Source organism: Halosolutus amylolyticus, from assembly GCF_023566055.1.
GTDB lineage: Archaea > Halobacteriota > Halobacteria > Halobacteriales > Natrialbaceae > Halosolutus > Halosolutus amylolyticus.
On sequence record NZ_JALIQP010000002.1, the window covers coordinates 611268 to 724974 of the forward strand.

General features: G+C 61.5%; 110 protein-coding genes (2 of these 110 only partly in view). 46 read left to right on the forward strand and 64 right to left on the reverse strand.

The annotated features are described in order from the left end of the window. Positions 1 to 165 carry the final stretch of a class I SAM-dependent methyltransferase gene (locus MUN73_RS09460; RefSeq protein ID WP_250140213.1) on the forward strand. 405 nt of this gene lie to the left of the window's left edge, so only the last 165 of its 570 coding nucleotides appear in the window; its start codon lies off the left edge, out of view; its stop codon occupies positions 163 to 165. Between the two features lie 12 nt (positions 166 to 177). Here the strand turns inward: MUN73_RS09460 and MUN73_RS09465 are convergent, their stop codons facing one another. From MUN73_RS09465 to MUN73_RS09475, 3 genes are all read right to left on the reverse strand, one after another. Then, a complete protein-coding gene (locus MUN73_RS09465; protein WP_250140214.1) occupies positions 178 to 816 on the reverse strand; it encodes a class I SAM-dependent methyltransferase in 639 nt (212 codons plus the stop codon). Between the two features lie 226 nt (positions 817 to 1042). Next, a complete protein-coding gene (locus tag MUN73_RS09470) occupies positions 1043 to 1237 on the reverse strand; it encodes a cold-shock protein (RefSeq protein WP_250140215.1) in 195 nt (64 codons plus the stop codon). A gap of 199 nt (positions 1238 to 1436) precedes the next feature. Beyond that, entirely contained in the window at positions 1437 to 1616 is a 180-nt protein-coding gene (locus MUN73_RS09475) for a DUF7501 family protein (RefSeq protein ID WP_250140216.1), read from the reverse strand. A gap of 231 nt (positions 1617 to 1847) precedes the next feature. Between MUN73_RS09475 and MUN73_RS09480 the strand changes: the two genes are divergently transcribed. Next, the gene (locus tag MUN73_RS09480; RefSeq protein WP_250140217.1) at positions 1848 to 2312 is read left to right on the forward strand and encodes a nucleoside deaminase; all 465 of its coding nucleotides are present in this window, start codon (positions 1848 to 1850) and stop codon (positions 2310 to 2312) included. Between the two features lie 28 nt (positions 2313 to 2340). On the opposite strand, the gene MUN73_RS09485 is transcribed toward MUN73_RS09480, so the two are convergent. Together MUN73_RS09485 and MUN73_RS09490 are read right to left on the reverse strand one after the other, a co-directional pair. Next, positions 2341 to 2745 (reverse strand): DUF5518 domain-containing protein, encoded by a 405-nt coding sequence (locus MUN73_RS09485; RefSeq protein ID WP_250140218.1) that lies wholly within the window; start codon positions 2743 to 2745, stop codon positions 2341 to 2343. Between the two features lie 58 nt (positions 2746 to 2803). After that, positions 2804 to 3265 (reverse strand): phosphopantetheine adenylyltransferase, encoded by a 462-nt coding sequence (locus MUN73_RS09490; protein ID WP_250140219.1) that lies wholly within the window; start codon positions 3263 to 3265, stop codon positions 2804 to 2806. 538 nt (positions 3266 to 3803) lie between these two features. Between MUN73_RS09490 and MUN73_RS09495 the strand changes: the two genes are divergently transcribed. From MUN73_RS09495 to MUN73_RS09510, 4 genes are all read left to right on the forward strand, one after another. Continuing rightward, positions 3804 to 4568, forward strand: a complete 765-nt coding sequence (locus MUN73_RS09495; RefSeq protein WP_250140220.1) for an aldo/keto reductase — start codon at positions 3804 to 3806, stop codon at positions 4566 to 4568. A 333-nt stretch (positions 4569 to 4901) separates the two neighbouring features. Further along, the gene (locus MUN73_RS09500) at positions 4902 to 5135 is read left to right on the forward strand and encodes a hypothetical protein (protein WP_250140221.1); all 234 of its coding nucleotides are present in this window, start codon (positions 4902 to 4904) and stop codon (positions 5133 to 5135) included. Further along, a complete protein-coding gene (locus MUN73_RS09505; protein WP_250140222.1) occupies positions 5132 to 5674 on the forward strand; it encodes a hypothetical protein in 543 nt (180 codons plus the stop codon). The genes MUN73_RS09500 and MUN73_RS09505 overlap by 4 nt, the downstream gene beginning before the upstream one ends. A 303-nt stretch (positions 5675 to 5977) precedes the next feature. Beyond that, positions 5978 to 7369: an FAD-binding oxidoreductase gene (locus MUN73_RS09510; RefSeq protein ID WP_250140223.1), complete on the forward strand. Its 1392-nt coding sequence runs from the start codon at positions 5978 to 5980 to the stop codon at positions 7367 to 7369. Between the two features lie 102 nt (positions 7370 to 7471). Here the strand turns inward: MUN73_RS09510 and MUN73_RS09515 are convergent, their stop codons facing one another. Next, complete coding sequence (locus MUN73_RS09515) at positions 7472 to 7894, reverse strand: CBS domain-containing protein (RefSeq protein ID WP_250140224.1); 423 nt, start codon at positions 7892 to 7894, stop codon at positions 7472 to 7474. A 249-nt stretch (positions 7895 to 8143) separates the two neighbouring features. Continuing rightward, complete coding sequence (locus MUN73_RS09520; RefSeq protein WP_250140225.1) at positions 8144 to 8350, reverse strand: hypothetical protein; 207 nt, start codon at positions 8348 to 8350, stop codon at positions 8144 to 8146. Positions 8351 to 8827: 477 nt separating this feature from the next. On the opposite strand from MUN73_RS09520, the gene MUN73_RS09525 reads away from it, so the two are divergent. The 8 genes from MUN73_RS09525 (at position 8828) to MUN73_RS09560 (ending at position 17602) form a co-directional block, all read left to right on the forward strand. After that, positions 8828 to 9103 carry a PadR family transcriptional regulator gene (locus MUN73_RS09525; RefSeq protein WP_250140226.1) on the forward strand — a complete coding sequence of 92 codons (276 nt, stop codon included), beginning with the start codon at positions 8828 to 8830 and terminating at the stop codon, positions 9101 to 9103. Positions 9104 to 9195: 92 nt separating this feature from the next. Continuing rightward, positions 9196 to 9507 (forward strand): hypothetical protein, encoded by a 312-nt coding sequence (locus MUN73_RS09530; protein ID WP_250140227.1) that lies wholly within the window; start codon positions 9196 to 9198, stop codon positions 9505 to 9507. A 659-nt stretch (positions 9508 to 10166) separates the two neighbouring features. Further along, positions 10167 to 11099 carry a hypothetical protein gene (locus tag MUN73_RS09535; RefSeq protein ID WP_250140228.1) on the forward strand — a complete coding sequence of 311 codons (933 nt, stop codon included), beginning with the start codon at positions 10167 to 10169 and terminating at the stop codon, positions 11097 to 11099. Between the two features lie 8 nt (positions 11100 to 11107). Next, on the forward strand, positions 11108 to 11557 hold the full coding sequence (locus MUN73_RS09540) for a DUF6884 domain-containing protein (RefSeq protein ID WP_250140229.1): 450 nt from the start codon (positions 11108 to 11110) through the stop codon (positions 11555 to 11557). 198 nt (positions 11558 to 11755) lie between these two features. Then, positions 11756 to 12238, forward strand: coding sequence for a DUF6884 domain-containing protein (locus tag MUN73_RS09545; protein ID WP_250140230.1), 483 nt, complete (start codon positions 11756 to 11758; stop codon positions 12236 to 12238). After that, positions 12216 to 13460, forward strand: coding sequence for a tRNA-guanine transglycosylase (locus MUN73_RS09550; protein WP_250140231.1), 1245 nt, complete (start codon positions 12216 to 12218; stop codon positions 13458 to 13460). The genes MUN73_RS09545 and MUN73_RS09550 overlap by 23 nt, the downstream gene beginning before the upstream one ends. A gap of 2 nt (positions 13461 to 13462) precedes the next feature. Continuing rightward, a complete protein-coding gene (locus MUN73_RS09555) occupies positions 13463 to 15028 on the forward strand; it encodes an ATP-binding protein (RefSeq protein WP_250140232.1) in 1566 nt (521 codons plus the stop codon). Positions 15029 to 15112: 84 nt separating this feature from the next. Continuing rightward, positions 15113 to 17602 (forward strand): DUF262 domain-containing protein, encoded by a 2490-nt coding sequence (locus MUN73_RS09560; RefSeq protein ID WP_250140233.1) that lies wholly within the window; start codon positions 15113 to 15115, stop codon positions 17600 to 17602. 96 nt (positions 17603 to 17698) lie between these two features. On the opposite strand, the gene MUN73_RS09565 is transcribed toward MUN73_RS09560, so the two are convergent. From MUN73_RS09565 to MUN73_RS09600, 8 genes are all read right to left on the reverse strand, one after another. Further along, positions 17699 to 18208, reverse strand: a complete 510-nt coding sequence (locus MUN73_RS09565) for a GIY-YIG nuclease family protein (protein ID WP_250140234.1) — start codon at positions 18206 to 18208, stop codon at positions 17699 to 17701. A gap of 97 nt (positions 18209 to 18305) precedes the next feature. Next, a complete protein-coding gene (locus MUN73_RS09570) occupies positions 18306 to 18629 on the reverse strand; it encodes a hypothetical protein (protein WP_250140235.1) in 324 nt (107 codons plus the stop codon). A gap of 278 nt (positions 18630 to 18907) precedes the next feature. Further along, on the reverse strand, positions 18908 to 20158 hold the full coding sequence (locus tag MUN73_RS09575; protein WP_250140236.1) for a tyrosine-type recombinase/integrase: 1251 nt from the start codon (positions 20156 to 20158) through the stop codon (positions 18908 to 18910). A 607-nt stretch (positions 20159 to 20765) separates the two neighbouring features. Then, complete coding sequence (locus MUN73_RS09580) at positions 20766 to 22757, reverse strand: serine-rich family protein (RefSeq protein WP_250140237.1); 1992 nt, start codon at positions 22755 to 22757, stop codon at positions 20766 to 20768. Positions 22758 to 23011: 254 nt separating this feature from the next. Further along, positions 23012 to 23887, reverse strand: a complete 876-nt coding sequence (locus MUN73_RS09585) for a phospholipase D-like domain-containing protein (protein WP_250140238.1) — start codon at positions 23885 to 23887, stop codon at positions 23012 to 23014. Continuing rightward, a complete protein-coding gene (locus MUN73_RS09590) occupies positions 23880 to 25019 on the reverse strand; it encodes a hypothetical protein (protein ID WP_250140239.1) in 1140 nt (379 codons plus the stop codon). Before MUN73_RS09590 ends, MUN73_RS09585 begins: the two co-directional genes overlap by 8 nt. A 608-nt stretch (positions 25020 to 25627) precedes the next feature. Continuing rightward, a complete protein-coding gene (locus tag MUN73_RS09595; RefSeq protein ID WP_250140240.1) occupies positions 25628 to 29122 on the reverse strand; it encodes a DEAD/DEAH box helicase in 3495 nt (1164 codons plus the stop codon). Between the two features lie 113 nt (positions 29123 to 29235). Next, a complete protein-coding gene (locus MUN73_RS09600; protein ID WP_250140241.1) occupies positions 29236 to 29811 on the reverse strand; it encodes a hypothetical protein in 576 nt (191 codons plus the stop codon). A gap of 75 nt (positions 29812 to 29886) precedes the next feature. On the opposite strand from MUN73_RS09600, the gene MUN73_RS09605 reads away from it, so the two are divergent. After that, positions 29887 to 30585: a hypothetical protein gene (locus MUN73_RS09605; protein WP_250140242.1), complete on the forward strand. Its 699-nt coding sequence runs from the start codon at positions 29887 to 29889 to the stop codon at positions 30583 to 30585. Positions 30586 to 30719: 134 nt separating this feature from the next. On the opposite strand, the gene MUN73_RS09610 is transcribed toward MUN73_RS09605, so the two are convergent. Both MUN73_RS09610 and MUN73_RS09615 read right to left on the reverse strand, forming a co-directional pair. Next, positions 30720 to 31727 carry a DUF932 domain-containing protein gene (locus MUN73_RS09610; RefSeq protein WP_250140243.1) on the reverse strand — a complete coding sequence of 336 codons (1008 nt, stop codon included), beginning with the start codon at positions 31725 to 31727 and terminating at the stop codon, positions 30720 to 30722. Positions 31728 to 31810: 83 nt separating this feature from the next. Further along, on the reverse strand, positions 31811 to 32617 hold the full coding sequence (locus MUN73_RS09615) for a Cdc6/Cdc18 family protein (protein ID WP_250140244.1): 807 nt from the start codon (positions 32615 to 32617) through the stop codon (positions 31811 to 31813). Between the two features lie 211 nt (positions 32618 to 32828). On the opposite strand from MUN73_RS09615, the gene MUN73_RS09620 reads away from it, so the two are divergent. After that, positions 32829 to 33887: a Cdc6/Cdc18 family protein gene (locus tag MUN73_RS09620; protein WP_250140245.1), complete on the forward strand. Its 1059-nt coding sequence runs from the start codon at positions 32829 to 32831 to the stop codon at positions 33885 to 33887. Here MUN73_RS09620 and MUN73_RS09625 read toward each other — a convergent pair. The 5 genes from MUN73_RS09625 to MUN73_RS09645 form a co-directional block, all read right to left on the reverse strand. Next, positions 33873 to 34325, reverse strand: coding sequence for a DUF8104 domain-containing protein (locus tag MUN73_RS09625; RefSeq protein ID WP_250140246.1), 453 nt, complete (start codon positions 34323 to 34325; stop codon positions 33873 to 33875). The two genes, MUN73_RS09620 and MUN73_RS09625, sit on opposite strands and share 15 nt — an antisense overlap. 33 nt (positions 34326 to 34358) lie before the next feature. Beyond that, positions 34359 to 34511, reverse strand: coding sequence for a hypothetical protein (locus tag MUN73_RS09630; protein WP_250140247.1), 153 nt, complete (start codon positions 34509 to 34511; stop codon positions 34359 to 34361). Positions 34512 to 34601: 90 nt separating this feature from the next. Continuing rightward, positions 34602 to 34880: a hypothetical protein gene (locus MUN73_RS09635; RefSeq protein WP_250140248.1), complete on the reverse strand. Its 279-nt coding sequence runs from the start codon at positions 34878 to 34880 to the stop codon at positions 34602 to 34604. A gap of 32 nt (positions 34881 to 34912) precedes the next feature. Further along, the gene (locus MUN73_RS09640; protein ID WP_250140249.1) at positions 34913 to 35227 is read right to left on the reverse strand and encodes a hypothetical protein; all 315 of its coding nucleotides are present in this window, start codon (positions 35225 to 35227) and stop codon (positions 34913 to 34915) included. Positions 35228 to 35335: 108 nt separating this feature from the next. After that, positions 35336 to 36436, reverse strand: coding sequence for a hypothetical protein (locus MUN73_RS09645; RefSeq protein WP_250140250.1), 1101 nt, complete (start codon positions 36434 to 36436; stop codon positions 35336 to 35338). A 56-nt stretch (positions 36437 to 36492) separates the two neighbouring features. Between MUN73_RS09645 and MUN73_RS09650 the strand changes: the two genes are divergently transcribed. The 5 genes from MUN73_RS09650 (at position 36493) to MUN73_RS09670 (ending at position 43384) form a co-directional block, all read left to right on the forward strand. Then, on the forward strand, positions 36493 to 36858 hold the full coding sequence (locus MUN73_RS09650) for a hypothetical protein (protein WP_250140251.1): 366 nt from the start codon (positions 36493 to 36495) through the stop codon (positions 36856 to 36858). 98 nt (positions 36859 to 36956) lie between these two features. Then, the gene (locus MUN73_RS09655) at positions 36957 to 37880 is read left to right on the forward strand and encodes a TrbL/VirB6 family protein (protein ID WP_250140252.1); all 924 of its coding nucleotides are present in this window, start codon (positions 36957 to 36959) and stop codon (positions 37878 to 37880) included. Continuing rightward, the gene (locus tag MUN73_RS09660; RefSeq protein ID WP_250140253.1) at positions 37880 to 40276 is read left to right on the forward strand and encodes an ATP-binding protein; all 2397 of its coding nucleotides are present in this window, start codon (positions 37880 to 37882) and stop codon (positions 40274 to 40276) included. Before MUN73_RS09655 ends, MUN73_RS09660 begins: the two co-directional genes overlap by 1 nt. Before the next feature lie 4 nt (positions 40277 to 40280). Further along, on the forward strand, positions 40281 to 41252 hold the full coding sequence (locus MUN73_RS09665) for a DUF8128 domain-containing protein (protein WP_250140254.1): 972 nt from the start codon (positions 40281 to 40283) through the stop codon (positions 41250 to 41252). Further along, positions 41249 to 43384 (forward strand): type IV secretory system conjugative DNA transfer family protein, encoded by a 2136-nt coding sequence (locus MUN73_RS09670; protein ID WP_250140255.1) that lies wholly within the window; start codon positions 41249 to 41251, stop codon positions 43382 to 43384. Before MUN73_RS09665 ends, MUN73_RS09670 begins: the two co-directional genes overlap by 4 nt. Before the next feature lie 90 nt (positions 43385 to 43474). On the opposite strand, the gene MUN73_RS09675 is transcribed toward MUN73_RS09670, so the two are convergent. Together MUN73_RS09675 and MUN73_RS09680 are read right to left on the reverse strand one after the other, a co-directional pair. Beyond that, positions 43475 to 45595: a hypothetical protein gene (locus MUN73_RS09675; RefSeq protein WP_250140256.1), complete on the reverse strand. Its 2121-nt coding sequence runs from the start codon at positions 45593 to 45595 to the stop codon at positions 43475 to 43477. Beyond that, the gene (locus MUN73_RS09680; RefSeq protein WP_250140257.1) at positions 45592 to 46119 is read right to left on the reverse strand and encodes a hypothetical protein; all 528 of its coding nucleotides are present in this window, start codon (positions 46117 to 46119) and stop codon (positions 45592 to 45594) included. The genes MUN73_RS09675 and MUN73_RS09680 overlap by 4 nt, the downstream gene beginning before the upstream one ends. A 777-nt stretch (positions 46120 to 46896) precedes the next feature. Here MUN73_RS09680 and MUN73_RS09685 point away from each other — a divergent pair. Beyond that, a complete protein-coding gene (locus MUN73_RS09685) occupies positions 46897 to 47526 on the forward strand; it encodes a metalloprotease family protein (RefSeq protein WP_250140258.1) in 630 nt (209 codons plus the stop codon). 352 nt (positions 47527 to 47878) lie between these two features. On the opposite strand, the gene MUN73_RS09690 is transcribed toward MUN73_RS09685, so the two are convergent. From MUN73_RS09690 to MUN73_RS09700, 3 genes are all read right to left on the reverse strand, one after another. Next, positions 47879 to 48841 (reverse strand): tyrosine-type recombinase/integrase, encoded by a 963-nt coding sequence (locus tag MUN73_RS09690; RefSeq protein WP_250140259.1) that lies wholly within the window; start codon positions 48839 to 48841, stop codon positions 47879 to 47881. After that, on the reverse strand, positions 48838 to 49338 hold the full coding sequence (locus tag MUN73_RS09695) for a hypothetical protein (protein WP_250140260.1): 501 nt from the start codon (positions 49336 to 49338) through the stop codon (positions 48838 to 48840). The genes MUN73_RS09690 and MUN73_RS09695 overlap by 4 nt, the downstream gene beginning before the upstream one ends. Positions 49339 to 49522: 184 nt before the next feature. Continuing rightward, positions 49523 to 49732: a hypothetical protein gene (locus tag MUN73_RS09700; protein WP_250140261.1), complete on the reverse strand. Its 210-nt coding sequence runs from the start codon at positions 49730 to 49732 to the stop codon at positions 49523 to 49525. 266 nt (positions 49733 to 49998) lie between these two features. Between MUN73_RS09700 and MUN73_RS09705 the strand changes: the two genes are divergently transcribed. Together MUN73_RS09705 and MUN73_RS09710 are read left to right on the forward strand one after the other, a co-directional pair. Further along, positions 49999 to 50739 carry a glycosyltransferase gene (locus MUN73_RS09705; RefSeq protein ID WP_250140262.1) on the forward strand — a complete coding sequence of 247 codons (741 nt, stop codon included), beginning with the start codon at positions 49999 to 50001 and terminating at the stop codon, positions 50737 to 50739. A gap of 71 nt (positions 50740 to 50810) precedes the next feature. Beyond that, positions 50811 to 51236 carry a pyridoxamine 5'-phosphate oxidase family protein gene (locus tag MUN73_RS09710; protein ID WP_250140263.1) on the forward strand — a complete coding sequence of 142 codons (426 nt, stop codon included), beginning with the start codon at positions 50811 to 50813 and terminating at the stop codon, positions 51234 to 51236. Positions 51237 to 51295: 59 nt separating this feature from the next. Here the strand turns inward: MUN73_RS09710 and MUN73_RS09715 are convergent, their stop codons facing one another. The 3 genes from MUN73_RS09715 to MUN73_RS09725 form a co-directional block, all read right to left on the reverse strand. After that, the gene (locus MUN73_RS09715) at positions 51296 to 52390 is read right to left on the reverse strand and encodes an NAD(P)/FAD-dependent oxidoreductase (RefSeq protein ID WP_250140264.1); all 1095 of its coding nucleotides are present in this window, start codon (positions 52388 to 52390) and stop codon (positions 51296 to 51298) included. A 121-nt stretch (positions 52391 to 52511) separates the two neighbouring features. After that, on the reverse strand, positions 52512 to 53558 hold the full coding sequence (locus MUN73_RS09720; RefSeq protein ID WP_250140265.1) for a deoxyhypusine synthase: 1047 nt from the start codon (positions 53556 to 53558) through the stop codon (positions 52512 to 52514). A gap of 89 nt (positions 53559 to 53647) precedes the next feature. After that, on the reverse strand, positions 53648 to 54415 hold the full coding sequence (locus tag MUN73_RS09725) for a Nif3-like dinuclear metal center hexameric protein (RefSeq protein ID WP_250140266.1): 768 nt from the start codon (positions 54413 to 54415) through the stop codon (positions 53648 to 53650). Between the two features lie 123 nt (positions 54416 to 54538). Here MUN73_RS09725 and MUN73_RS09730 point away from each other — a divergent pair, with 123 nt between their 5' ends. Next, complete coding sequence (locus tag MUN73_RS09730) at positions 54539 to 55444, forward strand: acetamidase/formamidase family protein (protein ID WP_250140267.1); 906 nt, start codon at positions 54539 to 54541, stop codon at positions 55442 to 55444. A 92-nt stretch (positions 55445 to 55536) separates the two neighbouring features. Here MUN73_RS09730 and MUN73_RS09735 read toward each other — a convergent pair whose 3' ends face one another. From MUN73_RS09735 to MUN73_RS09750, 4 genes are all read right to left on the reverse strand, one after another. After that, a complete protein-coding gene (locus MUN73_RS09735) occupies positions 55537 to 55884 on the reverse strand; it encodes a DUF7344 domain-containing protein (protein ID WP_250140268.1) in 348 nt (115 codons plus the stop codon). Between the two features lie 138 nt (positions 55885 to 56022). Next, positions 56023 to 56883, reverse strand: a complete 861-nt coding sequence (speB, locus tag MUN73_RS09740) for an agmatinase (protein ID WP_250140269.1) — start codon at positions 56881 to 56883, stop codon at positions 56023 to 56025. After that, complete coding sequence (locus tag MUN73_RS09745) at positions 56883 to 57257, reverse strand: translation initiation factor IF-5A (protein WP_250140270.1); 375 nt, start codon at positions 57255 to 57257, stop codon at positions 56883 to 56885. Before MUN73_RS09745 ends, speB begins: the two co-directional genes overlap by 1 nt. Positions 57258 to 57452: 195 nt before the next feature. Then, positions 57453 to 58526, reverse strand: coding sequence for an enolase-like domain-containing protein (locus tag MUN73_RS09750; protein ID WP_250140271.1), 1074 nt, complete (start codon positions 58524 to 58526; stop codon positions 57453 to 57455). Positions 58527 to 58616: 90 nt separating this feature from the next. Here MUN73_RS09750 and MUN73_RS09755 point away from each other — a divergent pair, with 90 nt between their 5' ends. Further along, positions 58617 to 59882 carry a sulfite oxidase gene (locus MUN73_RS09755; RefSeq protein ID WP_250140272.1) on the forward strand — a complete coding sequence of 422 codons (1266 nt, stop codon included), beginning with the start codon at positions 58617 to 58619 and terminating at the stop codon, positions 59880 to 59882. Positions 59883 to 59895: 13 nt separating this feature from the next. Here the strand turns inward: MUN73_RS09755 and MUN73_RS09760 are convergent, their stop codons facing one another. The 3 genes from MUN73_RS09760 to MUN73_RS09770 all read right to left on the reverse strand — a co-directional run bounded on the left by MUN73_RS09760 (position 59896) and on the right by MUN73_RS09770 (position 62884). Beyond that, positions 59896 to 61542 carry an ABC1 kinase family protein gene (locus MUN73_RS09760; RefSeq protein WP_250140273.1) on the reverse strand — a complete coding sequence of 549 codons (1647 nt, stop codon included), beginning with the start codon at positions 61540 to 61542 and terminating at the stop codon, positions 59896 to 59898. A 76-nt stretch (positions 61543 to 61618) separates the two neighbouring features. Further along, positions 61619 to 61981: an Hsp20/alpha crystallin family protein gene (locus MUN73_RS09765; RefSeq protein ID WP_250140274.1), complete on the reverse strand. Its 363-nt coding sequence runs from the start codon at positions 61979 to 61981 to the stop codon at positions 61619 to 61621. Between the two features lie 81 nt (positions 61982 to 62062). Then, positions 62063 to 62884 (reverse strand): E3 ubiquitin ligase family protein, encoded by an 822-nt coding sequence (locus tag MUN73_RS09770; RefSeq protein WP_250140275.1) that lies wholly within the window; start codon positions 62882 to 62884, stop codon positions 62063 to 62065. A 110-nt stretch (positions 62885 to 62994) separates the two neighbouring features. Between MUN73_RS09770 and MUN73_RS09775 the strand changes: the two genes are divergently transcribed. Continuing rightward, positions 62995 to 64275, forward strand: a complete 1281-nt coding sequence (locus tag MUN73_RS09775; protein ID WP_250140276.1) for a molybdopterin molybdotransferase MoeA — start codon at positions 62995 to 62997, stop codon at positions 64273 to 64275. 140 nt (positions 64276 to 64415) lie between these two features. Here the strand turns inward: MUN73_RS09775 and MUN73_RS09780 are convergent, their stop codons facing one another. Beyond that, entirely contained in the window at positions 64416 to 64955 is a 540-nt protein-coding gene (locus MUN73_RS09780) for a hypothetical protein (protein ID WP_250140277.1), read from the reverse strand. 137 nt (positions 64956 to 65092) lie between these two features. Here MUN73_RS09780 and MUN73_RS09785 point away from each other — a divergent pair, with 137 nt between their 5' ends. Continuing rightward, positions 65093 to 65893, forward strand: a complete 801-nt coding sequence (locus tag MUN73_RS09785) for an alpha/beta fold hydrolase (protein WP_250140278.1) — start codon at positions 65093 to 65095, stop codon at positions 65891 to 65893. A gap of 13 nt (positions 65894 to 65906) precedes the next feature. Here MUN73_RS09785 and MUN73_RS09790 read toward each other — a convergent pair whose 3' ends face one another. Next, positions 65907 to 67034 carry a serine hydrolase domain-containing protein gene (locus MUN73_RS09790; protein ID WP_250140279.1) on the reverse strand — a complete coding sequence of 376 codons (1128 nt, stop codon included), beginning with the start codon at positions 67032 to 67034 and terminating at the stop codon, positions 65907 to 65909. Between the two features lie 122 nt (positions 67035 to 67156). Here MUN73_RS09790 and MUN73_RS09795 point away from each other — a divergent pair, with 122 nt between their 5' ends. Together MUN73_RS09795 and MUN73_RS09800 are read left to right on the forward strand one after the other, a co-directional pair. Beyond that, entirely contained in the window at positions 67157 to 69109 is a 1953-nt protein-coding gene (locus MUN73_RS09795; protein ID WP_250140280.1) for a molybdopterin biosynthesis protein, read from the forward strand. Between the two features lie 57 nt (positions 69110 to 69166). Continuing rightward, positions 69167 to 69811 (forward strand): helix-turn-helix domain-containing protein, encoded by a 645-nt coding sequence (locus MUN73_RS09800; RefSeq protein WP_250140281.1) that lies wholly within the window; start codon positions 69167 to 69169, stop codon positions 69809 to 69811. 48 nt (positions 69812 to 69859) lie between these two features. On the opposite strand, the gene MUN73_RS09805 is transcribed toward MUN73_RS09800, so the two are convergent. The 7 genes from MUN73_RS09805 to MUN73_RS09835 all read right to left on the reverse strand — a co-directional run bounded on the left by MUN73_RS09805 (position 69860) and on the right by MUN73_RS09835 (position 75256). Continuing rightward, positions 69860 to 70489, reverse strand: a complete 630-nt coding sequence (locus tag MUN73_RS09805) for an HAD family hydrolase (RefSeq protein WP_250140282.1) — start codon at positions 70487 to 70489, stop codon at positions 69860 to 69862. 42 nt (positions 70490 to 70531) lie between these two features. Then, positions 70532 to 70927, reverse strand: a complete 396-nt coding sequence (lwrS, locus tag MUN73_RS09810) for an LWR-salt protein (protein ID WP_250140283.1) — start codon at positions 70925 to 70927, stop codon at positions 70532 to 70534. 106 nt (positions 70928 to 71033) lie between these two features. Next, complete coding sequence (locus tag MUN73_RS09815) at positions 71034 to 71315, reverse strand: 4a-hydroxytetrahydrobiopterin dehydratase (protein ID WP_250140284.1); 282 nt, start codon at positions 71313 to 71315, stop codon at positions 71034 to 71036. A 179-nt stretch (positions 71316 to 71494) separates the two neighbouring features. After that, a complete protein-coding gene (hemA, locus tag MUN73_RS09820) occupies positions 71495 to 72916 on the reverse strand; it encodes a glutamyl-tRNA reductase (protein ID WP_250140285.1) in 1422 nt (473 codons plus the stop codon). Next, positions 72913 to 73569 (reverse strand): precorrin-2 dehydrogenase/sirohydrochlorin ferrochelatase family protein, encoded by a 657-nt coding sequence (locus MUN73_RS09825; protein ID WP_250140286.1) that lies wholly within the window; start codon positions 73567 to 73569, stop codon positions 72913 to 72915. The genes hemA and MUN73_RS09825 overlap by 4 nt, the downstream gene beginning before the upstream one ends. A gap of 43 nt (positions 73570 to 73612) precedes the next feature. Further along, positions 73613 to 74698, reverse strand: a complete 1086-nt coding sequence (ahbB, locus tag MUN73_RS09830) for a siroheme decarboxylase subunit beta (protein ID WP_250140287.1) — start codon at positions 74696 to 74698, stop codon at positions 73613 to 73615. A 153-nt stretch (positions 74699 to 74851) separates the two neighbouring features. Continuing rightward, positions 74852 to 75256, reverse strand: coding sequence for a DUF5778 family protein (locus MUN73_RS09835; protein ID WP_250140288.1), 405 nt, complete (start codon positions 75254 to 75256; stop codon positions 74852 to 74854). A 186-nt stretch (positions 75257 to 75442) separates the two neighbouring features. Between MUN73_RS09835 and uppS the strand changes: the two genes are divergently transcribed. Beyond that, complete coding sequence (gene uppS / locus MUN73_RS09840; protein ID WP_250140289.1) at positions 75443 to 76375, forward strand: polyprenyl diphosphate synthase; 933 nt, start codon at positions 75443 to 75445, stop codon at positions 76373 to 76375. Positions 76376 to 76432: 57 nt separating this feature from the next. Next, on the forward strand, positions 76433 to 76663 hold the full coding sequence (locus MUN73_RS09845) for a hypothetical protein (RefSeq protein WP_250140290.1): 231 nt from the start codon (positions 76433 to 76435) through the stop codon (positions 76661 to 76663). A 58-nt stretch (positions 76664 to 76721) separates the two neighbouring features. On the opposite strand, the gene MUN73_RS09850 is transcribed toward MUN73_RS09845, so the two are convergent. Continuing rightward, the gene (locus tag MUN73_RS09850) at positions 76722 to 77327 is read right to left on the reverse strand and encodes an undecaprenyl diphosphate synthase family protein (protein WP_250140291.1); all 606 of its coding nucleotides are present in this window, start codon (positions 77325 to 77327) and stop codon (positions 76722 to 76724) included. Positions 77328 to 77608: 281 nt separating this feature from the next. Between MUN73_RS09850 and MUN73_RS09855 the strand changes: the two genes are divergently transcribed. Further along, positions 77609 to 78946 carry a DUF92 domain-containing protein gene (locus MUN73_RS09855; protein WP_250140292.1) on the forward strand — a complete coding sequence of 446 codons (1338 nt, stop codon included), beginning with the start codon at positions 77609 to 77611 and terminating at the stop codon, positions 78944 to 78946. Between the two features lie 74 nt (positions 78947 to 79020). After that, positions 79021 to 79962: a hypothetical protein gene (locus MUN73_RS09860; RefSeq protein ID WP_250140293.1), complete on the forward strand. Its 942-nt coding sequence runs from the start codon at positions 79021 to 79023 to the stop codon at positions 79960 to 79962. Between the two features lie 324 nt (positions 79963 to 80286). Here the strand turns inward: MUN73_RS09860 and dnaG are convergent, their stop codons facing one another. Together dnaG and MUN73_RS09870 are read right to left on the reverse strand one after the other, a co-directional pair. Beyond that, complete coding sequence (gene dnaG / locus MUN73_RS09865; protein WP_250140294.1) at positions 80287 to 81738, reverse strand: DNA primase DnaG; 1452 nt, start codon at positions 81736 to 81738, stop codon at positions 80287 to 80289. Between the two features lie 108 nt (positions 81739 to 81846). Then, entirely contained in the window at positions 81847 to 82764 is a 918-nt protein-coding gene (locus tag MUN73_RS09870; protein WP_250140295.1) for a helix-turn-helix domain-containing protein, read from the reverse strand. A gap of 180 nt (positions 82765 to 82944) precedes the next feature. On the opposite strand from MUN73_RS09870, the gene MUN73_RS09875 reads away from it, so the two are divergent. The 5 genes from MUN73_RS09875 to MUN73_RS09895 all read left to right on the forward strand — a co-directional run bounded on the left by MUN73_RS09875 (position 82945) and on the right by MUN73_RS09895 (position 90203). Next, positions 82945 to 83244 carry a DUF3311 domain-containing protein gene (locus MUN73_RS09875; RefSeq protein WP_250140296.1) on the forward strand — a complete coding sequence of 100 codons (300 nt, stop codon included), beginning with the start codon at positions 82945 to 82947 and terminating at the stop codon, positions 83242 to 83244. Then, on the forward strand, positions 83241 to 84788 hold the full coding sequence (locus MUN73_RS09880) for a sodium:solute symporter family protein (protein ID WP_250140297.1): 1548 nt from the start codon (positions 83241 to 83243) through the stop codon (positions 84786 to 84788). Before MUN73_RS09875 ends, MUN73_RS09880 begins: the two co-directional genes overlap by 4 nt. Before the next feature lie 166 nt (positions 84789 to 84954). Further along, positions 84955 to 85578 carry a DUF6517 family protein gene (locus MUN73_RS09885; protein WP_250140298.1) on the forward strand — a complete coding sequence of 208 codons (624 nt, stop codon included), beginning with the start codon at positions 84955 to 84957 and terminating at the stop codon, positions 85576 to 85578. A 90-nt stretch (positions 85579 to 85668) separates the two neighbouring features. Beyond that, positions 85669 to 88206 (forward strand): bacterio-opsin activator domain-containing protein, encoded by a 2538-nt coding sequence (locus MUN73_RS09890; protein ID WP_321575760.1) that lies wholly within the window; start codon positions 85669 to 85671, stop codon positions 88204 to 88206. Positions 88207 to 88868: 662 nt separating this feature from the next. Continuing rightward, positions 88869 to 90203, forward strand: a complete 1335-nt coding sequence (locus MUN73_RS09895) for a metallophosphoesterase (RefSeq protein WP_250140299.1) — start codon at positions 88869 to 88871, stop codon at positions 90201 to 90203. A 227-nt stretch (positions 90204 to 90430) separates the two neighbouring features. On the opposite strand, the gene MUN73_RS09900 is transcribed toward MUN73_RS09895, so the two are convergent. Next, a complete protein-coding gene (locus MUN73_RS09900; protein WP_250140300.1) occupies positions 90431 to 91372 on the reverse strand; it encodes a hypothetical protein in 942 nt (313 codons plus the stop codon). 200 nt (positions 91373 to 91572) lie between these two features. Here MUN73_RS09900 and MUN73_RS09905 point away from each other — a divergent pair, with 200 nt between their 5' ends. Continuing rightward, positions 91573 to 92487, forward strand: coding sequence for an HFX_2341 family transcriptional regulator (locus tag MUN73_RS09905; protein WP_250140301.1), 915 nt, complete (start codon positions 91573 to 91575; stop codon positions 92485 to 92487). A 47-nt stretch (positions 92488 to 92534) separates the two neighbouring features. Here the strand turns inward: MUN73_RS09905 and MUN73_RS09910 are convergent, their stop codons facing one another. The 4 genes from MUN73_RS09910 to MUN73_RS09925 form a co-directional block, all read right to left on the reverse strand. Next, positions 92535 to 93077 carry a hypothetical protein gene (locus MUN73_RS09910; protein WP_250140302.1) on the reverse strand — a complete coding sequence of 181 codons (543 nt, stop codon included), beginning with the start codon at positions 93075 to 93077 and terminating at the stop codon, positions 92535 to 92537. A gap of 429 nt (positions 93078 to 93506) precedes the next feature. Further along, positions 93507 to 94283 carry a sensor domain-containing protein gene (locus MUN73_RS09915; RefSeq protein ID WP_250140303.1) on the reverse strand — a complete coding sequence of 259 codons (777 nt, stop codon included), beginning with the start codon at positions 94281 to 94283 and terminating at the stop codon, positions 93507 to 93509. Between the two features lie 114 nt (positions 94284 to 94397). Beyond that, positions 94398 to 95285: a DUF4097 family beta strand repeat-containing protein gene (locus MUN73_RS09920; RefSeq protein ID WP_250140304.1), complete on the reverse strand. Its 888-nt coding sequence runs from the start codon at positions 95283 to 95285 to the stop codon at positions 94398 to 94400. 79 nt (positions 95286 to 95364) lie between these two features. Further along, a complete protein-coding gene (locus tag MUN73_RS09925) occupies positions 95365 to 98016 on the reverse strand; it encodes an efflux RND transporter permease subunit (protein WP_250140305.1) in 2652 nt (883 codons plus the stop codon). Positions 98017 to 98117: 101 nt separating this feature from the next. On the opposite strand from MUN73_RS09925, the gene MUN73_RS09930 reads away from it, so the two are divergent. Beyond that, positions 98118 to 98795 (forward strand): DUF8102 family protein, encoded by a 678-nt coding sequence (locus MUN73_RS09930; RefSeq protein ID WP_250140306.1) that lies wholly within the window; start codon positions 98118 to 98120, stop codon positions 98793 to 98795. Positions 98796 to 98900: 105 nt separating this feature from the next. Here MUN73_RS09930 and MUN73_RS09935 read toward each other — a convergent pair whose 3' ends face one another. Continuing rightward, positions 98901 to 99110, reverse strand: a complete 210-nt coding sequence (locus MUN73_RS09935) for a hypothetical protein (protein WP_250140307.1) — start codon at positions 99108 to 99110, stop codon at positions 98901 to 98903. A 355-nt stretch (positions 99111 to 99465) separates the two neighbouring features. On the opposite strand from MUN73_RS09935, the gene MUN73_RS09940 reads away from it, so the two are divergent. Then, complete coding sequence (locus tag MUN73_RS09940) at positions 99466 to 102132, forward strand: valine--tRNA ligase (protein WP_250140308.1); 2667 nt, start codon at positions 99466 to 99468, stop codon at positions 102130 to 102132. A gap of 43 nt (positions 102133 to 102175) precedes the next feature. Here the strand turns inward: MUN73_RS09940 and MUN73_RS09945 are convergent, their stop codons facing one another. From MUN73_RS09945 to MUN73_RS09960, 4 genes are all read right to left on the reverse strand, one after another. Then, positions 102176 to 103174 (reverse strand): hypothetical protein, encoded by a 999-nt coding sequence (locus MUN73_RS09945; protein ID WP_250140309.1) that lies wholly within the window; start codon positions 103172 to 103174, stop codon positions 102176 to 102178. Positions 103175 to 103263: 89 nt separating this feature from the next. Further along, positions 103264 to 104046: an ABC transporter permease subunit gene (locus MUN73_RS09950; protein ID WP_250140310.1), complete on the reverse strand. Its 783-nt coding sequence runs from the start codon at positions 104044 to 104046 to the stop codon at positions 103264 to 103266. A gap of 51 nt (positions 104047 to 104097) precedes the next feature. Continuing rightward, positions 104098 to 104880, reverse strand: coding sequence for an ABC transporter permease (locus tag MUN73_RS09955; protein ID WP_250140311.1), 783 nt, complete (start codon positions 104878 to 104880; stop codon positions 104098 to 104100). Next, positions 104877 to 105818 carry an ABC transporter ATP-binding protein gene (locus MUN73_RS09960; protein WP_250140312.1) on the reverse strand — a complete coding sequence of 314 codons (942 nt, stop codon included), beginning with the start codon at positions 105816 to 105818 and terminating at the stop codon, positions 104877 to 104879. Before MUN73_RS09960 ends, MUN73_RS09955 begins: the two co-directional genes overlap by 4 nt. Positions 105819 to 106268: 450 nt before the next feature. Here MUN73_RS09960 and MUN73_RS09965 point away from each other — a divergent pair, with 450 nt between their 5' ends. Then, complete coding sequence (locus MUN73_RS09965) at positions 106269 to 106631, forward strand: DUF7344 domain-containing protein (RefSeq protein WP_250140313.1); 363 nt, start codon at positions 106269 to 106271, stop codon at positions 106629 to 106631. Between the two features lie 103 nt (positions 106632 to 106734). On the opposite strand, the gene MUN73_RS09970 is transcribed toward MUN73_RS09965, so the two are convergent. Next, positions 106735 to 107436: a DUF1405 domain-containing protein gene (locus MUN73_RS09970; RefSeq protein WP_250140314.1), complete on the reverse strand. Its 702-nt coding sequence runs from the start codon at positions 107434 to 107436 to the stop codon at positions 106735 to 106737. A gap of 266 nt (positions 107437 to 107702) precedes the next feature. Between MUN73_RS09970 and pdxS the strand changes: the two genes are divergently transcribed. Further along, positions 107703 to 108611, forward strand: coding sequence for a pyridoxal 5'-phosphate synthase lyase subunit PdxS (gene pdxS, locus MUN73_RS09975; protein WP_250140315.1), 909 nt, complete (start codon positions 107703 to 107705; stop codon positions 108609 to 108611). 140 nt (positions 108612 to 108751) lie between these two features. After that, positions 108752 to 109525, forward strand: coding sequence for a hypothetical protein (locus MUN73_RS09980; RefSeq protein WP_250140316.1), 774 nt, complete (start codon positions 108752 to 108754; stop codon positions 109523 to 109525). Positions 109526 to 109605: 80 nt separating this feature from the next. On the opposite strand, the gene MUN73_RS09985 is transcribed toward MUN73_RS09980, so the two are convergent. The 4 genes from MUN73_RS09985 to MUN73_RS10000 form a co-directional block, all read right to left on the reverse strand. Further along, positions 109606 to 111123, reverse strand: coding sequence for a DUF7289 family protein (locus MUN73_RS09985; RefSeq protein ID WP_425492723.1), 1518 nt, complete (start codon positions 111121 to 111123; stop codon positions 109606 to 109608). Positions 111124 to 111301: 178 nt separating this feature from the next. After that, positions 111302 to 111859 (reverse strand): hypothetical protein, encoded by a 558-nt coding sequence (locus MUN73_RS09990; protein ID WP_250140318.1) that lies wholly within the window; start codon positions 111857 to 111859, stop codon positions 111302 to 111304. Positions 111860 to 111950: 91 nt separating this feature from the next. Further along, positions 111951 to 112283 carry a hypothetical protein gene (locus MUN73_RS09995; RefSeq protein ID WP_250140319.1) on the reverse strand — a complete coding sequence of 111 codons (333 nt, stop codon included), beginning with the start codon at positions 112281 to 112283 and terminating at the stop codon, positions 111951 to 111953. After that, positions 112283 to 113164 (reverse strand): homoserine kinase, encoded by an 882-nt coding sequence (locus MUN73_RS10000; protein ID WP_250140320.1) that lies wholly within the window; start codon positions 113162 to 113164, stop codon positions 112283 to 112285. The genes MUN73_RS09995 and MUN73_RS10000 overlap by 1 nt, the downstream gene beginning before the upstream one ends. A gap of 114 nt (positions 113165 to 113278) precedes the next feature. Between MUN73_RS10000 and MUN73_RS10005 the strand changes: the two genes are divergently transcribed. Beyond that, positions 113279 to 113707, forward strand: the 5' portion of a protein-coding gene (locus MUN73_RS10005) for an FAD-dependent oxidoreductase (protein ID WP_250140321.1). 918 nt of this gene lie beyond the right edge of the window; only the first 429 of its 1347 coding nucleotides appear in the window; its start codon is at positions 113279 to 113281; its stop codon lies beyond the right edge, outside the window.

The following is a 113707-nucleotide window of genomic DNA, read 5'->3' on the forward strand; positions in this document are numbered from 1 at the left end:
GAACACCACCTGCAGTCGAACGCGGCGGGCAGGTCCGGCAACCAGTACCGGTTCGAACCGAACGAATTGCTCGACGCCTGCGCGGACCTGTCCGTCCGGTACTACGCCGAGGATCCCGATCGATCGCTGGTCCGACTGGTCGCGTACGCGGATCGAGAGTCGTGAATCGGGACCGCCTCACCGATCGGTGGGCCGAAACGCCCTGAACGTGACCCGATCGAGATCGATCGAACGGGTTTCGACGAACCCCGAGCCGGAGAGGACGTGATCCCAGCGGCGTTTGTACAGGGCGAGCCCGTCGACGGTCGTCTCGTGAATTTCGTCGGCTGGACGGGTCCGATCGTCGTCGGGGTCGGCCGGTTCGATCTCGGCAGTGACGAGCAACTCGGCAGTCACCCGCTCCAGGTCGTCTACCAGCCAGTCACAGGACGGATGCAGGTGCTGGAGCGTCTCGACCGAGTAGACGACGTCGAACTGGTCGTCGTCGAACGAGGGAACGACGGACTCGATCGATCCGTGGTGAAAGGTTCCCGTCGCCGCGAGGTCGGGATAGGTCCGTTCCATCACGTCGAACGCGTCGTCGTTGACGTCGATCCCCGCGAGATTCGCGTACCCGTGGTCGGCGAGGTGTGCGAGGTGCCGGCCCGAGCTACAGCCGAGTTCCAGCACGGCGGCGGTTCGATCGACGCGATCGTCGAGCAGGGCCCGGAGCCGTTCGCTTCGCTCGTCGGGCCCGTAGTACGCGTAGTACGCTGGCGAGTAGGCCCGCGAGCGATCCGCCCATCGGCGTCGAACGTCGTCTGCATCCTGCGTCATGTAGTGGTGAGTGCTGCTGGGTCGTCATCGACGCGCTCCTGGTCGAGGATGGCAGCCGGGCCGCTCAGCTACCGGATCGTCGGAATCCCCGGTCCGTTCTCCGCTGCGGGGATCGATGCGGGTACTCGTTTCGATCGCCGACCGCCAGTCCGCCGCGCTGGTCGTCGCATCGTCCGGGCGATCCCGCTTTCGACCGAACGGCCGGCGGGCCGCCGTCGAATCGCCGCTAGAGGCGCTCGAGGTTGGTCGCCCGTGGCCCCTTGTCCGCCTGTTCGATCTCGAACTCGACTTCCTGCCCTTCTTCGAGGTCGGGGCCGCCGACGTCTTCCATGTGGAAGAAGACGTCGTCGTCGATCTCGTCCGTTTCGATGAAGCCGTAGCCGCCTGTGTCGTTGAAAAACGCGACCGTACCGGTTGGCATTACAGGTTCCTCCACCTCGTGGGAACAGTCCCGTACTCATATACCTGCATGTGGCACGTGCTACGGGTATATAACAGGGCGAGCATTCGATGGGTCCCGATCGCCGGCCACGGAGGCGAACGAAAACGCAGACACATCGCTCACGAGCGAGGTGTCGAGACACGTCGCGAACGGGGTATCCCGCACGTGAGTCCGATCGTCACCCGCCCCACTCGCCGGCGAGGTCGCCGGCGAGATTGCCCCGCCACTGGTCGAAACTGGTTTCGCAGGTCGCGTTCTCGTCGATGTGGTCGATGAATCCAACGCCGGGGCTAGACAGTTCGTCGCCACAGAACGGGCAGGTACCGGGATCGGACCAGTTCGTCGTGTTCACGGACATCGTGTGTGGAAGGACCCGGAACAGAAATATAAATCTAATCGGTAAATATATAATATACCTATTATGCGATAATGTGCCATAATCATTTGGTCAGTTTTGGCTGGCCGTGCCGGAGCGACTCGGGCATTCAGAGCCGAGCGGTACAGTCGATCGGGACGTATCCGCCTCGGATTTCGAGCACCGCCCCCTTACGGACCGCAGTTTCTTGCCAGTTCGGAGAGACCATCGAACATGACCACGGCACAGTTCGATAGCTTCGATCACGAATCGCACATGCGCCGGGCGATCGAACTCGCTCGATCGGCCGTCGACCGGGGCGATCGGCCGTTCGGCTCCGTCCTCGTTCGCGACGACGAAATCGTCATGGAGGCCTCGAACCGCGTCCTGACCGAGGACGACGTTCGCCGACACCCGGAACTCCACCTCGCCTACCGCGCCCGTCGGAAACTCGATCCCACAGCGCGGACGGAGACTGCGATGTACACCAGCACCGAGCCGTGTCCGATGTGTGCCGGCGGCCTCCGGTACGCCGGACTCGGGCGCGTCGTCTACAGCGTCGGGGGCGACGAGATCGAGGCGTTCACCGGTCGGGAGACGCCGGTCCGATCGGCCGCCGTCCTCGAGGGCGTCACCGAGGTCGTCGGGCCCGTGCTGAACGAGGCGGGACGGCGACTCCACGAGGAGTTCGACTGGTAATCGATCGCGGCGCGACGTCCGCGACGCCTCACCGGTTCTCCGCGAGAGCCACGCCGAGAACGCCGCCGAGAACGCTCAAGCCGACCGTGAGCGCCGCAACGAACAGTAACGCGAAGATAGCAATCACGCCGAACCCGGCCGGTCCAACGCCGAGAAGCATGAAGAACACGACGAAGGCGAACGCCGAGTACGGGACGACCATCACCAGTCCGGCGATCGCTCCCACCGTCAGCCCATCGTTCGTCTCGCCACCCTCGAGATAGCCGGCGATCGCGCCGCCAGCGATCGTCGAGACGAGCGGGACGAACGAGAGGATCACGCCGGCGAGGCCGCCGATCAGACCGTTGAGGACGGTACCGAACCCGTCGTCGGTCCGCTGGTGATCGTCGATCGGAGGGGCGCCGAAATCGGAATCGGAAGGCTCGGGAACCATACCATCGACTACGGCCCCCGAGATGAAAAGTGTTGGAGTCTGACACCGGGCGTTCGGGTCACTCGAGCACAGTACCGTGTTCGTCGATCTCGCCCTCGACGATCCGAGTCGAAGAGATGCGCTCGCCGTCGTCGGCGAGCACGTACGGGGCCACGATCCCCGTAAGCGGGTCGAAGCCGCGATCCCTGCGCTCCTCGTTTATCGCCACGAGTTCGTCCGCAGTCTCGGGCGAGACGACCAGCGCGTCGATCGACGGATCGTCCGTCACGATATCGTGGGGATCCGTGAGCGTCCTGATCGTCACGTCACGGTCCCACTCGTCGATCGCCGCGAACGCCGCGGAGACCGATCGCTCACGGGCCTCGTACGCTGGGACGGAGCGCGATCGGGACGCGTTCGCGAGTGTATCGCTCGTCAGGCCAACGACCACGCCGTCCTCGCCGAACCGGAGCGCGTGTTCGAACAACAGGCGGTGACCGTCGTGAATCGGCCCGAACGTACCGGCGACTGCGACGCGCATACCTCGAGCGACGGTGCCGAGCCACAAGAAGCGCGTGGCATTCGGGCGGTGACCGCGCGGGAACGGAAGTAGCAGATCCGGCCCGGATGCCGTCGGTTCGGGGTGATAAAACAACCGGACGAAACCACGATCTGGAGCCGAACGAGAGCACGTTCCGCAGTCGTCAAGCCCTGGTGTCGTTCACGACCACACTTGCGTGCGGTCGCTACTGGGCCGTGACACCGATCCACGACGTGGATCGATCGTGGACCGCGGTCGTCTCCGTCGAGGGAGACCTCGGTTCCGCGTGACCGGAGCGTTGGTTGTCCCTCGCATCCGGTTCGACGACGTCGAACCGAATCGTTCGGTGTCTCCTCGTGGCTTCGCCCGCTACACTATGTGCTACGGTACCAAGGGACATAACGGTTTCCCAGGTTGCGTGCCCGACAGGTCAGAATCGAAGACGGCGGCGCCACAGAAACGAGTCGGGGTCAGCGAGAGCCTCGAGTCGGGCTGGCCGAACGACGGGGCTTATCACTGTGACCGCCCGACGACCGGTATGCACCTCCCGCCGATCGGACTCGGGACCATGGGAATCGAAGAGTCCAACGTGATCGAGACGGCTCTCGACGTCGGCTACCGGCACCTCGACACGGCCAGGATCTACGAGAACGAACGCGTCGTCGGGGCGGGGCTGGCAGCGAGCGACGTCCCTCGTGAGGACGTGACCGTCGCGACGAAACTCTGGGTCGACGACCTCGACCCCGAGCGCGTTCGACCGGCCACGGAGGAGAGCCTCGATCGACTCGGCCTCGATCGGCTGGACCTCCTGTACGTCCACCGGCCACGTGGCTCGTACGAGCCCTCGACAACGCTGCCGGCCCTCGACGCGCTCGTCGAGGACGGTCTCGTCTCGTCGATCGGGCTCTCGAACTTCACGGTCGACCAGGTCGCGACCGCCCGGGACCACCTCGACGCGCCCGTGGCGGCCCACCAGGTCGAACGCCATCCGCTGTTCGCGCGGGACGCGGTCCTCGCAGACGCCCGGTCGAACGGCTACCCGCTGGTCGCGTACTCGCCGCTGGCTGGCGGTCGCGTCGGGGACGTCCCTGCCGTGCAGGCGGTCGCCGACAAACACGACGCCACGCCCGAATCGGTCGCGATCGCCTGGCTCGCCGGCACCGACGGCGTCGTCACGGTCCCGAAAGCCTCCTCACGCGCACACCTGGAGTCGAACCTGGCCGCCGCCGACCTCGACCTGGACGCCGACGACCGGGCGCGGATGGCGTCGATCGATCGGGAGGAGGAACTGTTTCCGGAGTAGGGAGGACGGACGGGCGTGTCGGCGCGGTCGGTACCACTGGGCGATCGATCCCGTAGACTCAGTCCTCCGCGACTGACGTCACGGGTTCCGCCGTGGGGCCGCCGTGACCAGGCCAGAAGACGGCTCGCTTGCGCCGTCGAGAGGGGCGCCGGCTCCGGATCCGACGGCTGGCGCAGAATTCGGGCGAGCGGGCGACCCAGTCGCAACCAGTTCGATCGCTTGCACCCGCTGAGCACCGCGCAACAGGTGCACGTGCATCAGCGATTGCTCAGAATTCACGAGATGCGTACACGTTCCTTCGACTCGTAGCGATCAGTGCCGGGAGGCGTATCCATGACAAACGACCTGCAATCGGAAGACAGCACGACGGCGCTCCAGGTAGCATGTGACACGGAAATTTCGGGCTGTGTCTTTCTCGTGCGTACCGAGGAGGACGACAGGGATCGACTGCTGGAAATCACACAGGAGCACGTCAAAGAACAGCACGGAGAGGACGTTAGCCTCGACGAAATCGAAGCTCAGCACGTGAAGACGGTCGAGGTCGAACACGGAGGACAGGATCGATGAGTCTCGATCAAGCGACGGCTGATCGGCATCGAACCGCGCACGAACTCGATCGCGGAACGCGGATCGGTTCGCTCCTGATGGCGTTCGCGGGCGTCGCCTTCGTCGGCTACGGCGTCGTCTTTCTCGTCAGGACGTTCTTCGGGAGCGGGTTCGAACTCGGCGTCGCAACCCTGAACGGGGTGACACCGGCGGAACTCGACGCGATCGATCCGGCGATCATGCACTACATCAACCACCTGCACGTCGCGACGGCGGCGTTTATCATCGCCACCGGGATCGCCATTACGGCGCTCTCGTGGTACGGCGTCCGCGGCGGGCACCTGTGGGCGTGGGCGACGGCGATCGTCAGCGCCGTAGTTGGCCTGGCGATCGCCCTCCCGATGCACTACGCCGACCTCTTCGCCCACGACTGGGTGACACACCTCGGCCCCATCTACCTCGCGACGATCGTGTTCGTGGTCGGCGCCGTCCTCGCCTACCCGGGGGGCGAATCCGATCCCCGGACGGCGGAAACTGGCGAGGAGTCCGGATCGACCTGATCGCCGGCTTTTGGGCGTCCGTCGATCGGGTGGGCCTCGTTGCTGCCCCCGGTTTCTCTCGCCCGCGGCGATCGAATCCGGTATCTCTCAGCCGCGAGACCGGTGCCCGGGGCTTCGGCGTCGGGGCGACGTGTGTCCGGATGGCCGAGACGATCGACGCGCCGAGCCGCGTCCCGGACAGGACGCTCGATTGCAGGCCGTGATTGCCGGTCACCGTCTGCAAACCGGTCACCGGCCGGACGAGTCCCACCGGATACCTACATGATCGTTCCTGCTGTTTCCACCTGTGAAAGGTGATACCGTATGGCAACCTACGTAGGAGACAGTATCGAGGCAACCGTCGACCGATTACAGGACGAGTTCCGGGGTGACCTGATCGAACCCGACGATCCGGAGTACGACGACGCACGTGCGATCTACAACGCGATGATCGACAAGCGGCCGGGGCTGATCGCCCGCTGTACCGACGTCGCGGACGTGATCGAGGCCGTGACCGCCGCCCGCGAGCACGACCTCGAGATCGCGATCCGGAGCGGCGGTCACAACGGCCCGGGGCTCGCGCTGGTGGACGACGGACTGGTCGTCGACCTGTCCGAGATGACGGGGATTCAGGTCGATCCCGACGCACAGACCGTACGAGTCGAAGCCGGGTGTACCTGGGGCGACGTCGATCACGCGACCCACGCCTTCGGCCTGGCCACGGTCAGCGGCGTCGTCTCCACGACCGGCGTCGGCGGCCTGACCCTCGGGGGAGGGCACGGCTACCTGTCCCGCAAGTACGGGCTGACGATCGACAACCTGCTGAGCGCGGACGTCGTGCTGGCCGACGGCCGACTGGTCCACGCGAGCGAAGACGAGAATCCGGACCTGTTCTGGGCGCTTCGGGGCGGCGGCGGCAACTTCGGCGTCGTCACCTCGTTCGAGTTCCAGTTACATCCGGTCGAGACGGTCGTCGCCGGACCGCTGTTCTGGCCGATCGAAGACCTCGAAGAGACGATGCGCTGGTACCGCGAGTGGCTGCCGGAGGCCCCGGAGGACACGTATGCCGCCTACGTCGTCGCCGAGGTTCCGGGCGATCCCTTCCCGGAGGAAATCCACGGCGAGAAGGTCTGCGGCCTCGTCTGGTGCCACCTGGGGACCGAAGCGGAGTCCGAGGCCGCGATCCAGTCGGCGCGAGACGTCGCCGACCCGCTGTTCGAACACGTCGAATCGATGCCCTATCCGACGCTCCAGGGCCTGTTCGACGATCTCTACCCGCCTGGCGATCAGTGGTACTGGAAGGGTGACTTCTTCGAGGACCTGTCCGACGAGGCGATCGCCGAGCACGAGCGCTTCGCCGAGGTGCCGACGCCACAATCGGGGATGCACCTCTACCCCATCGACGGGGCCGTCCACGACGTGGACGCAAACGAAACCGCCTGGAGCTATCGCGACGTCACCTGGTCGATGGTCATCTTTGGGGTCGATCGGGACCCCGACAAGCGCGACCTGCTCACCGAGTGGACCCGTGAGTACTGGGAGGCAGTCCACCCGCACTCGGTCGGTGCGGCGTACGTCAATTTCATGATGGAGGAGGGCGACGACCGGATTCGGGCGACCTACGGCGACAACTACGATCGCCTGCGGGAGGTCAAGGCGCGGTACGATCCCCACAACGTCTTCCACGTGAACCAGAACGTCGAACCGTCGACGTGAGTCGCCTCGATCGTGCCACGACCCGGACTCGGTCCGGAACACGACTCGTCCACGCCGGACGAACTCGACGGAGAGTCGGCCAGCGCCGACGGTACGAAGTCGTCAGTACTCCGGTCGCTGGGCCTGGATGACGTCCGAGAACTGCATGTGTTCGTCGGCGAGGAGTTCGTTGAGATCGTCGAACGTGATGATCCCGACCAGTTCGCCGCTGTCGTCGCAGACCGGGAGTCGACGGACGCCGTGTTCGCTCATCAGTTCAGTCGCCCGGTAGAACCCGGCGGTGTGGTCGACGGTCGCCAGATCCTCGGACATGACGTCGCTCGCCGTCGCCTCCGACGGATCCATCCCGTCACCGATCACGCGCATCGCGAGGTCGCGGTCGGTGACGATTCCGATCGGTTCGTCGCCGTCAGTGATCACGATACTGCCGACGTGGGATTCGTCCATCCGCGTCGCGAGTTCCTCCACGGACTCGTCTTCGGGTGCCGTTACGACGTCGCTTCGAGCAAGGTTTTCGATAGGCATGAACCCGCGTTGCTGTCCCACTGATACGGATATAAACCCACGTTCCACCTCCAGGACACGGTGACTACCACACACGTTGACGGGACGACGGCGCAACCGTTGGCCGTCCGGTCCACATTTCGAGACCGGTGTCTCGCTCGGGTTCGAGGCAACTCCCGGACGCGTAGCGAGGCCGATCCGGTACGACGAGTCGTTCGACGGCGACGCCGTGGAGTCTACGCGATCGACGACCTGTGTCCACGCCAGCGGTTATCGGCGCTGTTTCTGGACGCCCTGCAGAGCGTCCGACCGGGACGTGAATCCGATCCCGATCGCATCGCAGTTCAAACACTCCCAGCGGTACTCGCCCCTGAATCCACGGATCGAAACGGCACCGTCACAGTGCGGACAGCGCTTGCGCCGACGCGACTCTCGTACCCGCTCGAGAATATCGGCGATCGTCCGATTCTCGTTCATTACATGACCCGCTGTCGATCGGTCCCATATAGGCTTTCCCGTTCGAGACCGGCCTCGACGTCGACTGACCGGGCCGACATCGTATTCTATCGATCGAATCGTGTGGGCACCCTGCGCTTCGCTCTCGGGATGACGCTCCCGATACGATAGTAGCCACTGAAACAAGTGACACACTGATCGCAAAGCCGTCCTGCGATCGGGTGTGCAGTGACTTTCAGCGGCTACTATAACCGCCGTGGACCGAGCGTGAGTTACGGGCCCGCACTCGAAGCGCGCGACTTGCCGTCGAGTGTGATGGACGAGACGTCCGATATCGGGCATGTGTGACACCACAACTACAGAAATTCAGGAGTCTGGCCAGTCAGGACCGATACCATCGAACTCGACAATCACCGGACGAAGATTTTCACGCGGTATACACGTACAACTCAGTTCGGAAAAGAAATCAAATACAGCTTTGGTGAAGACTCCTGTGAGATGAACGACCTCACTGGTTTCCAGCGAGACTTGCTGTACGTGATTGCAGGTGCTGACCGGCCGTCCGGCCAAGACGTCAAGGAGGAAGTCGAGCAATACTACAGCGCCGAAATCAACCACGGCCGACTGTATCCGAATCTCGATACCCTCGTCAACAACGAACTCGTCGAAAAAGGGCAAATCGACCGGCGGACGAACTACTACGCCATCACCGACGCCGGAGAAGAAGAGATCCACGAGCGGCGGGAGTGGGAGAACCACTACGTGGAGATGTAAGCCGAGTCGCATTCGTCCGTATCGAACGTTCACCGACTCCGATGTTTTCGTGGAAAAGAAAGCTTATACCGGCGGAATAGCGTTAGCAAAGTATGCCCGCAGATACTACCGAAACGCTGCCAAATCTCGTGACGATCGTTGGCCGAGGCGTGCCATCGAACTACGAAATTACCGTCGACGGCGACATCGAACTCGTCGGTGCCGACCCGATCGAGGAGGCAACCGTCGTCACGGACCACTCCGCAGAGGGGGCGGTCGATACCGGCGTGATGCGGTTCCGGTTCTCCGGCCAGATGGCGAACGTTCACGTCGTCGACTGGAACGGCGTCCCCGCACCGGACTCACCCAGTACACCAGAAGTCCACATCGACTACGGCGTACCGCCCCGGAGCGACAACAACTAGATTTTACTCTTTCGATCGGGTCCGCAGTTGACGTGCTACCTGGGCGCTCTGATACGGGGTGCTGTACTATCGCTCGTGATTTCGGTGGTGTGTCCCGATTTCAGTAGCGGGTCACTGACGTCCGCCCCAGTCAGGTTTGGGTGACGTGTAAATCGATGGCCTCGGCACTCATGGTTTTCTACTGTGGTACTACAATTACCACAGTCTTCTATAGGATCTGAGACGACTAGAATACTTCGGTAATGGGTGATACTCTAGTTCAATTCATTTTCGAAAGTGCTTTCTAGAAATACTGTCAGTACTTTAGTTATAATCTCTTAGACATATAGTTCACTCAACTTATTGCCAGATGATATGATATTATCAATGCTAACTGGACCAAGTCCTATATCAAAGGATCGGCGAATGTGACGTACCGGGGACTGAACATTAATATCGAGCTCTGCGATATCCACGAAAATGAGCATGAGTGTATCTGTGAGTTCCTTGAACGTAGACTCTATATCGTCCTCTGACACCAAGATCGGCACCTTCTGGATTTAGACGCTCATACACGGATACAGTGGTAAGATCTGAGTGATATCTCTCTCACGCTTATATGGACACGATTCGCTTCATAACCCAAACGGCTTAACTAACTGGTATAGTAAGTCCTTGCTATGGGAAAACGGCCTGAGATTGGCGCATTTGCGGAGGAAGTCGAGGACTTCCACGCGGATCCTGATGACTTGGAACATTTTGATCCTCATCTGGTCTTAGGATACTTTCAACGCCTGGAGATGATTTTGGATGAATGTCCTGTGGAGATCTATGCGGCCTCGTCTCTTAAGCATCCCTGGCCATATCGATTGCAAAAGGCCGGGGAGTGTGCTCCGGCATCGTTCTGGCGGAGTCAGCACCGTATCTTGGATTCTAATATCACCGATCCACGGGTCACCAATGAGGACATCCTTGAGGAGGCGATACAGAAGGACGCGACAGCTGTCGTTGCCAAAGACTACCTACCATTTCATCTCTATGATCGCAAGTTTGACCTGGAAGAGCTGACGGGGGCAACAAACCATAGAGAGGCAACGACCCAAAGCATCCAGGAATTTATCGACCTCCACGACCCGGATCGGCATCCCCCGGCATATATCCCGCTGCAGCCCCCGTATGTCGATCACATACAAGATATCAGGGAAATCGTCGTCGACAGTCATCTCGAGGAGAAGTACATGCTTGGCGGGCTCAAAAACGCGAACCCGAAACGACGGATCAGTGAAGCTCAGGCCCTCCGGGACAAAATCGGTGGTGAGCCGGACCTCCATGGACTGGGCTGGGGGCTCTCGGACGCCCTTGTTGAATCCCTCCGCCACAATCCGGACCTGATTGAGTCCGTTGATAACAGCGGGCCATCACAGGCTATTCTTAACGACGGCCTGCTTGACAAGCACTGGCAAAAACAGCCATTTGGATTGGTCGAAGGACAGATGCGGAACTCGGTCGCAGGTGCATTCGAGTTCGGAATCCTCCTCCAGGCAACGCACCGGCTCACCAAGTACAATACTGAGTTTACCACGAACCAGAAGAGTATCAGCGACTATCAATAACCCGGGTCATGACGAAAACCTTGGCGCTTGTAGGCTGTGGCAGCGAAAAACGTGATAAGCGGACGGAAGCGAAGTCACTCTATACCTCCACCTACTTCGCTAAAAAACGGCAGTGGGCCGAAGGATGCGATACCTGGCTTATCCTTTCTGCTGAACACGGGGTTGTCCATCCGGCCACTGTTTTGGAACCGTACGATACTGCGATGGCCGACCTCAGCGACGAGCAGACTAGTGAATGGGCGACAAATGTCATGGCCGATTTGGGTCCACAGCTCAGTTGCTTTGACGAAGTTGTCGTCCTCGCTGGCCGTGACTACTTTGCCCCAATCAGTGACGAACTTCGCCAAGCAGCACCCACGGTGCAGTGGCCGTTCCAGGGAAAGAGGCTGTTCGAACAGATGGAATGGCTCGACCAAACCTCTCCCCCAGATCAGTCCACACTTGAATCGTTCGAATGACGTCCGATAAAATCTAACACCCATCACCAAAACAAAATTATAAGAGTATATAATTAACTAGCCGGTTCCGGTTACCACTCTATATCTATACACTTCAGAAACCCCTGGTATGATGCCTGTACTTGTTGAATTCTTCTGTTGCACGGCGCGGTAGAGAACGTGGTAAGCTATAAGGTCTCGGGGTCGAAAGAAGCAACCATGTCAATACTGCTGGTACAGTCATGCTCAAAGTCCAAAAATAGGCCGGGAGAACCGGTTAATGCCCTTGAATTGTACTCGGGATACTTCTTCAAAATTATCAAGAAAGCGATACGTGATGATGAACTGCAGGATGAAATCGATATTTGCGTTCTCTCGGCCGAACACGGATTAATCGATACAACTGACGAAATCAGCTACTACGACCGACGCATGAACCCGGATCGAGCAGCTGAAATCCGGGATGACATTACAACGGAACTGCGAGGAAAAGTTGCTGAGAACGATTATGACCATGTCATCTTCAATCTCGGATCAGCATACAGGAGTGCGATCGGCGATCTGTCTGACCTTCCGGCATCGGTCCAGTTTATCGAAGGCGATGGCATCGGATACAAAGGACACACACTCAAACAGATCATCCGGGGCAACTATTCGTCGCTTGAGATGGAGGTGAGGAATGCCACAGCTCAAGCAAACTGAGCAGACTGCCTCGTTCCAGGTTACCGCGACAGCCGGCGATGCCCGTGCCGGGACCCTCACCATCAACGGCCAGTCACTCGACACTCCAACGTTTTTCCCCGTTCTAAGTTTCTACGGCGGTGGAACGAAATCCAGCGTCTTCGGCGGCGGCGTTCATAGGACAATAAAGGAGTTCATGCTCGGAAAGGAGGAGATCGGTGGCGGAACGTACGACAAATACTTCCGCGGAACGATGACCTCCGTTGCCTCCCTCACCGACTATGGCATCAACCAAGAACGGTTTAACGATTACACCTCAGACCGAATCAAAGACCGAGAAACGTTTTCCGACTATAACGGCCTCATCTTCGTTGATTCTGGCGGATACAAATTCTTACATAACAATGGGCTTGACGGGAGTGATTTCGAGATAGAGATCGATCAGCGGGAAGCGTTCCGCATCCAGAAGCAGCTCGGCGGCGATATCATCGTCAACCTTGATCGGCCGATCGCACCCAACGACACGTTCGACGAACGGCAACAGAAGGCCGAACGCACCGCCGAAAATGCGGTCGAGTTCGCACGTCTTACCCAGACCTATCCCGGTGCCCGGTACCTGACCGTCCACGGATATAACTATTCGATGCTCGACCGGTTCTTCGACCACATTCAATCCCAGTTCGGGAATATCGATATCTCCACCCTGTTTGACGGGATCGCCCTCGGAAGCCTTGTCCCGAAGAAAGATGACAAGGCAGCGTTGATCACCGCGGTCATGGACTGCGTCGAAATCATGGAGGAACGCGGGCTTGCCGATCTGCCACTCCACGTACTGGGGATTGGCAGTGGATCTATCCCGCTCCTCGTCGCCGCCGGCGCGGACACGTTCGACTCAACGACCTACATCCAGAACGCGATCAACCAAAAGTACGCCGTGAGTTTGACCAAGCACATTCCGCTGGACGCAGTTGATTTCAACCAGTGTGACTGTGCTGTCTGCTCCGACCCAAAGCTGGTCAACTGGATGCAGGGCAACACTGAATACCAGAAAGATGTTCTTGGCCCGGTTGCTATGCACAATCTTATCATCCACAGACAGGAGGTGCGAGAACTCCGGCAGCGGATCAAACAGCACGGCACAGACCCAGTTATCGACTACCTTGACGAGACCGTGGGCCGGAACGACTCAATCCGCAAACAGACGCATCGCGTTGTCAACGAAGCGCTCGGAGGATATTTCTAACAATGAAACAACACCCGGAAGTCAACGAAGTACAGGAGTTTCTTGAGATTGCCAGCGATTTCGAGGACCCCCTCGAGATCATCCGCGAATCACTATCGAATGCGTACGATGCCGGTGCGACAGAGGTCGTGATAACGATCCGCGACAGTGCCGCAGGCTCCGACATAATCATCGAAGACGACGGGCACGGCATGTCCCGGGACGACCTCAAGTCCTTCTTCGACCTCGGTAACTCCCGAAAGACCGACTCGATCGGCCACAAAGGCCACGGAACAAAAATCTTCTACAAGAGCGACCGTATCGTCGTTGACACCGCACACAACGGTTCAAACTTCCACGCGGTCATGGACCGGCCCTGGGAGAAGCTCAATGAGAAGACATTACCGGAATACGAGGTCTCAAAGACAGATACACGGCCAGGAAATACCGGTACTAGGATCCAGATCAGTGGTTTCCGGTCTGGTGAAGGATTCGACCCGCAATCCCTGACGTACGACAAGATCCACCACTACCTGAAGTGGAAGACCATCGCCGGATCGACAGCACACTTTTTCGATGATAGCCAGCGGGAGATGGAGGTCGTGGTGGACCTGGATGACGAAATCGATGACACCCGTGACCAGCTCACCACAACCAATCAGCTCACATTCCCCCGTGAACAGCTTCAGCCATCAACCGGCGAATTCCCCGCGACCCGTATGTGTAAACACTACCCTCCACGCAAAATCGAATTTGAACATGACGAGGGATCATCGACCGTCGAAATCGTTGGCATGATCGGAGGGAAAGACGCCCGCAACGAACTTCCCACGTACGGGCGGCACTCCGTCCAGTTCGGTGTCTGGCTGGCGAAAGACCATATCAAGGTCGAACAGGTCAACGAAGTCCTCACCCACGACAACGAGTTCATCCACTTCTTCTTTATCGCCAACTGCCAGGACCTGGAACTCGCCGCGAACCGGGGGAAGGTCCGGAACAAAGCAAGCTCGCTGTACAAAACGTTGAAACAGGAACTGAAGCACTATATGACGAAGATTGCGGAGGACCCCTGGTTCAAGGAAGACTACCTGGAAACCCGCAAGCGCGCACAGCTTCGGCGACGCGCACAGTCCCAGACAACGTCACTCGAAGAACGGCTGGAGTCCATTGATACCAACGACCAGTTCAAACCGACCAACCGATCGGAGGTCCTGCTCGCACTTGAACGCTCAAACAATGAGGTGGACAACAGTATCACCGTGAAAGAATACAAAGCAGACCATGAGGTCCCGGCTATCCTGCTAGACGATGATACGCTACGAACCAGTCACGTATACGTCGAACTCACCGAGCACTTCGAAGACGACTACCCGCTCGGTTCAGCCGACACGATTCTCTGCTGGAGCTACGGCGACATCGATATCCTACGAGAATATGAACGGAACGGATATCACGGCGGTGACGTGGAAATCGATCTTCAAGACAACCAGATCATCTACCACCATGAGGACCGCCACACCGTGGACATCATCACGGTCTCTGACCGGTTGGCCGCGCTAGAGCACCAGCCACTCACCTCACTGGATTAACACGGTAACCGCTACCTCTTAAACCGGAGTACCGGACTGTCTGCTACCACAATATTAACATGAAGCTGATACGGGTGTAGAGACATGGAAAGCTCAGACGAAACACCACTTTGCGGTACTCGGGTCTTCCTGTATCCTGGTGACCCAGACGGGACAGGGATCATCGACTACGATCCCACCGATTACCGGGAGATCTATCAGGATCTAGACTTCGTGGACAGTACCCAGTTCATCCGCTCTCTCGAGCAAGATATCAAGCTGAAGAACCGGTCTCTCCTCCGCGTAACCGACGGGGAGCGGTTCGAAGTCCCGGAGTACCAGCGAAACTTCTCGTGGGAAGAAGAACAGCACGAGGAACTCTGGGATACGTTGCTGTCAATTCTGACGCTGAAACCGAAATCGGGCGAACTCCCCGTGGACACCTACTTCGGCACTGTGTATATTGCCCGGTCCGCCCAGGGCGAAGTCTATGAGATCATTGACGGCCAACAACGCCTCTCCACGGTCTCCATCCTGCTGAAGAACATCAAGGACCACCTCGAAGACAAGCGGACGAAGGTTGACGGTCAACTTCAGGCGTACGCCGAGCATATCTGCGAGGAATACCTTGATGAATTGCTGTATCGGCGGAAAGGTCCGACCGAAACACCGTTCCTGGAACTCAACGACCACGACGACAGCATCTACGAACTGCTGTTCCAGGACCCGGAGAAAAAGGTTCAGACCCTGAAGGCGATGGACCAGTACGACGGCCGGAAGCAGAACGCCATCCGTCTCCGGGACCTCTTCGACGAGGTCGGTATCCCGGAAGAGGTCTACGAAGAGGACGAGGAACTGGCTGACACCGATCTGCTGGAGTCGTTCCGGTACTTTGGTGATTCCCACCGGCGGCTCGTACGAACCGACGAATACTACGACGCGAAGGTTGCCGCGTTCGCTGACCGGGAGGAGTTCGATACGCCCGAGAAGGAGGTCAAGGCCCTGCTCAACCTCGCCCATTTCACGCTGCGGTCTCTCCGCGTCTCCGAGTGCATCTTCCAGACTGATAACCAGGAACTCCGGATCGAGGTCTTCCAGTCGCTGAACGACCGTGGTGTTGAGCTCTCCAGTATGGACAAGGTCCGGGCCCGGATCGTCGGCCGGTTCCAGGGCGAGTCCGACAGTGACAAACAGATCGCCCGCTGGGAGAACGTGGTCCAGATGTTCGGCGGTGATGCAGACGCCGTTGAAGACTTCCTTGCCCATTACCTAGCTGCGACCGAGAAATCGTTCGAGACCGTGACGGATGCCCGCAGTAACATGCTGGAAGCGTTCCGGTTGAAGCAGATCGGCCGCCGTGATATCAAGTCACGGCTGGCAAGCCCCGGGCAGGCCCGCGACTTCCTCGAGGAACTGGAAAACTACGCTGGCCGGTACCGGGAGATCGTGACCGCGGACCTGACCGATGACGACACCGAACTGAAAAAGGAGTACCGGGAAGAGTGCGAAGCTATCCTCCAACGGCTCAACAAGCTGGGAACAACACAGTGGCGGCCGTTCGTCATGTACGTCTACCAGGCCGTGACCGAGGCCCCCGGGAAGGATGCGTTCCTGCGCGACATCCTGAAAACGGTCGAGAACATCACGTTCCGCGTCGCGATCTCCGATCTCGTGGCGACCGTTGTGGATGATACGTATCCGAAAACCTGCCAAGCGTTCCGGGAGCTCGAACAGTCCGGGAACCAGTTCGATACTGAGCAGATCAGTGCAACACTGGTCGATAACATCGACAGTTCGGCACGGCAGCTCTTCGGCGAGTCGTTTATCGATATTCTCGTCACCAGTGAAAACTGGCGGAACAACCAGACGAAGCAATTGTTCCTGAAGATCGCGGACGAGGATTTCCGGCGACGTAACCAGACCGGGATCACGAAGTCCGAATTAAGTGAGGATCCAAGCGAGGTCCACATCGAGCACATCCTCCCCATCTCGTACTTCCTCCCCGGCAAAGAGAACCCGTATGCATGGCTGGAGTGCTTCTTCGATAATGGGAAGCGCAACATGATCGAAACACAGATCGATTATCTGCGTACACGGGATGCCCATCTCCTCTCCTCTAACGATCCCGGCTACGATGAGATTGAGCAGATCATCGAGGGAATCGAGGAACGGTTCGTCCGCGACCTAGGGAACATGATGCTCCTCGACGAAGAGGTCAATAAACCGATCAAGAACCGGCTGTTCTCGGTGAAGCTCCGAGAATACCACCTCCGGCACAGTAAGGACATGGACAACCTCGTGAACCAGTACTTCTCGACCGCCGATAACGTCTCGACCGACAAACTCGAGGAGCTTCTCGGGTTGGAGCTGCCAGAGGATGAAACTCAGTTCGGAGACGTCTATCCCACGGTCCAGTACTTCAACGAGTGGTGGACCTACGAACAGCTGATCGACCGGAAAGCACAGCTCATCACGGCCATTCTGGAATCGTTGAAGTTCCGCACGGAACCTGACGAGTTCGAACCGTACATGGACAATATCGAAGACTACGTCGGGGAAGACATCGAAAAACGGCTGGCAGTGCTGACCGCCTGACACTCATTGCCCACCCCCATCAGAGCTGCGAACCTCTGTTTACTACTCACGGTGTTGGCAGTGGAGCACCGGCCACAGAACGGGTCGTGTTCTGGGCTATTCGGTCCAGTCGGAAAGAGTAGAAGAAGCCTCTTCGGGATCCACTTCGAGGAACTCGGACACGTTCTCGTGGAAAATACGCTGATGGACATACAACGTTTTCTTGGTGGCCTCGCTGTGGCCGGCCAGTTTGATCGTGTCGACCATCCGCAGCAGGTGCTCCAGTTTCTGCTTTGACCGGTTGTATGGATCGGCCCGGAACGCCCGCTCTTCATCAGATACCAGTTCAAGCGTGCCGTCCGGCCGGTCAAGATCGAGGGCGACCGACCCCTGTGGTGCGGCGATCTCGGCGTCAAAGTTGAGGTACGGCGTGTGCGTGGAGAGGACCTTTCGTTCGGCGCGATCCGTGTCGGTTGTTTCCCACCAGTCCACGTAGGCGATATCCCAGATGTCTAACCGCCCATAACTCACGACACTAGAATCCTGGCGGATAAAGTGTTGTCGAAGCCGATTTCGAAGATTACAGGTCTGCCCGGCATAAGCCGGCTTCCCGTCAAGATCGAACATGCAGTAGACTCCAGCAGTCCCGGCTGGCACCGATTTGAGATTTTCTGATATCATCCGTCAGCGGTGATTTCCAGTTTCCAACTAGTTAAAGCCCCTACTATTTCACGTAGTGGTCACTCCACTGCTCCAACAGATCATACGCAGGATGCTTGTACAGTACCTCATCACAGGATTTGCATGCGGTGTACAGACTCCCCTTCTGGTCCCAATAATCGGTGCGTTGGACCACTCCGTCCTCGTGGTGGCCGTAGTGCCCGCCCTCATACCGCAGGTGATCGAACTCAGTGCCCTGGCACTTGGGACACGGCTCAGACAAGGCATTCCAGTCCGCCCGGATGACCGACTCGAGTTCGAGCAGTTCATCTGCTGAGAGCCGTAGCTCGTATGTTTCCACAATTCTGTTCTCATCATTGATTCCCATTCCGGTCACCTGATTGTTCTACTCGGACAGTACCCCTGATTCATCGAGACTTATTTGTTCAGCACCCTACCTGTGTTATCTGGTAGTGCAGATTTTGATATACTTCCGTCACTTCTGATCGGTTTCCGTAGAGTCTACGGCGTTCACGTCAACTGGCTCGACCGTTCGTCCATCCACAGCACTGTTATTTGTACACTAGTTGGCAGTGCAGCAGAGTTATAAATAACGAGAGGCCGTGTTACAGTTGTTACCTCTAATTCAGCGTCAGGGAACTTAGTTTACTCTTCTTCGTTTGACTGTGTGAACGCGTCCAATTGGTCGAGTATTCCTTTCTCCTCGAGTTCTGCGAGCCGTTCGAGGATCTGGTGTTTCTCCTTCTGTGTCGACTGTTTCTCGAGGGACAATGGTCGTCCGCATGTCCGGCATTCGGTTTCTTTTGGCTGGTTCTCAGTACCACAGAAACTGCAGTTTACAGGTTGGTTCTCGTCTTCTTCGCCACTGAGCCCGTATTCATCTCTGATGGCTTGGTTGACGTCGTCGTTGTTGAGGTGTACGTAGACCTTCGCACGATTACTCCCGGGTTTCCAGCCAGCGAACTTGTTCAGTTGCTCGTATCCCATGAACGTCGCGACCTCTGTCAGACGGGTGTGGCGCAAGTTGTACGGTCGACGTTTGTTCTCTGGGACCTCGGCCTTTTCACATGCATGTTTGAATCGGCGGAGAAAGGCATCATATGGCAGTCGATCGCTGCGGTCGGGTTCGTAGCCGCAGTCTTCAGGGTGACTCTGTGGTGTGTTTCCGCAGTGGTGGCATTGTTGCTGTTCAGTCTTCACCCAGAGCGGAGCCGATAGATCTTTGATGTCTCCGAGTTCGCCGCCAAATGGGTGTTGGGCGAGCCACTCTCTGACTGTTCGTCCGGCGCGAACGAGCTGGTTGGTTCGATCTGGTGTGCCTTTGAGACCTTCGAGGAAGATGAAGTCGCCGTGTTCGGTGCTAGTGAAGTCACAGATGTTCGTCGCAAGGAGTTCGCCTGGTCGTGCTGCGGACTCGTATAGGATTTTGGTGAATGCACGGTCACGCGTGTTGGTGAACGCCTGGTAGAGTCGTTTGAGTTCGTCGGCCGTGAAGAGGTCCTCTCGTGTGACCTGTGTCTGTTTGCCGCCAGCCAGACTAAAGAACTGGACTTTCTCTGGATGTTCGCGTCCGCCGTTCTCGACTTTGTAGAATTTCTTGAGCGCGCTCTTGAGCGTGTACTTCGTGGCGTCTGCGTAGTCACTCCGATTGAGGCCAGCGACTAATTGCTTGAGGTCGTCTTCATTCGCGGTACGGAGTATGAACTCGTCGGGCGCGAAGTTCTTAAGCAGTGTCTTGAAGGCGGAGACGAGCCGGGTCTGTCGGACTTCACTGATGCCTTCGGCGGCGCAGTGATCGACGAACGATTGTATCGCGTCGATGTTCTCTGCTTGGAGTTCGCTTTCTGTTAGGTTTTGAAGGGTTCGATCGATATCGACGTAATCGGTTGTGCTCATGGTGTAGGTTCACGTGGTAATAGAGATGAGGTGTCGGTGAGGCCACGCTTCTATTGACCGTCTTTTACCGGAGTTCGGTTGGTAGGCAGTGAACTGTGTGTCCGACGCCCTCTCGGGGCTCTGAACTAACGGTTCGGAGCGTGGTCTCGGTCCACTATTTCTCCTCGTTTCGATTGGGTTTCATCTTTATCCTCTCGAGCAATAGTTTTAAGCACTACTGCAGATCCCTGTATATTTCATCTGTTGTTCTGCGGTGCTGTCGACACCGTCTGGTGACTCGCGCAGCCATCGTACGATCGGATACCCATTTTATGTGCTCTATCACGCATCGGAACTGGCAGGTGCATTTGCTCTTAGTGACGTGCGACTGGTATCCTTCTCAGGCAAGCGAGTTACCAGACACTATGTTCCGTCTTGCCGAATACCCCTAAGACCCTACTGAGCAGGATTCTTTGGCATGGTTTTCTGCCGAAGTGGCCGAACTAGGTCGCCTTTCCCACATCCTTCTTGTTCCAACCGTTTCTGGTGTACTGGGTGGCAGATTACAGAGAATAGTCTGCAGTAGATGATGCCAGAACAAGACGTTATACCGTTTGATACGGCGACTCTATGGCCATTCGTCGAGGGCATCGGAAACGTCCCGTACCAAGTGAAAGACGACCTGATCCGTATCAATCCCTGCATCGTCGAACCGTCGTTTCAACCCGTCCAGGATGTTCTCTGTTTTGCATACAACCCAGATCACATCGAACCCGTATTCGAGGTGTTTCTCGACGTGTTCCCGCTCTCGCGGGGTGTTTTCCATAGCAACCTCGATAGCGACTTCGGATTGGCCAGTATTGACATAGACATCTGCATCGAAGAGTTCGAGAGTTGTGGCCCACCCCGCTTCTTCGAAGGCGTTTTTCACCTTGTGTTGCCAGTACCTGTGGACAACACCGCCACGACCTTCGTGGCTTGGATCGAGATCCAACGTATCCTTGACGTGAGTACGGCCTCTGTCCGTCAGCTCAAGCAGTTTCCGAGCACCGGTTTCTGTATGGGTCGAATGTTCTGTGACTAATCCTGTCTCTACCAGTTCGGTCTTAGCCTTATTACCCTTGTACCGACTTGAAAAGCGGTCATACCGCTTGGTCAACGGAATGAACGGTTTTTCCACCACCCCTTTCAGGAGGTGTTCCGCTTCGTCGGAGACCGTGACTTTGGATGGCGGGTCGTCGATTACCGAGGTTTCCTCGGAGTCGGTGTTCTCGGACTGGACGGTTTCTGAGAACCGTGGTGGCTGCTTGCGTGGCTCAGCCGTCAGTGAGTTCCAGAGTTGGCCTTGATTCCTCTGTAGATCCGGGTCCGTAACCGTTTTCGCCAACTGGTACTCGTCAAGCGTTACTCTGGCCGGATCGCTGTTTCCGACCTGTACGACTGCTTCCCCGATATCGAGGTCTTTAGCGGCATTGGCTTGCCGCTGAGTAAGGTTCATTGACTCCGCAACCGCGTGGAACTGTTTCCGGTCGCCGGTAGAGAGAAGGATCTTGGTGTACGTGTTTGCTTTGATTGAATCGGTCAATTTCGAAGCCTCCTGATCTGCTACGATCAGTCCTTCCCCGAACTCCCTCATTTTCGCCGTCAGTTCGTCGACGGCCGGGATACCTGCTTCATCCTGCCTTTCTTTGTAGACGCTGAATACTTGCTTTGCCTCGTCAAGGACGAACACATGGTTGAGATCGTCTGAACGGTGGGACTGGGCTAGTCGGTATTCGTAGACAGCCGCGAGGATAATCTCCATCAGAAAGTTCTGCGTGTCACGACTTAATCCGTCAAACTCGAACACGACGTTCCGTTCGAGGAGTTCAGCGAGTGGATAGCCCTGGCTACAGTCGAAGATGGTTCCGGCTCCGAGGTTCATCGCTTCTATACGGTTGAGGACTGTGTCCCGGTAGTTCGAGGTTTTCCGCACGTAGTTAATGTAGTCGGAGGTGAGGAACTGCTCGAGTTCATGGAAGCTGGGATACGGCGGCGAGTTCTCATCGAAGAGCCCGTACAGACGGTACAGTTTGAGAATGGATTTTAAGAGATGGTTTTTTGATCCGGACAGGAGGGCGGTAGCGTGGCCGAAGATCTCGCTGACGACCTGTGCCCATCGCCGAGGTTGGACATCAGGTGGTGGGACTAACGGATTCAACTTGAGTTCTGTCCACGGTAAAACCAGTATGTCGTCTCTTTCTTGGGTGAGGTGGCGGTAGTCCTGTTTGAGATCGAAGCACCAGAACGGGACGTCTAACTGGGAGAGAAGGTTATAGAACAATGTGGTTTTTCCGGAACCTGACTGGCCGATGGCCAGGAGGTGTTTCGAGAGCAGTGATTCATCGAGGCCGTAGGCATGTTTCGAACCGGTTGTCCCGATACTGAGTCCCTCTGAAGTAGGAGTGCCTGCTGTAACCGGAGGTTTGAACGGGTATGCGCGGTTCTGTGCTAACGTGGCTGCCAGTGCTTGGCGTCCGTGTTTCTGAAGCGGCTCCGGTGCAAGGGTGTTGAACAGTACGAGACGCCGGATACGTGGATCCGAGAGCTCCTCTTTCTCAAGTACTTTAAGGAAGGACATCCGATTTCTCGAGCGAGAGTCAGTGGCCATACGTTAACGCTTGAGAGACAAGTTCGAATATAATTGTGGACACTCTGTTTCCCTTACCGGTCGATGGTAATTCTGTTTCTTTATCTGGGGTACTCTGTGAAACGCACGGCAAAGTTACTACTTTATGGAAATTAGGCCGATAATCTTCTATCAGCTCGAGCTTTTGATCGTGTCACAATGGGACAGCGTTGAAAAATTATACCGCCCCGCTACTCCCGTCGCTACTATTCTACTGACTCCTCAAGAATTTCACGTGTCACAGCGTCTGCCTTGGCTTCGAAGAAATCGAAGAAACCGGTCCACGTCTCAATGTCTGTTTGGCTGCGCGTCAGATATCCCGCTTCGCCATTAAGCATCATAGAGCTATTGCGTAACTCACCACTTCCGACGTACGCAAGTTGATTGTCCGCAATTATCATTTTCGCATGAATGCTTCGGTCCAGCTTCGGCTGTTTTCCTCCAATCGCGTGATAGAAATCATACACGGAGAGTGAACTCTCAGAGGAGGCGACCGATTCGAACCGATCCATAAGTTCTAGAATAGCCTTTCGACCTCGGTTGTGGCCGAAGTCGTCTGCTGGTCGTAAGAGTTCTCTCGTCAGGAATTTTATATTCACTCCCGACGAAGCTGCCTGATGGAACTCGTCTTCTAAGCGAAGTAATCCATCAAGTTCGAAGAATGGTACTACTAATCGGAGTGTTGAATCGGCTGTCTCGAACACTTCGGCGAGTGCGTTCTCTAACCAGACCCCCGAATTGATGTTCTGGTGTTCCGCATAGTCTTTCCACTCTTCCTGATGTTTGGTGGGGATACTCACAACCGGTTGGTACGTTTCGTCTGTCACTCCCCTCCCTCCTGGAAGCGTTTCGGATTCTAACACCTGGTAATAGGCTTCCCGTTCCGCTTCTGGATCCTCGAGTTTGAATTGGCCGTCGCTGTGCCCGGCGACGATGTCTCTCCGTACGAGAGCGTCGAGGTATTCTCTCACAAAGTTTCGGACATCCGGGTCATCGTACTGGTCTGGAATCCCGTCGAGCGACACCTTACCGGTGGTACGCAACCTCTCGTGAATCCAGAGGTAGATGTCGTCCTCACGCACGACGGATCACCTCCGCTGCGAGGTGCCGGTCAAGAAGGCTATTTGCAGGAACGTATCCTTCGACCTCTCGTGAGACAAACGGATGACACCGAGCGTCATCAGTGAACACACATGAAAGGCAGGCGTCAGTACAATCACGGGAACAGTCGCTGAGTATCTCTTCAGTCCGCTGTAATGTCCGTAGGAGTACGCTGCCTGTCTTGTTCATCGTGATTTGACTCAGTCCACCCGCGCCTACGTCTCGTTGTTCGACGAGAACGATCGCACCTTCTTCGATGAGTACCTTCGCGGCGAGGAAGTCCTCAAGACCTGTCTCCTCAATGGCTGCTTGGTACAAGGCGTGCTGGTAAGCATGAAGGAGTGGAGTAAGTCGTAACCCAGTCTCACCATCTGCAATTTCGTCTGTGTCAAAATCGTTCAACTGTGTCAGTTCCCGTGCTGCGATTGCCTCGTACTCGGCATCGCCATTACTCACGACATCTGCCAAGACATCGGTCCGGAGGTCGAAGACGATGCCACGTCCCTCGCGTCGGGTAAGGTAGGCTGTACGTTCTCGGTCTGAATCGCTCGAACTAAAGCTACGAGCTAACCGACCGTGTGTCTCGAGGTCGGTTCCACGTGAGTCGACGTTTGATTCATACCCATACACTGCGGACACGGAACTGACATCAGAAACTGTGAAGACATCGTTTAGACTGAACGTATCGTAGAAGATGGCCTGACTGCCAGGCGTGATTGTGTCGAGGTTCCAGTGATACGTATCGTCGTCAGCCTGGTTTATCTCGCTCGCTTCGTAGAGTGCTTCTAGGCTTGTTCCCGTCCCGTCGTTACTCACGATGTCCTCGAGGATAAGCGGTTGCGTGTGTTTAGCGTCGATAGTCTTCGGCCGCATCTCAGAGAGGACTTCTTCTTCGCCGTCAGCAGCTGGTTTGTGACAGGTCGGACACTGCCCATAGAACTGGTCATTGTGGTTGCGACTCTCCGAGCAAAAGAACCGAACGCCGGCAAGCCGATCACCAAGATTGACGTGCAGGTGACCACTACAATTGTTCTCTGGACAGGCAATGCGGTCTCTAGTGTCTTCCTTGCTGATCACCACGCTCGGCCCTGGCCCGTCAATGGATTCTTGCATCCATTGGTGTGGACTCGCCTGTTCAATGTGTGCACATCGTGGACAGACAAACAAGTACGGGAACCGGCGCATCTGATGACGTGGGCTGTGGGGACAGTCGACGGATCGTTTCATCGCATCCGGACTCTCGACTCCGAAATGATTACACGACGGATCAGTGCACCGATACACTCGCGGGAATGGGACACTAATAACTTCTGAGTCCTCACATAACTCCGCTAATTCGATATCGCTAGGCGAAAAATCGTACGAACGTGTCGTTTCGTTGGTATCGCCGGCGCTATTCGTATTATTGGTCGCGCTTGAGCGTTCGGCGTAGCGGCGGAATGCGTCTGGCATATCATCTGTGACCGGTTCGTCAGCCACAGCTTCGTCCGTGTCTCGCTGTTCGTATGCCGCCTGCTGTCGGTTGCTCGCGTCGGCTGTGTACGAGTAAAACTCGGTGTCCAAGTTGGTAATAACGGTCGCGAGTCGGTCAGCGAATGGACCAAGATCAGTTGGTTCTTTGTTTTCACGAATGGTCTGCACTTGCACTCGGTGACCATCTTCGGAACGGACTCTCCCAGGATACGCCGTCAGTAGGACCTGATATTGCGATAACCGTGACATTACTCGTTCACCTCCGAGGGCAGCTTCCACTCAATCTTTGTCCCGACCTGTTCGTCCGAGGTTCCCCGGAGTTCGAGATCTTTGTCTTCGAAGTATTCAGAGAACCACTCGTTGATGTTCATGGATCTATTATTTACGCGGGCCTGGGTCGCAGCCTCAAACCATTTACTCTCATGCTCTCTGGTCCCGATAAAATCAAACAACTGATCTGTTACCTGTTCATCAATAACGTCTAGAATCTGACTGTCAAGTTGAACGTCGGGAGGACAGAAAATGCTGCGCATGTCAGCATACAGTTCCTGTGCATGAGGGTTCTGTAATGGCCGGTCGTGTTCGTCGAACATTTTGACTAAGTCTTGGATGTCGTGCGGATTATCATAGTCGAACGCCTGCTCGCGAATCGCGTATTCTATCGTCAGAAACGGCCCGAGCAAGAATTCGAAGAGAATACGCGCCAAGTATGGATTTGTTGGATGAATTGCGGCAGTGTCGTAGTAGTCGTCAACGTTCCCAAGTAACTGGTGAAATTTCCGTTCGATCTGCATGTCGCGTGGCTTTCCAGGATACAGATGGATAGCTGCGTGGCCAGCTGCATCTTTTCGTCCTGTTCGTCCAATGGTCTGCATCTGCTCCGACATGCTTCGGGGCGCACCGAACAAGAGTAGGTTATTGAGCTCCGGGATGTCGATACCCAGTGACACCACCAAGTTCGCTAGCACTACCGGGTCTGCCGCTTCACTCCCCATCCCCATTGATTTTCGAAGGGCAGATTTTGACGACTCGCCGGAAATAAACTGTAGATCACTCAGGCCTCCGTCACTGATCTGATCCGCTCGGTCCCCGATAGACTCCCGTAGCGAATACCCGTCCGATTTCCGGTGAAGATAGCCCAGAATCTGTTCGTAGTGACTGATATCAGCATCGACACGGGCGTCTCGGATCGCTTCCTCGAAATCATTGCGGAACTCCGTTCCAGACGTCGTATTGTGGAAGTCATCATACAGTTGTACGATCGCTTCCCGGAATGACCCTCTGTTCGACGTTGCGACCGGTGTCCCTGCGAGGATTCGATAGCGAACACGGTTCTCTACCATACTAAAGTAGTCGCCATGTTCACCACTGTCTGGGACGGCAACTATCTCGTCTTCGGAGGCGCGTAGTAACCGCGAGATGTGTTCGAATTTGTTACTGATCGTCGCTGTCCCTGAGTCGACTGAGATGGCATGGCTATCTCGGTCCCGAGTCTCACCAGACCGTAGACGCGAAGCCAGTACTTCGAAAAAGCGGAGAATGATCGAAATGGAGATTCCGAACTGGCCAGTGTACATGTGCGTCTCATCTAGCACGATGTGACCGATTGGTGAGTGCTCGGCACCCTCGCGATCCGATTCACTCACCTTCCAATCCACCCCGTTCCATGGAGTGGTGACACGATCGTTGGTGTTACAAACGAAACACACCAGTCCATCCCGGTCGTTGAGCACTCGATAATTGTTCATATCAGTGAGTGCTCTTCCGCAGTTCTCGCATTTACTGTATGGAGCGCCATAGAACGGCAACGTGGAGAAGGTTGAGTGGTGCGTATTCGACTCTACGGTCGGCATCGTGAAGAACTTCTCCGGCGTTCCGACGGTCAAACTCGGCAGATACTGTTGGGTTCGCTCCACGTCGTATACGAAGTCGTATAGGAACCCGCACTCAGAGTTGGTGCAGACGGGGAACTGTAGGTGATTGTCCATCGTGTCGAGACAGTGTCTGGAGTCACAATCCTGACACTCTGTGTCCAACTCGGAGCCACAGCAATCACAGCTCCCAATATACCCAACGAGATCATCGGCATCCAAGTATGTCCGCTCACCGGTCTCATCATACTGCCGCCCGATTGCGACCCCCACAGAGAACTCTTGATCGGGCATCGAACTCCCTGCATTGGAATGGTGTTGTCCTTGGACGTATCGCTTGTATTTTGTAGCGAGTTCGATCACTTCCTCTAGTTTGTCTTCGGTTAGCATCCGCGTCGGAAACGGGAATGCGGCGCGTGTATCTCGCTCGAGGATTGTCAACAGCGTTGAACCGTAGTAAACGATGGTCTTCCCAGCAGAGGTCGGTGCCTGAACGACGACTGGTGACGTCTCATCATCAAGGAGTGCAAGTGCCCTTTCTTGGATTGCGTCCCACTGGAATTTGTGAAGTGTTGGTTCGTCGGCTGCGGTACGCCCTGATTCGTACTCGTCGCTCTCGATGGGAGGCAGGTCACCAAGGTAGTGTCGAAGTGCCAATAGAACTCCCCGAAGATTTCGGAGCAGGGTCTCGTGTTCACGAGCGGCCGTCGCCTCTTGGGCTAGCACAGGAGCAGCTTCGAGCAGCTCATCATTGTCCATACAGACTAACTGGTCCAGCCGGTAACCCGAGGTGACCGGTTCCTCTTCGACGTAATCGTACACCCCGAATGATGTCGTTCTGAACCGCTCGCCTGCTTGTGGCACATCTCTTGTCTCCAACCGTGTCTCGAATGATTCGACGGTCCGTGTGAGGTAGCAGTCCTGTTGCCGATACCGGTTCTCTTCACTTACGTCACGGGAATTATCTTCTGCAGACAGTGCCGACTGTAGTTTCACGTCGTGCTGTTGACTCGGAAAATCAACGACCATTTCGTCGAATTCGAGTTCCATTGATGGATAGAAGACGCGCCGTTCGGCCCACCCTGACTGGTCGTTTTCGTCCACATATGTCTCGTTCCTCATCGTCACTGTGAGCCGGACGTAGTCATCGGAATCGCCCGCCGGCGTCAAACCCCCGAGATCTTCGTTCACCGATACTGTGAGACTCAGTGTTAGTGTCGGCCGATTATAATTAATCTCGGCAGTATCTCCACTCAATTCTGAGAGATTATCATCGGTTGCACCCGTGCGATCAAGCGCACGTCTCTCCTGAGCATCTCGGTTTGGGTTGATGACTGCAGCCTGCGTCTGGGTTCCTGCGATCGTGATCGTTTCTTCGTAGTCTGTATCGTTCGAAATGGGGATGGATTCTGGCCCAGCTTCGAACTGAACGGGAATCGCTGTGGTCGCAAACGGTCGCTCCGCGGTATACATGTTGTGTGGTTCCCCACCAATCATGAGCGTTGGCAAGTGATTCTCTGTTAGTTGATACGGCGAACTGTAATCAACATCCAGATATGCACCGACGAATCCGTCGATAGCGACGGTTAACTCAGCGTCAAGACTGTCGCGTTCGACAAGAACGTGGACACGGTGGGCAGACGGGTTTTTGAACATTGCATCGTCGAACCCACCAACCGGGCGCGGGACGAGACAATTTCCATCACCAACTTCGTCAGTACGGACGCCGCGGCGGTAGGTAAAATCTGTGAGGTGCTCTACAGAGAGTCGGTCGAGATATGATGCATCCTTAGTGGTTGGCCGCAGTTGTGGAAGCAATTGATCTTGGAGAACCGTCTGTGGGTCACCGTCAGGAAGAAGCCGTGAATCCATTCTTAGTTAATAAATTCCCGCACTTCTCATTAACTTGTCCTATTCATTCCCTTCCTACTAAGGGAAAAGAACTAGACGGTACACGGTAGTAGTGATTTCGTCGAGTACTGCCCTCATCTATCTTTCTGTCGTAGCCATTCTTTATACGAAACCCATGGGCTGTATCGTCTGTGTATGGTGGCGAGTTCGCTTGCCCGCTCCTGCACATCGTGGGGGCTCTTGATGTGACGACCAGTGAATGTGAAAAATTTCTGTCCGTCAAAGAGTTCAACCGGGAAGTTCTTTGCATGACCGTATTCACTTTCTAAATTGTAACCTGATGCTAAGATATGGAGTCCATGGCCGCCGACCGAGACCTCGGTGTACGAATTGACTGTGGTAAAGATATCCTTGCTGGCGTCGTTAGTGAATCGAAGTTCGTTGTCAAGACAATCGTCTAAATCAATAAGGACAAGTTCGTCATCAAGACCCATGGCAAAGCCGACTCCTTCTGGAGCTTCGTGATCGGCGTACGCAAGTTGTGCTTCCTGATAACTCATATGATGTTCCTGCGTTTTGAGTACATCAACGGCCCTGCCTGATGCAGGGTCAATAGGCTCCTTATCGGCATTGAAACATGCCCACCTATCACGTTGTTTCAGCGAGTGTAAGAGTTCGTTCGATGCTATCTCTGATTCCTGAAGTTGCATTAGTGGGTCTGTGGGATTGGAACTGGAAAAATATTTACACCCATTGTACAATTGATACCGTACACTCTCTTGACGATGAATTCTGATACAGATGATGATTCTTGGCGGAGGCGAGAATTACTGTTCCGACAGGCGATGAAAGATAAGAATCTGTTATACAAGACCTACAGTCGGTATTATAGGGCCCATCACATCACAACGAAAGCAGGTTGGATCTCCACGGGGCTCACAGCAATCATTGGTGCCGTTCTTCTGTATGTGATCACATCAGCCACGTTCAACTTACCAGTGATCAGTGGATATCTTCAAGGAACCGACGACGTTCTAGCGATTTTGTTGCTCATCGTCTCATTGATAGACGCATTTTACTCACCGGAGGCCCGGTCGATCAGGTACTATAGAGCAGGGCAGGACCTTCAAGAACTTCATGACGAGTACGAGAACTTTGTCAACCTGGCTATCGCTGACCCTGGTCGAAATATCGATATGCTAGCCGAAGAATTCGAACAGCTGCACAAAAGACGACACAGTTTGAACAAATCAGTCCCTCAACTCAGTGGAATTTGGCATTCGATGGTCAAAATGGATCAACACGGCTACCGAACGTTGATACCTTTCGTTCCTAGCAAGCAGGAATTGTCGGTTCGGAGTTTGATTGAGTCGAAGCTCTCATCGGAAAATGAGGGACGTTCGTCCCCTAAAAAACAGTGGGAAGAGACGCTGTCGGAGAAAGTTAATGGGTTCAAACAGAAAGAGACTGTAAATCAAAACTGAAATTAGCAGGAATGGTTTAGGAGATTACTGGTCCAGCATAACCAGCACGCAAACAGACTTGTCGAACCCATAATTATTTACACTTCTTAGATAGAGCTTGTTACAACTGCTTAAAAAGAGGAAAAGGCAGGGGTTTAGGCCCGTGTCTGATGTTCTGCCATAAGTTCCCGGAGGCTTTCTTCTTCCCCATTCCAGTACGTCTCTGTCTCGTCTTGTTCTTCGATGAACTGGTCAGCCCGGTCCTCTACCGTTTCTTTTCCAAGTTTGTTGGCATTCGGTAGTTTCGAGTATCCGTTTTCCAGGAGGGTCGCTGCCTTCTCGAAGCCAGTGTCGAGTTCATAGTCGGGAACATCTTTGCTGTAGTGTGTGAGCGCACGTGTCGCAGCGTTGTATGTCTCCCAGAGCGTCGGACTGTCTTTGTCGTTGATCTCGTCGTGTAAGGAGTTCAGGAGGTCGGGTACTGGCTGCTCGAGGTACTCTCCGAGACCTTTCTCAAGTAGGACCAGTAGTGCTTCGTCCTGGTTGAGAAAGGTCTGGTTCTGTGCTTCTTCAATCCGGTTCTCGACGATTTCCGGGCTTTCAACAACGCTGTCAACCGCGTTGTAGGCAAGGCTGGGTTGGAATGGCTCGCTGTGTGTCTGTTCGAAATGAAGCCGTCCGTCGAAGGCCATCATTCCGTTGCTGCAGACCTGACGCATCCCTCCGACATCGTATTTGACTGCGTGGAAGCCGGAGTGGCCAGACTGGATCTGTAGTCCGAGCTCGATAGGATCATCGTCGGCTGCATATACAGTTGTGTCGCCGGTGAAGCCGATTTTAGCACTCATTTTGTGTGCAGTAGGTGATAGACTGATGGTTCCAGTGACACCAAGATCGTAGCTGTCTTGATGACGATCTATAGCATCACAAATCGTCTCCAAGATATCTCCGTATTGGATGATGTTGTAGAAGTCTTTCGAGGAGGAGACCACGCCGGTTGCCCGCAGATCATCCGTCCACAGCGAGTCTCTATACGGGATTTCCTCCCACACGTCCTCGCCCTCGTGATGTGCGTAGACCTCGTGACGCTCAACCTGTGGTAGTTTATCCGTGGTTTCGTATAGTTGGTCTAAGTCGTCGAAAGCATAGGTTTGTTCTTGCATCTGTACATCGCCTCGTTCTACCAGAGGAAGTGGGGTTGAAGAGAGTAGTAGCCAAGGGGATACCCTGTTTCGTATGAATTCAATCAATCATCTACTTCGGTGAGATCCTGTTCTGTGACCTCGCGTGTGCCTTGCCGCATTGCCCGGTGTCCGGCCTGAAGCAGTTGTTCGAAAGCTTGCCGGCAATCACCTGTATTGTCTGCGACCTGTTCTGCGATAGTCTCAATCACTTCGTTGCTGACCGTTCCGGGTTTGAATGTCTGTTCCACGGCATCTTGAAGGATCTTTTCAAGCTGGGTAGCGGTGTAGGGTTCGAACTCGATGGTTCGGCAGTTAAGCCGGCTCCAGCTCCGTGAGTCAAGCATGATCTCGTCCGGTGGGAGATTGGATGTCACGATTAGTCCAAGTTTGTTTTCGGTTTGTTGGCTGAGCATATGGAGGTCGTACGCAACCTCGGTCTTTTCTTTCAACTGGTCGAATTCATCAAGCGATACGGCGACACTCCGGTTTTTCTGAAGCCATTCACGGAGTTTGGAGAGTAGTTCGTCGACCGGTTTGCCTTTGCGTGGTGCTGGATATCCGAGTTGGATCAGTAGTTCGGTGAGTAACGCGGAACGAGTAGAGTACTGCCAGCAGTTGATCTGAATGGTTTTCACACTGGTCTCGGTTGCGAGTGCGTCGAACACATGGTTGACACACATGGTTTTCCCGGTTCCGGGCGTTCCGTGGATAAGCAGGGTTTCAGGTGTATTGCGTTTAATCAGTGGCCGGAGACCGTCACGGATCGCATGGATTTCTTTGTCGCGACCCGTGGGCTTGAGGCTGGCTTCACCGTTCAGGTAGCGTTCTGAATAGATGATGCCACTGCTAGTAGAGGTGTTGTCAAACATTGGTGGATCACCTTCACTTGGTTTGTCTGTCAGTGGGTATTCAAAAGCAGAACCTGGGATACTATTTCGTATGTGGGAGAGTGTACAGGCTTTCGAATGGATACACCGCTAATAGTTTTCTCATGGGGTATCCCCCTTGGGTCATGTTTTTCCCAACTGAAGGCCAGTGTCCGAAAATCCGTGTGAGTCCTGACCTCCAAATACTAAGTCTATGACCGATATTATCGATACCGCTGACCCGTTGACTCGAACGTATCTCCCCGCACAACTCGTCGATAGAGAATCAGAACAGGAGACCCTGTCAGAAGCGTTTGCGGCTGATACAGAGACTCGGCTTCAGCACATCCATATCTACGGACCCCGTGGGACCGGGAAAACCCATCTAGTCAAACAGTTTCTTACAACGTTTCCTTCAACAGTGACCACCTGCTACGTCTCAGGACGGCCACACGACACCCAGTACAAAGTCTTGGAACGACTGCTCCAACAGTTGACCGGTGAACGCGTTGGAACCGGCCATCATGTCTCTGGTCTCCAGCGCCGGATTGAACAGACGCTGACCTTGGAGACCGTGATCGTTCTCGACGAAGTTGACTTCCTTCTCTTGAATGATGGCGATGATCTGCTCTACTTCCTCACCCGGCTGGAAAATACCGCAGTGATAACGGTTTCAGCCAACCACCGAAGCCTCGAATCCGAGTTGGATGCACGAACTTATAGTTCGTTCCAGCCTCAAGTCCTTACATTGAACCCGTACACACCAAGTCAAGTAGAACAGATTCTTTCAGAACGTGCCCGACGGGCGCTGGAGCCGCAGTCAGTTGAACGTACAGCGCTCTCACGGATTGCCTCAACAACCCCGAACATCGCTATCTGTCTCTCCTGGCTACGGGTGGCTGCTGAAGCAACTGATGACGCAGTTACTCGCGACGTCGTTGACGAGGTTCAGTATACTGGTTATGCTGAGTACGTCTCTGAGTTACTCGACGAGTTCACACCTCACCATCGGCGGTTATACGAAACGATTGAACTCTTGGAACAGAACGAATCAGAGACTCTTCTCTCGGGAACGGTGTATGATACGTACCGCGAACGGTGTTCTGACACCGATGTCAGACCGTTAAGCGAGCGGCGGACCAGCGATTTCTTGACCCATCTCGAACTCCTGAGATTAATCGAGGCAGACTACCACTACGGGGGACGGAAAGGCAAAACCCGGGAAATCCGGCTCGTAGACTGGAACAGCGATAATCCGTCAGAAGAAGAGTGAGAGGTCGGTATCGGTGAGTTCAGTTAGTTCCCGTTGCAGCCGACGTCTCTCCCGCTGAAGCTGTTCACAGTCCTGCCAGTATGCTCGCTGTAGCTCTTGAAGCTGTTGCTCAAGCTCTCGTATCCGCCGCTTCTGACTGGTCACACGGTCCTCCGCAGAGAAAGGGTGCTGCAACCGCTGTAGCCGATCCTTCTCAACGCGAACAGCATCCTCCAGTTCAGCAACCGATTCATCGTGGAGTTCTTTCCGGTCCTGGAGTCGGCTCTCAATCTGACCGAGTTCCGCTTCTATGCGTCCCTGTTCCTGATTTTGTGACCTGGTCAATAGTCTCTCTATATCCACATCTTCCTCGAGTAGATCAGTCTGGGTGTGCGGGGTATAGGCCGCAGTACCGGGACGTGATTCTGCCAACAACTCTTCATACTCGGGATACCGCATACTGGATTCTATGTTAGTAGGTCCAGCGCAGACTTACCTGGGTTCTGTGTCGCCTTGGTTCAGTAGTTCACGGTACTGTTCAGCGGCCTCCCGGTAGAACCGTGGAAGCGACTTGACCTCGTCTTCTGACCAGGACGATATCTCTTCGAGAAGTGCTTCGGCTTCCGCTAGTTCATTCATCGACATCTGTGGCTACCACCCTTTTGGAACTGTTCGAACGGAGAGGCTTAGTGAATACGTGGAGGCCCGGCTACACTTGAGACTCTTCAGTTTATTCTACTGGAAGTCGTCGATCTCGGACTGGTCCATCAAGATGTTCGCAGCGTATTCGACCCGTTGAACATGGATCTCGTACAGACACATCCTGGTGTAGTCCTTTCCGGTGTCTTGGGCTGCTTCCTGCTTCAGGAATCGTTCTGCTTCACCGACCGAGTGGAAAAACAGGTCTGTTTCAGCACCGTCCGTCCGGTACAGCGTGTCCCCGCTTTCCGGGTTAAACCAGCAGTAGACCGTGTCTCTTGTCTGATCAAGATAGTGGTCATAGCCGTCATTCACTTCCGGTCTCTTTGAGTACTCCAGTAGTTCAGCTATCTCCCGAATAGGCCATCACCGGATTCTTGGAATGCTTCGAACTCGGTTTCAACAACCCGGGTTAGTTTGTAGCCGCCATCCGGGAATAATTTCTTGTCACTGTCGACTGAGATATCAACACGGTACGCGCCTGCCGTCTCCAGTTGTTCCCGGCTGAAAGATCCGTACTCCCACCGGCCATAGGTATTAGGAGATCTTACCCTGCCAAGATACAGGTTTTCCTCTGTTTTCTCGTAGGCTTCCCACCGCCAGTTCGGTAAGAGAAATGCTTCCCAGACCGCTAACGGCTCCTCATTGTCATAACCCATCATATCAATCACCGGTATCTAAACTAGAGAGTAGTACTCAAACCCGTTACCAGACACTACGGTTCAGATGAACGTACAAAAAATAACGTTGCTCGAGAACCAGTGAGTTCTCTATTCACTCATAGTTTTAGCAGGGACATAGAGCCGAACCCCATCTTCATCATCACGGTCCTCCGGAAAGAATCCGTACCAGCCGTCACTCACTCTTCTTTCCCAGCCTTTGCTCTCCTGAACCTGCTCCAGTGATGAACGACTAAGCCAGGTTTTGAGTGTCCCATCTCGAGTAGTAGATTTCACAAGGAAGTACCCCTGTTTTGGAAGAATCACCGATGTCTCAGTACAATTCTCGGTCTCAAGCAGCTTAATCGACGGATCATGGTTCTTTTTCTCGCTGCGTGGATCCCACCAAATCTCTAAGTTTCCTACTTCCATACGTGGAAGATCGCCATTCCTACAGATTTTAAAGAAGAGATCTGATGACGGAACAGTGTATTCATTAAACTCTCTCTCAGACTGCTCGGCGAAAACAGGATGGTGAGCATCAAAAGCCACCAGTCGGAATTCATCTCCCACAAGTGGTCCAGAGCAGTCCACCGGCCGATCAGTGTACTTGGAGAATATCCCTCCCAGAACCGGGAATGACCGTGGAACCAAGTTGGAACCTGCTTGACTCCGCTCGTGAAACCGATAGCGAAAGTAGTCCTCGACTGTGTATATCCGAAGATGGTTCTTTTTGGTTCCCAACTGGTCTCCCCTATGGTTGACTTCTAACATTACATCGTCTCCTTTGTCGAGATCGGTCAAGGGGCTTTTATAGAACGTCAGACACTCCGAGGGACAGGTGAGTGCATACCTGAACTCCTCTGAATTAGGGTTCTTAGACAAACTGTAGGGTGTTTCACCGTTATCCGAAAGGTCCACCCGGATATAATTCGGTGGGTCCTTGTCCAGTTTCGGCTCCGGCTTGTCTTCAACTGAACCTCCTTCGACAATTTTGGGGTAGAAGGTCTTCCGTCTCTCTAGCTTAATTCTCTCAGTTGAATCCCCCTCTGTCTCCTCTAACTGCTGAATCCGTTGTTTTAGCTCTGTAAGCTCTTCACATTCGAAGGCAGCGTCCGGAACTGGAACATAGTGCGTCCCTGAGTTATACTTTAGTTCCACCCGGTATGGTTCGTCTTCTTCCCCAGTCTTGTCTGTATTTTTAGACTTCACCTGTCTGCACACCTATTCTAGATGACATTCATACCTCCATTTCCTTTGTTATTTCGATGGCAAATTGGATCCGATACGGTAAACATGGTTGGAATAGCATCGGTGAAGTCCCTGCAGTACTGGGCTTATCCGTACAGTACACGGCTCAAGCTGCTCCGCAATGTTCTAACGAGGTATCGCCAGCGATTGTTCAGCTTATCGAGTTGACTCGTCATCTTCAGACCACCGCAGTTACCTTCGCGATTCCATTTGCGGGCCTGATGCTGACAGTGTCCGGGTTTCTCTGGCAAACCGGTTCGGCAGAGCATCAGCGACGAGCACGCCGAATATTCATTAACACATTTGTCGGCCTCACCATCGTAATCCTGAGTGATGGACTGGTCTCCATCGTTACGAACGTGCTTTGTGGGGGCGGTGTTTGATGCGGCCCACCGCTCTCAGCCTTGTCGTCCTTCTGCTGGTTATCATGGCTGTAGTCCCTGGAATTGCGGTAGCAGTCAATAATACGACTTCGGAGTCGATGCCAGTTCAGGACGGATCTGATGAAGGTATTGGTCTCGATATTGGCGGCCAGTTTCAGAAAGCCATAGTCTCGGTCCTGATGGACATGGTGGAAAGACTGATAGAGACTCTGAATCAGGTGTTGATCCGGATCTTCGTGAGCTACCCCGAAGTAAAGCAGTCCGCTGTTCTGAGTCTCCACCAGAAGGTGTTTCAGGTATCGCTGGGCTTGGCATCAGCCGCCGCTGCTTGGATCGGGATACTGCATATGTCGAACCGTGTTGATGGTGTCCGACCAGTGGTCTACCTACTGGGAGCGGTGGCGTTTGGAGCAGTCGCACCCTCGCTTCTCCGGTACCCGGTTGAGCTGTCGCGTCTAACCACTGAGGCGCTTGCACCGACTGATCAAGGGATTGCAGCGTTGACACGGTTATCTTTCGAACTGTTTCTGGTCGCGGTTATCGATGTCTTCCTATTGTTGGGCACCGTGATGATCTTCGTCGCCCGCGATGTCTATCTGATGCTGGGTGTAGCAATGGCACCCTTGATTGCGTTGATGGCGGTGACGCCTCCTTTCCGACGGTTTGCGGACAGACTGATTAGTATCTGGCTGGCCTGTCTACTGATCGGTCCACTCAACGTCGTGGTTCTGGATCTAACCCTGTCGTTGATGGGATCACTCACTGAGACTCCGCACTATCTCTGGGGCTTAGGAGGAATCGCTCTCCTCTTCGGGTTGCCGTTGATCCTGTTGGGTGCGGGAGCCATCGTGTTCGCTCCGATGACACGTGTTGTTAACAGGGGGGCTGGAAAGGCCTGGGGCGGTGTCAAATCAGGCTGGAAACAGGCTCGAGACACTGGACAAGACGAGGAAAGCGATTGGTCGGATGAGTCCGGCCCACGAGGCCGTGGAAACCGTTACCGAAGAGGGGGTGATGACTGATGGTGAAAGCAGATTTCCCGTCGTCCATTGATCCGAGAGTCAAGTTTCTGGATCGCTACACGGTCTGGGATATTATCCGGATCAGCATCCTGGCTTCCATCGGGTGGCTTCTCGCGGAGTCTGCCGGAGCCACCATCGGTATCTTTCTCGGGTTCTTGCTTACTGAGTTCAAGCTCGGTGGCAAAACCCTCGATGCCTACCTTATTGACGCTGTCCAGCGGATAACGACCGCTCCTACTGTCTCCAGTCCAGAGCTAAGGAAACTCGTAGATGGAACAGTTATTTTGGATGATGATACCGTTCTCAGAATTGTTCGAGTCTCTTCCCATGACTTAGATTATGCCTCGGAACCAGAAAGGAGAGCAAATCGCGATACAGTCTCGGAACTGCTGAACGGCGTTGATTGCCCTGTAGAAATCTATTCCCGGCAACGACTTGTTGATCTGTCGGAATACCTGGGAGCCAATGGATCAACGGTCACAACCGACCACTATGTCATCGTAAAGTCATCCAGACAGACGTTGGCTGAAAATCACCGTGAGGTGAAACGACGGGGCTCAGAAGTTCGGGGCCTATTGACCGCAGGTGACCTCTATGCCGAATCTTTGACCGGGGCGGAGTTGAAGGCCGCCGTCGAGAACCTCTATCTTGGTAAGCTACGACTCTCCCGGAAGGGGTTCGAGACCGAGTATGGCCAGAAACGGGTCTGCCGTATGCTCTACATCGACGAATACCCCGGTCAGCTACCGCTCGGATGGATAGCCGAGGTATTGAACCAGAAGAATCCAGGACTGATAGATGTAGTCCAAGACGTAAAGCCGGTCTCCAACTACCAGCGGAGTTGGATGGACCGGATGCTCGCCCGGGTACGAACAGAGATATCTGCTACATGGAGGCCGTCACGCCAGGCAAGTCTCCGGGAACAAGAACACGGCATAGAGCAACGGATGGATGCTGAGGCAAGCGGAGAAACACTGGTCAATCACGGGATCTATGTCGTCGCTCGTGGCGAAACAAGTAGTGAAGCCGATAAAACCATGGACGCAGTCAAGTCCGTTCTAAACAGGCTCCGTGTGGAGACCCGTGAACCACGGTATTCTAACCAAGCCGTGAAGGCTATCTCAGCCTTCCACCGCTGTAGATTCGACGAGTCAGAGATCGTTCCCGGAGACTCCGCGGCCACGGGATTCACCTTCGGTACTAAGGATAGCATAGAAGCCGGCGGAATTAAGATAGGTGACCATCGGAACGATGCCCCTGTAATTCTGGACCGGTTTTCCTGGGACGCAAGTCACATCACCGTTATGGGTAAGAATGGCTCCGGAAAGACCTACTGGACCGGTCTAACCTTGGTTCGGTCTGCCATAGCCTATGATGATCTTGAGATCTATATTGTCGACCCGAAGAAAGGCGACTACAGCGATATCGTTGATGCGCTAGACGGCGAAACCGTGTTCATCAGCCAAGCAGACTTCAATGGAAACAGGAATGACGTGGTTCGGTTCACGGTCGAAGACCCTTCACGGGACAACACGGAGAAATTAGCTGAGACGGTACGACATATCCATCGTCAGGCCTCGAAGACCGATAGAAAGACACTGGTGGTTATAGACGAAGCTCACCGTGTCACCACGAAAGGCAACAGAATCTACCAAGACGGCGTTCAGGCTCTCTCCAACTTGATCCGTGAAACCCGGCATAAAAACGTGGCTGCAACACTCGTCACACAGAACGCCGACGAGTTCACACGGTCCAACGAGGGCAGAAACATTCTACGGAACGTCGACTGCAACCTCTTCTTCAAGCAGAAAGATGTCGCCAGCCAAGTCACCGACTTCTTCCAACTTTCCGAAAAGCAAAGTGTTGAACTCCGGAAGCTTAGAACCGGAAATAGTCTACCGTTCAGTGAGGCAATTGTTAAAGGGCCAGTTGATACCCGTATCAGAGTCCAAGCCAGTCAGGAGGAACACCGTCTGCTGGAAAACAGTGAAAACCGAGACATGATGCTTCCATCACTGGACTCTGCTGGTTCCGTAGAACCTCGGACTGAGGAAAACGGAGAGAAGAAAAGTCGAGCCGACGGTGGCCACAAAACCATGTCAACCGATAACACGGACTCAGGATCCACCGAAGAGTGCGGGTTCCTGAAGGTGATCGGATTCGTTCTAGGAGCTCCAATCGGTTTGTTCGAGTGCGGTTTACTTGCTGGATTCCCTGTAGCTACGGCTCTCCACTGGAATGACATGTTGACGTCGGTTCTTCCAATAAACGGGTTGCCTCTCAACGGGACACTGGTCGATGTCCTCGCAGTTTGGACAGCTACCCTCATAGCGGCCGAACTTCTCTGGACACTGCTCTTGAGCGTAGATAACTGGCTGGCACAGCCCAGGAGGTAAGTCGATGGGGATTTTCTCAGGCGTCGGCAACAGCTACGTGACACTCGACGAGGCTACAGCGAAACAGCTTGGGCAGCCCTCAGAGCGTTTTCTGACCGCTCAAGTCCAACTACCGTTTGACACCGAGCTACCCGCCACGCTTGATCGGTTTGTGAAGGGAATCACGGAGTACCAGACACAGTTGCTCGGACTGAAGAACACTTCACCAACCATTGCTTTCGAAATCCAGCGGTTTGACCCAACAAGGATCCGGCTACAGTTCGCGGTTCAGTCAAGCCGATTAGACAGGAAGATTCGAACCCATCTCCTCGAGCAGATCCCTGAAATCAACTTTCAAGAAGGGACTACCAAGCTTCCTCTGTCAGACGGCGTTTCTGTCGGTGTCGGAGCTCTAACCCTCCGTAGAAAGGACGTCTACCCATTAGAGACTGAGTTTGAAAGACCGCCGATCAACTCAGTCATCACACCACTGCACCCTGATGCGATGCGCGACACCAGTATAGTCATCCAAATCCTATTCAAGCCCATGGCAGGGAACCCGGTTGGGAAACGTATCTGGAATCGGGAAGCATCGACCGAAAGCCGGAATCTTCGGAGCGAGAAGGTAGGACTGCTTCCTTGGAATGACCGGGATGCAACTCCGCGTGAAAAGCACCAAGCACGCCGCATCGACGAAAAAGCGGGAAGTCCTCGGTTCAAAATATCGGCCAGGATACTGGCGATCGGCGCGGACGAGTATACAGCCAGCAGAATTAAGGAGATCTCAGGTGGTTTTAACGTATTCGCTAGCTCGGATACCGGTCAGTCGTTCAGAACCACTACGGTTCGAAGCCTGCGAAAATCTCCTATTTGCAGGGCTGTAGAAGCTGTTAGAGACCGGAGCTTCAGTCATTCATTCCAGCTCTCGACTCAAGAGCTCGCAGCTCTAGTCTCAATCCCGGACCGTGAACAAGAGAACCTGATAAAGACTGTATGAAGCCCAGTGAGACACGGAAGCTGATCAGAAACTCCAAGAATTCCAATGTAACGCACATAGGTTCCCGGACCAGCATCCTCGGAGTGGAAAAGAATGTCTCCATCAAGGATAAACACCGCATCAAACACGTTCTGACAACTGGAGCTAACGGCACCGGTAAAACCAAGGAACTTCTACACGTCGCGTTACAGGACACTCAGAAAGGCCGCGGACTCGTCATCATCAACCCTAAGGGAAAACTCATCGACGAATACCTGGCTAAAATCCCTGAAAATCGGTACGACGACCTAATCTATGTCAACCCTTCGGAGCAACCGATCACCGGGATCAACGTCCTCGAACCCTATATCGGAGCAACCGGCTCGCTTGCAGCGAAAACCAATCAAACAGAACTCATCGTATCAAATCTTATCCAGTTATTTAAGAGACGTACCGACAACTGGGGCGCAAGATTCGGAAGAGTGCTCGCCACACTGCTTCGCGCTGGAATCGATGCCAACATCGAACACCAATCCGGATACACGCTTTTCGACATAAAGCACTGCGCCACCGACGACGACAAACTCAAAGACCTAATCGATGATACCGAAGATCCCGAACTCCGCTCACAACTGGTCAACATCAAGAACAACCTCTCAGACCGTGAGCTTGAACCACTTGTCCGACGATTAAACGACTTTACTGAAAACAAAACCGTTAGACATGTTATCAACCGGGAAAAAAGCGATATCGACTTTCAAGAAGTACTGAGCCACCAGAAAATACTGCTAATCGACGCCCGTGAAGGAGAAGTCGGAACGACAGTAACCGAACTACTGACCTCAATAGTGATTACGAAGCTTTGGGCTGCCGCACAAGCAAGGTACTACCAAAACCACGATGTCCATGATCCCTTCTTTTTGTTCGTTGATGAGCTTCAATCGTTTCCAAGCGAGGGCACCCATTTTGCAGAGATCTTGAGTAAGGCCCGTGAATATGGCTTAGGCTGCTGGTTCGCCACACAGTACCTCTCACAGCTTCCACGTGCTATGCGTGACGCAGCTTCTAACAACTGCAGAACCAAGCTTGTCTTCGACCCTTCAGGATCAGAAGATCTTCCCAAACTCAAGAGGATGCTTCGCGGTACCGATCAGAGACAGCTGACTGCCTTGGGCGACTATCGCGCCGTTGTTCAATCGCCAGGAACTCATCGTCGACAGATCGCCACCATCGTGGACACCTATCCGCCCTGGGAGACTGAAAACGTCGATATCAGCCAAATTAAACAAGCTGCCACATCTGCTACCGCACCTGACTCTACACTTGAAGACCTTGTTGTGGGAACCAGTGGGAATGCAGGTGGAAGGAGACATACCGAACTACTGTCGATGGCGAAGAGTGAGTTAGCCGAACGCGGTCTCCGCGTAAAGGATCTCCACCAAGAAGTAGGGGAGGACAAGCCGGACGCATACGTCTACCTCCCGGACAGCTCCGTAGCCCATCTGGAAGTAGAATACCACACACTCTCCAAACCGTCGAAAACTCTCACAAACCTTCAGAGAGCCCATGAACGGGATCGTGAATGTATCTTCGTCGTTGAAGAAGGTCAAGTCAAGAAGCTTGTCAACATCCTCTCTGACCCAGTTAACCGACAAGGCAGACAGCATGAGGATGACAAGGGCCCGTTCAGCTACTATATTGATGAAGAGGGAGAACCGTTTACCGATATCGAGTGGGTAGAGAATGCCGACTACAGGATTCTGGAAGTCTCCGAAGATGGACTCATTCTCAACAACACTTCTGATGAAGCGAGTGCTGAAGACAGCCAGTACGACACCACAGAAACACAGAATTCCGAGAATCGGTTTGAAGACCTTAGAGAGATTGATCAGACCGTCCTCAGTTGTATCAAAAAGGGTAAGGATGATGTCCAGCAGGTCACCTCCACTACCGGTCTCCCGAACCACAAGGTCAATTACAGCTTCAGGAAACTCGCGGAACTCGGGTTGATAACCGTTGAGAAACCAGATGAGCCTGTTGAGCGGATAATTGATGGACAGAAACGGGTGTTCCAGGTGAAAGTCGCTGAGCTAACGCCAAAGGCCGAAGCCGGGTTTGAATTAGGTGGCTCTGTTGAAACCCTCAATCAGTGATATTTTGGTGAGAGTGTGCTAAATACAGGGCGCATACAGCAAGGTCTGAAAGTCTGTTAGAAAAAGGGCGTAGTTCTATGAGATGTCGACTCAATCATTATTATGGATTGTTATATGAACTCCAGTAGTTCCTTGCGGCCGGAATTCTCCCTTGTAACAGATTCTTGCACGAGCTACATCATGCCATTGGTTGATCTTGTCTTCGGTCATTTGATTTCGATCTTCCTCTGACAGGGCTTCTTCTCCGGGTTCGATTTCTATCTCTAACGGGGCTTCAGACAGATCAGGTTCAACTATTTGGTCAGGTTTGTCAAACAACAATACGACGACTGGTTCTTCATAACGGATTGATATGACTGGGATCCCTGCATAGGTTCCGCGTTGGTTCTCAAAGATTCGTTCGTCTGGTGGGACAAACGGATCGTACTTAGAGTCGTCTCTAAACACCTGATCTGTAATACCAAGCGAAGTCAGAACGGCTTCCACACCCCTTGAATCGGAATATTCATCGATTCGCTGAATAAGTTGGTCGTTCGAGTTTACCTGTACTGGTTCAAACTCCAATTCCTCAAACACGAGCCTCGAGAACTTCTCAATAATCGGATTTGCATACCGCTGAATCGAGTCCATTATTGGAATCGCATCAACCGATACCAACTTTCGTCTAGGAATTTGCAGGTCGACGAGATGATGGCTTTTATCTCTGATTTCTCCTACTGTAATCAATGACTGCGTAGACATAACATTCCGAAGCGTGCACTCCTCGTCGAATTTTTTCTTAACAGATGCGCGAAATTCGTCTTTCTTCGATTCATCAAGATCCTGATTACGAATTTCCTCTCTCATGTCATCCCGATATTGCTCAGCCGCATCGTCATGTAACTGGACGAGAGTATCGATGAGTATATCGAGGTCGTCAACATCGGCAGTAAGAAACTCCGTAAGAGATTCATCCCTTAATTGGCCGAATCCCTTATTCAGACTCTCGGATTCGTTCGTGACTTGACGTACAGCAGGGATTGGTGTCTCTCGCTCGGATTCCTGATCAGTAACCCAATCAGAATCACTACCCAAACGCAGAAGCTCGGCACAATAGAAGTCCCGAAGCCACGAGTGGACAGACATCGAAGTAACCGCAGCACCCATTTCTTCTTCAAGTGCTTCATCCATATTCCACCGTTCCCAGTATCCAAGTTCACCATCAACTGGACTCCTAATCATCGTGTAGTAGGTCTCAGCAACTTCCTCTATTGAGGAGCGTTCAGATTGAGTTTCAGCAGCAATCTCAGAATACGTCTCCCGTGTCATCCGATCATTCTTGAGAAGCCGGAATGCCCAGGCTGAGATAACAAATGTCATAACCGAGACCTCGGAGCGAACCTTTTCTCCGTACTCGATTTTTAATTCTCTCCATTCGTATTGCCCCCTTGAGTTAGTGTAGTAGCCATCTGGATGAACCATCTCATATGGAAAGAACTCCGTAAACCTCGATGCGAGATGTGAGTAGCTCTCTTCGTCAGAATACTCAACATTCGTTCGAAGCAACTCAATCTTCCTTTCCGTGCTATTGTTGTCGCCATTTGAATGAACCATCTCATATGGGTAGAAGTCCGTAAACCTCGATACAAGATGTGAGTAGCTTTTTTTATCAGAATATTCAACCATCGTTCGAAGCAATTCGATCGCTTGCATGAATGCTTGTTTCCAAACCTCGAACCTATTCTCCAGTTGCTCCTCCGTTTTGCTTGTCTTGAGCTCATCAAGTGGTTGATCAAGTAGGATCGAATACCGACGGACAAAGAATCGTTTCAGGTCGAAGACCATTTCCCCAGACTGCTGTTCCATTACATAGCACCGTTTAAGGTCGGAAAGTAAATTAATGTAGAGAGAATTGAAATCGCGCTGTTTTGCGCCTCTTGCTGCACTTACAATCGCACTGAGAACCTCTCGCCGGTAATCATATGATTCGTCGAGCAACGAATCATACAACGATCGAAATCCATTGCGGAGAGTCCGTTGAATTGTACGATCACTATGTTCGTTGACGGTGTCTGCCAGTTTCTCCCGCTCTGAGAGATAATCTTCAACAATCTCAGAATAGTCGACAAGGTAATCGACGAAGCTGTCCTTCTTATCCTGATTTGCGGCGGACAGACAACGGTCGGTGATATATTCAATAAGAGTCTGTAACTCCGGCTCGTCGCTAGTCATCGTGTTGTTTTCACCATGTTCCGAAGCTGCCTTAGAAACTCCTCTTCTGTACTATCTGGGATCTGCCCCTCATATACGAATATTTCATCATTGCGGGTATATCTCTGACCGAGCTCCGGTAACTGTTTTAATTGTACGCCAGCATCGCCCGCCGTATCAAACAGATTCTCTAGCTGCTTCTCATGGATGTCAGTTACTTTGCCCAGTGTTTCTACTTCTTTTGCGGTAAAGACATGCTCATTCGTGTGTCCAAAGGAGGCCACAGGCCCACGAGGATATCTTTCTCCTACCTGTTCTGAGACGATTTCAAACCATGGAGGATGAGTTGGTTTCTTCAATAATTTTTGCATCTGTACTCTGATTTCGTTCTTCACACGATTGTCGAGCGGCCTGCTTGTCATTTCATTATAAATTGTGAAGTAGATCAGGAGCACTGCGACGATGCTTACTATCAAAAGTATTCCTGCTGTCCCGATGTAATATATCCCGTCATTTTCTTGTGCATGTAATGTAAGCCATCCCATGACTGCGATCACTGAAATTAAAAACACAATCAAGTGTGACGCCCATGTATGTCGAATATTTGTCTCGATAAGCGACGGATTGGAATGTCTATTTGTGAGGTAATCCCAGTAGAAGACTAACACAACAAAGCTGAACCCAGTGATTGTCGCGTGCACTTGCCAAGAGGCTCGGAGTAATCCCGCTCCAGATGTGTGAGTGATACTCCAAAGTGGGATTTGGAACTGGGGATATTGCGTCAGTTGAAATCCGACTAATCCCATAGCTAAGGCGGGTATACTACCGGCAATGGGATGTCTACGGAGAAATGATAATATGACTACCTTCCGATTTTGTTTCCAGACTGAGCGGGTTGACTCCTCGACTGCGACGAGCCGGGATTGCAACCAAATCGAAGACGGACCCAAGAACTGTTTTCGCCAATATTTGAAAATTGCGAGCACTACTAAAAATAAATAAGAGATACTGATTAGAGGCCTGAAAAAAGTTATAGTGAGAATTAAACCACATAATAGGATTATGAACACACCGCTAACAACGAGTGAAGCCCTTTGTCGGGGGGTCCATTCGGGCATGATATATTAAATCCTTTTGAGGGTTGACACATATGTTTTGGCTTTCGTGATGCTGATTAGAGGATAAGGCATCTAATAGTACAGTACGCCAGGTTCACTATTGAGTAATCAAAATCTTCCTCATGGTTTTTCAGCACGCCGGTTGTGTAAGTCGTTAAGATATAGTAGTGTAATTGAAGTGGTATCACTGAGGTGTTTGAGCAAATGGGCGGACCACCAGAAGCACCAAAGGGAAATACTGAACCAGAGGCTCTGCCTCAGAACCATCTGAGTCGTGTGGTCTGGATGCTTTCACTGATTGTGGCCTCTCTTCTCGTCTATACGCCAGGAATAAGACAGAGCATGTTAGCGAGTCCCGTTTCCACCATGTCTGGATTCACTACCTTCGCGACCAGCAACCGGTTTCTATATATTGGTGCAATTATCGCGGTTGTCCCGGTCGCATTCATCAACCTTGTCATCCATGAAGAGGTACACAAAGTCGCATCAAGGATGGCCGGATACCGCTCTGAGGTTAAACTGAAACCGATATGCCATGGACGGGAACCCTATAACTACATCCCGGACGAGTGGATTAACAAGGGTGAGTACCAGCTAATATTGCTTGCCCCTCTGTTCGTCATCAACCTATTTGCAGCATCGCTGGTTATCATGGATATTTCTCCGACAGCCGCTACGCTTGGAAAAGCCTTCTTGGTGGTGAATACAGCGACATCAGGCGATGACATCCAGATGTTCCTTAGAGGGATAACGTATGATATGTCCACAATATATCAGCATAGGATTGAGAAACACTCACTAGTCGTTTACAGATCCGTTACAACGGACAAGTAGATAGGCAACCAGACTCACAATTCCATCGTCTATAAGGGCCAATACCATACTGTTGTGAATGTAGTGTGATTGGTAGTAGAGGAGCAGTCTCTATGCGGATTTTGACGCTGGTTAGTTTGCGGTATCTCTGCAACCCAGAGGATTGGCCTATGTCGAACACGCTTGCTGTGCTGAATAGATTCTCTGTATCTTGCACGCGATTTCTATTAACGGCTGAAGGTTTCAACAGAGTGAATCAGGTTAGTATAAGCCCGAATCCGGTCTGCGAACCCAGGTCGGAATCAGGTTGTAAAAACCGGCGACTATACACTGTATCCTGTTTCCAAGCCAAGGGAGAGAAGAGGGTTGGTGTTTAGATGTGGACGTCCAGCTTCTTGATACAGTCTAAGTATTCTTCTCGTGCTTGTGTCCGGTCAACACGGGTGTAGATATCCATTGTCTCGGTCTTTGAGTCACCACGAATGTACTTTAGGACGTGGTCGCTCATCCCCTGGTTCCGCATCAATGTGGTGAACACGGTTCGGAAGGTGTGAGGTGTGAACTTCTTGTGGAACCTTGTTTCACCTTCTTCCATGACTCCGGCTCGGACCGCGGCATCACGGACGTGCCGACGTAACTGCTCCCGCGTCATTCGTCCTCCTTTCACCGATTCGAAGAGATAGCCTGAGCCCTTGTCCGTCCGTATTAGTTGGTAGAACTCGATAATCTCTCTAAGTTCGTTGTCGATCGGGACGACAGTCTGTTTGCCTCCTTTCCGTTTCCGTAGTCTGATGAATCCTTCATCGAGAAGGAGGTCGTCTTCCCGTATTTCACAGGCTTCACGGGCTCGACACCCGGTTTTTGCGAGTACCGCTGTCACTGTGAAGTTTCGCGGGTCTTCGACAGCGTCAACGATTTTCCTTGCGTTTTCCCAGGTTGCGCAGTCGGGTCGGTTGGGAACATTCTTCGGCACTTCCTCGAGGATGACGGCAGCCGGGTTTCCCGTGATTTCTTCGTATCGTGGTCGTTGGAGAGCCCAGCTGTAGAACGCTGACAGGCTTTCAAGGTAGCGTCGTTTGGTGTTCTGGCTGAGCTCTCGCTGGTTCAACCGGCTCAGATATCTTTCAATGTCTCTGACCTCGACGTCTTCAGGATTGAGATCAGGAAACTCGTCGTGGAAGAATATCTTGGCAGTACGGCTGTACTCGTTGAGTGTTCGCCGTGTTTTTCCCGTGGTTTCCTTGCTTCGAAGCCAGTCATTGATGGCTGTGTGCTGGTTCCGGTAGACTTTCTCTTCCCAGCTATCAGCCTCGAAGAGATATTCAGAACTGCTCATCGCCGATCACCGCCGTTGTTCCGGAGTGTTTTCCAGCCGCTACCTCGCCGGTACTCAACTTTGCCTTGGTTCGCTGACCGGTAGAGCTCTGATTTCAGTTCGTTGCGGAGACGTTGCTGAAACTCCTCACTACCTACTAACTCTCTCAAGACTTGATCTAATGGCTTGTACTCCGAAGTGACCAGTTCCTCTAGTGTCCGGGTTTGAATCAGGTTAGAACCAGATTCCGGGTTTGAATGGGTCTGCTTCCGGTTCTCCAACCGGGTCTGGAGTTCGTCGACTTCCTGCTGTAGCTCTTCTACCCGTCGACGATCACCGATTTTCAATCGGCCTTGTTGCCGCATCGCCCGTGATTCCTGAATCAGGTTGTGAAGATACCGGCTGAGCGACAAGCCTTCTTCTTTCGCCTCGGACTTCCACTCTCGCTTCACTTCTTCGACCGCATAGGTTTTGACTACTTCCCGTTCTTCACTTTTGGACAATCGTCGACCAGTCATCGCAATATCGCACCCCAATATGGACATTTGTCTAACAATGCTTTTATCTCTAGTCCTAATAGTGTGGCCTCGGCACTCATAGGGCTCGTCACGATCGGATGCCGAGTCCGACTCGGAGTGGGTGCATCGTCATCGGCCGATCGGCCATACGGCCGACGGTCAAAAGACGGTTTGGATCGGCAGGTCAGGACTGCGTCTCACGATCGGCAGTCGAACCGGGGAACCCGGCGTTGAACTCGTCGACGAGGTTCTGGAGGCGGTGGGAACTCCGCGTGAACGTCCGTGGCGCTCGATCGGTCGGGGTCCGGACGATCGGTTCGGGAGGGGTCCGGGCGGGCGATCGGTTCGTGGGTCGGTCCGGCGTCGGGTCGGGCTGGGTGTGTCGTGTGTGCATGTCGGTCGGGTGGTGATGGGGTCGTCGCGAAACGATGCGCTACGCGGAAAACGAATTCAGGCGCCTACGTGTACGACCGACATCTGTACCCATCGCTACAGGCCACACATGCATAAAAGTTCGTGATAGATCAACTATGGCCGCACCGAGGTGTGAAAACAACCCGCACGCGTTCCGGTCGGGCTGCTGATCCGGACGGGGTCCAGCGCTCGACCAGCGGTAGCGTCACCGAGTACTTAAGCCGCCGCCGGGAGATAGCCCGGGCGATGGCAGAGGGAGTCGAGACGGACGCGCCGGTCGCGAGTTTCGTCGTGCCCGCGAAGAACGAGGCGGACTGGCTCCGGGGGACGCTCGCGAGCATCGCGGGACTCGACACGGACTACGAGTACGAGGTAATCGTCGTCGACGGCGACTCCCGGGACGAGACCCCGGAGATCGCCCGCGAGTACGGCGCGGCCGTGCTCACCGACGGCGGAACGAGCGTCGCGGTCGCCAGGAACCTCGGGGCCGCGCACGCCTCGGGAGCGTGGCTCGCGTTCGTCGACGCCGACACGCGAGTCCGGGCGAACTACCTGACTGCGATGCTCGGATTCGTCGAGGCCACCGATCTCGCCGCCGCGAGTTCCCGCTGCCGGATGACCGGGCCCGGGCGCGCAAAGTTCGTGGAGGCGACGATCAACCACGTCTTCCCGCGATTCGATCGGCCGATTTTTCCCGGGTTCAATTTCTTCGTCGATCGGACGAGTTTCGAGCGGGCTGGCGGGTTTCCGACGGTTCCGAACGAGGACACCGCGTTCAGCCGACGACTCGGTCGTCGCGTGCCGACGGGATACTGCCCCGACGTCCTCGTCGAGAGATCGGGCAGGCGGATCGCAGACCTGGGCCTGACCGGAACGCTCTGGCACTACGTCCGCCTCGACGTCGAACGGATCCGATCGTCGCTGGAGCGATCGGCCGCGATCGACGGGGGCCCGATCGACGACGGCGCAGTCGAGTCCGATCGGTAACGTGGCGACGCGCCGGAATCACGAGGCACGTCCGGCAAGCAGGGCCCGTTCGCGACGGGTCCGGCACCAGCATGGCGATCGCTTTTGACGGTCGAGGCCGCCTACCGATCGTGACAGATGTCCCGGCGGAAGCGGAGCGATTGCTCGAGAGCGAGCCGGTGATGGCCCACCTCGGGACCTGCGTCGAGGGGCGGCCCCACGTCGCGCCGGTGTGGTACCGGTACGCGGACGACGCCGTCGAGATCGTGACCACGGGTCGGAAGCTGGCGAATATCCGCGAGAATCCCCGCGTCGCGCTCTCGGTGCAGGCCGACGAGGCGGGCGAGACCAAGTGGACGGTGACGCTGCTCGGCACGGCGACGATCGTTGACGACGAGAAAGAGACGGAACGAGCCCGCGAACGGATCAACGAGAAGTACGGCGCGGAGCCGGAGGCTTACGCCGAGAACGAACTCGTGCGGATCGACGTGGGATCGACGAGCTACCGGACCTACTGAGCGGAGTCCACCGGACCGGCCGAACGGGACGGTGTGCGTCCGAGAAGGCCTGGCCCCGATCAGTCCCGCCCGGGCGACGGCTCGCGGAGCCCCGGATGCGTCCGCATCTCTCGCACCCGGCGCATCTGCGCCCGCAGGTCGGGCGGACTCCCGGGGACCTGCGTTTCGACGGCCTCCGCCGCGGCGGCCTCGTCCTCGATCGCCGCGACCGGCTTCGGGAACGGGCGCAGGTCCTTGTGGATCGCGAGGCCGGCGGCCGCGTCGTCGCCGATCGCGATCGTGGTCTGGTTCTGGCCGTGTGTGACGTCGCCGACGGCGTAGATCCCGTCGACGCTGGTCTGCCGGTCGGCGTCGACGTCGATCGCGCCGTCCGCGCCCAGTTCACAGCCCAGGTCCGCGGCGAGATCGGCATTGTAGGAGGTACCGTACATCGCGAACCCCCCGACGTAGCCCCGCTCGGTACCGTCCTCGAACGAGAGGCCGCCGAGCCACGGCGGTTCGTCCGGGTCGAGGCTCTCGTCCTCGAAAGCGGAGGCGACGGCCGTGTCGATCCGATCGATCGGGTGGGCATCGAGCTGAGCCTCGGTTTCCGCGTCCCACTCCGGATCGCGCCCGTCCAGCAGCAGGTCGACGTCGGTGGTGAAGTTGAGCATCGTCATGGCGACGTGGGCCGCGTGCTCGGTGTGACCGAGCACGAAGACGGAGCCGTCGGCGAGCGTGTAGGCGTCGCAGTGGAGACAGTAGTGGAGTCCGCGCCCCGTAAACCGCTCTATATCCGGCACGTCGGGACGCCGATCGCGAAAGCCGGTCGCGAACACTACCCGTTCCGCGTCGACGGTCGCATGCGCCGCCTCGACGCGAAACCGGGGCTCGTCGTCGCGTTCGTCGCGACGGGTCACTGCGTCGACGGCGTCGGGATAGAAGTCGCCGCCGTAGTGTTCGACCTGATCGATCGCGTGCGTCGCCAGTTCGCGTCCCGAGACGTTCTCGGAGACGCCGAGCAGGTTGTGGACGTGGGAGGCCCTCGCGTGACGGCCCCCTTCCTTCTCGAAGACGGCCGTCCGGTGGCCGAGGCGGGTCGTGTACAGCGCCGTCGTCATGCCGGCCGGGCCACCGCCGACGACCGCGACGTCGTATGCAGGCACAGTGGTCATCGCACCCGCACTCGGACGGCTGTCGGGTTGAGTCTGTACCGTGAATATGCGGCCGCGACCGATCGAGTCGCTCGCGCCCCACGCGAGGCGTCGGCTACTCGCACCCGCCGCAACGTGGCGGCTATTCCTCGAGGCGTTCCCGTGCGGCGGCGACCACGAGCGGGAGCGTAATCGTCGCGTCGGCGTAGACCGAGACGTTCTCGGCGTCCTTCTCGAGTTTGCCCCACGATCGGGCCTCGTCGAGCGTGGCACCGGAGAGCCCGCCGGTCTGTTTGGGATCCATCGTCAACTGGACGCCGTAGTCGTACGCGCCGGGGGTGACGAGCATCGTCTGCAGGGTGAAGTTCTTGGGGACGCCGCCGCCGACGAGGAAGGCCCCGGCCTTCTCCGCCTCGAAGGCGCGATCGGTGAGGGCGGTCATGTCCGCGAGCGCGTCGAGCGAGAAGTCGGAGGTCTGGGAGTACATCCAGGCCTGCAGGCCGAGCACGGAGTCCTGGACCGCAGGACAGTAGATCGGCACGTCGTTCTCGGAGGCCGCGGCCGCGATGCCGGGGGCCTCGTCGACGTCGTCGCGCTCGTTGACCGCGGCGTTGGCACGGCCGAGTTCGCGGGTGAGCCGTTCGATCGAGACTGGGCCGTCCGCTTCGGCTTCGGCCTCGAGCACCGGGAAAACCTCCTCGCGCAGGTGCGACTCGAACGTCGCGAAGTACTCCTGTGGCAGGTAGACGTTGTAGATCCGATCGACGCCCTCGTCACGGAGCGTCTCGTCGTGTTCGCGCTCCGTCTTGCCCTCGGCGTGGGCGCACCCGTGGTGGTGCTTGCCGCCGATCGCCTCGATGGCGTCGTGGGTGAGGTTCGCCCCCGTCGTCACCAGGACGTCGATGTAGCCGTCGCGAATCAGGTCGGCGACGATCCGGCGCATCCCGCTCGGAACCATCGCGCCCGCGAGCGAGAAGAAGACAGTCACGTCGTCGTCGAACATGGCTTCGGCCACGTTCACCGCCTCGTGGAGCGACGACGCGCCGATGCCCGCCTCGCCGTACTCGTCGGCCAGTTCGCCGACGGTCATTCCGGCCCGGGCCTCGGCGTGGCCGATCGGATCGTGGCTAAACGTCTCCCGATCGGGGTCGTGGTGCGCGTCGTGCTCGTCGCTGTCCTCGTCCGTCATGTCCCAGCGTCGGAGACCCAGCGATTTGAACGCCGCGGTTCCGCGAGGGCGGCGGCGTCGATCAGCGGGCCGTCCCCGGCAGCGGGCCGTTAGAGCCCGGTCGGCACCTCGAGGTAGGTCGTCTCGAGCCCCCACTCGTCGGCGAGTCCCTGCAGGGCGCGGACGCCGAAGGTCTCGGTCGCGTAGTGGCCCGCGAGGAAGACGTGAATCCCCGCCTCGCGAGCCTCGTGGTACGCTTTCTGTTTCCCTTCGCCGGTCACCAGCGCGTCCGCGTCGGCCGCGACGGCCTCGTCGAGCCAGTCCGTCCCGCTCCCGGTGACGATCGCGACCTCGTCGATCTCCTCGGGGCCGAACTCGAGCACCTGGACGGGCTGGCCGCCGGTCTCGAGGTCGTTCTCGAGCCGATCGCGCAGTTCGTCCGGCGCGAACGACTCGGGTGCGACGCCGCGCTGGCCGACGTACTCGGGACCGAGTTCGCCGAACGGGGCCCGGTTCTCGAGGCCGAGACAGTCGGCCACGCCCGCCGCGTTCCCGAGTTCCGGATGGCCGTCCAGCGGCAGGTGCGAGACGTACAGCGCGAGGTCGTGCTCGATCAGGGGGGCGATCCGATCGTACGTGCGGCCGGTCACGCGATCGAACCCGCCCCAGGAGAGTCCGTGGTGAGTGACCAGGGCGTCGGCCCCGGCGTCGATCGCCCGATCGGTCGTCTCGCGAACGCCGTCGACCGCGAACGCGACGTGATCGACGGATCCCTCGTCGGGGCCGACCTGCAACCCGTTCGCGCTCGCGTCGAGATCGGCGTAGTCGTCGGTCCGTAACTCCTCGTCGAGTCGATCGGCGAACTCCGAGAGGTCCATGCCCCCGGTTTCGGACGCGATCGGCTTGTACCCTAGCGACTCCGATCGCGTGCCTGCCGCGTGCCTGCTGGTCGCGACCTCAGCCGGCGGGGCGTTTACGGTACTCCCCGGCGACGGATAACTATGGCACGCCAGACCGTCTCCCACGAGGACGGCGCGATCTACGAGTTTACCCCGGATCTCGAGGCGATCACGACGATAGACCCGGGAACGGATCTGACGATCGAGACGCGGGACAGCCTGGACGGCGCAGTACAGGACGAGTCGGACGTGATCGAGTCGGTCCCCGAGGAGGTCAACGCCGCGACCGGGCCGATCGCGATCGAGGGTGCGACGCCGGGCGACGTCCTCCGGGTCGAAATCGAGGAGATCCGACTCGCAGAAGCCCAGGGCCGGGTAATCACCATCGACGGCTTCGGCCTGCTCGATCGGCACGAGGACATCGACGCACCCCGCACGCGGATGACGCCGGTCGAGGACGGGACGATCGCGTTCGCCGACCTCGAGGTACCCGTCGACCCCGTCATCGGCACGATCGGCGTCGCTCCCGACTCGGAGTCGTACACGACGCTGGTCCCCCACGACCACGGCGGCAACCTGGACACGACGGACGTGACCGCTGGAAACGTGATCTACTTCCCCGTCTTCCAGGACGGCGCGATGCTGGCCATGGGCGACTGCAAGGCCGCGATGGCGGACGGCGAGATGTGTGGCACGGGGTCGGAGATCGCCACGGAGATCGACGCGACGGTCGAGGTGATCGACGCGCCCGCGATCGATCTCGAACGCCCGCTCGTCGAGACCCCCGACTCGTGGAAGACGATCGCGAGCGCGGAGACGCTCCAGGCGGCCTGCGAACTCGCGAACCGGGACGCGATCGACCTGCTCCGGGCCGAGCACGGGTTCGACGCCACCGACGCCTACATGGCCTCGAGTCTCGTCGGCGGCCTCGAGATCAGCCAGGTGGTCGACCCGCTCGTGACGGTGCGCAACGCGGTGCCGAAGGCGTACCTCTCCGACCCGTTCTGAGACGATTTACTGTACGTCAGTTCCGGCGCAACCGCCGCCCGGATCGCGGTTGCGCCGGTACATCGGTACAGCAATCCGTATGAGACGGTCGCTCAGTCGGATTCGACGAGCGGTTCGAACGCACCCTCGGTCGGGACCAGTTCCGCGATCGGCGTCGTCAAGACGACCTCGTTCGACGCCGGTCGATAGTCGACGACGTCGTGGTCGTCCAGTCGCGGGAGGTGGTGGTGGACGAGCGAAACCGCGATCCGCGATCGATCGCCCGGGCCGCCGTCGGCGGACGGTTCCGTCCGCTCCCGAGCGGCGAGTTCGTCGACGAGTTCCTCGACGGTTGCCCGTTTCCCCGGGTCCAGGTACGAGAGCACGCGCTGGCGATCGGGATCGGCGAGAAGTGCGGAGACCGTCGCTGACTCGAGTGCGGTTGGCTCGGGACGGGTCATGTGATACCGATTCGGGCACGTTCCCACCAAGTTCTTGAGCCAAACCAGTTGGGTGCCCGACCGAGTCGTGGCCACCGCGGTCCCGATCGCTCCGCGGAGAGTCCCCCGCGAGATCGAACCGAGACGCGCACCGCGGCGCTACGATCGATCGGCGGCCTTCAAGAAGACGAACTCCCGCAGGAGTTTCCCCGCGAGTGCGGCGGCCTGGCCGTCGTCCCGATCGTTGACTTCTACGACGTCGAACCCGGTCGCGTGCGGGGCGACCTGGCGAACGGCGTTGCGCATCTCGCGCGGTTCGAGGCCGAACGGCTCCATCGTCCCGGTTCCCGGCGCGTACGCGGGGTCGGCCGCGTCGATGTCGACGCTCAGGTAGACGTCCCGATCGGCCAGCGAGTCGGGCGCGGTCCACGCCGCGACGTCTTCGGGCGCGACGACGGTCACGTCGGCCTCGGTCGCGCGATCCCACTCGGCCTCGCTGCCCGTTCGCGCGCCGAGGACGACCAGCTCCTCGACCGAGTCCGTGTCGTCGAGGATCCGGCGCATCACGCTGGCGTGGCTGAGCGGGTTCCCGTCGTAGGCGTCGCGCAGGTCGAGGTGGGCGTCGAGCGAGACGACGACCTCGGGTTCGACCGCGCGTGCGCCGGCCAGCGAGACGGTGTGTTCTCCGCCGAGCGTCAGGGGGACGGCGTCGTCCCGGACGACGTCGCGCAGGGTCCCAGTCAGCCACTCGAGGTACTCGTCGACGTCGTCCCACGCGCGAACGTCGCCGCGATCGGCGACGCCGCAGTCGGAAAAGTACTGGTCGGTTCGACGATCGTAATCGTCGAAGGTCTCCGCAAACGTCCGGATGCGCCGGGGCCCGAAGCGGGTGCCCGGCTGAAAGGTCGTCGAGGCGTCCAGGGGCGCACCGACGACCACGAAGTTCGCGTCCTCCGAATCGGCCGCGCGGCCGGTGTCGTCGGACCCGTCCGTCCGGTAGTCGGTCGCCCCGGGAAACATCAGACGATCTTTCGCTGGTCGTCCATCTCGAGGTACTCGATGTTGTCGTCAGGCGAGACGTCCTGGTCCTCGGGGACCCGCATCGTGATCGTCTCGTAGGTCTCGAGGTCCATGACCTGCATGTCCGAGCCGTCGACGGAGACGACCTGTCCCTGTTTGCGCTCGATGATCGGGACCCAGATCTTCGCGTCGACCGGCTGGGAGAGCGATCGCTTCTTGCCGTCGAAGACGCCCTCTGCCTCGACGCGGGCCTTGGCGCTGCCGTGTTTGCCCGGCTTCGCCGTCGAGTACGAGTTGATCTTGCACGCGGCGTCGTCGATCATGACGTAGCTCCCTTCCTGGAGGTCGCGAACTTCTTGCTGCTGTTTCGCCATGTCCCGGGGTAATCAACCGACGCTCATAAACCGTTTGGAACACCGCCGGACGTGTCACGTCGGCAGACAGCGGGACGGCCGGCCGAGCGACCGTTCGCGATCGATCGGCGACTCGCAACTGCGATATCATTGCCGATCGATTCTCGCGCCCGTCGGGACGATCGACTGACGTGTTACCCGGCGGATTCGATCGGTTCACCACCGGAATCCGCGCGCCTCAGCCGGCGGTTCGAGCGGACTCGCCGGCAACTCGGCCGCGAGGTCGGGATCGTTGTAGATGCCGGGGGCGACGTCGTTCGGCCCGTCGGGGTAGCACAGCGACGCGAGCAACTGGACGTGGCCGCGGCCGACGCCGAGTTCGAACTGGCCGCCGCCGTACAGCCGGATCCCGCGCTCGTCGCAGTAGCGAATCGTCTCGAACAGCGACTCGATCGAGCCGAACCGCGACGGTTTGACGTTCAGCCAGTCGGGCTCCCACGGGAGCGCTTCGACGTCCGCGACGCCGTGGATCGGCGCGTCCCACGAGACGCGGGACCGGACGTCGGGGTCGTCGAACAGGGGTTCGGTCTCGTCGGTCAGTGCGGGGTCCTCGATCACGGCGTCCGGGAACGCCTCGAGGACGAGCGAATACAGGTCGGGATCCGCGGGCACGTCCACGTCGGTGCCCTCGTACTGGCCTTTGAGATCGAGGATCCGGACGGCATCCCGGCCGACGGATTCGTCGATCCCGTCGACGAGGGCCGCGTCCCACTCCGGGGTCGGATCGAGTTTGAACTCGATGTCGGGCACCCGATCGCGCAGGTCGGCGAGCCGATCGGTCGTCGGCGGATCGCCGAGTCGCGTGCTGGCCACGAACCGGACCGAGTCGCGCGATCGATCGAGGGCGCTCGCGAGGTCCGTCCCGGCCTGTCGCAGGGCGAGATCCAGCGCGGCGCTCTCGATCCCCCAGCGCCGGTAGTTCCGGAAGACGTTCCGACCGGGAGCGCCCCCGAGAAACAGGTCGCGCTCCGCGAGCGCGTCCGAGAACGAGTCGATCGTGTACTCGCCGGTCAGGTCGGGGAGGCCGCTATCGGCCAGCGCGTCGTGGTCGTCCGTCTCGTACGTGACGTCTTCGCCGATCCCGACGACCGACTCCCCGTCGGGGCCGGGACCTGACAGCGAGATTTCGGTTGTCACGCGCGTGAAGTCGCTCGAGGTGTCGCGCTCGAGGCGATCGGTCGAGACGGAATCGATCGTCACCGGGAGATCGGCGAGTCGGTCGTACTCCATGGACGACACCTCGGACGCCAGCGAAAAGAACATTGGAGTCGACGAACGTGAGGACCAGTTATTTCGTCGTGGCTGTGGGCCGTGTTAGACATGGCCACAGAAAGTCCACGGGAGGGGCGTCACGAGGAGATCGAGGCGATCGTCGACCGAAAGGCGGGCGGCGTCTCGGAGACGCGGGACGAGGCCGACAAGTACACTGTCGTTGGGGCCGCCGATCGGCGCACGTACGCGAACTGGTTGACGCCGATCGAGGAACACTTCGTCTGCCACCGGAACGACATCCCGGACGCCGACGCGGACGACTGGACCGTCGCGCTCACCGGGCACGTCGAGGGTGATCTTCCGCTGAGCGAGATCGAGGAGTCGTACCCGACGGTGGCGGTCGCGCACACGATGGAGTGTGCCGGCAACGGTCGCGGCCAGCACCGACCCGAGACGGGGAGCGTCCAGTGGGGGTTCGAAGCGGCCGCCACGGCCTTCTGGACCGGCACCCCGGTCAGTTCGATCCTCCGCGAGCACGGCGTGGACTCGGCGGACGGGCGGTGGCTCACCGCGATCGGCGGCGATCCGGCGGACGGCGACGACGTGTTCGCGCGATCGATCCCGCTCTCGAAGGCGCTCGACGACTGCATCCTGGCCTACGAGATGAACGGCGAGGCGCTGCCGCGCGAGCACGGCTATCCGGTCCGCCTGATCGTTCCCGGCTGGTACGGCGTGAACAACGTGAAGTGGGTCGAAGAACTCCGGATCATGGACTCGATGGTGGTCCAGGGGTCGCTCGATCGCGACGGCGAACACGCCTACTGGCAACAGACCGCCTACCGAATGCATCCCGAAGGGGTCGAACCAGAGACGAACGAGACCGTCGAGACGGCCGACACGTGGGACCAGCTCGAGGGCGCGGTCGAGCACCCCTACACGTTCGACGCGACCGTGATGTCGGTGATCGGGACGCCGTCCGGGGAGGAACCGGTTCCGGTGGGCGCGGACGAACCGATCGAGGTTCGCGGAGTCGCCTGGGCGGGCGACGAGGGGGTCGATCGCGTCGAGGTGTCGACCGACGGCGGCGACACCTGGGTCGACGCGGACCTGTTCGGTCCCGAGTACGCCGGCGCGTGGCGGCTGTTCCGGTACGACTGGGACGCCGACCCGGGCGAGTACCGGATGTACTCCCGCGCGACCGACGACCGGGGGCGGCGACAGCCGGCAACTATCTCCGGGCCGGACGACTGGCGCGACGCCCTCGATGACGAGGCGTTCCCCTGGAACGAGGGCGGGTACGCCGCGAACGCGTACGAGCCGAACGGCGTGGACGTCGCGGTCCGCGAGACGGACGAATCATCGTCTGCGGAGTAGCGGCCCGCCGGCGTTACTCGTTTCCGCGACGCTGACGGAGGTTCTGCCGCGTGAACTGCGGCTTCGCGCCGATCGACTTCGCTCCGCGGAACGATCGGTACAGCAGGAGGACGACGAGCGCGGAGAAGACGGCCGCGACGATCGACGCCTCCGGGGCCTCGAGCGCGTAGAGGACGCCCATCGAGAACAGCGACATCGTCAGCAGCATGCCGTAGATCAGTCGCCTGGCGAGGGTCTCGAAGACGCCCTTCGAGTCCTCGACGCCGATACGGACGTAGAGGTCGTCGCGATCGAGTCGATCGAGCGTGCGCTCGGTCTTCGGCGCGATCCGGGTCAGGGACTCGCCCGATCGGCGGAGTTGTTCGCCCGAGTTCTCGATGTACTGGCGGATGGACTCCTCGCGGTAGCCCTGCTCGGTCAGGTAGTCCGTCGCGGTCGCGATGAAGTCGAAGTTCGAGTCCAGGGTGACACAGACCCCCTCGACGACGGTCGCGACCCGCAGGACGAGCGCGAGATTCTTCGGCAGGCGGAAGGGAAACTCGTAGATCGAGTCCTCGATCTGGCCGACGATCTGCTGGACGCGGTACTGTTCGATGTCCTGGCCGCGGGCGTCGGCGATCGCCAGTTCCATCACCTCCGCCATCACGCCCCGATCGGCCTCCGGACTCAGGGTACCGATCTCGATCAGCGCGTCGAGGATGGCGTCGATGTCCTGGTTGGCGACGGCGATGTAGAAGTCGACGATCTTCTCCTGGACGAACTCGTCGACCCGGCCGGACATCCCGAAGTCGTAGAAGATGATCCGGCCCTCGTCGGTCACCGCGAGATTGCCCGGGTGCGGGTCGGCGTGGAAGACCCCGTCGTCGATGATCATCTGGAGGTACGATCGCTGGAGGTTCTCCGCGACTTCGGTGCGGTCGATCCCCTTGCGATCGAGTTCCGCGACGTCGTTGATCTTCGTTCCCCCAACGTACTCCATCGTGAGCACGCGCGGGCCCGAGTGACTCTCGATCACCCGCGGAATGACGAACCGATCGTCGTCGTCGAAATTCGCCCGAATCTCGGTGAGCATCGTCGCCTCGCGCTCGTAGTCCATCTCCTCGCGGATCGTCTTGGCGAACTCGTCGGCGAGGTTTTCGAGCGAGAAGGCCCGCGAGTCGTCGACGAAGTACATCAGGATCGGGAGCGACCAGCGGACGACTCGCAGGTCGGCCTCCACCAGGTCCTCGATGCCGGGGCGGCGGACTTTGACGGCGACGTCGTGGACCACCTCCTGTTCCGGTCCGTTCTCTCGGACTTCGGCCTGCCCGTCGATTCGGGCCCGGTACACCTGACCGAGACTCGCGCCGCTGATCGCGTCGGTGTCGAACTCGACGAACCGCTCCTCGACGGGACCGAGTTCGTCCTCGAGCACCCGCTTTGCGCCGGCCCACTCCGCGGGCGGCACTTCGTCCTGAAGTGCCGAAAGCACCTCGATGTACTCCGGCGGGAGCACGTCAGGGCGGGTCGACAGCAACTGACCGAGTTTGATGAACGTCGGGCCGAGGGTCAGCAGCGACTCGAGCAACACCTCGGCACGGTGGCGGTGGGTCGCAGAATCGACCCGCCGTCGCCGACCGAACAGCAGGAACCGCCGCCGATCGCGCGCATATGCGAGCAACAGCGGGAGGAAGTGCCAGGCGACGATGACGAAGCGCTTGTAGGCGCGAAGCTGAGCCAGTCTCGGTCACCTCGGATTAGACGTCACCGTCGACGACGTCGATCGTCGTTTCGTCGACGCCCGATCGCTTCGGGAGCGTCAGTTCGAGGACGCCCCGTTCGACCACCGCTTCGGACTCCGACTCCGCCGCGTCGTCGGGCAGTGGTACCTCGAGGTCGAGAAAGAGCGATCGGTTCTCCTCGACGTAGTCGTAGTCGTCGGCGAGGTCTTTCTCCCGGCGAGCCTCGATCGAGATGCGGCCCTCCTCGATCGAGAGGTCGAGCGAGTCGGCGGAGGCCCCGGGCACGTCCAGCACGAGCAAGTAGGCCTCCTCGCTTTCGAGGAGATCGAAGAAGACGTCTTCCGAGAGATCCCGCAACGCATCGCGGAGCGCTGACATGACCGTCAATTGGGTCGCCGATACGAAAAAGGCCGCGGTCGCGGCGGTTCGGACGCGGCCGTTCGCGCGGGCACGAAGCCGTCAGAGCACCCAGGCGATCGCGAGGCCGATCACGGCGACGGCGGCCACGACGGCCCCGCCGCCACGGAGTCCGGCCCGAAGTCCCAGCCGGCGTTCGGTGCTGTCGGAGACGACGAACGGGTAGCCGAACAGCCGATGGCGCAATCGGATCCAGCGACTGTCGGAGAGGACACGCTCGTCGATTCCGACGGCGGCGTTCACCTCGCCCGATCGGCGGGAGACGGTCGTGTCGTACCGCGCCGTGCCGAGGACGAGGATCTCCTCGCCGGGTTCGAGGACGCGCTCTCGAAACCGCCGATCGGTCCCGGTGCGGAGTTCGAACAGGCGCAGGTCCAGCCGCCGGTTCTGGCTGTCGACGTCCTCGGTCCGGTCGATGAACGCCCGGATCGGCTCCGGCGGTGCCCGCCCGCCGTCGACGTCGATCCGGGCGTGTTCCTCGAGTCGGAAGTCCGCTCCCGGCGGTTCGATCAGGACGCTACCCGATCCGTCGTCGAGTCGGAACGGGACGTACCGCTCGCCGGAGGCGATCGTCGTCCACGACCGCCCGTGCTTCGAGTCGCGGGCCTCCTCGACGACGTACTCGGAGGCGAGACAGGAGGTGTCGGTGAACGGCGATCGGACGCGGCCGCCGGCCGGCTTCGCGGTCCCCCGGAGCTGAATCGGGCCGCCGTCCGGCGCGTCGAGCACCGCGTCCGGGCGCGATCGGAGCACGTGCGACGCGAGTCGGAGTTCGCGGACCCCGTACACCAGCGCGAGGAGGGTGCCCGCGGCGACGACCACGAGACCGACGAGCGCGACGGGACTGGGCGACGGCGCGACCATACCCTCACTCTCCCGGACGGTACGGTAAGTGTGTCGACACGTCGACGGCCGCGGCTGCAGACCGCGACGGTCCCCGTACGCTTTTGGCTCCCGGCGACCCGATTCAGGGTATGGAAGGTGCCGATCGGGAGCGCACGGAGGCCGGGTTCAAAGTACGGACTCCCGTCGACGAGGCGCGGCGGATACTCAGGGACGCCGTCGTCCCCGACGGTGATAGCGAGGGCCCGCGGACGGGAACCGAGACCGTCGAGATCGAGCGCGCCGACGGGCGGACCCTCGCCCAGTCGATCACCGCCGCGCGGAACGTGCCCCACTACGAGCGGGCGGCGATGGACGGCTACGCGGTCCGGGCGAGCGACACCTTCGGCGCGAGCGATCGATCGCCGGAGGTTCTCCGGATCGCGGACGGGATCGGTCAGGATGCCGCCGTCGCGCCCGGAACGGCGGCGCGGGTCCACACCGGGAGCGCGCTCCCCGAGGGAGCCGACGCCGTCGTGATGATCGAACACGTCGACGAGTTCGACGCGATGGGTGAACTCGAGGTCGCGGACGCCGTCGCGGAGGGCGAGAACGTCGCCCCGGTCGGGGAAGACGTCGAGGAGGGAGCGGTGCTGTACGAACCGGGACACCGGCTTCGGCCCTCCGATCTCGGCCTGCTCCGATCGGCGGGCTACGCGCGGGTCGACGTCGCGCAGCGGCCGACCGTCGGCGTGGTGCCGACGGGCGAGGAACTCGTCGCGGCCGATCCCGACCCGGGCGAGGTGATCGAGACGAACGGCCTCACCGTCTCCAGGCTGGCCGAGCGCTGGGGGGCGCGGGCGACCTACCGCGACGTGGTCACCGACGACCCCGAGTCGCTCCGGGTCGCCATCCAGCGCGACCTGACGAAAGACGTCGTCGTCACGACCGGCGGCTCCTCCGTCGGCGAGCGCGACCTCATTCCGGAGGTGATCGACGACCTGGGGGAGGTGATCGTCCACGGCGTCGGTCTCAAACCCGGCCACCCCGTCTGTCTGGGCGTCGTCGAGGACACGCCGGTCCTCGCGCTCCCGGGCTACCCCGTCGCCTGTATCGTCAACGCCGTCCAGTTCCTCCGGCCGACCCTGCGCTGGCTCGAGGGGACGACACCCGATCCACACCCGCGCGTGCAGGCGGAACTCGATCGCAAGATCCCGAGCGAGCCAGGGACCCGGACGTTCGCACGAGTCCGCCTGGAGGAACGGGACGCCGACGAGGGCCCCGAGTTCAGGGCGATCCCGACACGAGCGAGCGGCTCCGGCGTCCTCTCGAGCGTCGCCCTGGCCGACGGCTGGGTCGTCGTCGACGACGATCGGGAGGGCATCCCGGCCGGCGAGACGGTCGCCGTCGAGAACTGGGAAGTGAATCCGTAGCGGTCCGCGATCCGCCCACTCGCGGTTCGGCTCCGCACCGATCGGAGAGAGGCGATTCTCATACGGACTGCTGTAAGTCATTTCCGGCGCAACCGCGACCTGTCAGCGGTTGCGCCGGTAGATCGGTACAGTAATCCGTATCAGTGTAGCGTCCCCTCGCGGTGCTCGGCGTCGTAGGCGAACAGTGCATAGCCGACTTCGGCCGGGGAGAAGCCCGTCTCCGCCGCGATCTCGCGGATCGGGTCGATCATCGCCACGTAGTCGGCGGCGTCGAACGACTCCTTGCGGCCGTCGAGGTAGTCGAACCGATCGAGCGTCGCCCACACGCGCGTGTCGACGACGACGTGGGCCGACGGGTCGAGCGCGGTCAGCACGCACGATGCCGTCGGGGCCTTGAATCCCGAGAGCCCGGTCAGGAGCTGGATCTTCGAGAAGTCGTCGTCGACGGCCAGCACGTTCGCTGTGACCGTCCGACACCGGTCCTCGGGGTTCGACTCGACGTGATAGGCGCTCCGCGTCGAGGACTCGTAGGCGATGTCGTACAGTTGCTCGCGAGTGAGATACCCCTGTTCGCGATACCGATCGCCGAACGATTCCAGTCGGTCGGGCAGAACGCCCTGCGTCTCGGCGTACCGATCGAGATACTCGGCGACGAGGTCGCGGTCGACGTTCGTAGCCATCCGCTCGATTCGAGGGCATGTAGCGCCGAGAGCGTTTTCATATCGGGGATCCAGACGGTCACTCCCCCACGAAGTCCCGGAACTGTCCTGAACCACCCTCAGTCATTTATCATCGATGACGGCGAAGGTACACTGTTATGCCGTACAGGCGATGCAACGGGGCGGATCTCTACTACGAAGACGCCGGGGACGGGACACCGATCGTCTTCTTGCACGGCGTTATGGCGAGTCACAGGTTCTTCGAGCCCCAGTTGACGGCGCTCTCGTCCGACTATCGAACGATCGCCCTCGATTTCAGGGGTCACGGCCGATCGGAGAAGACGGAGCTGGGACACACGGTCGCGCAGTACGCCCGCGATCTGCACGCCTTTACGGACCAGTGCGACCTCGAGGACGTCGTCCTGGTCGGGTGGTCGATGGGTGCGCTCGTCTCGTGGGACTACGTCGATCAGTTCGGTACCGAGGGGGTTCGAGGGCTGGTGGACGTCGACATGGAAGCCACCCGATTCCGATGGGACGACTACGAATACGGGCTCACCGATCTGGACGGACTCGAAACGACGCTGAGGCTGGCTCAACAGGATCGGACGAGTCTCATCGAACGTCTCACGGAGCAGGTCTTCGCGGACCCGCCCTCGGCCGAGACGAGAGCCCTGGTGTTCGACGAACTCTCACGGACGCCACCGTCGATCAAGAGCGCGATCCTCTTCGATGCGCTCACCCGCGATTACCGGGACGTGCTCCCCGAAATCGACGTCCCGTTGCTGGCGTGTGCCGGTGCGGACGAGAAACGAGGGACCGTCGACTCGATCGAACACGTCGCAACGCTCGTCCCGGACGGGCGGTTCGAACGCTTCGACGACAGCGGACACTGCCCGACGATCGAAGAGCCCGAGCGATTCAATCGGGTCGTGAGCCGGTTTGTCGATTCGCTGTGACGACCGACGACTGTCACTGGAGCGCCACCCGAACCGCGTCCGCCAGCTGTCGCACGCGGGCGACGTGCTCGTACGATCCCTCTCGCACGCCGTTGGTCACGTACGAGAAGCCCACGTTCGCCTCGGGGTCGGCCCAGCCGACGCTGCTCCCGAGGCCGGCGTGGCCGAACACGTACTCGGGGGTGAGCGAGCCGTAGGGGTCGGCCGTCGTGCCGCCCTTCCAGAAGCCGAGCGCGAACCGCCCCGGGCGGCCGAGCGTACCGTCCGCGTCCGTCTCGGCCTCGAGTGCCGTCATCTCCGCGACGGTCTCGGCCGAGAGGAGCCGGGTCCCGTCGAGTTCGCCGCCGTTCGCGAGACAGGCGTAGAACCGAGCCATGTCGCGAGCGGTCCCGAGACCAGTCGCGGCGGGGATGACGGACCGGTGGACCGCTTCGGTGTTGAACGGGGCCGCAACTTCGGTGTGGTCGCCGAGTCCCTCTCCGGGGTCGCGACAGCGATCGAACGCCTCGAAGGCGACGAGGGTGGCCACGTCGTCGTCCTCGTCGTCGCGAAGGCCGATCCCGGTGTCGTCCATCCCCAGCGGCTCGAAGACGCGCTCCCGTGCGGCGTCCTCGATCGGCGTCCCCGCTACCCGGCGCACGAGTTCCCCGACCAGCCAGCCGAACGTGAGCGGGTGGTACGCCGGCCGCTCGCCCGGCGAGAATACTGGCTCCATCGCCTCGATCCGCTCGACGCAGGCGTCCCAGTCGTCCCAGAGATCGGGGCGCTCGTCGATCTCGCCCTGCGTGAGTCCGGCGGTGTGGCTGAGCACCTGCCGCACCGTGATCTCGGCCTTCTCCGTCCCCGAATCGGCGAACTCGGGCCAGTGATCGACAACGCGATCGTCGTACGACAGTTCGCCCTCGTCGACGAGGGTGTGTAGCGTGACGGCCGCGTAGGGTTTCGTCGAGGAGAAGAGGACGTGTCGCTGCGTCCTCGTCGTCTCCTCGCCGTCGGGCCCCGTCACGCCGCCGGCCAGGTCGAGTACCGCCTCGCCGTCGACGTAGACGGCCAGTTGTGCGCCGTGGTGGAGTCCGAGTTCGAGTTGGCGATCGAACAGGGCGGCGATCCGCTCCCGATCGCGGTCGGCGAGTCGTGACATATCACGGTGTGTATCGAGCGAGGGCTTAATCGTTGTCGTCTGCGAACATATCTCAGTCGGTCCGATCGACCGGCCGACCCGATCCGACCGACGTTTTTACTCCCGGCGCGCGAAGGGCCGGTATGGACCGAAAGGAGTTTCGCGATCTCGCATCTCCGGACGAGGCGCGCGAGGCGATCGGGTCGCTCTCGCTCGAGGGCGGCGTCGAACGCGTCCCGCTCGACGACGCGCGCGGACGGGTGCTCGTCGCCCGTCTCGACGCCGAACTCGACGTGCCGGGGTTCGATCGGGCGAGCCTGGACGGCTACGCCCTCCGGGCGAAAGACACGTTCGGGGCCGACGAGGCGGATCCGGCGCGCCTGACCGTGACCGACGAGGTACACGCCGGCGAGGAACCGGCGATCGAGGTCGGCGAGGGCGAGGCCGTCGAGATCTCGACGGGCGCAGTGATGCCGACGGGCGCGGACGCGATGGTTCCCGTCGAACGAACCGATACGGAGGGCGACGACGTGCTCGTCCGAACGGCCGTCGCGCCCGGGGACAACGTCATGTTCGCCGGGGCGGACGTCGCCGCGGGCGAGCGCGCGCTCGGCCCGGGAACGCGGATCACGCCCCGGGATATCGGCCTGCTCTCGGCGCTCGGGATCGACGAGGTCCCGGTCAGGGCCAGGCCCCGGGTCGGCATCGTCTCGACCGGGGACGAACTCGTTCGGCCCGGCGAACCCGTCGACAGCGATCGCGGCGAGATCTACGACGTCAACAGCTACACGATCGCCGCGGGGGTCGAGGATGCCGGCGGCGAGGCCGTCCTCTACCCCCACGCCGGCGACGACCAGGACGAGATGGAGCGACTCCTCCGGGAGGCCACCGAGGAGTGCGACCTCGTGCTCTCCTCGGGGTCGACCAGCGCGAGCGCGGTCGACGTCATCTACCGCGTGATCGAGGAGCAAGGGAAGTTGCTCCTCCACGGCGTGGCGGTCAAGCCGGGGAAGCCGATGCTCGTCGGGCGACTGGACGTCTCCGCGCCACGCTCGGACGGCTCGGAAGACGAGCAACGGTCGTCTTCCGGCCAGTCCGCGTACGTCGGCCTCCCGGGCTACCCCGTCTCCGCGATGATGGTCTTCCGGACGTTCGTCGCCCCCGCGATCCGCGAGGCCGCGGGGCTTCCCGAACCCGAGGCGGCGACCGTCGAGGGCCGGATGGCCAGACAGGAGCGCTACGCCGAGGGACGGCTCCGGCTGATGCCGGTCGGAGTAGTGACCGACGGCGACGGCGAGACGCTCGTCTACCCCGTCGACAAGGGTAGCGGCGCGACGACGAGCCTCGCCGAGGCGGACGGCGTCGTCGAGGTCGACCCCGGGACCGACTACCTCGACGAGGGTGAGTCCGTCACCGTTCACCTCTTCTCGCCGGACGTCCGCCCGCCGACGCTGCTCGGGGTCGGCGAGGACGATCCAACCCTCAACCGACTCCTCGACCGGCTCGAGAACCCGCGGTACCTCGCGGTCGGCACGCGACCCGGCCGCCGACGGCTCCGGGAGGGCGTTCCCGACGTCGCGGTCGTCGCCGGCCCGATCGATCGGCACGGGGCGGCTACAGCCGAAGCGGAGCACGCCGGCGAGCGCGCGACCGGAACGGTCGAACTCGGGCGCTGGGACCGGGAGTGGGGGCTGATCGTCCGCCCGGGCAATCCGGCTGAGATCGAGGGGCTCGCCGATCTGATCGATCGGGACCTCCGGTTCGTCAACCGGACGACCGACTCCGGCCTCCGGACGAGCCTGGGGGCGGCGATCGCCGATCTCGCCGACGAACGCGGGACGACCCGTCACGACCTCGTCGACGCGATCGACGGCTTCGACCTCGGGCTGCGGGCCCACGAGAGCCCCGCCAGAAACGTCGCCGCCGGCGACGCCGACGCCGGCCTCGGGCTCCGCACGACTGCGGATCGGCTCGACCTCGGGTTCGTCCCGATCGACGACCAGCCAGTCCGCGTCCTCGCGAACCCGGACCGGCGCGAGAAACCGGGCGTCCGGGAACTCGCCCGGACGCTGGAGACGGACGGGTATCAACAGTAGCGACTGTCACGATCGCCTCGACAGCGATTTTTACGTGATCGCGGTGTACGAGTCGTGATGTCGACCATAGCCGAGTTCCGGCTCCCAGCGCCGGATACGACCCTGGCGGTCGTCTTCGACCGCGTTCCCGAAGCGACGGTCGAACTCGAATCGGCCGTCTCCCGGACGCGTCCCTGCCTCTGGGTATCCGGGGTCGACCACACTGCGACTGCGGCCGCATTCGAGGCGGATCCGTCGATCGAGGCGCACGAACTGCTCGTCGAAGCGGGGGACCGGTTGCTCTACGACGTGACGTTTACGAACGGGACGATGACCCTGTGCGACCAGTTGCTCGCCGACGGCGGCTCCCTGCTCGAGGCGTGGGGCACCGACGGCTGGTGGCAGGTCAGGGTCCGGTATCACGATCGAGAGACCCTCTGTGCCGTCCACGACCGGCTCGTCGATCGCGGCGTCACCGTCGACCTGCGGCGGGTGACCGACGTCTCGAACGCCGCCGGGACGGAGACGCAGCTGACCCCCCAGCAGCGGGAGGCACTCGAGGCCGCACTCGAGCGGGGCTACTTCGAGATTCCGCGGGACATCTCGATGGAGGAACTCGCGTCCGAACTCGGAATCTCTCACCAGGCGCTCTCGGAACGGCTGCGACGGGCCTACGAGACGCTGGTCGACGAGGAGTTACAGCCCGCGACGAATCCGCCCTAACCCGGGCGGCGATCGCACGTTCGGCCGTCGACCGCGGCGTTTCGACGGTCAGTACAGTTCGTCGAACGACTGTACGCGGTAGTCCCCGAGCACGCACCGGCCGCGCCGATCGTGGCCGAACCGTTCGACGTGAATCGCGTCGAGCCCGGCGTTCCACGCGGCACCGACGTCACAGGAGCCGTCACCAGCCAGCACGCCACGGTGACCGTTGTGTGCGACGCCCAGATCGTGCATGACCGACTGGACGGGATCCGGATCGGGCTTCCAGCCGGTCTCTTCGGTACAGCAGAGGCGAGCGTCGAACCAGTCGCGGATGCCGAGATTGTCCAGCACGGGCTCACAGAGGAACTCCTGGCAGTGAGTGACGAGTCCCACCGGTTCGTCGAGGTTCGCGACGAACGCGGCGTCGTCGTGGAGATAGGTCTGTTCGGCACGGACGAGCGGATCTTCCTCCTCGTGAAACGCCGTCCAGAACGCGTCGGGATCGACGCCCCACTCCAGGAGCTGGTGATCGCGGGACCCGGTCAGGCCGTGCCAGAGGATCTCGGCTTCCCGATCGGTGAACCCGCGACCGAGCCGATCGCCGACCCGATCGAACACCTCCCGGGTGTACGACCACTCGACGTCGACGAGCGTTCCGTCGAGATCGAGCAGCCAGAAGTCGTACTCGGAGACCATCGGGACACAGATATACGGGATTCTCAAGTAAATGGTTATCGCTTACGTGTCACTGCCGGTGACCCGGATACTCGAACCGAGGTACTTCGAGAGGACCTCCGAGACGGTTTCGGCGTTGAACGCGTCGAGATCGGCCGCGATCTCGTCTTTCAACGCCTCGAAGTACGCATCGTCGACCTGAAGTTCGCGAAACGAGACCGATTCGATTCGATCGGGAGACACGTCGAGCCACTCCGCGGCGAGTTCCCGGCCGTACTCGTCGTCGCCGATCTCGCCGCGCCAGAGCGTATTCCGGAAGAACAGCCAGCCCGCCGTACCGGGTTCCGGCGCCTCGCGGGATAGCGTGACCGTCGTCTCATCAGTCGCCGGATCGATGGTGATCGCGTCCCGTGACGACTCGAGACGGAGCGTCACACGGAAGACGTACTGTCCGTTCATCTGACTCGATACGGGCGTCCGATGGTCATACGGTCTACTGTACGTCGTTCCGGTACAATCGCGACCACCCTGCGGTTGCACCGGGACATCGGTACAGCAGACCGTATCAGGCGTCGCGCTCGGACTCGATCAGGTCGGCCATCTCGACGTCGTCGTCCGTGATCCCGCCGGCCTCGTGGGAGGTCAATCGGATCTCGACCTCCTCGTAGCGGATGACGATCTCGGGATGGTGAAACTGCGCTTCGGCGATCTCGCCGACCATCTGGGCGAAGTTGACGCCGCGAAGGTAGTCGTCGAACTCGTAGGTTCGAACGACCTCGTCACCCTCGCGATCCCACGCGTCGGGCAGCCGGTCGGCGATCTCGTCGTCGGAAAGCAGGTCGGCCATGTGCGGCCGAACGCAAGCCAATCAAATAACGATTGTGCCTCGTACACATTCGACGCAGGTCCGAGATCGCCGGTCCGTGGCCCGATCGGTCGAGCGGCATACGAACTCCTGTCAGTTAGAGCCGCCGCACCCGCGACCCGCCGTGTGAGTGCGCCGGTACCTCGGTACAGGGGACCGTCTCAGTCGTCGTCGATCGCGCCGAGTCCGGCGTCGGAGCGCTCGGTGACGAACGGTTCCACGACGGACGCGGGAGCCAGGGGGCCGTCGTCGCCGAAATCGGGATCGAACAGTTGCAGGGCCGTGTTGATCGTGCTCCAGTCGTCCTCGGCCGCGGCCTCCCGGAGGCTCTTCGTCGGCGGCGCGAGCAACTGGCTGACCAGCGAGTCGGCCATCGCCTCGACGATCTCGCGTTGCTCCTCGGAGAGGTCGTCGCCGAGTCGCGAGAGGGCCGTCTCGAGTTCGCGTTGCTTGAGCCGTTCGGCGGACTCGTACATCGCGGCGATGACCTCGTCCGCGCGGGCCCGTTTGTACTGGTCACAGAGCAACTCGAACTCGTGGTCGATCATCGACTCGACCTCGCGCGCCGCGTCGGACCGCTGGGACCGTGTTTCCTCGGTGATCGACTCGAGATCGTCCAGGTCGTAGACCGCCACGGAGTCGAGTGATCCCGTCGCGGGCGCGACGTCCCTGGGCTGGCCGAGATCGACGATTACCCGCTCCGAATCGGGGTCGGCAGCGTCGGCCGCCGCGTCGTTTGCCCGCCTCTCGATCGGAGCGCCGGACTCGGCCGCCTCGCGTACGGCGTCCAGGTCGTCCTCGTCGGTCGCGAGGTGGCGAGGTTCGAGGACGGGATCGTCGCTCCCGGTCGCGGTTACGACGACGTCCGCCTCGGTCGCGACGCTCCCGAGTGCCTCGAGCGGGGCGACGCTGGTCTCGGCGTCGAGTTCCGCCGCGAGGTGGTCGGCGTGGGAGACGGTCCGGTTGGCGACGACGATCTCGTCCGCGCCGGCGTCCGCGAGACTGCGGGCGGCGAGCCGTCCCATCTCGCCGGCGCCGACGACCAGCGCGGTCGCGCCCTCGAGTCGGACCTCGGTCGCGGCGAGTTTCGTGGCCGCCGAGCCGAGCGAGACGACGCCCTCGTTGATGGCGGTCTCCGTGCGTGCGCGCTCGCCGACGTGGATCGCCTTGGTGACGGCTGCCTCGAGCATCGACCCGATTCCGCCCTCGGCGCGGGCGTCCTCGTAGGCCGTCCGGACCTGGCCGATGATCTGGTCCTCGCCCAGGACGACCGATTCGAGTCCGGCCGCGACGCGAAGCAGGTGTCGTAGACTCTCGTCGTGATCCGTCACCACGATCGCGTCGTCGTCGATCGACGCGAAGAACTCCTCGAGGGCGGCCCGTCCGACGGCCGCGTCCGCCCCGACGACGTAGGCCTCGACGCGGTTGCACGTCGAGAGCACGAACGCCTCGTCGATCTCCGGGATCGCGAGCAGTCCGGAGACGCCAGCACGCTGGCTGTCGGGGGTCGCGGCAGCGAGATCGTCGACGCTGCCGCTCTGGTGGGTCACGCGAGCGGCCGTGACGACCCCGGCCGATCTCACGGCCGATCACCGTCCGTCGTCGACTCCTCACCGAGCACGTCCTCGATCACTTGCGGACAATTGGAAGTACCGGTACGTAAAGCTGTCCAAATATCCGGCGACGTGACGACGTCGGTCACGATTTCGCGCCTGCGCGTCGGCGCCACGTCCCGCGCTTTGAGTTCCGATCGGAGCGCCGAGCAGACCGTGGCCATCTCGCCGGCACCCGAAAGGGTTTCTTCGAGTTCCCCCCGGAGGTACTTGCTCAGTGCGGGGGCCCGACCGCCGGTGGCGACCGCGACGACGACCGGATCCTCGCGGATCGTCGCCGGGACGACGACGCTTCCAGGGTCGCGGCCACCGGACTCGTCCGCCCGGTTGACCAGGATCCCTCGCTCCCGGGCCGCGTCGGCGATCGCCGCGTTGACCGCTTCGTCGTCCGTCGCCGCGACGACAAGCGCCGGGTCAACCCGATCGATCCAGTTCGCGACGTCTGCGGGGTCCGGTGCGGCCCGGACCCGTTCGGAATCGCCGAAGTCCCGATCGGCGAAGGCGGGACTGACGACCACCACCTCGGCTTCGCGGGCGAACCGGCGGGCCTTGCGTGCACCGACCGGTCCGCCGCCGAAGACGAGGACCCTCGCGCCGGTGAAGTCGTGCAGTAGCGGAATCATTTCGTGTTCTGGAGTCGCGGGAACATTTCGTGAACTGGTGTCCTTATCGGGGGTCGGCAGTCGTGTTCGCTTCGGCACGCTCGTCCAGCCGAATGCCGGTCTTCTTCAGGATCTGCGTCGAGAACAGCGAGTCCCAGTCGTCGTCGGTCACGTCCCAGTAGTCGGCCATCGTCTCGCGAACCCGTTCGATCCGGCGGTCGCTCTCGGCCTCGCTGCGGCCGTGGGTCATCGCGAAGAAGTTGTACGGCCAGACGCCCTCGTGGCGCGGTCGCTCGTAACAGTGGGTCACGAACGGGAGCGAGGCGACCGCCGGTCCGACCTCGCTCACGACGTCGTCCGGGACGTTCCAGACCGTCATCCCGTTCTCCGTGTAGCCCAGCGCGTAGTGGTTCGGGACGACGCCGATCCGCCGGATCTTCCCCTCGCGATCGAACCGGTTGATCGTCTCGCGAGTCCACGCGGGATCGCGATCGATCGCGTCGGCGACGTCGGCGTAGGGCGTCTCGGAGAGCGGGAGGCCGTCCTGGATCTCGAGGACGAGGTCGCGTTCGGCCGGCGACAGCGTCGCCGCGTCGCTCGGGGAGACGTCGGGGCCCAGATCGCGACAGTCGATTCCCGCAGGGTCCCCGTCCGAGCCGTCGAAGGGACCGTCGACGTAGAACTTGGCCTCCACGCGGAACTCCCGCTGTTTCGGCAGGTTGTACGTCTCCTGGCCGGTCTCGGCCTCGATCGCGTCGAGCACCTCCCGGACCCGATCCTCGTCCGCGACCGAGACGACGAACCAGACGTTCAGGTGGGGGTGCTCGCGCTCGTAGTTGTGCGCGACCTCGCGGTAGGCGTTGACCTGCTCGACGACCTCGTCGAACCGGTCCTCGGGGGCGTGCATCGCGACGAGCGTCGCCGCCCCGCCGATCTCCTGGGCGTTCACGAGCGGGCCGAACCGCGAGAGAACGCCTCGCTCGTCGAGGTCGCGGATCGTCTCGAGTAGCGACGTCGCGTCGATGTCGACCCCGCGATCGCGCATGGCGGCCGCGGCGGCGTCGAAGGGACGATCGACGACTGGGAACCCGCCCTGGAAGGCGTTGACGACAGCCCGTTCGCGATCCGTGAGGTCGACGGCCGTGCTCATACGAGATGGTCAGGAGTCGCGGTGCATAAGCGAACCGGGATCTCCCCCCGATCGGGATCCTCGTGACAGGACGGTCCGGACGGACAATCAGGATCTGCCTGCGAGCGGCAGGGGAACGTGACGCCCGGAAAATCGGCCGCCGCGATCGATCGGTTACTCCCCTTCGACGCCGGTGACCTCGAAGCCGAGGTCCCGGACGTCCTCGAGGATCGCCTCGTGGTCGGCGCTCGCCTCGTAGTAGATGACGATGTCGAAACTGCCCTCGCGCAGGAGTTGCTGGCACTCCCAGACGAATTCCTCGTCGTCGAGGGTCAGACCCTGGTGCTGGTTCGACGAGAAGTCGGTGTCGTCGTTCCCCGAGTAGACGAAGCAGTCTTTCGGGTCGTGGCCCGCGTGTTCGGCGATGACGTCGCCGACGTCGATCGTCGCCTGCATCATCTGGACGTCCGCCTGACCGTCGTAGTCGGTGTGGACGATCGCGCCGTTGAGTTCGATGTCGCCGGGTTCCAGCAGCGCCTTCGTTCGCTGGTAGAGGTCGTCGTCGATTGCGTCTGGCATTGGTCGGGTCGACGGGACCCGGACGGATAGCCGTCACGATTCCAGAGCGGCCGGAGACACGTCATTTGACGGGTCTTCGTGGCTCCGTTCGGCGGCTGGGGGGTTCCGCTCGCGGTGTGGTCCTCGTTATCACTGTCGTGGAGTGACACACAAGACACATAGTCATTGACGTCGTCAAATGGACCGATGAAGCGGTGGCTCCGCCAGCGCGTCGACGCTGCCTACGAGCAATTGCTCACCAGAGAGATCTCCGGCGCGCCGACCCACGTCGCAGTGATCCAGGACGGCAATCGACGGTACGCCCGCCGGAAGGGCGAGGACGAGACGGCGGGCCACCGCGCCGGTGCCCGGACGACCGAACAGGTCCTCGAGTGGTGCCAGGATATCGGCGTCGAGGAACTGACCCTCTACGCCTTCTCGACGGAGAACTTCGAGCGCCCGCCCGAGGAGCGGGAGGCCCTGTTCGATCTACTCGAGGAGAAACTCCGGGAGTTCGCCGACGCCGATCGCGTCCACGAGAACGAGGTCCGCATCCGCGCGCTCGGCGCCGTCGACCAGTTGCCCGAGCGGGTCCGGGACGCCGTCGACTACGCCGAACGGCGTACCCGCGGCTACGACGAGTTCGTGCTCAACATCGCACTCGCCTACGGCGGTCGCTCGCAGTTACTCGAGGCGGCCCGGGGCGTCGCCGCCGACGTCGAAGCGGGGTCGATCGATCCCGACGAGATCGACGTGGAGACGATCGAACGGCGACTGTACGACGACCCGGTCCGGGACGTCGACCTGATCATCCGGACCGGCGGCGACGAGCGCACCTCGAACTTCCTGCCGTGGCACGCCAACGGCAACGAGGCCGCCGTCTTCTTCTGCACGCCCTACTGGCCGGAGTTCTCGAAGACCGACTTCCTCCGGGGGATCCGCACCTACGAATCCCGGGAAGAGTCCTGGCGGCGGACCCGCGCCAGGCGGGCGCTCGCCCTCCTGGGGGCCGTCGGCGACGCCGAACTCCCCGAGGCGCGCTCGATCGTCACCCGGTTCCGGGACTCGCTCCCCACCGCCGAACGGCCCGACGAGGACGACCTCGAGACGATCGAGTCGGGGACGGCGGCCGCGGACTGACCGATCGAGCACCGGTTCGATCGAAACCTCCAACTCGGACGGCCACGAACCTCGAGTATGGACCGCCGTCTGTTCGCCTCCGGGGCCGGCACGATCGCGCTCGGCCTCGCCGTCTTTCTCGTGCTCGCAGTGAGCGGTGCCCTTCGACATCCCGCCGCGGCGGCCGAGCAGACGACCCGGGTCGAGTTCGTCGCGATCGGAGGCGGACTCGTGCTCTTGCTCGTCGGGGTGTTCGCCGCGTTTCTCGCCGTCGTCCGCCCGACGATCGAGTCCGAGACCGCGCCCTGATCGGAGCGATTTGGGACGACCCGCGACCGAAGCGATCTACCGGCCGAACCGCCGTGATCTACCGGCCGAACCGCCGCGATCGGTTACAGAACTCCCGGACGGCGCGCAGGAAGTCCCGCTTGCGGAAGTCCCGCCAGTTGACGTCGGTGAAGTACAGTTCCGAGTAGACGGACTGCCAGATCATGAAATCGGAGAGCCGTTCCGCACCGGTCTTGATCACCAGGTCGGGTTCGGAGGGGAAGACCAGGTGTTCCTCGACGCGTTCGTCGTCGATCCGATCGGGGTCGAGCTCGCCCGCGTCGACGCTCTCGGCGAGGTTCCGGACGGCGCTCGTAAACTCGTGTTTGCCGCCGAGTCCGATGCCGATCTGGATCGGGGCGTCGGCGGGCGTCCGGTCCTCGGGACCGCGAACGGCGACGTCCCGCGGCGCGTCGATCGTCTCGAGTTCGCGCCGCAGGGTGGGGACCGCCGCGGAGTCGAGCACGCTCACGTAGACGGTGACGCGGGAGGCGTACTCGAACGCCCACTCGAAGAAGGCCGTCAGGGTATCGTACGCGCCCTCCTCGAGGAGGTCCCGTTCGGTGATGATCAGCGCGACGTGCTCGGGAAGGGATCCCTCGTGGCGACGGATCCGGTACGCGAGATATCGTTCGTACAGGCCCACAGTCGGTGTTTTCCGTCGAGTGACATACGGGTTGTGGGTTCGGGCGACACGGATCGTCGGTTCGTACGAACCACTCGACGGTTCGACCGGCGCTGGAGCGATCGATACGGCGCGATCGCTGACCGCGGACGGCGAGGCCCGGGTCGTCGGTTGTCGGCGAACCGATCAATCGGAACGGTGACCGATCGAGGACACGTGTCAGAGCCGCTGAAGGCCTCGAAAACCCACTCGGAGCGACTTCACGAAGGTTCAAGTAACCGCCACAGAAAGGATCGGATATCGTGACAGCACCCGTTCGGCGGGCAGGCGTCTTCGCGATCCTCTGTACGCTCGCGCTCGCCGTCCCGATCGTCGGTCCGCAGGCCGCAGCCCCGATCGCTGCGGTCGTCCTGCTGGGGGCGTTCGTCGTCACAGACGGACCGCTCTTCGACCTGCTCGCCTACCCGGGCGACTACGAGGACAACCGTCTCTACGGGCTGATCACGTTCGTTCTCGCAGGGATCGCGCTGGGCCTCATCGCGACCACGTTCTCGCTGTCGATCACCGTCTTCGTCGGGACCGTCCTCCTGATCGGGTACGGGAACCTCGGCGAACAGCTCGCGAGAACCCGGACGGACGACGACGTCGTCCACGTGACCGCGTTCTCCCTGTTCGCGACGGCTGCCGCCGTGGTCGGGGGTGCCATCTCGATGAGCTTCGAGTACGGACCGGCCGTCGCCGAGTCGCAGCTCCCGACGCTGCTCTTTCTCGCGGCCAGCGGCGCGTTGCTCGCCGCCCTGTTGCGTGACGTGCTCTTCCTCTACGACGATCCGGTGGTCATGCTCTCGGTCGGCCTCCTCCTGTGGCTGCTCGCGGAACTCGAGTCCGGGCTTGGTACCGGCGAGATCCTCGTCGCACTGGCAGTCACCGTCGCCCTCGGCTACGCCTCCTACGCGCTCGAGACGGCCTCGATCGCGGGGATGCTCACCGGAATCCTGCTCGGCCTGCTGACGATCGTCCTCGGGAACTACGGCTGGTTCGTCGTCCTCATCTCCTTCTTCGCGATCGGCGGCCTCTCGACGAAGTTCCGCTACGAGAAAAAAGAGCGCCTCGGCGTCGCCGAGGACAACGACGGGGCTCGTGGAAGCGGCAACGTGCTCGGGAACGCGGCCGTCGCGCTCGGAGCCGTGCTCGGCTACGCCGCCAGTTCCGCGGCGTTGCTCCCCAGCAACCCCGATCCGACCCTGTTCCTCTTCGCGTTCGCCGGGTCGGTCGCCACCGCGATGAGCGACACGCTCTCGAGCGAGATCGGCAGCGTCTTCGAGGCGCCACGCCTGATCACCACGTTCGAACCCGTCGAACCCGGGACCGACGGCGGGGTCACGTGGCAAGGGGAACTCGCCGGAATCGTCGGAGCGACCGTCGTCGCCGGCATCTCCTACGCGCTCTTCCCGGAAGTCGGCCTCGCCGGGGCCGCGATCATCGTGGCGGCCGGGTTCGTCGGGATGACCGTCGACAGCCTCCTCGGGGCCACGCTCGAGGGCACCGTCCTCGGCAACCAGGGCGTGAACTTCCTCGCGACGCTGTCGGGGGCGCTGATCTGTGCCCTGCTCGTGCTTTCCTTCGCCGTGCTCGGGTGAGTCCGGCCGACCGCATTTTCCGAACCGGAAAACACTCGCCGGAACTTACCTCGGTTCGACGTCACGGTCCGGGTATGACGACGCGACGTTCGTTCGTTGGCGCGATGGCGGGATTCGCTGGCGGAGCGCTCGGACTGGTCGATCGGGTACGCGCGACCGGCACCCGCCGTCGGGACCGCTCGCGGGGACGCCGGACAGTTCGATCGGGGACGACCATCGCCGGCACCGCGACCCGGTCAGCGGTGCGTGCGGCCCGCGTACCGGACGGGCTCGGACCGCACGTGAACGCGATCGAAGAGCGAGTCCCCGCCGTCGGGCTCGACCAGTGCGACGGGATCACCGGGACGGCGACCGTCAGCGCCGGCCGACTCCTCGCCGCGACGGCCGTCGCGACGGGCTCGATCGAGACCGACGCCGTCCGCCGGGAGTACCGAACCCGGCGCGGCGTCACCGGGGAGACCCGGAACGGGACCGAACGGTTCGTCACCGACGACGGGCTCGCGATCGCGCCGATCGACGGGTCGCTCGTTGTCAGCTACGCGGCCGACGGAGCCGAGGCCGCGCTCGCACGGCTCGACGCGACGCTCGATACCCGCGCCGGCCGGCCGGCGTCGATCGCCCGGCAGGGCGGGACGGCGCTCGAATCGGTTCTGGGCGGAGACGCGGTCGTCACCGCCGATCTCGGAGACGGCACTCGGCGGCGACTGCGGAACCGGCTCGACGGGGCGGTCGGACCGCTCCCGACCGTCGTCGGGGCCGCGGACGAACTCGGGATGGCAGTGGAGATCCAGTCGACCGGCCGGACGAACGTGACCTACGGCATCGTCGCCGATCCGGCCCGGCTGTCGATCGACACCGTCCGATCGGTGATTCGAGAGGCCGAGACGGGGCCAGAAACCGTACGCGACGTTCGGCTCCGTCACTCCGATCGCATCATCCTCGTCGACGCCGCGGTTGCGCTCGACGACGCCGTCGCGGCCCACGCCGAGGCGATCGGTCTCGACCGTCAGGGCTGATTCCACGGCGATCGCGCACCGATCCACCGACGATCGGCCCGTAGGCGCCGACGCCAGCGAGCAGTCGAGTTCGGCTCGATCAGTCGTCCGAAAGCGACCCGACGGTCGAACGGGCATCCGACCAGCGGGCGTCGTCGTCCTCGGGCCGGTCGCGACCGGCCTGGGCGGTCACTGCGAACACCACGAGTACCCAGCTCCCGAGCAAGAAGAGGGCGAACGCTGGCGGAGGGGACGTCGCACGTCGAACTCGTGGTCACCTGCCTATCAACGTCTCGCCTGAGGGTGCCACTGCGAGTCGATCACAGGGGCCACGGGTCGAGAGCCTCAGGTCGATTCCGTCTCCGGAGCCGTCTCCGCGACGTCGTCGATCGCGTGAATCCGGACGTCTGTGGGCCGCTTCGTGAACTGTCCGAGCGATCGGGCGACGATCCGGTCGACGCCCCGATCGGCGGCGAGATCGAGCAGTCGCTGGCCGAGAATCTCGTCGAGCAGCACGGTCGTCGGGACCGTCTCGAGGTCCTCGAGGGTCCCGTAGGCCTCGCTCGCCGGGGCGTCCTCGATCACCTCGGCGTCGGCGTCGAGGAACCGGACCGTGTCGGTGCCGGCGCGGATGACCGCCGTCGCGTGGTCGTAGATCGTCTCCGGCGCGTCTGCGTCGGCGGCGGGCTCCGGTTCGTCCTGGGCGCCGGACCGATCGGTCGTCGTCTCCGCGTCGGCGTCCGCATCCGGCTCCGCGGTTGGCGCCGTCCCCCGGTCGTCGCCCGCGTCGGGAACGGGTGTCACCGGCCCCGGTTCGGGTGATGCCGTCGCCGCCCCGCCCGCGTCCGCCGTCGATACCTGAGCCGGCTCCTCCGTGCCGGCCTGTTCGGACCCACCGTCGTCGATCGAGGACGCGCTCGCGGGTTCGTCCGGCGGCGGTGCGGGCGCGGCGCTGCCGTCGGTTGCGGCGACCGCCTCGCGGGGTTCGTTCATCCCGGAGACGGAGTCGTAGGGGACCTTGTTCCGGAGGGCGGCGAACAGCTGGTGGTGATCGAGTTCTTCGACCGACTCGCCCGAGGGCGCGAACGCGACGTAGTCGACGTCGCCCACCTGCGCGAGTTCCTCGAGGATGAGGTCGCCGCCCCGGTCGCCGTCGAGGAAGGCCGTGACCGTGCGGTGACGGGTCAGTTCGGCCACCGCGTCGGGGACGTTCGTCCCCTCGACGGCGATGGCGTTCTTGATGCCGTACTTGAGCATGGTGAGCACGTCCGATCGACCCTCGACCACGATGATGGCGTCGCTGTCGGTCACGCGCGGGCCGGCGGGCAGCCCCTCGTACTCGGTGATGTCCTCGACGCGGACGTGCTGGCGGACCTCCGCGAGGATCTCCTCGGACGACATCACGGTGTCGTCGAACCCCGTCCGGAGGAGTTCCTTCGCGCGATCGACGACTTCCTTCCGTTTCGCCGCCCTGACGTCCTCGATCTCGGTCACTTCGACGTCGGCCCGGCAGGGCCCGACGCGGGTGATCGTCTCGAGCGAGGCGGCCAGCGTCGCGGTCTCGACCTTGTCGAGGCTGGTCGCGATCGTGAGGTGGCCGTGTGATTGTCCGCCGGCACTCGAGATGTCGACGTCGATGCGTCCGACTTTCTGTGACTGGCGCAGATCGCGGAGATCGAGTTCGTCGCCGAGCAGGCCTTCGGTCTGCCCGAAGATCGCACCGACGACGTCGCTCCGCTCGACGACCCCGTCAGCCGTCACGTCCGCGTGAATGAGGTATTTCGAAGTATCTTCCATGGGAGATCCGCCCCCGCGAGGGGACGATACGTGCGTCCGGAAACCGGTTTACATAGAATGTGGCTCGTGACGGGCAAATAGCTGTTGACCTGTGGCACGATCGGGCCGTCAGTACGCCGGCCGGTACCAGTACCAGTAGGCCGTGACGGCGAGCAACACGACGAGTCCCCCGAGGAAGAAGAGCAGTCCCGGGGGCATCGTCCCGAAGACCGTCTCGACGCCCTCCACACCGCCGTCGACGATGTTCTCGAAGAACCCGTTCGGATCGGTGGCGTTTTCCGACCCGTTCGGATCGACGTCGAACTCGGGGTCGGCGGACCCCCCGTCGTCGGCGTCCGCCGCACCCGAATCACCGGCATCCGCCCCGTTCGCTTCCTCCGCGTCCTCCGTCTCGCCGCCGGAGTGGTCTTCGACCTCCTCCGCACTGAAATCGTCACCGCCGTCCTCGCCGTCACTGCCGTCACCGCTGTCGGCGGATTCGTCTACGGTGTCCCCGTCGTCCTCGGTCGCGCTCATCGGCTCGCCGTCCTCCTCGTCGCCGCCAGCAGGCTCGGCCCCGCCGTCGGCGGGAGCAGCGTCGACGCCGCCGAACTGTCGCGTGAGCGCGTACTGGACGAGCAGACTGCCGCCCGCGAGCGCACCGATGCCGCCGATCAGTCGCGAGATAGCGGTCTTCAGCTGCGAGGCCGTCGACTCGTCGCTCGTGACGATCAACGGCCCGTCCGTAGTCGCGTAGACGCTCATCTCGTTGCCCCGAGAGGAGTACCAGGTGTCGACGACCTCGACGAGGCCGGCGTCCTCGAGTTTCTCGAGGTGGTAGCGCACGTTCTGGATCGAGGAGTCGATCGCGTCGGCGACGTCGCTGGGCGTCCCGGGTTCGTCGTCGAGTCGCGCGTAGATCTCGCGCGCCGTGGTCGAGGAGAGTGCCCCGAAGACGGCGTCGGCGTCCTCGCCCTCGAGGTCGACGACGCGCGGTTGCCCATCTCGCGTCGAGGGCTCGGACCGGAAGGGAAACAGACGGGCCATACTCGTTGTCTTCCATTCGTTATCCGACACTTATACTCCTTTTCCTCGGTGAAAGCGCTCTTTTAGCTTGGCGAATCGCCAGCCTGCGACGGGGATGGCGTCGACGCCGTCGGATCCGGTGAGGCGTGGCACCGATCGTCAAAGGGAAAGGATTACCGACGCGAGACCCGACGAGCGAGTATGCGCCGTCTGGAACTGTGGAGCTGGATCGCGATCGGGATCGTCCTCAGCGCGCTGGCGATTCCGTGGTTCCTGTGGGGGTCGGCGACGGTCGTCGCCGGCCTCCCGCTGTGGCTCTGGTGGCACGTCGGCTGGATGCTGCTGGCGTCGATCGTCTTCTGGGTCTTCGCCCGGCGGGCGTGGGGGATCGGGGTCGAACCCGGACGCGACGGATCGGCAGGGAAGTCGTCCGGAACCGCCGGGGAACCGACCGGCACCGGTCGAAATCGAGACGCGAGCGTCGGAGGTGAGCGGCGGTGAGCCTGCGACTCCAGCTCGGGATCATCGTCGGCTACCTCCTGCTGGCGCTGTCGATCGGGGTGGTCGCCTACCGCCTGACCGATCGGACCGCCGAGGACTTCTACCTCGCGAGCCGGACGCTGGGGACGGTCGTCCTCCTGTTTACGACCTTCGCGACGCTGCTGTCGGCCTTTACCTTCTTCGCCGGGCCGAACATCGCCTACCACCAGGGGCCGGAGTGGATCCTCGTGATGGGGCTGATGGACGGGATCATCTTCGCGATTCTCTGGTACGCGATCGGCTACAAGCAGTGGCTGCTGGGTCAGCAGTACGGGTTCGTGACGCTGGGCGAGATGCTCGGCGATCGCTTCGGCTCCCGACGGCTCCGCGGCCTGGTCGCCGGCGTGAGCCTCCTGTGGCTGTTCCCGTACGTGATGCTCCAGCAGGTCGGGGCCGGCACGGCGTTGCAGGCCCTGACGGAGGGTGCCGTCCCCTACGCGGTCGGCGCGGGGCTGATCACGGCGTTCATGATCCTCTACGTCGTCGTCGCCGGGATGCGCGGCATCGCCTGGACCGACACCCTCCAGGGAGCATTCATGCTCGTCACGACGTGGATCGCGACGATCTGGGTGCTCGCGGTCGTGGGCGGCCCCGGCGTCGCGACCGGCGCACTCGAATCCGAGGCGGCCGGCCACCTCGCACTGGGTGGGGACTTCTACACACCACAGTGGATGCTCTCGACGGCGATCGTGATCGGCTTCGGCGTCGCGATGTTCCCCCAGGTGAACCAGCGCTTCTTCGCCGCTGGATCGAAGACCGTGCTCAAGCGATCGTTCGCGCTCTGGCCGATCCTCTGTGTCCTGCTGTTCGTCCCGGCGTTCATGCTCGGCGCGTGGGCCCGCGGCTTAGACGTCGCGGTACCCGAGGGCGGGAACGTCCTTCCCGCGGTGCTCGCCGAGTTCACGCCCGTCTGGTTCGCCGCGCTGGTGATCGCCGGCGCGATGGCCGCGATGATGTCCTCCTCGGACTCGATGCTCCTCTCGGGGTCGTCGTACTTCACCCGGGACCTCTACCGGCCGTTCGTCGATCGGTCCCTCTCGGATCGGCGCGAGGACCTCCTCGCCCGCGTCGGGGTCGTCGTCTTCGCAACCGCCGCCTTCGCCGCGAGTCTCGTCACCCCCGCGACGCTGTTCGAGCTCGGCGACGCCGCCTTCAGCGGGTTCGCACAGCTCGCACTGCCCGTCGGAGTCGCGCTCTACTGGCGACGGACGACGCGAGCGGGCATTACGGCTGGAATCGTGGGTAGCCAGGCGTTCTACCTCTCGACGCTCTTCGTCGACTCGCTCGTCGGGGCGATCGAGTTCCTCACACCGCTTCTCGGCGGCCTCGCACCGGCGCTCGTGACGGTCGTCACGACGGTGTTCCAGGGAACGTACGCCGGCTGGACCGCCGGCATCGTCGGCATGGCGATCGGGCTCGTCGTCACCGTCGGCGTCTCGTTCGTCACCAGGCCCGCTGCCGACGAACGGCGGGCGATCTACTTCGACGGGTTCGGCGCGGACTGATACGGACTACTGGACGTCGGTTCCGGTGCACCCGCGATCATCCCGCGGTTGCACCGGCACATTGGTACAGCAGACCGTACGAGAGACGCGGGTTCCGTCCCGAGAAACCGCCGGCCGGAACCGGCACGCGGAAAGCGGAAAGGGGTCGAGCGCGTACGGGACCGCAATGACGATCGCGCTGCCTGCGTCACTGGCCGGGACGTGGCGACCCGCCGGCACCCGGACGGGGACGACGTCCGTCCTGGTCGCCTCGATCACCGCCGAGACGACGCTGTACGAACCCGTCGGGACGGCCTCGACGCTGGCCGAACTCGGCGCGAGCGACGTGCCGCTTCGATCGCTGTTCGCGGTCGACCTGGAATTTTCGCCACCGCTCCCGTCGCTCGGCGTCTCGCCGCGAGCGGTGTTCTCGATGGCAGCCCCGAAGGCTCGCGGCCAGTTCGTCGACACCATCGAGGACGAGGGGCTGATCGTCGACGGGACCCGGGAGACTCACGCGTTCGAGGCCGCAAACGGCACCGAAGGCAGGTGGTTCGTCCTCGACGTGTCCTACCCGATCGCATCCGGGGTGGCCGCGGACGGTCCCGATCGGCTCCCGGCCGAGACCCACGTCGCCGTCTGGCCCACCGAGACGACGTACGGCATGGCCGGGGGAACGACCCCGCTCGAGATGCCGGCCGACGTCGCCGCGTCGATCGACGGCGAGATCTCGATCGACCCGGAGCGCGACCGCGAGCGGATCGCGGAACTGGTCCGATCGATCGATCCGGGTGCGACCGACGAGCAGTGACCTCCCGTCCGTCCCGCGTCGCCGGGCGATCGTCGTCCCTTCGGCCTCACCCCCGGTACCCTTATCCATGGCGACCCGTTGTGAACGGTAATGACAGCGCACAGACGATGGTCGACCACCGGCTGTCAGGGGGGCCGGCCGTCGGCACGGGAGTCGCTGTGGGCTCCCAGCGAGGCGTCCTACGAACTCGACTCCCGGTACCAGTTCGTCGCCGTCGACGAGGCGTTCGCCACGATCACCGGGTACGAGGACGATCGCCTCCTGGGGGAACACGCGTCCCTCGTCTATCCCGATGCTGCGGTCGATCGCGTCGAGACCCTGGCCCGAACGCTCGTGGAGACGAGCCGCGAGGACACGGCCGGGAGGTCGGCAGAGGCCGACGGTGACGGAACCGCGACGGACGACCACGAAAACGTGGAGAACGCCGACGAAACCTCGAAGAACGACCACGGCGGGCCCACGGATCTGCGTTCGGCCGGTCCCCGGGTCACGCTCGATCTCACGCTCCGGACCGCCGCCGGGGACGAGATCGTGTGTACGCACCAGTTGCAGGTCACCACTCCGTCCGACGGAACCGAGCGGGTCGTCGCGACCGTTCGGACCGACCCCGACGGTACCGACCGTCCTGAGACGTGCCGTCACTCGAGCACCGGCGAGCAGGAACCGGGACAGGAAGGGGAGTCGTCGACCGGCGACGCCACGGGAGTCGACGGAGACCGACCGGCGGCGCTCTCGACAGCGATCGAGCGCATCCGGGACGGAGTCTACGCGCTCGATGCGGACCTGCAGTACACGTTCGTCAACGAGGGGGCTCGCGACCTGCTCGGACTCGACGGTGCATCGGACGCGGACGACGATCCCGCACTGTTCCGGACCGCCCACGAACGCGCGATGGAGCACCAGCGCCCGTTCACGGTCGAGGCGTATCATCCGCCGATCGACGGCTGGATCGAGGCACGACTCTACCCCGACGAGAGCGGGGTCACCGTTCACGTGTCCGATCGAACGCCGTGGCGAGCCCGCGAGGAGGGGCTCGAATCGGGGTACCAGCGGTTTCGGTCCGTCTTCGAGGACGCACACGACGCGATCCTCGTCGGCGACGAATCCGGGATCGTCGCCGCCAACCCGGCCGCATGTGACCTGTTCGACACCAGCCGATCGGAACTCCGAGGCCGATCGCTGATCGAGTTCGTCCACGACGATCACGACGTCGAAACGGCGTGGGAGCAGTTCCTCGACGACGGTCGGTTTCGCGGCTCGTTCTCGGTCGTTCGGTCCGACGGCGACGAACGCGTCGTCGAGTGCAACGCCGTCGCCGACGTCCGTCCCGGGATACACCTCTCGATCCTCCGGGACGTCACGGAGACCCGCAAGCGAGAGCGGCAACTCGAGCGACAGCGCGAGCGGTTGACCGCACTCGATCACGTGTACACCGTCGTCCGGGAACTCAACGACGCGATCGTCACCGGCTCCACCCGGGCCGATCTCGAGCGGATCGTCTGCGACTCGCTCGCGGACTCGCCGTCCTACGAGTTCGCCTTCGTCGCCGGCGTCGACCCGTCCGACGGAGCGGTCTCCAAGAGGGCCGAGGCGGGCGTCGACGGCTATCTCGAGTCGATCCCGATCTCGACCGATCCCGACGAACCCGCCGGCCAGGGCCCGCTCGGGCAGGCGGCCCGGACGCAGGAGACCCAGGTGTCGAACGACGTGTTCACCGACCCGGAGTTCGAACCCTGGCGGGACGACGCCCGAGAACGCGGCTACCGGGCCGCGGCCGCAGTACCGATCACGCACGACGGCGCGCTGTACGGCGTCCTGGGCGTGACCAGCGCCCGCAGTCAGGCGTTCACCGACGAGGAGCGGACCGTCGTCGGCCAACTCGGCGAGATCCTCGGACACGCGATCGCCGCCCACGAGCGCAAGCGGGTCCTGCTCGGCGAGACGGTGATCGAACTCGAACTCGTCATCGACGACGCGGTCGAGTTCTTCGACGGCCCGTCGATGGCCGATCGGTCGGTCCAGTTCGATCGCGTCGTCAGCATCGGGGACGACCAGTACCTCGAGTACGGGACCACCGCAGTCGAGACGTTCCCGGAGTTCGAACGACTGGTCGAATCAGTTCCCCACTGGGATCGCGTTACCCCCCTCGACGAGTCGGGCGGGACGGTCCGGTTCGAACTCGAGATCACGTCGCCGCCGATGTTCTCGGTCATCGACGCCCACGGGGGGTACGTCGAGTCAGCGGCGCTCCACGACGGGACCTATACCACCACGCTTCACTTCCCCCAGGACACCGACGTCAGGGCAGTCACGGACGCGATCGAGGAGGTCTATCCGGGCGTCCGAACCATCGCCCGACGACAGGTCACCCCCGCGGACGCGTCGATCGGCCAACTGCAGTCACACCTGGCCCACGAGTTGACCGATCGCCAGCGGAGCGCCCTCGAGACGGCCTACTACGCGGGGTACTTCGAGTGGCCCCGCGACAGTTCGGGCGAAGAGATCGCGGCCACGCTGGACGTCTCCCCCGCGACGTTCCACGAACACCTCCGATCGGCACAGGAGAAACTGGTCGCGGCGATCCTCGAGGGCCCGGACGCGGCGCGTCCGGGGTCGACGGACGACTGATACGGATTGCTGTACCGATGTACCGGCGCAACCGCGATCCGGACGGCGGTTGCGCCGGAAATGACGTACAGTAAACCGTATGAGCAGTGCGACCGACGACGCCGGTCCCGCGAAGATGAGCGTGCCCGTAGCGCTCGAAACCGGGCGGACGTCAACCTGACGGACCCAAACGGTGCAATAGTTTGAACTACAGCGAAATGGGGTCGATTGTAGTGCTAATTGTAAACCAAAATCGGGAACATTCCAGATATTGTTCCAACAATAAGGTTTAATGCCGGACAGTCAGTCAATACTGGTGTGAGGTGATCACGACTGAATACACCGACGAAACGAAACCACCGTAGTCAACCCCTGTGGCTGTGACCTGTGGCCACACCACCCGGTGTGTGCTCATGCTCACTTCCTGCCGGTCGGATCGTCGCCTCCCACCGACGACCCGACGTGACCGGCCCGCGTTCCAGTCGCGAACCGGGACGGTCGACACTCTCACTCAGAGTTCCGTTCCTGCTGAAATCGCTTCGTCAGAGCTAGTCGATCGTGGTGCACTCGCTACTCGCCGGGACCGATCGACGAACTGCCGGTCGAAGGCTCGTGAACCGGCGGCGACGCCGGCGAACCGCCGGGAGTAGCACTAAACGTACTGCTCTCGAACGGATGACACGATGGCCGACGATGCCGACGATACGGTCTACTACGTGATCAGCGACCTCCACATCGGCGGCGACGAACAACTGGCCACGGTGGACTTTCTCGACGAGTTGGTCGCCTTTCTCGAACGTCTGGAGACGATCGAGGAGGACGCGGAGTTGCTGATCAACGGCGACGCGTTCGGGCTGTGGGAGTTCACCGAGGTCGACGGCCCCGCGAAATTCGACGTCCTGACCGAGCGGTATCCCGACCTGTTCGACCAGTTGCGCGCGACCGGCGAGGCGATTCCGATCACGCTGTTGCCGGGCAACCACGACAACGAACTCGCCGCGTACGACGAGTACGTCGACCGACTCGCCGAGTACAACGTCGACCTCGTCCAGTCCGAGTCGCTCACCCGACGGGTCGGCGATCGGACGATCCACTTCGAACACGGGCATCAGCAGGACCCCAACAACCGCTTCGAGGACCTCGGCAATCCCTACGAGACTCCGATCGGCTACCACTACAACACCCAGGTGACGAGTCGGGCGGGCCGGCTGTCCGATCGGGGCCGGTTCAACTGGTTGAAGGACGTCCAGGCGGTGACGCCGACCGAACGCGTGCCCCGCTGGCTCCTCTCGAAATACTTCTACCGCGAAATGAACCCCCTCCTGCGGTACGCCATCATCCCGTTCCTGTTACTGTTCAACGTCAGCGTCGTCCTCGCAGTGCTGGCGGGACTGGACGTCGCCGGCATCTGGACGATGCCGGTAGCGACGACGGACGCGGTGCTCGGCCAACTGGGCCTGGTCGGGGAAGCCGTCCACTTCCTCCTCGTCGTCAACGTCGCGATCGCCGGCGTACTCCTCCTCGCGGCCGTCCCGGTCTACTTCGTCCTCCGTGACCTCGGCGAAACCGTCGACCGATTCGGGGTGTTCGAGACGGACCTCACGGTCGATCCCGAGGAACCGTACGCGGCCGCCGCCCGGGAGGTGTTCGCCGATCGGCCGGAGACGGCGGTGTTCTGCTACGGGCACACCCACCGCCCGGGTGTCACCGAGGTCGACGGCAGGCTGCTCGTCAACAGCGGGACGTGGCTGAAACGGCTCCACCGCCGGGACGTCGTCGCCGGCGTCCTCCCGCCGGTGTTCTACCCGTCCTATCAGCTGTGTGTCGTCCGCATCAGCGACGTCCCCGACGGCGTGGCAGTCGAGTACGAGGAGATCGAGAAGCCGTCCCCGACCGCGAACGAGATCACGCTCACCGAGCGCCTCCTCACGCTGGGCCGGAAACCGACTCCCGAACTGCCCGATCGATCGATCGTCACCGACGCGGGGCCCGAACCGGCTCCGGAAGCGAGTAACTAGGCGGCCGGACTCGAGGCGAACCCCCTCGCGATCGGCCGGGCTACTATAGTGTTCCGAATCTGCCGACAGGGACAGGTACCGGAACGAACAGCGGATCGTCTGGAACCGCCGTTCCGCACGAGACGTCTCGATCAGTACGTGTCCACCGCGATGCGTATTGACCGAGTCGCATTTCCCGCCGACACGAGTTGTGGCGGGTGTCGAGAGTTCTCGCCAGTCCGTGCCGGTTATTCGCACCGATCCAGTGCCGCTTCACCCTCCTGTGCGTACTGATCGGCGCGATCCCAGTTGCGGTTTGCGGCAGCTGTCGCCGACTCGGCGAAGTACCCGCTCGCTTCGTAGAACGCCTCGGCAGAGCAGTGAAACTCGATAACGTCCGACTTGAACTGCTGGGGTGTATCGGGATCCGCTTCGAGCAGTGCCAGCGTTTCCTCGCTTTCCTCGAAATGACCTTCAGCCGTCCTGAACCGCGTTTCCGCCGTTTCGTACGCCTCATTATCGTACTGTTCGAACGCGTCGAAAACGACGACGGCACCGTCCATGAACTGCTGGAACCCGTCCACGAATCGCTCCATTGCGTCGAGTTCGTCGCCCAGGATCTGGAGGTCGTCGTCGAGTTGCTCGTATTCGAGTCTCGAATCGTCCTCGATCAACTCGGGATCGATCTCCGAGTGTGCCGATTCAACCGCCTCCAGCTGGTCCCGTATCTGTTCGAGCAGGTCCTGACACTCGTCGAGTTCGTCGTTCGCCGCCTCGAACCGCTCAGCAGTAACGTAGGCGTCGACCGTATCGAAGCAGTTTCCAAACTCGACGAAAAGCGCACCGTACTCGGCGGCTTCGCGCTGGTACGCTGCAATAGAACGGGCGTTCTCGACGTACTCCTGGTCTTCGTCAGAAAGCGTCGTCTCCGCGTCGTCGAGTTTCTCTTCGGCGAGATCAGCACGTCGTTTGATATCGTCGGCGTCGAACGAGTCGGGAATCTCGTCGCTCTCCCCGAACTCGTCCAGCAACTCCTTGTTCTCCTCGAGAAGCGATTGCGCCTCCTCGTAGGGCTCCCTCGCGTCCGCGTTCTCGTCGTTCTCACCGCTCTCGTCGCTCCCCAGACAGCCTGCGATCGATAGACACGCCAGGCTCGACGTGCCGATCAAGATCGATCGTCGGGTTTCCATACCGAGCCGACTCCACTCGATAGCCATGAGTCTTCTCAAATATCGTGTAAATTCACTATCGGACTACAAGTAGTGATGGGACTATTCAGATACTGACTGTCACTGCCACCAGTATCAGTAGCGTTCCCCAGTTGCGAGTCTCGCGATCGATCGGGACCGAGTCTGGAGGTTTTTACTACTGCCGCCCCGCTGTACCACGTATGCAAACGCACATCGTTCCGGTCGGCTTCGATTACGACCGGCTGATCGCGCCGCTGGTGCGCGATCAGATCGACGTCGACAGCGTCATCCTCCTGGAGGGGGCGGTAGGCAGCGAGGCCAACGTCGAGTACTCCCGGCACCTCTCGCAGAAACTCGAGACGGACTTCCAGAACTTGCTCGGCGCGCAAACCGAGCGGTTCGTCCTCGAGGACGTCTACGACTACGACGAGGCGTTCGAGCAGGCCTACAACCTGATCACCGCCGAACTCGATCGAGGCAACGAGGTCTGGGTCAACGTCGCCGCGATGCCCCGGACCGTGAGCTTCGCGTTCGCGACGGCCGCCAACTCGCTGATGGTCGAACGCGAGGACGAACGCGAACAGATCCACACCTACTACACCGCCCCGGAGAAGTACCTGGAGACCGAACTCGCCGAGGAACTGCGCGAGCAGATCGCCCTGCTCGAGGACCTCCAGGACGATGACGTCGGAGACGATCGGATCGCGGACCGACTCGAGAGCGCCCGGAGCCTGCTCTCGGAGTTCGACGAGCGCGGGACGACGATCGGCGCGAAGGAGATCGACGGCAGTCACATCGTCGAACTGCCGGTCACCTCCTTCTCGAACGTCAAGCCGTTCGAGGAACTCGTCCTGTTCAAACTCGGCGAGGACGGCGAGTTCGCCTCCGTCTCCGAACTCGCCGAGTCGCTGGCCCGCGAACTCAACGAGGAGTACACCGACAGCTTCCGCTCGAAGGTCATCTACAACGTCGATCGACTCGGGCCCGGCGGCAAGGGGTACATCGAGCGCGAGGAACACGGCAAGTCCTACCAGACGCGGCTCTCGCGGATCGGCGAACTCTGGGTGCGGGCACACTCCGACGCCGACAGACAGGATCGCCTCCTCGACTCGTGAACCGCCTCGGGGTCAAGCCCCGTGGCATTCCCACAGGCCGCTCGTAATCACAACCTGTCGTCCCAGACGAGCCACTCGCGATCGTCTCGGACGAGGAGGACGTACCCGTCATCTTCGTTGACCTGCTCGTCGTCCTCGGAGACGGTAATAGAGACGTATACGATGCTGTAGTCCTCGAGACCGTGCTCGGCCAACAACTCGTCGTACTGCTCCTCCGCTCGTGTTACCTCCTCGTCGAGTGCGTCGCCCTCGAGGTCCTGACTCTCGCGGACGACCGCCCGTAAACGACGTTCGTCAGCCTGGTGAACCGAGATCGTTACGTCCCCCCACTGCTCTTCGAACTCCTCCTCGGTCGTGTTCTCGGGATACAGGTACGAATCCGGATGGATAGTGTTCCGGTAGCGTTCGAGGTTCGCGGCCGAGAGCGAACCGAATAGGGTCTGGACGGTGCGTTCCGGTGCGCTCTCGTCGTCGCGCACGAAGAAGTACCAGCCGCTGGCGGCGGCCGCGACCCCGCCGATCATCAGGTACCGCCGATCGATCCCGCCGTCCGAATCGGACTGGGTACCCGCGTCCGAGGATGCAGGCACTCGGGACGAGTCCGACGATCGAGACGGGTGATCGTGCCGGTCGTCGGTTCCCTCCGCTCGATCGTCGTCCCGTCGAGGACCGTCGTTCGGCGTCGTAGCGTCCGACCCTTTTCCGACCGATTCGCCGCACACGCTGCAGTACGACCCGCCGTCGACCGCCTCCCCGCAGTTCGGGCAGTTAGCCATACTCGGGAGCAGTGACCCCCCTCGGTTAACTTTTCTGGCAGAATTATATGTTCAGTATTCGAACGTGATGATTCGGATCGAGAAGCGAGTGGAACGAATCGACACTCCTGACCCGTCCCTGGGCCGCCCGCGTCGCGATCGGCGCGGCGGGACCGTGACGATCGCCCCCGATTCGATGCACCGACCTCGCAGTTCGGACGCCCGGGAACCCAGTCGGGACGACATCCGGTTCTCGCGTGTGACTCAGCGCTCGCGCCGGCCGAGCGCAGCCAGCGGATCGTACCCGTTCTCCAGCAGTAGTTTCGCGAACCGGGCCCACAGCCGTGCGATCCCGTTCATCAGGTGCAAGATACCGAACAGGAGGACGACTCCAACGAGGGCGACGACGAGTGCCTGCGGCAGCGTCGTGATCCGCCAGTGGCCGACCGTGATGACCGTCTCGAAGCCGACCAGCAGGTAGTTCCACCCCACGTACAGGGTCGGATGGAGCTCCGGCGCGCGATCGGACGTGAGGCCGACGTACAGGCCCGGCGCGTCGTAGTAGAGGGGAACGAACAGCATGCTCACGGCCGTCGTCAGCCCGGTCATCGCGAGCGAGACCGAGCCGACGCCGAGTGCGAACTTGGCCGGCAGGTAGAACAGCGCGGTCCACGTCTTGCGACCGGTCAGGAGCGATCGGAGCCGATCCCGCCGTCGGTCCCCGTCGAGTTCGGTCCGGGGATCGATCTCGACGCCGAGCAATCGCGTCGTCAGCCAGCGTTCGAACCCGGCCACGACGAGTCCCATCGCGACCGTGATCGCGAACACGAGCGCACCGGCGAGCACGATCAACAGCCCGAGGCCGAGCGAGACCCCGACCGTGACGAACACGAGGTACGCGATCCCGAGCGGAAACGAAAGCAACAGGTAGGCGAGGTTCAGGTACGTCTGTCGCCGGAACGGAACCGCGACGAACCACCGGATTCGACCCCCGATCCGGCCGAATCGGTCGTCGGCCATCGTCGTCGCCGATCGTGACATCTCACGCACAAGTCCCTCTCCGTGCGAAATAAACGTTCGCCTCTCGTCGACGCGGTCGCCGATCGGTCGAGGGGCCGGCGCGGACCGCCACCCCGCCGATCGGTTCGAGTCGGCTCATTCGAGTGGCGTGAGCGTAATGCGACCGGTACTCGTCTCGACCCGGAGCGTCGGACCGCCGTCGCCGAGCGTCGCCGTCACGCGGTCGTCCCGGACGGTTGCCTCGTCCATCTCGAGTTCGTCGACGTCGATCCGACCCGTGTTCGTGCGGACCTCCAGTTCGGCATCGAGTTCAGGGCTCACGGCGGCGGTGATCCGCCCGGTCGAGGCCGAAATCAGCGTGTCGCCATCGATCGACGGGACGTCGGCCTCGATCCGGCCGGTCGTCGCGGTTACGTCGCCGATGGTGCCGACGTCCCGGATCGTAATGCGGCCGGTGTTCGTGTCGGCAGTGACCGCTCCGTTCACCCCGGCCACGTCGACCCGCCCCGTGCTCGTGCGGGCGGCGAGCGTCCCGTCCAGGTTCCGGACGTCGACCCGCCCGGTGTCCGTCGCCGCAGTCACGTCGCCCGCGACGTCGCGGACGTCGATCCGGCCGACGCTCGTCTCGATCCGATCGAGCGCGAGGGTACGTGGAACCGCGGCGTCGATGGCCATCGAGGGCCGACTGGAGAACAGGCCGGCGCTGCCGTCCCACGTCGAGCGAACCTCGAGGCGGTCGTCGACGCGTTCGCTCTCGAGCGTCAGGTCGTCGAGGTCGGCCCGGATCGAACTCGACTGCTTCACGATGTCGAGGTGGACGTCGTCCCGGTCCTCGCCGGAAACGGTGACGTCGCCCGCCTCGCTCTCGATCGTCAGCGTCTCCGCACCCTCGAGGGCGATCGTCTCGCTGTCTTCGACACGGCGGCCGACGAACGGCGTCGACGCGCTACAGCCGGCCAGTGCGAGCAGCCCTGCGGCGGCACCGCCGCCGAGCAAGCGTCGCCTGGTGATGTCCGTGGTCATACACGATCCAACGCAGTCGGGTCCCGTTAAGAGGGGTGGTCGGCTGGCGATCGGCCATCCGACCCCGGGTATTTTTATGTTAGGTGGCGCTCCACGCGAGCAGTCGCTCCCGCAGAACGAGCAGACACGGCAGGACCGTCAGGCAGGACACGAACGCGAAGACGATGCTCAACCCCGTTACGAGCCCGAACCGCTGGAGGGGAGGAGCCAGCGCGAGCGCGAGCACGCCGAAGCCCGCCGCCGTCGTGAGCGCGCTGCCGAACAGCGCCCCGCCGGTTCCGGTGACGGTCGCGGCGAGCGCGCGCTCGAGCGCCTCCGATCGCGAGGCCGCGGTGCGACCGGCCTCGCGCCGCTCGTCGATGAACCGTTCGCCCACGTGAATGCTGTAGTCGACGCCGAGCCCGATCGCGAGGCTGGTGATGACCGCCGTCTCGCTGTTGAACGGGAGATCGAGCAGCGCCATCGCCCCCAGCAGCCACGCGAGCGCGGCCACGACCGGAGCGAGCGTCACCGCTCCAAGCGAGAGCGATCGGTACCGTACCCAGTAGAGGACGGTGAGGAACGCGAAAATGACCACCAGCGTGACGGCGAACGCCTGTACGAGGGTCTCCAGCAGGGCGTCCTGGATGACTGCCGTCGTGACCGGGCCCCCGGTCGCGACGGCGGTAATCGACCCGCCGGACTCGGCCTCGATCGCGGACGCCACCGACCGGGTGTCGTCGGCCGCGTCCTGTGCCGCCGCGTCGCCGCGGACGCTCACGAGGAGGCGCGCGGACTCGTACTCGCGGTCGTCGCCGTCGCCGGATCGATAGAGGACCGACGACGCGGCGTTCTCGTCGGCCTCGTAGAGCACGTCGTAGAGGCCCGCGAGGTCCTCGTCCGGCAATCCGTCGCCGTCCGTATCGCGCTCGGCGAGTGCGGCGGCGACGGACTCGTTCTCGGCTGCGAGCGCCCGGAGCACCGTCACGGGGCTCTCGATCGCCGCTCGCCCGTCCGATCGAACGACGAGCGTTCCGTCGCCGTCGACGTTCGCGGTCGCGTCCTCTATCGTCGCGAGGGTCGCCGGATCGGTCACGTCCCCGCGTATCAGGATCTCGGTGCGGCTGCCCTCGCCGCGTTCCCGGAAGTTGTCCCCGAGATACGCGGCGTCGTCGCTGATCGTGTACGTGCCCGGCGCGAGCGGCCCGGGGAGGGACTTGGCCCACTCCGGGGCGTCCTCCGGGAGGAAGTCGGCCTGGTTGAACTCCGTGTCGATCCCCGTGGCACCGTACGCGCCGCCGACGGCCAGCACGAGTGCGAGTAGAACGATCGCGATCGGAGCCCGCTGGACGACCGCGACGCCCCCGGAGAGGACCCGGTTGGCGACTCCCGCGCCCGCACCGAACGGCTGCCTGGCGCGATCGAGTCCGAACCGGCCCTCGAGCATGTCGTCCACCTCGACTTTCAGTGCCGGGACGAGGACGGCGAACGCGACGAACGTCGCGAGGATCCCTCCCGCGGAGAGGATCGCGAAGTCCCGGATCGCCGGCAGGGGGCTGACGACGTTCGAGAGGAACCCGATCCCGGTCGAGAACGTCGCGGCCGCCAGCGCGAGGACGACGCCGCCGACGCTGGCCCGCATTCCGGCCCGAACGCCCGGACTGGAGCCGTCGGCGGCGGCCGTGTCGTCTCGATCGAGCAGTCCTGCCCGCGCTTCGCGCGAGCGCATAATCACGTGGAGCGAGTAGTCGATGCTCAGCCCGATCAGCAGGAACGGGACGGCGATCAGCAGCTGGCTCGATGGAATCTCGAGCCAGCCCATGATGCCCGCGAGCCAGGCCATCACCACCGCGATGCCGACGAGGCTGAGCAGGACGTCGACCACGTCGCGATAGGCGACCCCGAGCGCGAACAGGACGAGTACCAGCGCGACTGGCGTGATGATGGCGAAACTGTCGCCGACGGCGTTCGCGGAGGCCTCGTCGGTGATGCCCTGCCCGAAGACGAACGCGTCGTCGAACCGGTCCTCGACGAGTCGATCGATCGCGACCTGCGCATCGTAGGCGGCCTCGGGATCCTCGTCGGGGCCGCTGTCGTCGACCTGGAAGACGAACGTGATGCGAGCGTCGGCGGTAGTCGATCCGCGCTCGTAGTCCTGCGGCAGGAACTCGTACGGATCCCCGGTCCCGCCGGACCCGCCGGCCGGACCCTGCTCTCCCTCGGGATCGAGCACGTCGGCGAGGAGGGCCTCGACCTCCGCGTCCGATCGGGATTCGAGAGCGGTGATCTGCTCGTCGAGCGTGGGCGCACTGGTGTCGGGCTGGCCGGTCGTATCCGGCGGACCGGTCGCCGATGCCTGCCGGTCTTCGAAGACCGCGGCCGTCGCGACGACGTTTTCGATACCGACGACCCCCTGTTCGTCGAGCGTCGCGTTCAGCGCGTCGTCCTCGCGGATCTCCTGCTGGAGCCGGAGCCCCTCGAGCAGCGACTCGCGGGTCAGGACGTCACCATCCTCGTCGCGAACGACGATCTGGGCGACGATCCGCTCGTCGGTGCCGTACGTGGCGTCGATCTCCTCCTGTGCCCGCGTCTCCTCGGAGTCGACGTCGAACTGTCCGATCCCCCCGCCCTCGCTCTCGCCGATCGCCGCCCCCGCGCCGACGACGGCGGTTAGCAGGAGAACGAGCACGACGACGAGTCGGCTGTGCGAGACGATCGCGTCCGCGTACCTGCCCGCGATCCGTCCGCTCATCCGTCGATCCGGCCCCCGTTCGTGGTCATCGGTGACTACTGGGACCGGGCCATTCATAGTGGTTCGGATGGAAGTCGGTGTCGTATAATCGGATACCGATTATGAACACGGAAATCGATCGCGAACGGGGCGTCCTCAGCCCGGCCGATCGGGCGTACCTGCTGGGCGAGCGGGAGATGGACCACGAGCAGTCGAAGCGAAACGCCGAGGCGCGGATCCGGCGGCGGATTCACGCGGGCGTGCTCGACTTCGACCTGCTGTTGCACACCCTTTCCGAGAAGGATCGCCGCCAGATCTTCGAGGCGACGACGACGGACGACGCCTTCCTCGACGGCCTCCGCGCGATGCTCGCCTTCGTCTACCTCGGCACGGAGCGGTACGGCGTCGACTTCGAGGCGGTCCTCGAACCCGCGATCAGGAGTTCCGAGGAGTTCCTCGCCGCGACCGATCGGGACGAGAGCGTCTCCGTCGACGTCACGTTCGACGTCGAGACGACGGTCGAATCCTCGCTCTCGGGGATCGCCGCGCGACTGGACGCCGGCGAGCCGGTGACCCCGCGAGAACTCTTCTCGGTGATCATGCAGGGCGACTACGATCCGCGAGGACGCGATCGGATCGAACTCGTCAGGGCCGACGACCACCGCGCCGAGGCGGGCTTTCTCGATCGGCTGGCGGCGTACCTCGACGGGGAGGTAACCCACGTGAGCGACAGTCGGGCCGTGATTCACCTGCAGAGTGACGCGCCGGCGGAGGAGTCGGCGGGAGCCGATGGAGAGTAGTCAGCGTCGGCGTCGACGCCGATTCGTACGGACTACTGACCGTCAGTTCCAGTACAACCGCAGGACGGTCGCGGTTGCACCGGGAACTCGGTACAGCAATCCGTATCAGTCGTCGTGTTCCGGATGGTGGTCGGCGAACAGCGGCCAGAACGGCACCAGGAGCGCGGCACCGACCGCGAGAAACGCGACGACCGACAGGTTCGTGGGGAGGCCGACCCACCAGAGGGCGATCGTGATCGCGAGCGTGAGGGCCACGTACGCGTAGAACGCGGCCTGGACCCCGAGATACCCGTGGATACCGTCGGCGGGGTGCATCGATCGGGCGTTCTCGTCACAGAACGATAGTCGTTCACGTTCGGCTGACACGCACCGAGACCGTCGCTGGCGATCGAACGGGAGCCACTGGAATCGAGCGTCGTGACGAAACAACTAACACCGTCTCGACCAAATACGACACCATGACCCGCGTCGTCGCGGCCACGATTGCCGCCGGCAGGTCGCACGATACGGTTTTCGTAGGGGCCCCATAGCCCCGCATTTCCCACCCCGTTTCGACGGATGTATTGTCGCCGACCAGAATTCACCGATCAAGGCCAGTAGTAGCTATGAATACCGATCGCCTTCGGACGATACCGACGCACCGACGACGCCCGCACCGGGCGGTGAGAGCATGAGTATGGACGCACCCGAACAGGACAGCGACGAACCGTCCCTCGAAGGGGGGTACGACCCCGAAGCCGTCGAATCGCGCTGGCAGTCCCGCTGGGTCGACGAGGAGGTCTACGCCTACGAGGGCGACGCCGAACGCGACCCCAACACCGTCTACGCGATCGACACGCCGCCGCCGACGGTGTCGGGGAGCCTGCACATGGGCCACCTCTACGGCCACACGCTCCAGGACTTCGCCGCGAGATTCCAACGAATGGCCGACGGTGACGTCCTGTTCCCGTTCGGCTACGACGACAACGGGATCGCCTCGGAACGGCTGACCGAGAAGGAACTGGACATCCGCCACCAGGACTACGAGCGCCGCGAGTTCCAGAACCGCTGTCGCGAGGTCTGCCAGGAGTACGAGGCCGACTTCACGCGCAAGATGCAGGGACTCGGGTGTTCGATCGACTGGTCGAATACGTACAAGACGATCGAACCCCGCGTCCAGCGTATCTCCCAGCTTTCGTTCCTCGACCTCTACGAGAAGGGGCGCGAATACCGCAAGAAGGCGCCCGCGATCTGGTGTCCCGAGTGCGAGACGGCCATCTCGCAGGTCGAGATGGAGGACGACGAGCGGGGGTCGCACTTCAACGACATCGCCTTCGAGGTCGCCAGCGAGGGCGCGCCGCGCGACGAGTTCGTCATCTCGACGACCCGTCCCGAACTTCTCCCCGCGTGTGTCTCCGTCTTCGTCCACCCCGACGACGACGAGAACCAGGACCTCGTCGGCGAGACGGCCCGCGTCCCCATCTTCGGCCAGGAGGTGCCGATCATCGCGGACGATCGCGTCGACATGGAGAAAGGCAGCGGGGTCGTCATGTGCTGTACCTTCGGCGACCAGAACGACATCGAGTGGTACCAGGCCCACGACCTGCCGCTGCGGGTCGCGATCGACGAGTCCGCGACGATGACCGACCTCGCCGGCGACTACGAGGGGCTCTCGACCGAGGAGGCCCGCGAAGAGATCGTCGAGGACTTAGACGACGAAGGAGCCCTGCGCGATCGGTGGGAGATCTCCCACACGGTGCAGGTCCACGAGCGCTGCGAGACGCCCGTCGAGTTCCGCGTCTCCAAGCAGTGGTACGTCGAGATCTTAGACCACAAGGAGGAGTACCTCGAGGCCGGCCGGGAGATGGACTGGTACCCCGAGAAGATGTTTACCAGGTACAAACACTGGATCGAGGGCCTCGAGTGGGACTGGCTCATCTCGCGCCAGCGCGACTCGGGGATCCCGTTCCCGGTCTGGTACTGCGCCGACTGCGATCACGAGGTCATGGCCGATCGCGAGGACCTGCCGGTCGATCCCCTGAGCGACGAGCCGCCGGTGAACGAGTGTCCCCAGTGCGGGGCCGACGACTTCGTTCCGGAGGACGACGTCTTCGACACCTGGGCCACCTCCTCGCTGACCCCACTGATCAACGCCGGCTGGGACTGGGACGCGGACGCAGAGGAGTTCACGATGGAACATCCGGAACTGTACCCGTTCGATCTGCGCCCGCAGGGCCACGACATCATCTCGTTCTGGCTGTTCCACACGATCGTCAAGTGCTACGAGCACACCGGCGAGGTGCCGTTCGACGCGACGATGATCAACGGCCACGTCCTCGACGAGAACCGCGAGAAGATGTCCAAGTCGAAGGGCAACGTCGTCGAACCCGACGAAGTCCTCGCGGAGTACCCCGTCGACGCGGTCCGGTTCTGGGCCGCCAGCGCCGCGGTCGGCGACGACTTCCCGTACCAGGAGAAGGACCTGACCGCCGGCGAGAAGCTGCTGCGGAAGCTCTGGAACGCCTCCAAGCTGGTCGACACCCTCGCGCCCCGCGATCCCGACGAGCCCGCGGAACTCGAGGCGATCGATCGCTGGCTGCTGGCGGAGCTCGACGACGCGACCGAGGAGCTCACCGGCATGCTCGAGGGGTACGAGTTCGCGAAGGCCCGCGACCGCCTGCGGACGTTCTTCTGGAACACCTTCTGTGACGACTACCTCGAGATCGCCAAGACGCGGGAAGACAATCCGTCGACGCAGTACGCGCTCCGGACCGCCCACCGCACGTTCCTCGAGCTGTGGGCGCCGTTCCTTCCCCACGTCACGGAGGAGATCTGGCAGGCCATCTACAGCGACGGCGAGGACGACCTGACCGAGACCAGCATCCACGTTCGCGACTGGCCCAGCCCGCAGGGCCACGAGGCCGACCTCGAGGCCGGCGAGACCGCCATGGAAGTCATCTCCGCGCTCCGGCGCTACAAGAGCGAGAATCAGCTGCCGCTGAACGCCGATCTCGAGTCCGTCGCGGTCTACGGGCCGATCGACGGATTCGTGGACGCGATCCAGAACGTGATGCACGTCCAGGAGCTGACGCTGCTCGAGGAGGAACCCGAAATCTCGACCGAGGTCGCGGCGATCGACCTCGACTACTCGACGCTCGGGCCGAAGTTCGGCTCGAAGGTCGGCGAAATCGACGCCGGCATCGAGAGCGGCGAGTACGAGATCGATCAGGATGCCGGCGTGTTGCGGGTCGCCGGCGAGGAACTCGAGGCGGACCTCTTCGAGGTCGAACTCGAGCGGGCGTACTCGGGCGACGGCGAGATGCTCGAGACCGAGTCGGCCGTCGTGATCCTCGAGTAGCGCTGCTCTCTCGTCGGCACCGGCCGACGGGTGACGACCACTTCTAGAGACGGGAGCGGAGCCGGTCGACCGCCAGATCCTCCTCCCGCCACGTCGCCGTCGCGGTCACCTGGTTCCCGTCGACGTCGATCGATCGGTCCGAACCGGTCGCGCCGAGTGACCTCTCGAGCGCCGCCTCGTCCGGGTCGTCGACGACCGCCGCGAAGTCGCCGGAGGACGTGTCCTCGTCTTCGATGGTGAGCGACGAGACGATACTCTCGGCGTCCTCGAGTCCCTCGTACGAGAAGTCGACGAGTTCGTCGTCCGACTGGGAACCGTATTGACCGACGGCGACGTCGCCGTCGCCGGCGGTACCGACGGCCCACTCGAACGCGTCGGCGTCGTCCGTCGCCCGTGTGACGTCGCCCGCCGCGGCACCGATGGTCGTCTCCAGTATCCCCAGCGGGTCGTCCTCGCCGTCGACGACGACGAGCGCGTCGCTGTCGACGGCGATCGCCGCATCGTCGCCGTCCGTGACCGGTGTATAGACGTCGAATCCGTCGATCTCGGTCGTCCGCTCGAGTTGGACGAGAAACTCCGCCTCCGGTTCGGCGGTGAGTTGCGCGTCTATCTCCCCGGGGTTCATGCGCCCGGTCACGACGAACGCGTCGATCGTCCGAAGCAGTCCCTCGACGGTCGAATCGAACGCGTCGTCCAGCAACCTGCCGAGTCTGAACTGACCGAGCGTGAGTCCGCCGACGAAGTACACGGCGAGCGCCCCTTCCGACGCGGGCGCGATCATCGGATCCGCTTCGTACGCCGCCGGGACCTCTTCGTCCGGATCGGCTTCCTCGAGTTCGTCCCGGACGTAGTCGTCGAGGGCCGCCCACTCGACGTAGGCGAACTCGAGCGCGCCGTCCTCGATCGTGAGCCACCGGCTATACGCGGGGAGATCGTCGGTCGCCTCCTGTGCGGTGACCGCGAGAGAGGGCGCAGTTCCGACAGTGGCCATCGTCGCCGCTGCACCTGCGAGTTCGAGTACGTCCCGCCGATTCGGTGCCATCACGGCCCGTACACCCCACGTCCGCATATAGCCCGTGTCATCGTTCGTCCGCACGCAACTGTAACAGGCAGAAACGCGTCCCGTCGCAGTCAGATGTCTCGACGCGTGAAGATCAGCACGGCGAGGCCGACCAGGGCGAGAAACGCGACCGTGAGGATCCCCGCGTCGAGGAACGCGTACTCCTCGCGGACGAGGATCGCCGTCTCGTCGTAGTACCGACTCGGCGTGAGGGCGCCGATCCACTCGAAGGCCGGATCCAGCCGCGACACGGCCTCGACGAGCCACAGGGCGAACACCACGCTCAGCGCCGTCGTCCTGGCGGTGCGCGCTCGATCGACGAGTACCGACGCAACGAGTCCGATGCCGGCACAGACCAGCAGGTAGGGGACGCCGAGCAGGTGCACCATCGCGAGCGCGACCGGATCGAACGACTCGCCGATCGCCAGCGCGCCGACGTAGACGATGACCGGAACGCCGACGTTCAGGGCGACGAGGGGGACCCACAGGGCGGCTACCTTCTGGAGGACGACCGACTCGCGCGAGACCGGGTTGGAGAGCGTGAGATCCATCCGCCGCTCCTGCACGTCGCCCGCGATCATGCCGGCCCCGATGTATGCGAAGTAGACGGCGACGAGGAGAGACCAGAAGAAGGAGTAGATCTCGGAGGCGATGAACCCCTCGATCGTGTCCAGCGCCTCGATCCCGAACAGGTCGAAGAGAAACGCCGGGAACGCGTCCTCGAACACCTCCATCTCCTCCTGGATGCCGGGGAACATCGAGAAGTAGAGGGCCGACAGGAGGGCGAACACGACGACCAGGACGATCGAGCCCCGGACCCGCTTCCTGGATTCGAGTCGGAGAATGGCCGTCACGGCGTCACCTCCAGTGGGTCGCCCGCGCCAACGTGTGCGTCGTGACGCACGTCAGATGTCCCTCCGTGTGAAGACGAGGAGCGCCAGCCCCAGCAACACGAGAAAGACCGCGAGGAGGATCCCGGCGTCGAGGAACGCGTACTCCTCGTGGACGAGGATCGCCGTCGGATCGTAGTACCGACTCGGCGTGAGGTCGCCGACCCACTCGAAATCGGGGTTCATGGTCGAGAGGCCGTCGACCAGCCAGAGGACGAACACCAGCCCCAGTGCGGTGGCCTGGGCGGTTTCGACGCGATCGACGAGGACGGAGAGGACGATACCGATGCCGGCACAGACCAGCAGGTAGGGGACGCCGAGCAGGTGCACCATCGCGAGCGCGACGGGGTCTAACGACTCGCCGAGGACGGTCACGCCGACGAGGAGTACGGCCAGCAGGCCGACGGTCACCGCGACCAGGGGAACCCACAGGGCGGCCACCTTCTGGAGGACGACCGACTCGCGAGAGACCGGAGTGGAGAGGACGAGATCCATCTTCCGATCGCGGACGTCCCCCGCGATCATGCCGGCGCTGACGTACGCGACGTAGATCCCGGTGATGAGTATCCAGACGAACGAGAAGACGTAGCCGCCGACGAACCCCTCGATCGTGTGCAGTTCTTCGATCCCCAGGAGTTCGAGGAGGTACGCCGGGTACACTTCCTCGATCAACGCCGCTTCCTCCCGGACGCTCGGGAACACGACGAGAAAGAACGCCGAGAGCATCGCGAGGAGTCCGGACAGGGTGAGCGAACCCCGGAGCAGTTTGGCGGACTCGACGCGCAGAATCGCCGTCATTCTGCCCCCGAGGTGGCGTCGTCCCCGTAGTAGTGCTTGAAGATATCGTCGAGTTGCGGATCGCCGATGTCGACGTCGTCGATGTCGAACTGGACGATGTGTTCCAGTAACGCGGCTGGATCGCCGGTGTAGGTGAATCGAACCGTCCTGTCGACGATCTCGAGGTCGATCATCTCCGCCGTTGCGAACCGCTCCCTGGCGATCGGCTCCGATAGCTGGACCCGCACGTCCTTGCCGCCCTGTTCGAGCAAAACGTCGATGTCCTCCAGGGCGACCAGTTCCCCCGCGCGGATGATCCCGACGCGGTCACAGACGCGCTGGACTTCGCTGAGGACGTGCGACGAGAAGAAGATCGTCTTTCCGGCGTCGCGTTCCGACTCGAGGAACGCGTGCATCCGGTCCTGCTTGAGCGGGTCCAGGCCGGCGGTCGGTTCGTCCAGGATGGCGAGGTCCGGATCGTGCATGAACGCCTGGACGATGCCGAGCATCCGCCGGTTCCCAGAGGAGTACGTCTCGATCCGCTTCTCGAGCGGCGGATCGAACAGGTCCAGGAGTTCGTCCCGTCGGTCGTCCCCCCGCATCCGCGCGAAGTAGTCGAGCGCCTGGCGACCGGTCAGTCGCTCCTCGAATCCGAGTTCGTCCGGCAGATACCCGACGTTGGCTTTCACCGCGGTGAGCGCCCGTCGATCGCGAACGTCCGCACCGAGCACTTCCGCAGTGCCCGACGTCGGCCTGATGAGTCCGAGCAACAGCCGAATCGTCGTCGTCTTGCCCGCCCCGTTCGGGCCGAGGTAGCCGAATATTTCGCCGGGTTCGACGCTGAATCTGATGTCGTCGTTGGCGGTGACGTCGCCGTAGTGCTTGGTGAGACCGTCCAGCCTGATCGTCGCCGCGTCGAGGTCGGCTTCGGGTTCGATCGCTTCGGTCCGGGTGCGCACGAGTCATCACCTCCGGGAGAAGCGCGCGTGTGGGAACGCGAGGGCTAACACACCCTACTCGACAGTTCGATCGGACATAAAATACTGGTCACGGTAACCGATACTATCCGGACGAGACGACTGTTCGAGTCGTCGGCAACGCCGACGTCCCGCTGTCCGTCTCGGCCCGTTGCAGTCCGGAATCTCGCAGTCCGCATCCGGCAGTGGCGAGTCGACCGGCGACTGCTGTCTCGTGAAGCGTCCGCCCGCATCCGCGCGAAGTAATAGTCGATTACTGCAACTGTTTTGTTGTAGTCCAGTTGAGACCAGATACGTCCGAGAGACAGACACAGTATCCTATATTTAACGGAAGATTGATGTCTGAGATGGATAATCCACCAGTGTGCTCTGCTGAAGTCGCCGTGAGACGACGGGACGCCCCGAGCCGTGTAAGCCGAGTACAGAGCACCCATGACGACAGAAATCACCCGCGTAACCCCCTCGAACGGTGCCGCAACGCTCCCCGTGAACACGGTGTTCGAGTTACTGCTCGACGAACAGCGCCGGGCCGCGCTGTACTACCTGTCCCAGAACGTGGGGGCAGTGTCGATCGACGACGTGACCGCACAACTCGCCCACCGGGAGGGCGATCCGACACGCGAGCGACGCGACGCGATCGCGACCGCGTTCTACCACACGCACCTGCCGAGACTGATCGATACGGGCGTCGTCCGGTACGATCGAGAGGGTGGAACGATCGAGCGACGCGCGGCCGCGGCGGCTCTCGATCCGTACCTCGAACTCGCACACCGTGACGTGTGCCGGCCCAGTTGACTCCATCCGGATCTTCCCACGACGCTCGTTCGATCGGGCGGGCGCCGACGGCCAGTGCAGACGAGAGCCACTGATCGCGATCCGGGAGCCGCGGTATCCACGTTCAACCGCTCTCGTCCTGCAGTCTGGCCGCCTCACACTTTTTGACCCGGGTGGCGAGCGCGAGAAAGAGCGCCAGGAGCGTAAACGTCACCTCGCCCGCGGCCGCGGCACCCAGCGCGTCGGCGCCGAGAAACGTCGGCGTGTCCCGCGGAACCGGGAGAATCGTGTGGTGTGGCTCGCCGACGATCGGGACGAAGTAGTCGACGAGCAGGTTGCTCGTGTACCAGGCGAGCGCGACGGCGACCCCCCAGACGGGGAAGTCCGAGATCCGGTGGAGCACGTAGGCCTGGACGACCATCGCGAGGTGGCTCCAGAAGAGGAACTGGTACATCAGCGGGTGGGTCTGTGCGGCGTAGATATCCGAGAAGACCAGCAGCGTGTAGGGCGTCCACAGCCCGAGGATGACGTTTCCGAAGAAGGCGAGTGCCGTGAGCCACGGCTGTTCGTGGCCGAGTTTCCACGCTGCGATCGCCAGCGCGACGAGCAGAGTCGCCATCGGGCTGTCGGGGACCCACGGCCACATCACGGGCGCCGTCGTCGCGAACTGGCCCGAGTAGTACCAGAAGCCGAAGGCCGTCCCCGCCAGGTTGATCGCGACGATCAGCCACGCGAACCGGAGCCCCAGATCCTCGATCGTCTTCGGTAGGGGGGCGAGATAGCTCGGCAACGGGTCGCGATCGGGGATCCCGGTCGACGTGGACATCGTACTCGTCCAGCGCGACGAACGGCAGGTGCAAAACGATAGCGATTCCCGGGAGCCGTCGCACGGTTCGCGGTGACGGGCTGGTAATCGAGACCGGACGGATCCCCCGACGGGCCAGGATCGATAGCGGCCTCCTATAGTAGCCACTGAAAGTCAACGCACACCTGATCGCAGGGCGGCTTTGTGATCAGTGTGTACATCGTTTCAGTGGCTACTATATGTCCCCAAAGGACACGCGTAAGTGCGGTGGCTCCTAACGCCTCGCCATGGCGGAAGACACCGATCTGGAGGAATTGCGACGCGGGACCGATCTCGTCAAGCGCGGGTTCGCCCGAATGCAGAAAGGCGGCGTCATCATGGACGTCGTCGACAAAGAACAGGCCCGCATCGCGGAGGACGCGGGCGCCGTCGCGGTCATGGCTCTGGAGGCCGTCCCGGCGGACATCCGCAAGCGCGGCGGCGTCGCCCGGATGGCCGACCCCGCCGACGTCGAGGAAATCGTCGAGGAGGTCTCGATCCCGGTGATGGGCAAGGCCCGCATCGGTCACACGAAGGAAGCCCAGATCTTAGAGGCCGTCGGCGTCGACATGATCGACGAGTCGGAGGTTCTCACCCCCGCCGACGACGCCTACCACATCGACAAGCGGGAGTTCACGGCCCCGTTCGTCTGCGGCGCTCGCGACCTCGGCGAAGCCCTCCGCCGGATCAACGAGGGCGCGGCGATGATCCGCACCAAGGGCGAGGCGGGAACGGGCGACGTCAACCAGGCCGTCCACCACCAGCGGACGATCAAGGGAGCGATCCGCGAACTGGCGGGCATGAGCCACGAGGAACGGGAGGCCTACGCCCGCGAGATCGAGGCCCCCGCGGAACTGGTCCACGAGACCGCCGAGATGGGACGGCTTCCCGTCGTCAACTTCGCCGCCGGCGGCATCGCGACGCCCGCCGACGCCGCGCTCATGATGCACCACGAGTGCGACGGCATCTTCGTCGGCAGCGGCATCTTCGGCGCGGAGAACCCGCCGGAGATGGCCGAGGCGATCGTCGAGGCCACCACCAACTGGGACGACCCCGAGACGCTCGCCGAGATCTCGAAGAACCTCGGCAAGGGGATGAAAGGCGACGCGAATGCCGACCTCCCCGACGAGGAGAAACTGCAGGGTCGCGGCGTCTGATCGATCGGTCGATCGATCCGAAATCGTCCGCGATGGCTGTTGCCGCGGACCGGATGGCTGTTGTTGCGAACCGTAACGTGCTGCGTTCCCGATAGATCGGCAAGCACTGCCGTTTTCTCGCTATCCAGCCTCCGGACCGTATGGAACCAGCATCGACCAGCCTCGAGCACCTCCTCGATCGACTCGTAACCGGAACCGAGCGGTTGCTCCGGACGATCGCAACCGACGCATCCGACGAGACGGTGGCGTCGACGGCGACGGAACTGTGGGAGGTCGTCGACGAAGTCGAGGACCTCCTCGGAACGATCGACTTCGAGCGGCTGCCCGACGCCGTCGAGGCGTCGGTGCTCCCGGAACTCCTGAATCTCGACGAACTCCCGGACGCGATCCGGGAGAAAGATCCGGATGTGATGCTGGACCTCAGCACGATCCGGCAGGTCGTCACGCTGCGGGAACTCTGGAACACCGTCGATCTCGTCGAGTTCGGGAAGGAGGCACGACAGCTCAGGACCGAACTCGAGGACGTCGTCGATCTCGGCGCCCTCGAGACCGGCGGCGACTCCGAGGCGGCGACCGAGATCGAGACGTTCGTCGAGGAGGAGAAAGGCAACGCGACGAACGCGGCGATCCAGCAGGAGGCAAAAAAGGCGGCGAAGAAGGCTCGAAAGGGCGTCATCGACGGACACTCGACGTTCGAGGACCTGTACGGGTCGTCCCAACGCGGCACCGGCTACGCCGGCCGGAAACCGGTCTCGAAGAACCCGACGGCGGTCTCGTCCGTTCCGTACGGCCCGCTCCCGGCCAGCGTCTCGACGAGAGTGTCGACCGTGCCGGCGAACGTTCGACACGCCAGAGTCGACGCACTCCCGCGGATATACGGCCGTCGCTGGCGGACCGGTGCTCCCCGCCGGTAGTGCTGGTGGGCCGGAGCACTGGATCGCAGCCGACGGAACGCCGACTTCGATACCGGCGGCGACGGCGACGCAACCGCGGCTCAGTCGTCGATCGAGAGTTCGTACGCGGTCGCGTCGAGATACCGGAGGTGCGGCCCGGGACCGGGGGTCGTGTCGACGCCGGCGATCCGATCGTCGTACCGGACCACGCCGGGTCGGATATTGTCGATCTCGACCCGCTGGGCGACGATACTCCCGTCGATCGTCGGATTCCCCTGGACGGAGACGGTCGAATCCGGTGCGTAGACGAGCGCCGCGATCGTCGGGTTGCCGTTCGCAGTCGTCACGGATCCGTCGGCGGAGAACAGCAGGCGCGTCCGGGACGGGTCGGACTCGTTCCCGATCACGGCATTGCCGCGCGCCGAGAGATCGCCGTCGACGTAGATCGTCAGGTCGTTCTCGCCCTCGACGCGCAGATCCTCCTGGTAGTTCGGATCACCGATCGAGTCGCGAACGACGATCTCGACGGCTCCCGCGGACGTATCGATCGTGTGGCCGTCGTCTATCGTATCGACGCAGTAGCGGCCGGGTTCGGTCACCTCCTCGGGGAGAGACTCGAATCCCTCGTCGGCACAGCGGTCGACCATCGCGTCGACGGCGTCGTCGACCGACGGGGCGTCGTACCCCGTGTCGTGCACCGTCCCGTCGACTCGATCGTCGTCGACGGCGGCAGTTCGCACGTCGCCCTCGATCGGCGGTGCGTCTCGATGGACGTCGATCTCGTGGGCGACGACGGCGCTCTCGATCGAGCGGATCGTCGTCGGCTCGGTCAGTTCGATCCGCAGGCGACCTGGCTGTCCCTCCGAACACCGTTCGACGACGCTCCCCGGGACCGCCGCCTCGAGGTCCCGCTCCCAGCCCTCGCAGTACGCGCTCTCGATCTCGATCCGGACGTCGGCCGAGGCGTGGAACCGGTCGCCGTCGCGGTCGGGACGGTCGATCGTCGTCGGGGAACTCGATCGAGTCACCGCAACGTCGGAGGACCGGCCATGGACGCCGTCCCCGGTCACGTGAACGACGGGAACCGAGAGCGTTCCATCCCGGTACTCGACGCCGGGCGAGGAGAGCGAGACGACGTCGTCGCCCTCGCGCCGCCACAGTCCGCCGCCCTGGGCGGCGATCTCGGTCTCGCCGTCGACGTACGCGATCGTGCCGAGCGAGGCGTCGTACAGCACCTCCTCGGAGTCGGTGACGTGCGTGATTCGCACCCGGCCGTCGTCGGGTCTCGTCTCGACCGACCCGTGATCGAACGGCCCGAGCGTGACGGTCGTCGATCGCTGGCCGGTTATCGCGGCCGTCTTCGCGGCGTGGGTGAACTCGAGCATCGATCCCTCGGCGCGTTCGGTTTCGGCCGTCGTTTCCCGAGCGTCGAGTGCGGTCGACCCGAGCATGACGATCCCGACGCTCGCGACCGCGACGAGTCCCACGAGGAGAACCAGCCCGAGAACGTGGGCCTGGCCCCGACTCCCGGTTCCGGACCTCGATCCGGTCGAACTGCGTCCCTCGCTTCCGTCGGTTCGACGATCTCCAGATCGACCGTCGGGAAACACCCGCCCCATTTCGTTCGGGGTTCGTGACTGTCAGTAATCGTTATAGAACGGGTTACGAGCGGTACGGACCGCGTACCCCCGTGCTAGGAAGAGTCTACCGCACAGCGTGGCCGGGCCTCGAGTCGGATCGATTTCGCGATCGAGGAGACGGGTCCGCCCGCCGCGAAGACGCGGTCTGGATCGATCGTCACTCGCGGCCCGGACTCGCGTTCGAGTCGCGACCGTCCGAGCCCACGGTTCGGACGATCGCCCGCGTAACCAGGTCGGCGATCGGATCCAGGCTCCGGCGGAGTCGGCGAGCGATCAGCACGATGGGGACGAGGCTGGCGACCAGGAACCCGGCGTGATAGACCCAGGCAGCGACGAGATCGGCGATCACGGGCTCGAATGCGGGCTGGAAACCGCGGTACGCGACGAGGACGGCGACGAACGCGGTGAGGTACTTCGCACTCGCGCCCGCGTCCGCGACGACGCGATCGGGTCCGTCGAGACAGTCCCGGACGAGGCGATCGATCGACGGGGCTGCCGCGAGGAGACCGGCGGCGACGAGGTAGGTCGCTCCGGCGAGCAGGACGGCGTCGACGGCTACCGGGAGCACGGACAGGAATCGATCGAGGCCCGGAAGGAGCGCCGTCAGGCCGAGCAGGAGCAATCCGGCGACGACGATCAACGCGATCCTGACGACGGGATAGACGTGTTCTTCCTCGACAGTCGACACCAGTGACAGCGAATCGTCGGTCGTCATAGGCACCCGGCGGTATTCCATCCCCCATTATAAGCTTCGTGTCGGTTGAACCGTTCGCGGTCGCGAACGATCACGAACGGTGGAAAACGGTTCACCACTGCCGCCGGGCGACGACCAGCCCGAGAACGATCAGGTACGCGATCAGCGTCCCGATCCCCGCCGAAAGCACGCGAGACGGGGCGAAGAGAGCACCGCCGATCGCCAGCAGGAGTGCACCGACGAGCGACGCGGTCTGGACCGATCGCCGTTCCCACACGCGGCGAACGGCGTCGGTGCGGCGGAACGCGACCAGTTCGAACGCGACGGTGCCGGCAGCACCGAGAAGCAGAAACCGGATCGAGTAGTCGGCGTCGGCGACGACGAAAGCGCCGAGGAACGCGGCGAGTGCGAGCACGGCGAGCCCGGCGTCCGTCCGGATCCCCATCAGTCGCGATACAGTCGCGCCCCGTCGCTGACGGCCGTCTGGTACGCCCGACTCTCGATACCGGCGTCGTCGAAGGCGTCGATCATCGTCCCGGCGACGGCCTGCCGATCGTCCGCGTGACAGACTGCGAGCACGCCCGGCCCGGCCCCGCTGACGGTGACGCCGGTCGCGCCGGCCTCGAGTGCCGCCTCGGAGACGGCGTCGAAGCCGTCGATCAGTGCGGCGCGTTCGGGGGTGACGATTTCGCTACCCATCCCGCGGCCGACGAGTTCGGGGTCGTCGCGGGCCATCCCGACGGTCAGAGTGGCGGCGTTCCCGACGGTCTCGACGACGTCGGTCATCGACGCAGTTTCGGGAACGATTCCGCGCGCGTCGCGCGTCGAGACGGTGATTTCGGGGAGACAGACGACGACGGGGATCGACGCGTCGACCTGCGTGACGCCGTCGTCGGTGACGATCGTGAACCCACCCAACAACGACGGGGCGACGTTGTCCGCGTGGGCGACCCCCGAGACGAGGGCTTCGCCTTCGGCGGCGACGGGGACGAGTTCCTCCCGGGAGAGACCTCGATCGTAGAGCGCGTTCAGCGCGACGGCGGCCCCGGCCGCGCTCGCGGCCGACGACCCCAGTCCCGAGGAGGGGCGGACGCCCTTGTCGATCTCGATGTGGGCCGGCGCGTCGAGGGCGTCCGCGACGGCACCGACGGTGTTCTGGTCCGGGTCCTCGGGGATGTACTGGCTCCCGGCACCCGTGACCGTAATCTCCGTCTCGGGCGCGCGTTCGACGCGAATGACGTCCGCGGGCGTCCCGAGCGCGACGCCGAAGACGTCGAAGCCACTCCCGAGGTTCGCGCTCGTCGCCGGTGCCCGCACGGATAGCATGCCGATTTCTTCCGAGACGGCAGGCAAAAAGGTAGCGGACGACGCCCGCCCGACATCCGCAACTGCAAAGAGCGACCACCGCCGTCGTCGAGGCATGATCGCCGTCGTCGAGGCATGATCGCCGTCGTCGGTGGCACCTGCTCCGGACTCGCGGCCGCCGCCCGTCTCGCCGAGCGTGGCCACGACGTTCGCGTGGTCGACGCGAGCGACGAGATCGGCGGCCTCGCGCGGACGGCGGTGACGAACGGCGACCCGATCGAGACCGTCCCCGTCTCGCTGTCCCGCCCGGAGGACGACCGGGCCTGCGACCTGCTCGCCGACCTGGGGCTGGACGCCGGCCTCGAGTGGCACCCGACCCGGTCCGGGCGGTACGTCGACGGGACCGTCCACCCGATCGACGCGCCGTGGGAGTTTCTCGCCCTGCCGGACCTCTCGTTCGGCGACACCGCGCGGCTGGCGGCACTGACGAGCGGCGTCGACGGAAGCGGCCTCCCGCGATCGCTCCCGGAACGCGGCGCGTACGACGACCACGCCGCGTTCGCC

Excerpts from the sequence above, each read along its gene's own strand:
- MUN73_RS09920 (WP_250140304.1), bottom strand. The coding sequence starts at position 95,285 with ATGACCACGGACATCACCAGGCGACGCTTGCTCGGCGGCGGTGCCGCC.
- MUN73_RS09515 (WP_250140224.1), bottom strand. The coding sequence starts at position 7,894 with ATGCCTATCGAAAACCTTGCTCGAAGCGACGTCGTAACGGCACCCGAA.
- MUN73_RS09985 (WP_425492723.1), bottom strand. The coding sequence starts at position 111,123 with ATGGGGCGGGTGTTTCCCGACGGTCGATCTGGAGATCGTCGAACCGAC.
- MUN73_RS09615 (WP_250140244.1), bottom strand. The coding sequence starts at position 32,617 with ATGTTTGACAACACCTCTACTAGCAGTGGCATCATCTATTCAGAACGC.
- MUN73_RS09640 (WP_250140249.1), bottom strand. The coding sequence starts at position 35,227 with ATGATGGGTTATGACAATGAGGAGCCGTTAGCGGTCTGGGAAGCATTT.
- MUN73_RS09520 (WP_250140225.1), bottom strand. The coding sequence starts at position 8,350 with ATGAACGAGAATCGGACGATCGCCGATATTCTCGAGCGGGTACGAGAG.
- MUN73_RS09800 (WP_250140281.1), top strand. The coding sequence starts at position 69,167 with ATGTCGACCATAGCCGAGTTCCGGCTCCCAGCGCCGGATACGACCCTG.
- MUN73_RS09825 (WP_250140286.1), bottom strand. The coding sequence starts at position 73,569 with ATGATTCCGCTACTGCACGACTTCACCGGCGCGAGGGTCCTCGTCTTC.
- MUN73_RS09525 (WP_250140226.1), top strand. The coding sequence starts at position 8,828 with ATGAACGACCTCACTGGTTTCCAGCGAGACTTGCTGTACGTGATTGCA.
- MUN73_RS09965 (WP_250140313.1), top strand. The coding sequence starts at position 106,269 with ATGACGACAGAAATCACCCGCGTAACCCCCTCGAACGGTGCCGCAACG.
- MUN73_RS09590 (WP_250140239.1), bottom strand. The coding sequence starts at position 25,019 with ATGCAAGAATCCATTGACGGGCCAGGGCCGAGCGTGGTGATCAGCAAG.
- MUN73_RS09675 (WP_250140256.1), bottom strand. The coding sequence starts at position 45,595 with ATGACTAGCGACGAGCCGGAGTTACAGACTCTTATTGAATATATCACC.
- MUN73_RS09660 (WP_250140253.1), top strand. The coding sequence starts at position 37,880 with ATGGTGAAAGCAGATTTCCCGTCGTCCATTGATCCGAGAGTCAAGTTT.
- MUN73_RS09620 (WP_250140245.1), top strand. The coding sequence starts at position 32,829 with ATGACCGATATTATCGATACCGCTGACCCGTTGACTCGAACGTATCTC.
- MUN73_RS09555 (WP_250140232.1), top strand. The coding sequence starts at position 13,463 with ATGAAACAACACCCGGAAGTCAACGAAGTACAGGAGTTTCTTGAGATT.
- uppS (WP_250140289.1), top strand. The coding sequence starts at position 75,443 with ATGAAGCGGTGGCTCCGCCAGCGCGTCGACGCTGCCTACGAGCAATTG.
- MUN73_RS09510 (WP_250140223.1), top strand. The coding sequence starts at position 5,978 with ATGGCAACCTACGTAGGAGACAGTATCGAGGCAACCGTCGACCGATTA.
- MUN73_RS09835 (WP_250140288.1), bottom strand. The coding sequence starts at position 75,256 with ATGCCAGACGCAATCGACGACGACCTCTACCAGCGAACGAAGGCGCTG.
- MUN73_RS09915 (WP_250140303.1), bottom strand. The coding sequence starts at position 94,283 with ATGTCACGATCGGCGACGACGATGGCCGACGACCGATTCGGCCGGATC.
- MUN73_RS09940 (WP_250140308.1), top strand. The coding sequence starts at position 99,466 with ATGAGTATGGACGCACCCGAACAGGACAGCGACGAACCGTCCCTCGAA.
- MUN73_RS09505 (WP_250140222.1), top strand. The coding sequence starts at position 5,132 with ATGAGTCTCGATCAAGCGACGGCTGATCGGCATCGAACCGCGCACGAA.
- MUN73_RS09860 (WP_250140293.1), top strand. The coding sequence starts at position 79,021 with ATGACGACGCGACGTTCGTTCGTTGGCGCGATGGCGGGATTCGCTGGC.
- MUN73_RS09955 (WP_250140311.1), bottom strand. The coding sequence starts at position 104,880 with ATGACGGCGATTCTGCGCGTCGAGTCCGCCAAACTGCTCCGGGGTTCG.
- MUN73_RS09875 (WP_250140296.1), top strand. The coding sequence starts at position 82,945 with ATGCGCCGTCTGGAACTGTGGAGCTGGATCGCGATCGGGATCGTCCTC.
- MUN73_RS09575 (WP_250140236.1), bottom strand. The coding sequence starts at position 20,158 with ATGAGCACAACCGATTACGTCGATATCGATCGAACCCTTCAAAACCTA.
- MUN73_RS09610 (WP_250140243.1), bottom strand. The coding sequence starts at position 31,727 with ATGCAAGAACAAACCTATGCTTTCGACGACTTAGACCAACTATACGAA.
- MUN73_RS09570 (WP_250140235.1), bottom strand. The coding sequence starts at position 18,629 with ATGGGAATCAATGATGAGAACAGAATTGTGGAAACATACGAGCTACGG.
- MUN73_RS09655 (WP_250140252.1), top strand. The coding sequence starts at position 36,957 with ATGCCAGTTCAGGACGGATCTGATGAAGGTATTGGTCTCGATATTGGC.
- MUN73_RS09925 (WP_250140305.1), bottom strand. The coding sequence starts at position 98,016 with ATGAGCGGACGGATCGCGGGCAGGTACGCGGACGCGATCGTCTCGCAC.
- MUN73_RS09665 (WP_250140254.1), top strand. The coding sequence starts at position 40,281 with ATGGGGATTTTCTCAGGCGTCGGCAACAGCTACGTGACACTCGACGAG.
- MUN73_RS09990 (WP_250140318.1), bottom strand. The coding sequence starts at position 111,859 with ATGACGACCGACGATTCGCTGTCACTGGTGTCGACTGTCGAGGAAGAA.
- MUN73_RS09895 (WP_250140299.1), top strand. The coding sequence starts at position 88,869 with ATGGCCGACGATGCCGACGATACGGTCTACTACGTGATCAGCGACCTC.
- ahbB (WP_250140287.1), bottom strand. The coding sequence starts at position 74,698 with ATGAGCACGGCCGTCGACCTCACGGATCGCGAACGGGCTGTCGTCAAC.
- MUN73_RS09995 (WP_250140319.1), bottom strand. The coding sequence starts at position 112,283 with ATGGGGATCCGGACGGACGCCGGGCTCGCCGTGCTCGCACTCGCCGCG.
- MUN73_RS09930 (WP_250140306.1), top strand. The coding sequence starts at position 98,118 with ATGAACACGGAAATCGATCGCGAACGGGGCGTCCTCAGCCCGGCCGAT.
- MUN73_RS09715 (WP_250140264.1), bottom strand. The coding sequence starts at position 52,390 with ATGACCACTGTGCCTGCATACGACGTCGCGGTCGTCGGCGGTGGCCCG.
- MUN73_RS09750 (WP_250140271.1), bottom strand. The coding sequence starts at position 58,526 with ATGGAGTACGACCGACTCGCCGATCTCCCGGTGACGATCGATTCCGTC.
- MUN73_RS09805 (WP_250140282.1), bottom strand. The coding sequence starts at position 70,489 with ATGGTCTCCGAGTACGACTTCTGGCTGCTCGATCTCGACGGAACGCTC.
- MUN73_RS09980 (WP_250140316.1), top strand. The coding sequence starts at position 108,752 with ATGGAACCAGCATCGACCAGCCTCGAGCACCTCCTCGATCGACTCGTA.
- MUN73_RS09775 (WP_250140276.1), top strand. The coding sequence starts at position 62,995 with ATGGAAGGTGCCGATCGGGAGCGCACGGAGGCCGGGTTCAAAGTACGG.
- pdxS (WP_250140315.1), top strand. The coding sequence starts at position 107,703 with ATGGCGGAAGACACCGATCTGGAGGAATTGCGACGCGGGACCGATCTC.
- MUN73_RS09720 (WP_250140265.1), bottom strand. The coding sequence starts at position 53,558 with ATGACGGACGAGGACAGCGACGAGCACGACGCGCACCACGACCCCGAT.
- MUN73_RS09530 (WP_250140227.1), top strand. The coding sequence starts at position 9,196 with ATGCCCGCAGATACTACCGAAACGCTGCCAAATCTCGTGACGATCGTT.
- MUN73_RS09670 (WP_250140255.1), top strand. The coding sequence starts at position 41,249 with ATGAAGCCCAGTGAGACACGGAAGCTGATCAGAAACTCCAAGAATTCC.
- MUN73_RS09845 (WP_250140290.1), top strand. The coding sequence starts at position 76,433 with ATGGACCGCCGTCTGTTCGCCTCCGGGGCCGGCACGATCGCGCTCGGC.
- MUN73_RS09500 (WP_250140221.1), top strand. The coding sequence starts at position 4,902 with ATGACAAACGACCTGCAATCGGAAGACAGCACGACGGCGCTCCAGGTA.
- MUN73_RS09470 (WP_250140215.1), bottom strand. The coding sequence starts at position 1,237 with ATGCCAACCGGTACGGTCGCGTTTTTCAACGACACAGGCGGCTACGGC.
- MUN73_RS09815 (WP_250140284.1), bottom strand. The coding sequence starts at position 71,315 with ATGGCCGACCTGCTTTCCGACGACGAGATCGCCGACCGGCTGCCCGAC.
- MUN73_RS09650 (WP_250140251.1), top strand. The coding sequence starts at position 36,493 with ATGGCAAATTGGATCCGATACGGTAAACATGGTTGGAATAGCATCGGT.
- MUN73_RS09560 (WP_250140233.1), top strand. The coding sequence starts at position 15,113 with ATGGAAAGCTCAGACGAAACACCACTTTGCGGTACTCGGGTCTTCCTG.
- MUN73_RS09695 (WP_250140260.1), bottom strand. The coding sequence starts at position 49,338 with ATGACTGGTCGACGATTGTCCAAAAGTGAAGAACGGGAAGTAGTCAAA.
- MUN73_RS09545 (WP_250140230.1), top strand. The coding sequence starts at position 11,756 with ATGTCAATACTGCTGGTACAGTCATGCTCAAAGTCCAAAAATAGGCCG.
- MUN73_RS09680 (WP_250140257.1), bottom strand. The coding sequence starts at position 46,119 with ATGGGATGGCTTACATTACATGCACAAGAAAATGACGGGATATATTAC.
- MUN73_RS09465 (WP_250140214.1), bottom strand. The coding sequence starts at position 816 with ATGACGCAGGATGCAGACGACGTTCGACGCCGATGGGCGGATCGCTCG.
- MUN73_RS09905 (WP_250140301.1), top strand. The coding sequence starts at position 91,573 with ATGCAAACGCACATCGTTCCGGTCGGCTTCGATTACGACCGGCTGATC.
- MUN73_RS09690 (WP_250140259.1), bottom strand. The coding sequence starts at position 48,841 with ATGAGCAGTTCTGAATATCTCTTCGAGGCTGATAGCTGGGAAGAGAAA.
- MUN73_RS09790 (WP_250140279.1), bottom strand. The coding sequence starts at position 67,034 with ATGTCACGACTCGCCGACCGCGATCGGGAGCGGATCGCCGCCCTGTTC.
- MUN73_RS09595 (WP_250140240.1), bottom strand. The coding sequence starts at position 29,122 with ATGGATTCACGGCTTCTTCCTGACGGTGACCCACAGACGGTTCTCCAA.
- MUN73_RS09780 (WP_250140277.1), bottom strand. The coding sequence starts at position 64,955 with ATGGCTACGAACGTCGACCGCGACCTCGTCGCCGAGTATCTCGATCGG.
- MUN73_RS09705 (WP_250140262.1), top strand. The coding sequence starts at position 49,999 with ATGGCAGAGGGAGTCGAGACGGACGCGCCGGTCGCGAGTTTCGTCGTG.
- MUN73_RS09755 (WP_250140272.1), top strand. The coding sequence starts at position 58,617 with ATGGCCACAGAAAGTCCACGGGAGGGGCGTCACGAGGAGATCGAGGCG.
- MUN73_RS09605 (WP_250140242.1), top strand. The coding sequence starts at position 29,887 with ATGAATTCTGATACAGATGATGATTCTTGGCGGAGGCGAGAATTACTG.
- MUN73_RS09945 (WP_250140309.1), bottom strand. The coding sequence starts at position 103,174 with ATGGCACCGAATCGGCGGGACGTACTCGAACTCGCAGGTGCAGCGGCG.
- MUN73_RS09625 (WP_250140246.1), bottom strand. The coding sequence starts at position 34,325 with ATGCGGTATCCCGAGTATGAAGAGTTGTTGGCAGAATCACGTCCCGGT.
- MUN73_RS09735 (WP_250140268.1), bottom strand. The coding sequence starts at position 55,884 with ATGACCCGTCCCGAGCCAACCGCACTCGAGTCAGCGACGGTCTCCGCA.
- MUN73_RS09900 (WP_250140300.1), bottom strand. The coding sequence starts at position 91,372 with ATGGAAACCCGACGATCGATCTTGATCGGCACGTCGAGCCTGGCGTGT.
- MUN73_RS09580 (WP_250140237.1), bottom strand. The coding sequence starts at position 22,757 with ATGTCCTTCCTTAAAGTACTTGAGAAAGAGGAGCTCTCGGATCCACGT.
- MUN73_RS09550 (WP_250140231.1), top strand. The coding sequence starts at position 12,216 with ATGCCACAGCTCAAGCAAACTGAGCAGACTGCCTCGTTCCAGGTTACC.
- MUN73_RS09785 (WP_250140278.1), top strand. The coding sequence starts at position 65,093 with ATGCCGTACAGGCGATGCAACGGGGCGGATCTCTACTACGAAGACGCC.
- speB (WP_250140269.1), bottom strand. The coding sequence starts at position 56,883 with ATGTTTCCCGGGGCGACCGACTACCGGACGGACGGGTCCGACGACACC.
- MUN73_RS09935 (WP_250140307.1), bottom strand. The coding sequence starts at position 99,110 with ATGCACCCCGCCGACGGTATCCACGGGTATCTCGGGGTCCAGGCCGCG.
- MUN73_RS09765 (WP_250140274.1), bottom strand. The coding sequence starts at position 61,981 with ATGTCAGCGCTCCGCGATGCGTTGCGGGATCTCTCGGAAGACGTCTTC.
- MUN73_RS09795 (WP_250140280.1), top strand. The coding sequence starts at position 67,157 with ATGGACCGAAAGGAGTTTCGCGATCTCGCATCTCCGGACGAGGCGCGC.
- MUN73_RS09725 (WP_250140266.1), bottom strand. The coding sequence starts at position 54,415 with ATGGACCTCTCGGAGTTCGCCGATCGACTCGACGAGGAGTTACGGACC.
- MUN73_RS09630 (WP_250140247.1), bottom strand. The coding sequence starts at position 34,511 with ATGTCGATGAATGAACTAGCGGAAGCCGAAGCACTTCTCGAAGAGATA.
- MUN73_RS09485 (WP_250140218.1), bottom strand. The coding sequence starts at position 2,745 with ATGGTTCCCGAGCCTTCCGATTCCGATTTCGGCGCCCCTCCGATCGAC.
- MUN73_RS09685 (WP_250140258.1), top strand. The coding sequence starts at position 46,897 with ATGGGCGGACCACCAGAAGCACCAAAGGGAAATACTGAACCAGAGGCT.
- MUN73_RS09490 (WP_250140219.1), bottom strand. The coding sequence starts at position 3,265 with ATGCGCGTCGCAGTCGCCGGTACGTTCGGGCCGATTCACGACGGTCAC.
- MUN73_RS10000 (WP_250140320.1), bottom strand. The coding sequence starts at position 113,164 with ATGCTATCCGTGCGGGCACCGGCGACGAGCGCGAACCTCGGGAGTGGC.
- MUN73_RS09870 (WP_250140295.1), bottom strand. The coding sequence starts at position 82,764 with ATGGCCCGTCTGTTTCCCTTCCGGTCCGAGCCCTCGACGCGAGATGGG.
- MUN73_RS09600 (WP_250140241.1), bottom strand. The coding sequence starts at position 29,811 with ATGCAACTTCAGGAATCAGAGATAGCATCGAACGAACTCTTACACTCG.
- MUN73_RS09970 (WP_250140314.1), bottom strand. The coding sequence starts at position 107,436 with ATGTCCACGTCGACCGGGATCCCCGATCGCGACCCGTTGCCGAGCTAT.
- MUN73_RS09475 (WP_250140216.1), bottom strand. The coding sequence starts at position 1,616 with ATGTCCGTGAACACGACGAACTGGTCCGATCCCGGTACCTGCCCGTTC.
- MUN73_RS09480 (WP_250140217.1), top strand. The coding sequence starts at position 1,848 with ATGACCACGGCACAGTTCGATAGCTTCGATCACGAATCGCACATGCGC.
- MUN73_RS09540 (WP_250140229.1), top strand. The coding sequence starts at position 11,108 with ATGACGAAAACCTTGGCGCTTGTAGGCTGTGGCAGCGAAAAACGTGAT.
- MUN73_RS09885 (WP_250140298.1), top strand. The coding sequence starts at position 84,955 with ATGACGATCGCGCTGCCTGCGTCACTGGCCGGGACGTGGCGACCCGCC.
- MUN73_RS09565 (WP_250140234.1), bottom strand. The coding sequence starts at position 18,208 with ATGTTCGATCTTGACGGGAAGCCGGCTTATGCCGGGCAGACCTGTAAT.
- MUN73_RS09710 (WP_250140263.1), top strand. The coding sequence starts at position 50,811 with ATGGCGATCGCTTTTGACGGTCGAGGCCGCCTACCGATCGTGACAGAT.
- MUN73_RS09730 (WP_250140267.1), top strand. The coding sequence starts at position 54,539 with ATGGCACGCCAGACCGTCTCCCACGAGGACGGCGCGATCTACGAGTTT.
- MUN73_RS09745 (WP_250140270.1), bottom strand. The coding sequence starts at position 57,257 with ATGGCGAAACAGCAGCAAGAAGTTCGCGACCTCCAGGAAGGGAGCTAC.
- lwrS (WP_250140283.1), bottom strand. The coding sequence starts at position 70,927 with ATGAACGGACAGTACGTCTTCCGTGTGACGCTCCGTCTCGAGTCGTCA.
- dnaG (WP_250140294.1), bottom strand. The coding sequence starts at position 81,738 with ATGGAAGATACTTCGAAATACCTCATTCACGCGGACGTGACGGCTGAC.
- MUN73_RS09700 (WP_250140261.1), bottom strand. The coding sequence starts at position 49,732 with ATGCACACACGACACACCCAGCCCGACCCGACGCCGGACCGACCCACG.
- MUN73_RS09770 (WP_250140275.1), bottom strand. The coding sequence starts at position 62,884 with ATGGTCGCGCCGTCGCCCAGTCCCGTCGCGCTCGTCGGTCTCGTGGTC.
- MUN73_RS09495 (WP_250140220.1), top strand. The coding sequence starts at position 3,804 with ATGCACCTCCCGCCGATCGGACTCGGGACCATGGGAATCGAAGAGTCC.
- MUN73_RS09890 (WP_321575760.1), top strand. The coding sequence starts at position 85,669 with ATGACAGCGCACAGACGATGGTCGACCACCGGCTGTCAGGGGGGCCGG.
- MUN73_RS09535 (WP_250140228.1), top strand. The coding sequence starts at position 10,167 with ATGGGAAAACGGCCTGAGATTGGCGCATTTGCGGAGGAAGTCGAGGAC.